Consider the following 112657-nt stretch of genomic DNA (forward strand, 5'->3'; position numbering starts at 1 on the left):
GCCCCGCCGCGATGGCGGGCATGCCGGTGCATGTTTTTACCGTGAACGATTATCTTGCCGAACGTGATTGCAACAAATTGCGCCCCGTGATCGAGCGTTTTGGCCTGAGTTGCGGCCTGATCATCCATGGACAGGAAAATCCCGAACGCCGCGCGGCCTATGGATGCCATATCGTCTATGGCACGAACAAGGAGATGACGTTCGACTATCTGCGCGATCAGACGGCGTTGGGAAAAAGGAGAGGGCAGGGGCGGCGCCTGATTGCAGAGCTGTTCGGTCAGGTTGCGCAGCCCTTGCTGATGCGCGGATTGCATTTCGCGATCGTGGACGAAGCGGATTCGATCTTCATTGATGAAGCGCGCACGCCGCTGATCCTATCTGCCGAACTGCCCGGCGATGCAGATGGCGTCTATCTCGCGGCGCTCGAACTGGCCTCCAAGCTGGAAGAAGGCCGGGACTATATTCTGACCGAAGGAACGCGGTCGGTGCATTTGACTACGCATGGCAAGGCCAATGTCGCCGAATTGTCCCAAGGGCTGCCGCACACCCAATGGCGGATCAGGCTGGCGCGTGAGGAACTGGCGATGCGGGCGATTTCCGCCACGCGGCTGTTCTTGCGGGATCGCGACTATATCGTGACAGATGGCAAAGTGCAGATCGTCGATGAATCGACCGGCCGGGTCATGGCCGACCGATCGTGGGAAGGCGGCCTGCATCAACTGGTCGAGACGAAGGAAGCCGTCGAGATTTCGGGCGTTCGCAACACCATGGCCCGCATCACCTATCAGCGCTTTTTCCGCCGCTATCGCCGGTTGAGCGGCATGACCGGCACGGCCGGGGAGGTTGCGGACGAGTTATGGGCCGATTATGGGCTGAAGGTCGTCGTCATCCCGCGCAATCGGACCAATATGCGCAATGATCGCGGTCATGTGATGCTACGGTCGGCGCAGGACAAATGGGCGTTGGTCGCCGCCGAAGTTGCCCAGGTCCAGGCGCAGGAAGGCGCGCGTCCGGTATTGATCGGCACCCGCTCGGTCGCGGATTCCGAAGCCGTCTCGCACGCGCTGGCTGACGCTGGCATAGCGCATCGCGTACTGAACGCGCGTCAGGACGAGGAGGAGGCGGACATCATCGCGCAAGCCGGTGCGCCTGGCGCCGTCACGGTCGCGACCAATATGGCCGGGCGCGGCACTGACATCCTGCTCAGTCCAGAGGCCAAGGCGCTTGGCGGATTGCATGTCATCCTCACGGCCTTTCACGACACCGCACGCATTGATCGCCAATTATTCGGCCGCGCGGCCAGGCAGGGCGACCCCGGCAGCACCATTGCCATCACGGCGCTCGACGACCAGCTCTATGCCGATTTCGCGCCGCGCGCCGCCCGGATCATCGGCTCATCCGTCACGAACTGGCCCCTGATCGATGGCAAGGCGAAAATGCTGCGCCGACTGGCCCAGCGCAATGCCGAGAAACGCCATGCCGCCGACCGGCGACAGACCGAACTCGCCGAGGAACGTCTCCGTAAGACGATGGCCTTTGGCGGCGGAGAATAGCGAGGCGCTGATCGCTCCCGAAGAAAGCGAACGCCTGCCGGTCAATCCGCCTTCACGGTCGGTTGATACAGGATGCTCTGGTCGAAATTGAGATCCGCCGCGTCGGCCTTGCCCATCACCGCAAGCAGGGCGAAGCCCGCGACATAGGCGTCGCGCCGCGCGGTCAGCATCGTGACCTGGGCATTGAGCAGTTCCTGTTCGGCATTGAGCTGGTCGAGCAACGGGCGCAAACCGGCGCTGACTTCCGCTCGCATCCCCGCCAGCACCTGCTGGTTGGCGTTGACCCCGCGCTGCGCCGTGTCGGTCACATGGGTCGTCGCCTGCCATGTGGCGAAGGCGGATCGCGTTTCGGCAATGACCTTGCCTTCGGCATCCAGCGCCTGTTTGTCGGCGACATCCTGCTTCGCGCGTGCCTGTCGCGTCTGCGCGCCGGTGCGCCCGCCATCCAGTATCGGCATTTTCAAGGTCACACCGACAAAGGCCGTCGTCCCGCGATCCCCGTTGCGCGGCCCTGTGCCCTGCTCCAGCGAACCGAGATAATCATATTGATTGAGCCCGCCAATCGCGCTCAATCGCGGGTAAGCCTGCGATCGGGCGACATCAATGTCATACCCTGCGGCGGTCCGCTGCACGCGGGCGGAGGCTATTTCGGGATTGTTGGCCAGCGCCATTTCCACGGCATCGGTGGGCGATGCTGGCATTTGCGGCAAGGGCGGCGGCAGTTCCAGATTTTCGGGCGCCCGGCCCACCAGCCGCAAATATTGCTCCTTGCTTGAAATCAGCCGCGCTCCGGCGGTTTCAAGCTGGCTTTCCGCCAGCGCGAGCCGCGCTTCCGCCTGCGCAACATCGGTCGGCCCGCGACTGCCCGCGCGGCGGCGATCGTCGGCTTCCTTGACGGTGTAGCGCATCACATCGACATTGTTGCGGTTTAGCCCGACTACCGCCTCGTCGCGCAGCACGTCCATATAGGCGCCCACAACAGCGGAAAACAGGTCTGCCTCCGTCTTGTTCATGCCGAATTGGCTTGCCTCCAGCCGCGCCTTGGCTGCGTTCATACTGCCGCGTACCCCGCCAAAATCAAACACGGGCACATTGGCGTTGATCTGACCGACAAGCTGACGATCCGGGTTGGAAAAAAATCCACTCGGCGCGGGTTTGCCGGTCAGGACATTTTCCTGATAGGTCGCGCTGCCGTCGACCGTGGGCATACCGGCGGCGCGGGCCAGCGGCACATCCTCTTCGGCAACGCGGATGCTGGCGCGCTGGGCCGATATGGTCGGGTTGTTGCGATAGGCCCCTTCCAGCGCCTGTTGCAGGGTTTCGGCGCTAGTGGACGATGGCAGGATGGCGCATGCAGCGATACCTGCGAAATAGACTTGCTTCCTGGTCATGTCCGTAAAGCTCCTGTCTGATCAGTGGGATGGGACCGCCTATTTGCTCCGCGCGGTAATGCTTGCGGGCTTGCGGTCGATTTCCAGTCGGCAGCGCAGTCCTGCGGGCAGCTTGTTGCCGGGATTGGGCAGTTCGAGACGCATGCCGAACGTGCCGCTGGCCGCATCGAACACGCGATCGATCACCTTGATACGCGCCCGATATATTCCTCCGACCGGCGCTTCGGGAAAGATCGACACCTCGTCCCCCACCTGCACCGCGTCCAGTTGCGCGATAGGGGCAAAGACTTCGACATTCAGCGGATCGACCTGCGCGATCGTCAGAATATGCGTCGCGTCGGCGCCCCGATACTCGCCCGGCGCCATGCGGCGCTCCGTCACGATGCCATTGACCGGGCTGCGCACGGTCTTTTGTCCGATCACGCGCTGCGCCTGCACATATTCCAGTCGCGCAACCCGCTGGTCTTCCGCCGCCGCCTTGCGCTCTTCTGCGGCGGATTGCGCATTGGCGCGCGCTTCGTCGACGACGTCGCGGGCAAGATATTGGCTGACCTGGTCGGATCGCTGGCTGACCGTGGCGAGATAGGCCGCCCGGCTGGCAGCGGCACGTTCCGTGTGGGGGTTGGACGCACGCGCCTGTGCGGCGGCGGCGGCGGCGCGCTCGACATCGGTGTATAATTGGGCAACGACCTGCCCGCGCTGAACATCATCGCCCCGGTCGACATAGATATTCTGGATCACCCCTTCGACGCCACTATTCACCCGCACGATCTGGCTGGGTTCAATCAGGCAATCTGTGGGGCGGGCCGCATCCAATCCGGGCGGAGTCGCAGCATTGCCGCTGCTGGGCCGCACTGGCGCGCCGGCGGCCTTGGCGGTTGTAACAGGGCCGGCTGGCGCTGGTACCTTCTGTTGCGCAGCGGGTGTTTCATCACTGCGGACGACAAGCGTTATCCCGGCAACCAGCGCCAGCGCGCCGCCACCGAAAATAACAGCCTGTTTGCGATCCATCGACCAAGCCTCCCCCAAAGCACGGCATCAGACGGCTCCCGCCATCCATTGCAGCAATTTATGCGACTTGTATCTTTGGCGAAAGGTCGGAAGTCCCCACTTCATTCCGCATCGGCAACCTAGCCAAGCTTGCAAAATGTTGCAACTATTTGTGACGTTGGAAATGTCTTGGAATAGGTCAGGAAATGCCTGGCAATCTCGCCTCTGCTCTGGGTTGGGCGCGTCGTGCAGGCAGGCTGCATTTGATTGGTGACCCCTACGGGAATCGAACCCGTGTTTCAGCCGTGAGAGGGCCGCGTCCTAACCGCTAGACGAAGGGGCCATGCGCCGCGTCGGGCGGCTGGCAGCGGCCGGGCTTTAGGAAGGCGTGCCGGGCGCGTCAAGGAAAACCGCGCCGGGACCAGACCAGTTGAAAAGCCGCATGCCAAAAAAAACCGCCCCATGCAGAGCATGGAGCGGCCTAGGTTCAGGGAGGAGACGCCTCCAAAGGGGGAGGCGCCCATACGATACACCCGAAAGGGGGGCAGGTGCATCGCATGTTCAGTAGATAGGGCAGGTCACATTCCGTTTCAAGAGGAGATGCAATCGCTTTTCTATCAATTATTTCCGCCGTTTCGGGTTAACTTCCCGTTCAGGCCTGAACGACCTGGGGGATCGGCCCCTTGCCCAGGTTGACCTGCGCTTCGAAAATGTCGCGCATCAGCTGAAGCGAGAAGAGATGGGCGTGGATCAGCGGCAGCATCCCGCTCTGGTTGATCTTGCGCAGTTGGTCGCCGCGCAGGTCGCGCAGCTTTTCCTCGTTGATCATACGGAAACCGCGATAGACGAAGGGCTGTTCGTTGCCCGGCGTCTGGATCGCGACCTCGCCGTCCATCAGCAGGTCCATTTCCTGCAATTCGCGCACGAACTGGCCGGTGCGGGCAGCGGCCTGCTCGAAATCCTCGCAGAATTTCAGCACGCCCTGGGTCAGTTCGGTCGGCTTGCCATCCTCGAACAGGGGCTGGCCGTCCTCGAACGGGCCGATCGCCGGGCTGGTCGGATCGAAGCACAGCGACAGTTCGTCGCTGTCGGGACGCAGCTTAGCCAGCATCCAGGGATAACGGCGCACATAGGCCGGAATGTAGGACGGACCGCCACGCAGCTTGCCTTCGTCATCGACGAAGATGTTGACCCCTTCATTAAGGCCCATCAGCGCCAGCGGCACCGAATCCGTGCCCGCCGAAAAGATGATCGGCACGAAACGCTGGGCGGCGACAAATTCGTCGATCGTCAGCGGAATGGCGTGCTGGCTGGTCAGGAACGGGGCCGAATCGACCGCCACGCTACGGAAATCGGCATGATCCAGGCTGCTCAGCGGAAGGAGGTCATTGTAGAAGATCGGCAGGTTATTCGCGGGCGCGCTGGCCATGATCCGGTATCCATTCTGTCAATATAGCGGCGCTGTGCAGTGGCGCCGCCGGGCGTAAAACTGGGAGAGGGCGATAAAGCCCTGCGCAGCGGGTGGCAATTGCTTTCACACATTGGTTCCGGGCCTGATCTTCAGGCTTCATCGGGCAGGGGAATGAGTTTCCCCGGATTGAACAGCCCTTGCGGATCGAATGCGGCCTTGATCGCCCGCAGCGCGCCGATCCGCGCCGGGCCGGCCAGTCGCGCCAGCTCCGTCCGCTTCATCTGGCCGATGCCATGTTCGGCGGAAATGGACCCGCCAGCCGCTACCACAGCATCATGGACGAAGGCGTTGATCGCCTGGCCCTGCGCCGCGATCCAGCCCGGCCCGTCGCTCGTCCCCTTTGGCGCGCGGACATGGAAATGGACATTGCCATCGCCCAGATGGCCAAAGGATGACGCCGTCGTGCCGGGAAAGCGCGCCATGGCCGCGTCGGCCGCATCGATCATGAAAGCGGGCATCCGCGCCACCGGCACGCTGATGTCATATTGCAGCGCCGGCCCCTGCGCCTTTTCCGATTCCGACAGCGACTCGCGAATTCGCCAGAAGGCTTCGGCCTGCGCTTCATTGGCGGCGACGACCGCGTCGATCGCGATTTCCCGTTCGAACGCCAGCGCCAGCGCGCCCTCCAGCCGTTCGACCGGCCCCGGATCGCGCAGATCGCCATGATCGACCTCGATCAGCACATGCCATGCCGTCCGTGTCTCGATCGGCGACCGGGTGCCGGGGATATGCCCCAGCACAAAGCCCAGCGTCTCGTCGGCGATCACTTCGAATCCCTCGACGGCATCGCCCAATTCCGCTTCCACCAGACGAAGCAGCGCCAGTGCATCGGCCGGGGAGGCGACGCCGACCCAGCCGACCGCCCGCGCCGCTATGGCCGGAACCAGCCGCAGCGCCGCCGCCGTGATCACGCCCAGCGTTCCTTCCGCACCGATCAGCAACTGCTTGATGTCGTAACCGCGATTATCCTTTTTCAGCGCATCCAGCCCATGAAAGATGCTGCCATCGGGCAGCACTGCCTCCACCCCTTCGACCAGCGCCCGCATCGTCCCGTGGCGCAGCACCTGCGTACCGCCCGCATTGGTCGACACCAGCCCACCGATGGTAGCCGACCCCTTGGCCCCCAGGCTCAACGGAAAACGTCGACCGGCGGCTTCCGCGGCATCGTGCAGGTTGCTCAGGATCACGCCTGCCTCGCAGATCGCCAGATTATCGTCCGCGCTCAGGCTGCGAATCCGGTTCATCCGCCGCAGCGACAGGATCAGCGCCGATCCGTCGGCAGGCGGCGTCGCCCCGCCCACCATCGACGTATTGCCCCCCTGCGGCACCAGCGCGACTCCCAACTCGCCTGCCAGCGCCACGATGGCCGCAACCTCCTCCACCGACACAGGTGACAGGATCGCCGCGGCCGTGCCATGATAGCGCCCGCGCCAGTCGCTGACCCATGGCGCAATATCATCCGGGTCGGTGATGACGCCCTTGGGGCCAAGCAGCGCGGAGAAACGATCGATATTAGCCTGTCCAATCATGGGACGCACCTATCCCCTGAATTCATCGACTGTTCAACCATGGGTCGATAGCTTCCGATTCCCAAAAGGGGTTCGATTTGGTTCATTCCATATTGCTGCTGATGGCCGCCACTACGGCTAGCCCGGTTCAATGGGCGCAAATGACGATTGAACAGCGCGTCATCATTCGCGTGCCGATGGCGCGCAAGGGCAGGGCGCCCGCGCGCATAACGGAAAAAGCCGCCGACGCATGGGACGAAAAGAAGGGGCCGCGCTGCGTCGCGCTCCGCTCGATTCGCGCTGCCGCCATCGCCGTGCGCAACGGGGTGGACCTGATCCTGGCCGACGATCATCGCTATCGCGCGCGGTTGGAAAAAGGGTGCGACGCGGCGGCTTTCTATTCCGGTTTCTACGTCGAACCGGACGAGGACGGGTCGCTATGTTCGGGCCGGGACGAATTGCAGGCGCGCGGCGGGACCAGTTGCGCCATCGAAAGCTTCAAGCGGCTGATCGCCGTCGAACCCGACGATTAAGTGTCGCGATCGGGCGGCAGGACAGGGCAAATCGCGCGATTTCCTTGACAAGCGGCCGATATTTCCGCAATGCGCGGCCGATTTCCGTCTCGCTATCGTGCAGGACGGACAAGCCTCCTGTTCCCGGACCATTGAATGACTTTTGCCGATCTCGGCCTTTCCGACGAATTGCTCAGGGCCGTAACCGAGGCCGGTTACGATACGCCCACGCCTATTCAGGCGCAGGCGATCCCGTCCGTCCTGATGATGCGCGACATTATCGGCATTGCCCAGACGGGGACGGGCAAGACCGCCAGCTTCGTGCTGCCGATGATCGACATCCTCGCCCATGGCCGCAGCCGCGCGCGGATGCCGCGATCGCTGATTTTGGAGCCGACCCGCGAACTCGCTGCCCAGGTCGCGGAAAATTTCGAAAAATACGGCAAATACCACAAACTTTCGATGGCGCTGCTGATCGGTGGCGTGTCGATGGGCGACCAGCTTGCCGCGCTCGAAAAGGGCGTGGACGTGTTGATCGCGACACCGGGCCGCCTCATGGACCTGTTCGGTCGCGGCAAGATCATGCTCAATGGCTGTTCGCTGCTGGTCATCGACGAAGCCGACCGGATGCTCGACATGGGCTTCATCCCGGATATCGAGGAAATCTGCACCAAGCTGCCCGCGCAGCGTCAGACGCTTCTGTTTTCGGCAACCATGCCCCCGGTCATCAAGAAGCTGGCCGACAAATTCCTGTCCAATCCCAAATCGATCGAAGTCGCGCGTCCCGCCAGCGCATCGACCAACATCACCCAGCGTCTGGTGAAGGTGGACGCGCGCAAGAAGCGCGACACATTGTCCAAAATGCTGCGCGAAGCCGACGTCACCAGCGCGGTCATCTTCTGCAACCGCAAGACGACGGTGCGGGACTTGAACAAGAGCCTGCAACGCGACGGCTTCAAGTCGGGCGAAATCCATGGCGATATCGACCAGGGTTCGCGCATCGCCGAACTGGAACGCTTCCGCGCCGGCACCGTCAACATCCTCGTCGCGTCGGACGTCGCGGCGCGCGGTCTGGACATCAAGGGCGTCAGCCATGTGTTCAACTATGACGCACCCTGGCACCCGGACGATTATGTCCACCGCATCGGCCGCACCGGCCGGGCGGGCGCATCAGGCGTCGCCTACACCTTCGTCACAGAAGCGGACGCCGAAGCGATCGACAATATCCAGAAGCTGATCGGTACGAAGATCGAGATCGTCGGCGCGGCGGAGGCCATCGCCAGCGCCGAACCGGCCGAAGAAGCCGCACCCAAGACGCCAAGGGGCCGCAAGCCCCGCGCGGCAAAGCCTGCTGCTCAAGCGCCCGTCGCGGACGAATCCGTCGCTGAAAAGCCCAGCCCGGCTCGCCGGTCACGCGCGCAAAAGCCGCGCGAGGAAGCAGCCGCCAGCCCAGCCGCCGCCCCCCGCGCCGCCGAAGCCCCCGCCCGCCAGCGCCGCAACGACCATCAAGACGACGGCCCCGAAGAAGGCTGGAACGGCCCGGTCCCCGAATTCCTGAACTTCGGCTTCGACGCCTGATTGTCGGGTAGGTCGGGCTTTGCACTGTCCGCCCATGAGCGACCAGAAACGCCCACCTCCGTCATCGCCGGACCCTTCGGCAAGCTCAGGACAGGCTTGATCCGGGGTCCCGCTTTCTGCGCGAAGAAAAGCGGGATGCCGGATCAAGCCCGGCATGACGATGGGGGAGTGGTAATGAGCGGCCATTCTTGGTCACTCCGTAGGCCGTGTAGCACCCACGAAGGCTCAATTTATGCAGGCTTGCGGATGTAGATTAGCTCTCCGCTTATCAGGTCCGCAACCGTGCCGATCTCAGTAGAATAAAAGGAGTATTTTCCTCCATCACTCATCAAGCCTATACCTCCAATGTCTGCATAATGATCCCATTCAGCATCTGAGGGAAGGTCGGTGATTTCTATGGACGTCACCTTCATCGGTTCTTTGTTGACAGTAATGACCAATGTCCGTCTGCCGTTCCGAGCAAGCAGCATGTCGACAAGCTGTTCCTCAGAAATAGGATAATCAGCGGCGATCATATCACATAATAATCCATCGCCGTTTATTTGGCTACGTCCGCAATCCACCCATCCCCCCTCACAACAACCCCATCGCCCGCATACTGCTATGCCCGTTCGTGCCGACGATAATATGGTCATGCACCGCGATGTTGAGCCGCTTGCCTGCGTCGATGATCTGGCGTGTCACCTCTATGTCCTGACGGCTGGGTTCGGGCGATCCGCTGGGGTGGTTATGGACCAATATGATCGCTGCTGACCCCAGGTCGATCGCCCGCCTGATCACCTCGCGGACATAGATGGCGGCCTGGTCGATCGATCCGTCGCCCATATTTTCGTCGCGGATCAGCATGTTGCGCGCGTTCAGGTGCAGTACCCGCACCCGCTCCACCCCCAGAAACGCCATGTCCGCGCGCAGATAGTCGAGCAGCGCCTGCCAACTGGCCAGCACGGGCCGCGCCGCCACCTCGTTGCGCAGCGTCCGCAGCATCGTCGCCTGCACGATCTTGATCGCCGCGATGCTGGTGTCGCCCATGCCCGGCACCCGCGCGATCGCTTGCCAGTCCGCGCTCATCAGCCCGCCAATGCCGCCAAATTCGCGCAGCAACGCCTTGGCCAGCGGCTTGGTATCGCGCCGGGGAATCGCCAGCGCCAGGAGATATTCGATCAGTTCATGATCATGCAGCGCATCTCCGCCGCTTTCGGCCAGCTTCTGCCGCAACCGCGCGCGATGCCCCGCGCCATCATGCGTGACTTTTGCGTCCTGCTCCGCCAAACCTGCGTTCCTCGCTACTGGCCATCGACGCTATAAGTTGCGGAATCGCGGGGCAAGGATATTTAATCGCGTACGGACGTTATGGTCCCGTTACGGACCATCAGCGTTACTTGAAAGCCGGGGTTGGCCATAAGCATGGAAGAACAGGACGGCGAAGAGCAGGTTCGCCGGGGTTGGCTACGCTGGCTGGGTGTCGGCACCGGGTCGCTTGCACTGGTGCTGGCCGGGCTGTGGACGCAGCGCGCGCCGATCGCGGAAAATTTCGTCAGCCGCGAACTGAACCGGCGCGGGGTGCAGGCCAATTATGATCTGACCGATGTGGGCCTGCGCACCCAGCGGATCGAACATATCCTGCTGGGCGACCCGGCCAATCCGGATCTGACCGCCGATTGGGTAGAGGTCGACATTGCTTTCGCCGGGCTGACGCCACAGGTCGCCGCGGTGCGCGCGGGCGGCGTGCGGATGCGCGGTTCCTATCGCGACGGCGTGCTGCGCCTGGGCGAACTGGACAAGTTCAGCGATCCTGACTCCACCGAACCCTTCAGCCTGCCCGACATCCTCCTTGCACTCAACGACGCGCGTTTGCGGCTCGATACCGATGCCGGTCAGGTGGCAATGCGTATCGACGGGACCGGCAATCTGCGCTCCGGCTTTCGGGGCAAACTGGCCGCCGCCATGCCCCGCGCGGCCTTTGCCGGTTGCGGCCTGACGGACGGGCGCGCGTCGCTGGCCATCGCCATTGACCGGGGCCGTCCGCATGTCACCGGCCCGGTGCGCGCCTCGGCGCTTGCCTGCCACGATAGCGCCGCGATGGCCCGCCCGGTGGCGACGATTGACCTGACGCTGGGGCAAGCGTTCGACCGCTGGAGCGGCCATGTCGACCTGTCGGGTGAGGCGCTCAAGGCCAGCGGCATCGTTCTGGCCGCACCCAGCGGCCGTGTCGATTTCGACGGCACGGCATCCGCCACCAGCGGCCGTGCCCGCATCGGCGCAAGGGCGCTGGCGGGGCAGGGGGTCATGATCGAACAGGCGAGCCTTGCGGGAACATGGTCGGTCAAGAGCGGCGAAGCGAAGGCGCAAGGCGAACTGTCGGGGCGTCAGCTCCATATGGCGGGCCGCGATCCGCTGGCGTCGCTGCGCAGCTCCACCCTTGGCACCCCCGTCGGCCCGCTCGCGACCCGCTTGGCCGATGCGGTGCGCCGCGCGGGGGACAATAATAACATCAGCACGCGCTTCGCCTTCGTCCAGCGGGGCGCAGCGGGCAGCCTTGCCCTCACCGATAGCCGCCTTGTCGCCCGCAGCGGCGCGCAGGTCGGCCTGTCCCCGGATGGCCGCTTCACGCTGGCCTGGCCGGGCCGCGCCGGTTCCAGCCTCGACTGGGCGCTTGAAGGCGCGTTGCGGACGGGCGGAGGCGGCCTGCCAGACGCCGCGCTGCGCCTGGCTCGCCGCGCCGGTGGCGGCTTTGGCGGCGAACTATTCGTCGATCCCTACGCCGCTGGCGACGCGCGCCTGAGCATCGATCGCGTCCGCTTCATCGCCCAGCCCGATGGCGCAACCCGTTTCTCGACGGCGTTGCGCCTCGATGGGCCGTTGCCCGATGGTCGCCTGCGCGGCCTTCGCTTGCCGATCGAGGGACAGCTTGCCGCCAATGGCGCGCTGGCGATCAACCGCCGCTGCGTGCCCCTGTCGTTGATCGAAGCCCGCTATGGCGCCTTTGCCATTGGCCAGACGCGCCAGACACTCTGTCCTCTGGATGGCGGCGCGCTGTTCGCCATGGGGCCAAAGGGCATCAGCGGCGGCGCGGACATCCCCGATCTGGCGCTTGTCGGCACCAGCGGCGACAGCCCGCTGCGCCTGACCGCCGATCATGCCCGCATCGCACTTGGCCAGACCGGCTTCGCCCTTGCCAACCCCGCGCTGACGCTTGGCCCGAACGACGCTCCCGTCCGCCTGACCGCCGCCAGCCTGGACGGCGCGATGACTGCGCGCGGTCTTGGCGGCACTGTGAGCGGGGCAGGGGGGCAGATCGGCACCGTTCCGCTGATCGTCGAACAGGGCAACGGTACCTGGCGCTTCGCCGACAGCACGCTCGATTTCCGCGCCGCCATGACCGTGCGCGATTCGCAGTCGCCCGTCCGCTTCAACCCGCTTGCCGTTCCCGATTTTGCCCTGACCCTGAAAAATGGCCGCATCGCGGCGACCGGCACGCTGGCCTCGCCGCGCAATGGCGCGACCGTCGCCCGTACCAGCATCGCGCATGAGCTTGGCAGCGGCAAAGGGCATGCGGACCTCGACGTGCCCGGCCTGGTTTTCGGTCCTGCTCTCCAGCCTGACGAAGTCACCCCGCTGGCGCTCGGCGTCGTCGCCAATGTCGCGGCGACCGTGACGGGGAACGGGCGGATCGACTGGAACGGTTCCAACGTCACCTCCACCGGCACGTTTCGCACCGATAATGCCAATCTCGCCGCCGCCTTTGGCCCGGTGCAGGGCCTGTCGGGCGAAATCCGCTTCACCGACCTTATCAACATGGTCACCGCGCCGGGCCAGACCGTCAAGATCACGTCCGTCAATCCCGGCGTGGAAGTCCGCGACGGCACTGTCCGCTATCGGCTGGAAGCGGGGCAGAAGGTCCGAATCGAGGGCGGCGGCTGGCCATTTTCGGGCGGGCAGCTGGTCCTGCTTCCGACCACCATGGATTTCAGCGCCGATGTCGATCGCTACCTGACCTTCCGCGTCATCGGCCTCGACGCCGGGGCGTTCATCCAGGCGATGGAGCTGGACAATATCTCGGCTACCGGCACATTTGATGGCCTCATGCCCCTCATATTCAACTCGCAGGGCGGGCGGGTCGCGGGCGGGGTGCTCGTCGCCCGGCAACAGGGCATGCCGCCGCTGCTGATGCCCGAAGGCGTCTTGCCGACCATCCCCTGTGATCCCGCGCGGCAATCGGGTGTGCTCTCCTATGTCGGCCCCGTATCGAACGAGCAGCTTGGGACGATGGGGCGGCTGGCGTTCGATGCGCTCAAAAATCTGCAATATAAATGCCTGACGATCCTGATGGACGGCGCGCTGGACGGCGAAATGGTCACCAATGTCGTGTTCAACGGCGTCAATCGCGGCCAGTTGGGCGGCACCCCGGCAGGGTTGGCACGCAACTTCACGGGCCTGCCCTTCCTGTTCAACGTGCGGATCGCCGCGCCCTTCCGCGGGCTGCTCGGCACCGCCCAGTCCTTCATCGATCCCTCGCAACTCATCCAGAACAGCATCGGCGACCAGATGCAGGCGACCATGAAGAGCAAAATGAACGAAAGCCTTGCGGTTCAGCCTGCGGAAAGCGACAACATGCCAAACAGGGAGCGCAAATGAAGAAGCAAGCAATCATGATGGCGGGTTTCGCCGGTCTGGCCCTGGGGGGCTGTATTCAGGTCAAGGCGCCTGACAAGCCGATCGAAATCAACCTGAATGTTAAGGTGCAGCAGGAGGTCGTCGTGCGCCTGCAACGTGACGCACAGGATCTCATCCAGAATAACCCGGAGTTGTTCCCGCAATGACACGCAAGATGCTCATGATCGCCGCTGGTGCCGCCGTCGCGCTGGCCGCTGGTTTTGCAATGACCGCGCCCGCCCGTGCCCAGACCGGGGCCGTGGCCAGCGCCATGGCGGCCGGCACGGTGGGCGAACAGGCCGATGGCTATCTCGGCATCGCCGGGACGGTGGCGGGCGATGTCCGCGCCGAAGTCGAATCGATCAACATCAAGCGTCGCGCCGCCTATACGCAGCTGGCCAGCCAGCGTGGCGTCACCGTGCAGGATGTCGCGGCCGCCACTGGTTGTCAGACGCTCAGCAGCAGGGTCAAGACCGGCCAGGTGTATCGCATCGGCGCTGGCGCGTGGCAGACCAAGGGTGCCGGCCCGATCGCGCTGCCGCCCTATTGCGCATCGGCGGGCTGAAAAGACGCACTGGCGGACTTTTCTCATTCCTTCGTCCGGGGGTGCCAATCTCTGCCCAACCATGGTTGACTATCCGCAATCGCCTTTCTAAACGGGCCGCGCCTTGACGGGTGCAGCCGCAAGCGCCATGCCGCCTGCCATATGGGGTAAAACCCCGATGGAGGACGAACATGGTTGCGGATGGATCCGGACAGGACCCGGCGGGGGAAGATGCGCGCATCACGTCTCTGGAAGAGCGGATTGCGCGCGCTGAATCTGTCGAAAAGGTCAGGCAGGGGGCTGTGGAGCAACAGGCGGACGATGGGTCTCGCCTGGGCAACCGGGTTCTTGCAGAACTGATCGGCGGTCTTGTTGGCGGTGCGTTGATCGGCTGGGTTTTGGACCGGCTGTTTGACACATCCCCATGGCTCCTGCTCGTTTTCCTCGGTCTTGGCATCGTGGCGGCGTTCAGGAACATCATCAGATTGACGACGACGAAGCGTCCCCCGGAATAAGGGACGCTTTTGTCATAGTCCGACGTTTAGACGGTTTAGACGTAACAGGGGTCCAGCGTGGCAGAATCCGGCAAAATCGATCCGATGCATCAATTTGCGATCGAACCGCTGTTCGGTACGGATCATCTGTCGATCGGTGGCTTCAACATCGCCTTCACCAACAGCGCGCTCTATATGGTGCTCGCGGCTGTGGTGCTGTGGATCTTCGTGATCGGCGGCATGAAGCGCGAACTGGTCCCCGGTCGCTGGCAGATGGCGGTCGAATATATGACCGGCTTCATCAAGAATCTGCTGATTGCGAATATCGGCGACAAGGGGCGCAAATATATCCCCTACGTCTTTTCGCTCTTCATGTTCATTCTGCTGGCCAACCTTCTGGGGCTGCTGCCGCTGGGTCTGGTGGGGCTTCACCCCTTCACCTTCACCAGCCATTTCACCGCCACTGGCGTATTGGCGATCATGAGCTTCTCGATCGTCCTGATCGTCGGCTTCGCCAAGCATGGCTTCCACTTCTTCTCGCTGTTCGTGCCCCATGGCACGCCCGCGCTGATGGTGGTACCGCTCTTCTTCATTGAACTCGTCTCCTTCATGGTGCGTCCGTTCAGCCTGGGCCTGCGACTGTTCGTCGCGATGACCGCTGGCCACGTACTGCTGAAGGTGCTGGCGGGCTTCGTCATCAACAGCGCCAATGCCTCGCCGGCTTTGGGTCTCACCGTCGGCACCGCCAGCTTCGTCCTGATGATCGGCATCAGCGCGCTGGAAATGCTGGTTGCGGTGATCCAGGCCTATGTGTTCGCGCTGCTGACCTCGGTCTATCTCAACGATGCCGAAAACCTGCACTAAGATTTCCGTAATTTCGTCAACATTATCAATATTCTAACGAAGGAGTTTACGACATGGACGCAGAAGCCGCAAAGCTGCTCGGTGCTGGCCTGGCCGCGATCGGTGCGGGCATCGCTGCCCTCGGTGTGGGCAACGTGTTCAGCGCGTTCCTCGAAGGCGCGCTGCGCAATCCGGGTGCTGCTGATGGTCAGCAGGGCCGCCTGTTCATCGGTTTCGCCGCGGCGGAACTTCTGGGTCTGCTGGCGTTCGTTATCGCCATGATCCTGGTGTTCGTGGCCTGACACATATTGGGTGCGGGCAGGGCGGCTTCATGCTGGCCCGCCCGCATCCCCCCAAATTGACCGCGCCCTGATCGGACGGATAGATATGCCTCAAATCGCGCAAATCGCCGAAACCTACTCCAGCCAGATTTTCTGGTTGCTGTTGACCTTCGGCTTCGTGTTCTTCGTCATCGGCCTCGGCATGGTGCCCAAGGTTCAGGGTACGGCGGACGCGCGCGACGCGAAGATCAGTGGTGATCTGGACGCGGCCAAGGCCGCCTTCGCCCGCGCCGACGAAGCGGAAGCCGACTATCGCGTCCGTGACGCGCAAAGCCGTGCCGCCGCCCAGGCGATGCTGGTTCAGGCCAAGGCGCAAGCCGCCAAGGCATCTGAAACCAAGCTCGCTGCCGCCGACGCTGAAGTCGCCGCCAAGATCGCGGCCGCCGAAGCCCGGATCAAGGCCGCCAGCGATGCCGCTCTGGCAGAAATTGAAACCGTCGCTGCCGATGCGGCACGCGACATGGTGGCCCGTATCGCTGGCGTGCAAGCGTCGGACGATGCAGCCCGCAACGCAGTAAAGGCGGCACTGGCCCATGGCTGAGGCAGCAGCACAGCATTCGGCGGAAACGCCCCCGAACCTTGAACAGGCAATCCATGCCGAAGGGCTGGAGCCGGTCGGCACCGTCGCGCACGAAGGCGTCGCCCCCCATAGCGATCCCAAGGCTGTCGGCATGGACGCCACCGCCTGGGTCAGCCTGGCTATGGCGGCCTTCATCGCCATCCTTCTGTTCAAGAAGGTTCCCGCGCTGATCGGCAGCGTGCTTGACGGGCGGATCGCACAGATCAAGGCGCAACTCGCCGAAGCCTCCAAGCTGCGTGCCGAGGCCGATGCGCTCAAGGCCGAATATGAGGCGAAACTCGCCGCCGCTGCGGGTGAGGCCGAAGCGATGCGCAAGTCCGCCGAGCATGAGGCCGAAACCCTGCTGGAGGACGCCCGCACCGCTGCCGCGGATCTGGTCGTCCGTCGCCAGAAAATGGCTGAGGACAAGATTGGCGCCGCCGAACGCGCTGCCATCACCGCCATCCGCGCCCGCGCCGTCAACGCCGCAACCACGGCCGCGGCCAGTCTGATCGCACAGGGCCATGATGCCAGCGCCGACAAGGCTCTGGTCGATAGCGCCATCAAGGGTCTCGGCCCGGTCGTCTGATCGCGCCACGCCAGACAAATGGAAAAGGGCCGGGCGCAATCCCGGCCCTTTTGCGTTGGCGCTTTAAGTCCTCCCCCGCGGGGCTGAGAAATCGCGCATGACGTTTCGTTATTTCTACAACGTCATCCTGAACTTGTTTCAGGATCCATCGTGCCCCAAACACTGCCGCCGCATGTGACGAGAAATGGATGCTGAAACAAGTTCAGCATGACGATGAAGGCAAGGGCAGTTTCATAGGCGCGATAGCTCTGCCGGAGGGACGATGGGTTCCCTGTGGCCATCACCCCAACCGCCCCCATTGCGATCCCCGCCCGGCACGCTATCTCATCCCCATGTCGCAACCCCAATCCCCCGACCGTTTCAACGAGGACAAGGCCAGCTACACGGTGCGGGGGTCCGGCGCGCCGGACATCGACGCGGGGGTGGAGGCGATCCGCACCACGCTGCGAACCCTGCCGATCCGGCCCGGCGTCTATCGGATGCACGATGCGCGCGGCGACGTCCTCTATGTCGGCAAGGCCCGCGCGCTCAAGAATCGCGTCGCCAACTATACCCAGGTCGACCGGCTTCCCCGCCGCCTGCAACGCATGGTCGCCCAGACCCGCTCCATGACGATCGTGACCACCAACAGCGAGGCCGAAGCCCTGCTGCTGGAGGCGCAACTCATCAAGCGCTACCGCCCGCCCTACAATGTGCTGTTGCGCGACGATAAAAGCTTCCCCTTCATCCTGCTGCGGGAGGATCATGCCTTTCCCCGCGTCCAGAAGCATCGCGGCGCGCGCAAGGCGAAGGGCCGCTATTATGGTCCTTTCGCCAGTGCCGGGTCGGTCACCCGCACCATCAACGCGCTGCAAAAGCTCTTTCTGCTGCGCTCCTGCACCGACAGCTTCTTCGCCAATCGCTCGCGCCCTTGCCTGCTCTATCAAATCAAGCGCTGCTCCGCCCCCTGCGTCGATCGCATCGACCCGGAAGGCTATGCCGAACTGGTCCGCGACGCGCAGGATTTCCTGGGTGGCAAGTCGACCAAGGTGCAGCAGAAGCTCGGCACCGCGATGCAGGCCGCGTCCGATGCGATGGATTTCGAGCAGGCCGCCGTCATCCGCGATCGCCTCAAGGCGCTGACCTTCATTCAGGGCAGCCAGGCGATCAATGCCGAAGGCCTTGGCGACGCCGACATTTTCGCGCTGGCGCAAAAGGGTGGCGCAATGTGCATCCAGGCCTTCTTCATTCGTGGCGGCCAGAATTGGGGCCATCGCAGCTTCTTCCCCGTCCACACCAACGAAGTGGCGGAGGACGAGGTGCTGGCCAGCTTCATGGCCCAGTTTTACGAGGAAGTGCCGCCGCCCAAGCTGGTCCTGGCCGACCGCGCGCCCGCCGAATGCGAATTGATGGCGCAGGCGCTCAGCGAACGGATCGGCAGCAAGGTCCGCATCGAAGTCCCCCAGCGCGGCGATCGCACCCGCCTGATCAAGCAGGCGCAACGCAATGCGGTAGAGGCGCTGGACCGCCGCCTCGCCGAAACCACCAGCCAGGGCAAGATCCTCGACGAGATGGTCGAGATGTTCGGGCTGGACGCTGTGCCTGATCGGATCGAAATCTACGACAACAGCCATATTCAGGGCGCTCATGCCCTTGGCGCGATGGTCGTCGCGGGGCCGGAGGGGTTCCGCAAAAACGCCTATCGCAAGTTCAACATGAAGAACCCCGAAATCTCCAACGACGATTTCGCAATGATGCGCGAAATGTTCGAACGCCGCTTTGGCCGCGCCCAGCGCGAAGACCCTGATCGCGACAGTGGCGAATGGCCCGATCTGGTGCTGATCGACGGCGGCAAGGGCCAGCTATCGGCCGCCCGCGCCATGCTGGAGGAAATGGGCATCGAGGATGTCAATATGGTCGGCGTCGCCAAGGGGCCGCACCATGGCCGCGACGGGCGGGAAGTGTTTCACCTGATGGATGGCCGCGAACTGACGCTCCCGGTCAATCACCCCGTCCTCTTCTACCTCCAGCGCCTGCGCGACGAAGCGCATCGGTTCGCCATCGGCGCCCACCGCGCCAAGCGCAGCAAGGCGATCACCGTGTCGTCGCTGGACGAAGTTCCCGGTATCGGCCCCGCCCGCAAGAAAGCCCTGCTCATGCATTTCGGCACCGCCCGCGCCGTCCGCGACGCGGCGCTGGAGGATCTGGCCCGCGCGCCGGGTGTTTCAAAAGCGGTGGCGCAGCAGGTCTATGATTATTTTCATGGCTGATCCCGGCGGGGGCGCATAGCGCATGTCGATCCTCGCGACATCAGCCATCGTCTGCTCGCTGCGCCAGCATGGCGAACATGGCGCGATCGCGCGGTTGCTGACGCCCGACCATGGCCTGATCGCGGGCTATGTGCGGGGCGGGCGATCCCGCGCGATGCGTCCAGTGCTGCTCCCCGGCAATAGCGTCGCGGCGACCTTCCGCGCCCGGACGGAGGAACAGCTCGCCAGCCTGACCGTCGAACTGGCGCACAGCCGCGCGCCGCTTCATGCCGAACCCCTGCCTGCCGCCGCGATCGACTGGGCCTGCGCGCTGACCGCCATCGCCCTGCCGGAAGGGACGCCCTATCCCGCGCTTCATTCCGCGCTCGATGGCGTGCTGGGCGCGGTGGAGGCCGCCCCTGCGGCCCGTGGCTGGGCGGTGGCGCTGGTTCGCTACGAACTGCTGCTGCTCGCCGAACTGGGCTTCGGCCTTGATCTGACGCGCTGCGCGGCGACGGGCGACGCCACCGATCTCACCTTCGTCAGCCCGCGCAGCGCGGCGGCGGTCAGCCGGGTAGGGGCCGTCGGCTATGAAAGCCTGCTCCTGCCGCTTCCCCCCTTCCTGCTGGAAGGCGGCACGGGCGAATGGGGCCAGATACTCGACGGCTTGCGCCTGACCGGCTTCTTCCTCGAACGCTCCATCCTCACCGACTGGCGTGCCGATGTGCTGGCAGCAAGGGAAAGGTTGGTCGAAAGGCTCAAAAGGGCGGTTGCGTGAAACCTCCTGTCTCCATAAGGGATCGCCACGCAATATAAGGAGTGCCCGCCCATGTTGATCGCCCTGTTCCCCGGAGACGGCATCGGTCCCGAAATCGTCGATCAGGCCAAGCGCGTGCTGGATGCACTGGCGATCGACGGGCTGACCTATGAGCAGGGGCTGGTCGGTGGCGCGGCCTATAAGGCGGTCGGCCATCCGCTCCCGCCCGAAACGCTGGAACTGGCCCGGCGCGCCGACGCCATCCTGTTCGGTGCGGTGGGTGATCCCGATTGCGACGCCCTTGAACGCCATCTGCGGCCCGAACAGGCGATCCTGGGCCTGCGCAAGGAACTCGGCCTCTTTTCCAACCTGCGCCCGGCCAGGGTATTTCCCGAACTGGCCGACGAATCCGCCCTCAAGCCTGAAGTTGCCGGCGCGATCGACTTGCTGATCGTCCGGGAAACCAATGGCGACGTCTATTTCGGCAAAAAGGGCTTCCGCACCACGGCCGACGGCCTGCGCGAAGGCTATGACATCATGTCGTACAACGAAGCCGAAGTGCGCCGCATCGCCCATAGCGGCTTCCAGGCGGCACAGGCGCGGCGCGGCAAGCTGTGTTCGGTGGACAAGGCCAATGTGCTCGAAACCAGCCAGCTATGGCGCGACGTGGTGATAGAGGTGTCGGCGGACTATCCCGACGTGGCGCTCAGCCATATGTATGTGGACAATGCCGCGATGCAGCTGGTCCGCAACCCCGGCCAGTTCGATGTCATCGTCACCGGCAATCTGTTCGGCGACATTTTGTCCGATCAGGCCAGCATGTGCGTCGGCTCCATCGGCATGCTGGCGTCCGCCACGCTCAACGGCAGCGGGCAGGGGCTGTACGAGCCGATCCACGGGTCCGCCCCTGACATTGCGGGCACTGGAAAGGCCAATCCGCTGGCGACCATCCTGTCCGCCGCGATGATGCTGCGCTATTCGCTCGACCTCGGCGCGCAGGCCGATCGTATCGAGGCGGCCGTGGCCAAGGCTCTGGCCAACGGCGCGCGCAGCGCCGACCTGGGCGGTGCCATGACCACGGTCGAAATGGGCGATGCGGTGCTGGCGGTTCTTTGACAGGCCACCGCCGCCCTTAAGATTTCGTCGCCCCGTCGTTCTTAAAAGAAAACGGGGACGCAACGAATGACGATTATATTGAAGCAGGATCATGACGCCTTGCGCGCCATGATGCACGATTTCGCGCATGTCTTGCGCACGCGCGGTTCCGAAGCCCTGCCGGACATAGCGCGCAGGCGTATCTCCTTTTCCCAGCTGTTCCGTCAACATATGGGGCGAGAGGACGCCCGCGCCCTGGACTTGCGGAACGGCCGTCAGGCGGCGCAGGCCGATCCGGTCCTGCGCGAACATGGCCGGGCAATCCGCATCCTGTTCCTGCGCTACAGCGACCATATCAAATATTGGACGCCAGCAGTGATCAAGGGGAGTTGGGACGACTATCTTGCGGCGGTGCTGGTGCTGCAAGGCGAATTGGCCGATCGGATGGCATGGGAAGAACGGTGCCTCTATCCGCTGATCGATGCGCAGCCACGGGGGGCAGCCTGACGCGCGACTGAATGCTGACATTTCCTCAGGGTCAGAACCGGACTGCCGGCGGCAGTTCAGGGCCAATTTCATCGCAAAGGTTCTGTCCTGTTCCCGGCGCCCGGCTTATTGCGGCTGTCATGACAGATTTCTCCCTTGCTTCGCTCCGTTCCGCCGCCGCGATGGTCCATGCCCAGGTGCCGCCAACCCCGCAATATGCATGGCCGCTGCTGTCCGCGCGCGCAGGATGCGAACTCTGGGTAAAGCATGAAAATCACACGCCTACCGGGGCGTTCAAGGTGCGCGGGGCGATAACCTATATCGACTGGCTCCGCCGCACGCACCCGCATGTCACCGGCATCATCACCGCAACCCGTGGCAATCATGGGCAGGCGCAGGTCCGCGCCGCCACTGCCGCGGGCCTCAAGGCCACGATCATCGTCCCCCACGGCAATGCGCTGGAAAAGAATGCGGCTATGCGGGCGTTCGGCGCAACCCTGATCGAACATGGCCATGATTTCGACAGCGCCAAGGCCGAAGCGCTCCGCCTGTCTGCCGAGCAGGGGCTTTTCATGGTCCCGGCCTATCATGACGAACTGGTCCGGGGCGTCGCCAGCTATGGGCTGGAACTGTTCGATGCGGTGCCGGACCTCGACACGGTTTACGTCCCCGTCGGCTGCGGTTCCGGCCTCTGCGGCACGATCGCGGCGCGCGATGCGCTGGGCCTCGCGACCAAGGTCGTCGGCGTCGTCTCCGCCCATGTCGATGCCGCCAAGCGCTCGTTCGAGGCGGGCAGGTTGCTCGCCAGCCCCACCGCCTACACTTTTGCCGATGGCGTGGCGGTATGCACGCCGGTACAGGCCGCGCTCGACTATTTCGGACCCCGCGCCGACCGCTTCGTCGCCGTCACCGACGATGAAGTCGCTGCCGCGATCCGCCATTATTGGCAGGACACGCATAATCTGGCCGAAGGGGCCGGAGCCGTCGCGCTTGCCGCCGCGCTTCAGGAAAAGGAGGCGATGCGGGGCAAGAAGGTTGCAGTTATCCTGTCTGGCGGTAATGGCGACATGAGCCAGATGGCCGAAATATTGGGCGGCGCCACCCCCGTGGTGCGGCAGGACATGCGGAAAGCGATATGAAGCGGAAAAGCGGCCAAAACCCGGATATCACCAAGAACTGGAAGCCTGCCACTCTGGCGATCCGGGGCGGCACAGCGCGCAGCGAATGGGGTGAAACCTCCGAAGCGCTCTTCCTGACCAGCGGCTACAGCTATGACCGGGCGGAGGACGCCGCCGCGCGCTTTGCCGGTGAACAGCAGGGCATGACCTATTCGCGCCTCCAGAACCCCACCGTGGAGATGCTGGAACAGCGGATCGCCCTGCTCGAAGGGGCGGAAGCCTGTCGCGCCACCGCTACCGGCATGGCGGCGATGACCGCAGCGCTGCTGTGCCAGTTGTCGGCGGGCGACCATGTCGTCGCGGCGAAGGCGGCGTTCGGTTCCTGCCGCTGGCTGACCGATACGCTGCTGCCCAAATTCGGGATCGAAACGACCACGATCGACGCGCGCGATACCGCCGCATGGGAAACGGCGATCCGGCCCAACACCAAGGTGTTTTTCTTCGAAACCCCCGCAAATCCGACCATGGATGTGGTGGACTTGCGCGCCGTCTGCGCCATTGCCAAAGCGCATGGCATCACCAGCGTTGTGGACAATGCCTTCGCCTCACCAGCGCTCCAGCGGCCTATGGAATTTGGCGCGGATGTCGTAGCCTATAGTGCGACCAAGATGATGGATGGTCAGGGCCGGGTGCTCGCGGGCGCGGTCTGCGGCACGCGCGAGTGGATCGACAATGTCCTGCTGCCGTTCCACCGCAACACCGGCCCGACGCTCAGCGCCTTCAACGCCTGGGTGGTGCTGAAGGGGCTGGAAACGCTGGACCTTCGCATCCGCCGCCAGAGCGAAAATGCGCTGAAGGTCGCCGCCTTCCTTGAAGGCCGCGTGGCGAAAGTCCTGTATCCCGGCCTTCCAAGCCATCCCCAGCACGCATTGGCCATGTCGCAAATGGCGATGGCCGGTCCCATCTTCTCACTCTATGTCGGCGGTGGCCGGGCCGAAGCGCACGGCCTGCTCAACGGGCTCGAACTGGTCGATATCAGCAACAATATCGGCGACTCGCGGTCGCTCATGACCCATCCGGCCTCCACCACCCATTTCGGCATGGCCGAAGCGGCGCGGCTGGAAGTCGGCATTACCGAAGATATGCTCCGCCTGAACGTGGGTCTGGAGGATGCCGACGACGTCATTGCCGATCTTGATCGCGCTCTCACGTCGATAGGGCGTTGACGGGAGGCATCGGCCAAGCGCATCTCAGCATCATGAACGCGCTTTTCCCCTTCCACGCGACGACGCGCGATGTGACTGTTCATGTCGCCGTCTCCTTCCTGCCCGAACAGTCGGAGCCGGACCGGGGCCGCTGGTTCTGGGCCTATCATATCCGCATCGAAAATCACGGCGACCTGCCGGTGCAACTGCTCAGCCGCCACTGGATCATCACCGACGGGCGGGGCGTCCAGCACCGTGTCGACGGCGACGGCGTGGTCGGTGAACAGCCGGTGGTACAGCCGGGCAAAAGCTATGATTATGTGTCGGGTTGCCCGCTCAATACGCCCACCGGGTCGATGATGGGCAATTATCAGATGATCGGCGTAGGCGGCGAAACCTTCGAGGTGGCGATTCCGCATTTCGCCCTGATCGCCCCGGCGGTCGCCGAATGAAGCGCACCCATTTGCCGCTGAACGGCCTGCGCGTGCTGGACGCAGCGGCCCGGCATCTGTCCTTCACCCGCGCCGCTGATGAACTGGCGGTCACGCCCGCCGCTGTTGGCCAACAGATTCGCGCGCTGGAGGATCTGCTGGGCGTCGTCCTGTTCCGCCGCACGCCCAAGGGGCTGGAACTGACCCCGGAAACCGAAGGCGGCCTTGACGCGCTGCGCGCCGGCTTTCTGGAATTTGAGGAAGCCGTCCGCGCCATGCAGGCGGGCCAGTCCAGCAGCGCCCTCACCATTGCGGCGCCGCGCGACATCACCGCCAAATGGCTTCAGCCGCGTCTCGCCGCCTACGCCGCCAGCCAGCCCGGCCTGACCTTCTCTCTGGTCGCGGCTGACGAGATGCTCGATTTCACCGAAGCCAATCTCGATGTCGCGCTGCGCCTGTCCGACCGGGTCGGCGAGCATGAGGGCGTCCAATTGGGCGAGCCGCTGTTCGTTACCGTAGAGGCGGCCAATGGCGGCCCGGACCAGCGCATCGAATGGCCCGGCTGCCCGTCGAGCGATCAGCCTGCCAGCATCCGCGTGGCCGACGCCGGGCTGGCGATCGAGGCCGCCGCGACTGGCTTTGGCCGTGCCAGCGTGCCCCTGTTGTTGGCAGAGGCGGATTTGACCGCCGGACGCATCCGTCAGGTCGGCGACGCCGTTGCTTCGCCGCTGTCCTACTGGCTTATCGCCCCGCTACCGCAATGGCGGCAGAAGAAGGTGAAGGCTTTGGTCGAAGCGCTGACGCGCTGATATTGCGATGAGGATCGGTGATATGCGTGGCATGGCCGGATGGACGAGCAGCGTTCTCGCGTTCGCGCTGGTCGCCTGTTCCGGCGGCGAAGATCAGCCTGCAAATGATGCAAGGACGCCGAAAGTCGCGCAAAATGCCGCGGGCAATGCTGCTGGTGCGCCTGTCCCCGATGCCAACGCGGCAGACAATGTCGCAGAGCAGGAAGCCGACAGTTCAGTGTCGACCATCTATGGCGATTGCTATCTCAGGATCGACGGGAAGGTCTATCTCGACATAAAAAAGGATTGCCCGATGGTGTCGTTGCATGACGGCAATGGCAGTCTGATCCTGAATTCCGATGGCGAGCATCAGGTCAAAACCTATTTCGCCTATCTGACACCCAATGGAGACGGTACCGCTGGCGCATCATGGAATGAAGAGCCCGGCGTCACCCATGCCCAGGCGCTGTTGTCCGAAAATCTCAAGCGGGACGGTGCCTGCTGGTTCGACAGTCGTATCAGGATTTGCGCCACCCAGCGCTGAAGCGGGGAGCGTCAGCTCACCTCGTCGGGTCGCAACCGCCGCAATTTCGGGACGGTGGCCATCTGCGCTGCATCCTTGATGTCCACCCGCAAATCCTCGCGCATCTGATGGATGGATGCGATCACTGGCCCCATCGCCACGCCCAGATCGACCAGAGCGGTCTCGGCCAGTTGCAGCGAGCTTTCCAGCGTCTCCGGCACGGCATCGCTCGCACCCGCCTTGTAAAGCTGCGCGGCATGACTGGTATCGCGCGCGCGGGCGATGATCGGCAGATCCGGCACCCATCCACGCACGCGCCGGGTCAGCCGGACGGACAGGACCGGTTCGTCCATCGTCAGGATCAGCGCACGGGCATGGCCCAGCCGCAGCTTGTCCAGCATTTCCACCCGCGCCACGTCGCCAAATAATATGGGATAACCCGCCCGCCGCGCTTCTGCGACGACATCGGGGTCCGATTCGACAACGATGAAACGCTGCTTGTGGGTCTTGAGCAGGTCGCACACCATCCGTCCGACCCGGCCAAAGCCGATGACGACCGCTGCTGCCTCGGCATGCTCCTCGCTCGCTTCGGGCAGTTCTTCGCCCAGCGCCATTTCCACTCGGCGGGCGACATCATGGCCAATCCGCGCCAGTAACGGCGTGATGGTCAAACCAATGGCGGTGACGATCTGCCAGAAGGCGGCGGTCGACGGCAGGATCAGTTGCGCGGCCGCTGCGGTCGACAGCACGATCAGGGTGGTTTCCGACGGGCTGGACATCAGCACGCCAACCTCCAGCGCCACGCCCTTGCGCGCCCCGGAAAAATAGAGCAGCGCCGCGGTCACCAGCGTCTTGGCCAGCACCACGCCCGCTACCGCCAGCACCAGGCTGGGCCAGTTGGCCAGGATCACGCGAATGTCCAGGCTCATGCCGACCGTGATCAGGAATACACCCAGCGCCAGCCCCTTGAATGGGGCGGTCATGACCTCGACCTCGCCATGATAATCGGTTTCGGCGATCATCAGTCCCGCCAGCAGCGCTCCCACGATCGGCGACAGGCCCGCGATGGATGTCGCCAGGCTGGATACGATGACGACCAACAGGCTCGCGGCCAGAAACACCTCCGGGCTTTTCGTCCGCGCCGCCTGGCTGAAAATATGCGGCAGGAACAGGCGGCCCAGCACCAGCATGATCGCGATGGTGATGCCGCCGCGCATCAGCGTGCTCATCATCTCGCCCCACGCCCCGTCGGGACTGGCCGCGACGGACGGCGCCAGCGCGCCGAGCATGAAGATGATCGGCACCAGCGCCAGATCCTCGAACAGCAGCATCGAAAATGCGGCTTTCCCGACCGCGCTCTGGGTACCGACCATCGGCAGCACCACGGCGGTGGAGGACAGCGCCAGCGCCAACCCCAGACCGACTGCGCCTGCGGTCGGTTGGCCCAAGGCGTAGAGGCCGAGCGCAATCAGCGCCCCGCTGCACAGCAATTCCGCCGCGCCCACGCCGAACACCTGCGCCCGCATAGTCCATAGCCGCTTGAAGCTCAGTTCCAGCCCGATGGAAAACAGCAATAATATGACGCCCAGTTCCGCAAATGGCTCGATCGCCGCGCGGTTGGAAATGGTGACATGATAGAGCCAGGGATATTGCCCGACCAACGCGCCCAGGCCAGCGGGGCCGACCGCCAGCCCGACCAGGATGAAACCGATCACCGGACTGATGCGAAAGCGCGCAAATCCGGGAATAACCAGCCCGGCCGCGCCAAGGATGACGAGGGAGTCGCTGAAACTATGGGGATCAATCGCACCGGCCATGTCGCCATCATTGCGGCAAGTCGGTGGAATATCCAGCCTTTTGGTAGAAAAATGCCGTTACGGCAATTCGCCAAACGCCGCGCGGGTGCCTGCCCGAAACCGGGAATTTGAGAAAAAATGGTGCGGACGGCGGGACTTGAACCCGCATTTCCAGGGGAAGGCGGATTTTAAGTCCGCTGCGTCTACCGATTTCGCCACGTCCGCCCGACTTGCCATAGGGCACCGCATTCCCTGACGGCTGGCGCGGATCAGGTCAAGCCGCTGTGATCAGCTTTCGCCCTTGACGTTCAGCCGCTCGCGCATTTCCTTGCCCGGCTTGAAATAGGGGACGCGCTTGGCCGATACCGGCACTTGCTCCCCGGTGCGCGGGTTGCGCCCGGTGCGGGCTTCGCGCGCGCGCGTCGTGAAAGCGCCAAAGCCGCGCAGTTCCACACGACCGCCCGACGCCAGCCGGTCGACAATCTCGCGGAAGAAAAGATCGACGATCTTCTCCACCTCCGCAAGGTTCAACCCCGGATTTTCATCAGCCAGTTTCTGGATCAATTCCGAACGGATCATTGGTTGTCCAGCGCCCCTCTGCCGTGTCCCATCCATTGCATAGAGATTTGGCAAGGCGTTGACAATGAGGGAACAAGAAGTTCGTTTCGTTTCCAGAAACATTTGCAAAAGCCCGCCGGAACCAGTGTTCCGGCGGGCTTTCTGATCGCTACAAGGTGCGAAGGGGTTTAGCCTTCGGTCTTGGCCTTCAGCGCTTCGCCCAGAATGTCGCCCAGCGACGCGCCGCTGTCGGACGAACCATATTGCGCCACAGCCTGCTTCTCTTCGGCGATCTGCATCGCCTTGATCGAGAAGGTCGGCTTCTTCGCACGGTCGAAACCAGTGATCATGGCGTCGAACTTCTGGCCGATCTGGAAGCGTTCCGAACGCTGTTCGTCACGGTCACGGCCCAGGTCGCTGCGCTTGATGAAGCCGGTGGCGCCATCTTCGCCGGCCTGGACTTCCAGGCCGCCGTCGCGGACTTCAAGGACGGTCACGGTGACGATCGCGTTCTTGTTCAGGCCAGCAGCAGCGGCAGTGGTGCCGCCCGCAGCCGGACCGCCACGCTCAAGCTGCTTCATGCCAAGGCTGATGCGCTCCTTCTCGACGTCGATGTCCAGAACGACCGCCTGCACGGCTTCGCCCTTGCGGTGCAGCGCCAGCGCGTCCTCGCCGGAGATGCCCCAGGCGATGTCGGACATGTGGACCATGCCGTCGACGTCGCCGTCCAGGCCGATGAACAGGCCGAACTCGGTCGCATTCTTGACTTCGCCCTCGACGGTCGAACCGATCGGGTGACGCTCGGCAAAGCTGTCCCACGGGTTCGACTGAGCCTGCTTGAGGCCCAGCGAGATGCGGCGCTTTTCGGGATCGACTTCCAGAACCAGAACTTCGACTTCCTGGCTGGTCGAAACGATCTTGCCGGGGTGGACGTTCTTCTTGGTCCAGGACATTTCCGAAACGTGGACCAGACCTTCGATGCCCGGCTCCAGTTCGACGAACGCACCATATTCGGTGATGTTCGTGACGCGGCCCGACAACTTGGCGCCGATTGGATATTTGGCCGATGCGCCTTCCCAAGGATCGCTTTCCAGCTGCTTCATGCCAAGCGAGATGCGCTGCGTGTCGCGGTTGATGCGGATGATCTGGACGCGAACGGTGTCGCCGATGTTGATCATCTCATTGGGGTGGTTGATGCGCTTGTACGACAGGTCGGTGACGTGCAGCAGGCCATCGATGCCGCCCAGGTCAACGAACGCACCATAGTCGGTGATGTTCTTGACGACGCCTTCGATGATCTGGCCTTCGGCCAGCGTCTGGATGAGGCCGCTGCGCTGTTCGGCGCGGGTTTCTTCCAGAATGGCGCGACGCGACACGACGATGTTGCCGCGGCGGCGATCCATCTTCAGGATCTGGAAGGGCTGCGGAATGTCCATCAGCGGGGTGACGTCGCGAACCGGGCGGATGTCGACCTGGCTGCCGGGCAGGAAGGCCACGGCGCCGTCCAGATCGACGGTGAAGCCGCCCTTGACGCGACCGAAGATGACGCCTTCGACGCGCGCGCTCTCGGTGAACTCGGCTTCCAGCTTGTCCCAGGCGGCTTCGCGGCGGGCGCGGTCACGCGACAGCATCGCTTCGCCATGGGCGTTTTCGACGCGATCGACATAGACTTCGACTTCGTCGCCAACCTTGATGTCGGCCTTCTGGCCCGGCATCGCGAATTCGCGCAGCGGCACGCGGCCTTCGGACTTCAGGCCTACGTCGATGACGGCCAGGTCGTTTTCGATGGCGGTAACGGTGCCCTTGACGACGCGGCCTTCAAAGCCGCCGTCCTCGCCACCGAGGGAATCATTGAGAAGCGCGGCAAAATCGTCGCGCGTGGGGAATGCCGTAGAGGCCATGGTCAGTCCTTCATACATCATTGCTGGCCAACCGGTTGTATCCGATGGTCTTTGGCCAAAACACGCGCAGGACCGAATATCCGGCGCGTATCCCGCCGGTCAGGGGCTTGGGAACGCGCGGCTGTGAAAAGCGAAAAGGGCGCGTGGTAAAACCGCGCGCCTTGACGGGTCAGCCCGCAGGGCGACCTTCAAGCTGGGCGTCCACAAGCGCAATGGCCCGCTGGACGGCCGCGTCTATAGTCAAATCGCTTGTATCTAGCAAGTCCGCACCGTCCGCGATTTTCAGGGGCGCGTGATCGCGGCTCATGTCGCGCGTATCGCGTGCCTGAATGTTAGCGATCAGGCTGTCCATATCGGGCTGTCCGCCCTGCGCCAGACTGTCCTTGTATCGGCGTTCGGCGCGTACATGGACGCTGGCGGTGACGAAGATCTTGGCGTCGGCGTCCGGCGCGATCACCGTGCCGATGTCGCGGCCGTCCAATATCGCGCCGCCTGGCTGGGTCGCAAAATCCCGCTGCCGGGCGATCAGCGCGTCCCGTACCGCCTGATGCACCGACACGCGGGAAGCAAGGCTGCCCACCGCTTCGCTCCGCAGCGCCGGATCGGCCAGTATCTCGTCGCCAAAATCGCAGGCGGCCAGTGCATCGGCCTTGATGTCCGGATCGCCACCGCGCTTCAGCACCGACAGGCCGACCGCGCGATACAGCAGCCCGGTGTCGAGGCAAGGCAGGCCATAATGACGCGCCAATGCCTTCGCGATCGTTCCCTTGCCCGACGCGGCGGGACCATCGACAGCTATGATCATCGGGCGTTGCCTTTGCGGATCGTGTTGGCAAGGCCGATCACCGCGATCGCCGCCCAGACAATTTCCAGCGCCATCGACGCCAGATTGAAATGGATGGTGAGCGACGCGATCAGCAGCAGCGATCCCACAAGGTTCAGCAGGTTGAACCACAGGAAGTTCAGTTCCCTCGCTATATTACTATAGGCATAGGCGACCACCATCAGCCCGCTGCCCAGCAATCCGACGATATTGGCCCAGTCCATCGTCATGCCAGAGCGCCCAGCGTTCGCAGTAGCGGGACAAAGATAGGGAAGCTGGTCGCCACCGGCGCCATATCGTCGATCATCACCCCGTCGCGCGACACCAGCCCGGCCACCGCAAAGCTCATGGCGATTCGATGATCCAGCTTGGTTGCGATAGGCCCGCCGCCCGCCAATGGTGCGCCGCCGCTGCCCTCGATGATGATGCCGTCCTCCAGTTCCTCGACCGTTACGCCGATCGCGCGCAGCCCGGCCGCCATCGTTGCGATCCGGTCCGATTCCTTGACCCGCAACTCTTCCAGACCGCGAAAAACGCTGCGCCCCTGCGCCAGCGCGGCGGCGATGAAGGCGACGGGATATTCATCGATCATGCTGGGCGCCCGCGCCGGGTCCGGCTCTACGCCCTTGAGCGCGGAGGCCGTGACCGCCAGATCGCCCACCGGCTCCCCGCCGACCTCGCGCGGATTGACGACCTCGATCGAGCCGCCCATTTCCCGAAGCAGGTCGATCAGGCCCGCGCGCGTTGTGTTCAGACCGACATTGGCGATCGTCACCTGCGATCCGGGCACCAGCAGCGCTGCCACCATCGGGAAAGCGGCCGACGATGGATCGCCCGGCACGACGATCTGCTGCGGCTTCAGTTCCGCTTCGCCCACCAGTGTGATGATCCGCGTTCCATCGGCTTCGACCTCGACATCCAGTTCCGCGCCAAATCCACGGAGCATCCGCTCGCTATGGTCGCGCGTCGGAATCGGCTCGACCACGCGGGTGATGCCGGGCGTGTTGAGGCCTGCCAGCAATATCGCCGATTTGACCTGCGCCGACGCCACCGGCAACCGATAATCGAGCGGCACGGCGGGGCAGGCGCCACGCATCGTCAGCGGCAGACGGTCGCCCGGACTGGAGGTGAAACTTGCCCCCATCCGCGCCAAAGGCTCGGTCACGCGCGCCATCGGTCGCTTGCTCAGGGAAGCGTCGCCTGTGAAAGTGGCGGTCAGGTCATGGCTCGCCAGCAATCCCATCAGCAACCGGGTCGACGTGCCGCTATTGCCCATGTCGAGCGCGGTCTCCGGCTGGAGCAGTCCGCCCACACCCACGCCATGGATATGCCAGATACCATCCGCGTCTCGCTCTATGTCCGCGCCCATCGCCCGCATCGCCGCGGCCGTTGCCAGCACATCCTCGCCTTCCAGCAGCCCTTCGACCCGGCTTTCGCCCACTGCCAGCGCCGACAGCATCAGCGACCGGTGGGAAATGCTCTTGTCCCCCGGCACGGCGACGCTGCCCGACAGGGCAGGGGCGGCGGTGAAAGTCATGGGGGTCGGCGATGAGGAAGTGGCAGTCACTGAAGCGTTCCGATCATGTCGGGGTCGAAAAAATGCGCCCGGCTTTTGACAGCGCCGTCCCGCTATGGCAAGGCGCGCGACGTTTCGCGGGCAACTTCACCGTTGCGCCGCGTAGTTGGTATTTGAGCATCAAATAAAGGATTAGGCCGGACATGGTGAAGGCTGAATGGGGCACGAAGCGGACCTGCCCGAAATGCGCCACGCGTTTCTATGACCTGGGCAATGACAGCCCGGTCGTCTGCATCAACTGCAACGCGGCCTGGGAACCGGAGCCGGTGCTGAAGTCGAAGCAGCCGCTCCCCTATGAGGAAGCGCCCAAGAAGGTCATCGAAACCGCAGACGGTGAGCTGGAAACGGCCGATGACGATCTGGACCTCGACATCGACGTCGATGATGACGGCGATTCGCCGGACAATGACGTCGATCTGGGCGGTGACGACGACCTGGGCGTCGATGCGGCCAGCGACGACGACGCGGACGATAATTAAGTCATTTTGTTCTTGCCAAGGATGGCGCTGCGACCTAATGGCAGCGCCTCCGAAGCGCCGGACCCAAACGGCGCTTTAGCGATGGAAATGGGGCCTTAGCTCAGCTGGGAGAGCGCCTGCATGGCATGCAGGAGGTCAGCGGTTCGATCCCGCTAGGCTCCACCAGTTTCGCTGATACAGAAGCCGTCCGGGGGACGGCTTCCGGCGAAACTCCCGAAGCGCAAGCGGAGGGGCGCGATCATATACCAACGGGTTCCGCAGCCTTGCTGCCGCACCGGATGGGGCCTTAGCTCAGCTGGGAGAGCGCCTGCATGGCATGCAGGAGGTCAGCGGTTCGATCCCGCTAGGCTCCACCAAAATCTTGCGTGCAATCGCGTACAATCCTAAATGGCTGCCAGATGCTGTGGTGCGATGAGCATCGCGTCAAAAGAGGTGCATCTATGCGGGACGATTTCGCTGCCTCGGTCGCGGCGCACGGTGATGACGATCGGATTCGGGCGATATTGGAACAGGTCTGCCAGACGACCGGCATGGGTTTCGCTGCGGTTGCCAGGGTGACGGAAGATCGCTGGGTCGCGTGCCAGATCGTCGACCGGATAGAGTTCGGCCTTGATCCCGGCGGGGAACTGGAAATCAAAAAGACCCTGTGCGACGATATCCGCCGTTGCGGCGAAGGCATCTATATCGATCATGTCGCCATGGACCAGGACTGGCGCACGCATCATGTCCCCCTTTTTTACGGCTTTCAAAGCTATGTGTCGCTGCCTGTCATTCTGCTTGATGGCAGCTTCTACGGCACGCTGTGCGCCATTGATCCCAACCCCCGTTCGGTCAGCGCGCCGGCCATCGTCGCCGCCATGCAGGACTATGCCCGATCGATCGGTGCGATATTGTCGGCGAAATGATGCTGTTGTTCAGTCGATAGTGCCGGGACTTCGCCTGACTCGTTTGCGTCCAGCGGGGCCAAGGTAGATTTCCGACCTTGAGCGGCGAGGCCGCGACAGGCCTCTCCATGCATATGGCCTCATACCAAAGGTCGATTTGATCTGCGTCTAAATGCGCGGGCGCGGATCGGGTTAATTACGCTCTGTCATCGGCAATCGGATCGGGACCGAAAGTCCGCCTGCATCCGGCTTCAGCGTTTGTCGTCGATGATCAGAGGAGATTTGGCTCATGTTCCCATTTTCGCGCACCCTCACGGCTATTGTCTGCGCCCTCGCGCTTTCCGCCGCCCCCGCCCTGGCCGCCCCGCATGCCGATGCAGCACAGGCGCAGGCCATGCTCGAAAAAGCCGTGGCGACCATCAAGACGGCCGGCGCCGGGCCTGCCTTTGCTGCGTTCAATCAAAAGGACGGGGCGTTCAACACCGGGGAACTCTATGTGTTCGTGTTTGACCTGAACGGGGTCTACGAAGCCTATGGCGCGCATCCCGGCCTGGTTGGTCGCGATGTCAGCGATCTGACCGATGCGGAAGGCAAACCGATCGTGCGCGACATGATAGAGATTGCCCGCACCAGCGGCCATGGAAAGATCAATTATGTCTGGCTCAACCGCGCTGACAATCGGGTTGAACGCAAGATGTCGCTGATCGAACTGGTCGACAATCATGTCGTGGGTGTCGGCTATTATCCCGAATAGGCCGGGACCGACCATGGGCCATCGACGGCATGTACTGCGTCGATGGCCCGTCACGCCGGGTCAGGGGATGGACACGAAACTGTCCATCACGCGCTTGCGCCCGGCCGTTTCGAACTCGATTTCCAGCTTGTTGCCTTCAATCTCCGCCACCGTGCCATAGCCGAATTTCTGGTGAAACACGCGCAGGCCCAACGCCATGTCACTGCGCCCCTTGTTGCCGATCGACACGGCCGATGCGCGCGCCTCCACGATCCGCACCGGCTCGCGGCTGAACTGGCCGGATGACTGCGCCCGCTGCCACCCCGGCCCGCGCCCTTCGCCGCGCCCGACATGGGCGAACGGATCGTCTCGTTCCGACCAGTTGGCGCGCCACAGGGACGCGCCACCGCTCATGCTGCTTTCCGCATCGACATGCTCCGGCGGCAATTCGCCGACGAAGCGCGACGGAATGCTGCTGGTCCATTGGCCATAGATGCGTCGATTCGCGGCGTGCAGAATCGTGCAGCGCTTGCGCGCCCGCGTGATCGCGACATAGGCCAGCCGTCGTTCCTCCTCCAGGCTGTTGAGGCCGCCTTCGTCCAGCGCCCGCTGCGACGGGAAAATCCCTTCCTCCCAACCCACCAGGAAGGTCGAATCAAACTCCAGCCCCTTGGCGGCATGGATCGTCATGATCGTGACCTTGCGCTCTTCCTGCTGCGCTTCATTGTCCATGACGAGGCTGACATGCTCCAGAAACGCGCCCAGCGTCTCATATTCCTCCATCGCCCGCGCCAGTTCGCCCAGATTCTCCAGCCGCCCGGCACTCTCGGTCGATCGCTCGGCCTGCAACATCGCGGTATAGCCGCTCTCGTCCAATATCTGCCGCGCCAGTTCGGCATGGGGCAGGGTGGCCGCCCGGTCGCGCCAGCGCGCCACATCGCCCACGAAAGCCCCCAGCGACCGGCGCGCCTGCGGCGTCAGTTCGTCGGTGTCGAGGATGCGCGCCGCCGCGTGGAGCAGCGGTATCCCCTCCGCCCTAGCCAGCCTGTGCAATTTCTCCACCGCCTTGTCGCCAAGACCCCGCTTGGGCACATTGACGATCCGTTCGAACGCCAGATCGTCGGCGGGCTGGTTTACCAGCCGCAAATAGGCCAGCGCATCGCGGATTTCGGCCCGTTCATAGAAGCGGAAACCGCCGACGATACGGTACGGCATCCCGATCTGGATGAAGCGATCCTCAAACTCGCGCGTCTGGTGCTGCGCCCGAACCAGTATCGCGACTTCGTCCAGCGACCCGCCATCGCGCTGGATCGCCTCGATCTCCTCGCCGACCCGCCGCGCCTCTTCCGGCCCGTCCCATATGCCGACGACGCGTACCTTCTCGCCCACGTCGATGTCGGTCCACAATGTCTTGCCCAGCCGATTGCCATTTTCGGCGATCACGCCTGATGCCGCGCCCAATATATGCGGGGTGGAGCGATAATTTTGTTCCAGCCTTATGATCTTCGCGCCGGGAAAATCCTTCTCGAACCGCAGGATATTGGCGACTTCCGCCCCGCGCCAGGAATAGATGGACTGGTCGTCATCGCCCACGCAGCACAGATTCTTGCGCGTCTGCGCCAGCAGCCGCAGCCACAGATATTGGCTGGAGTTGGTGTCCTGATATTCGTCCACCATGATATATTTGAACCGCTGCTGATAGCTTTCCAGCACGTCGCGGTGGCTTTTCAATATCGTCAGAACATGCAGCAGCAAGTCCCCGAAATCACAGGCATTAACCGCGCGCAACCGGGCCTGATAGGCAGCGTACAGCTTTTGCCCCTTGCCATTGGCATAGCCCTCGCTCTCGCCCGCGCTGATGTCGTCCGGGGTCCAGCCCTTATTCTTCCACTGGTCGATCAAGCCGCCCAATTGCCGGACAGGCCAGCGCTTCTCGTCAATCCCTTCGGCCTGGATCAACTGCTTCATCAGCCGCAACTGGTCGTCCGTGTCCAGGATCGTGAAATTGGATTGCAACCCGACCAGTTCGGCATGACGCCGCAGCATCTTGGCCGCGATCGCGTGAAATGTGCCCAGCCATGGCATCCCCTCGACCGCCGGGCCGATCATCCGCCCCACCCGCTCGCGCATTTCCCGCGCCGCCTTGTTGGTGAAGGTGACGGACAGGATTTCGGACGGCCAGGCGCGCCGGGTCGCGACCAGATGGGCCAGACGCGCCGTCAACGCAGCCGTCTTGCCCGTTCCGGCACCCGCCAGCACCAGCACCGGCCCTTCGGTCGTCAGCACCGCTTCGCGCTGCGGCGGGTTCAGGCCCTTGATATAGTCGGGGTCGGTGGAGGAGGGGGCGGGAAAGTTCATGGACAACAACTAGGGCTGGGCAGGGGCGGGGGCAAGGCGTCAGCCTTGCAGTGACGCGCCTTCTATGAGAACAAAAGGGGAATTGTGCAAGGGAGGACGAATCATGGCGACGGGGAAATGTCAGTGCGGCGCGATCCGCTACGAAGTCAGCGGGGAGCCCGCGCATAGCGCCATCTGTCATTGTGCTGATTGCCGCGCCAGTTCCGGCGCGCCGATGGTCGGTTGGGCCTTGTTTCAGCAGGATGCGGTAAACATTGAAGGCACGCCGGTCGCCTATCAATCCTCCCAGAACGCCACCCGTCATTTTTGCGGAACGTGCGGTACCGGGCTGTTCTATACCAATCCCGCCATCTTCCCCGGCGGTATCGATATTCAGACCGCGACGCTAGACGACCAGTCGGCCTTTCCGCCCCAGGCGCATATCCAGATGGCCGAAGCGCCGCCGTGGATGGCAACGGCTAACGAGCTGCCAAAATTTGATCGCTTTCCCGGCGAATAAGGCGGTTCGATAAGGAGGGAAGGGCAGACGCCCTTCTCTTGCGCGCATTGGCCAGACGACCACTCCTGCTTCATCTCATGGCGCATCCGGCACGGCTCACCGCCACAGCCGGAACGGGCGCGTCACGACTCCGGTTCTTCGCTCACTCTTCCCCGCGTAATGGGGCCATGAGAAAAGAAGGAAAGGATATTTTCCGATGAAGTCGATCATGCTGGCCAGCGCCGCGATGCTCAGTTTTGCCGCCGTTACAGGCGTTGCCACCGCGCAGGAAACCCCGGCTCCGATGAGCCAGCCGCCCGCTGGCGACATGGCGCCGCCTGCCGATCCTGCCGCCCCCGCCATGCCAGCAGACCCCGCCATGACGGCCCCTGCCGCACCCGGAACTGCTCCGGCAACCCCTGCTGATCCCAATGCAGGGATGCCGACTGGTGCCGTCCCGGCAGACCCCGGCATGGACCCGGCGCCTGCTGGCGTTCCCAATGATCCGGCTGCGCCCGTCGGATCGGCTGCCAACCCTGTGACCGTAGGCGGCAACATGACCCCGCCCCCGGCGGAGGCGAAGGACTATCCCGTCTGTTCGAAAACCGTGCAGGACAGCTGCATCAATCCAAGCGAGGCGCGCAAGGCGCGTCGCCGCTGACCAATGCATCCGGGCCGGGCAGGGCAGCGATGATCGCTGCCAGTCCGGCCCGGTCGCGGGTCGCATCGCTCAGGCTGTGCCGGTCCAGCACGGCTAGAAACGCAGCGGCGGCTTGCGCCAATATGCCGGTCAGCCCGCAGGACGGGCTGATCGGGCAGGTCGCACAGTCGGCCATTCTCATGTCCGGCTCGCTATGCCGGACCACCGCGCCGATGCTGATTTCCTCCGGCGCGTGTGCGAGCGAAAAGCCACCGCCGCGCCCGCGCTGGGTCGCGATAAAGCCACCCTGCGCCAGACCATGCACCACCTTCATCAGATGATTGCGCGACAGTCCGTAGGCGTCTGCAATCTGCGCAATCGTCGCCCGTCCGTCTGGCGATGCTGCCAGATGAATCAGCACGCGCAGCGCATAATCGGTGTGGCGGGTCAGTTGCATGGGTTCGTTCGTTAATCCTACGACAGGCAGGTTAAAACATATATCCTGTTTACATCTTAAAAGATGCAAATTAAATACCGCTTATCGAGTCTGTCGAAAGGCGTCTATATGTCCAGCTCACTGTCGGCTTCCACCATTGCAATCGTCAAATCCACTGGTCCCGCCCTGCGCCAGCATGGCGTCGCCATCACGACGGCCATGTACGCCAGGCTCTTTCAGGACGAAGAGGTGAAGGCGATGTTCGATCAGGCTGCACAGGCAAGCGGCGAACAGCCCAGGCGTCTGGCTGCCGCGATCCTTGGCTATGCGGAGAATATCGACAAGCTGGGTGCGCTCGACGGCGCGGTCGCCCGCATGGTCGCGCGCCATGTCGAAACCGGAGTCCGGCCGGAACATTATCCCAAGGTCGCCGCCGCCCTGCTGCCTGCCATCCGTGAGACATTGGGCGAAGAGATCGCGACGAACGCAGTACTGGACGCCTGGGCGGAAGCCTACGGCTTTCTTGCAAACATATTGATCGGCAAGGAGGCGGCGGCTTACGAAGCCGCCTGATCCACTGCCCGCAATATGGTGATCCGCGCCTTGCCCGCGTCACGCACGGCGTCGATGGCAAAGCCCTTCACCTCGACGTCCTCGCGCCGGTCCGTCTCGATGCTGATCCAGGTCGCAGGCCCGGTCCAGCCAAGCCGCCCCAGCTTGTCGAGCGCAACCTGTCCCGCCCCCGTGCCATAGGGTGGGTCCATGAAGATGAGGTCCAATGGCTTGGGCGCGGACCCCAGAGACAGGACGCTAGACGCCCTGATGTCGGGCCTTATGCCCAGCCTTTCGCCATTGGCACGGATCGAATCGATCGCCAGCTTGTCCTGCTCGACGAACAGGCATGTCGCCGCGCCGCGCGACAGCGCCTCGAACCCCAGCGCTCCGGACCCGGCAAAAAAGTCGCCGACCGCCAGCCCCTCGAACGATCCGATCCGGCTGACGAGCATCGAAAACAACGTCTCGCGGGTCCGGTCGGCGGTGGGTCGGGTCGCGTCGCCCTTCGGCGCGGTCAACGGACGACCGCGCCATTGGCCGGATATGATCCTCATTTGCTGTCCTTCAGGCTGGCCTTGAACTGGACCAGGTCATGCTGGCGTATTTCCTGGACCGCGCCGGGCGGCAGGTCGCCCAGCAGGAAGGGGCCATAGCTGGTGCGGATCAGTCGGTTGACCTGCAACCCCAGATGTTCCAGCACCCGGCGGACTTCACGGTTCTTGCCCTCCGTCAAAGTCATTTCGATCCACTGGTTGCGTCCGGTGCGCCGCTCCAGATTGGCCTCGATCGGGCCGTAGCGAACGCCCTCAATCTCGATCCCGTCGAACAGATCCTCCAGTTGCTGCTGGCTCACCTCGCCAAAGGCGCGCGCCCGGTAGGTGCGTGGTACCCCGGTGGAGGGCAGTTCCATCTGGCGCTTGAAGCCGCCATCTGTGGTCAGCAGCAACAGCCCCTCCGTGGTCATGTCCAGCCGGCCGATGGGCATCACCCGCGGCAGATCGGCGGGCAGCTTGTCATAGATGGTCGGTCGTCCGGCGGGGTCGCGCTCGGTCGTCAGGAAGCCGGTCGGCTTGTGGAACAGGAACAGCCGGGCAGGGGGCGGCGCGGCAATCGCCACGCCATCGACCGCCACGCCATGGAGCGACGCCAGCAGGGTCGCCGGCGTCTCGACCGCCACGCCATTCAGCGTCACGCGCCCTTCCTCGATCATCCGCTCGACCTCGCGCCGCGAAGCGACCCCCGCGCGCGCCAGCAGCTTGGCGATGCGCTGTGGCTCGCCCTTGCCGTCGCTGGTCGCGGCGGCACGGGCGGGATGCGGATTGGCGGGCGTCTTGGCGCCCGCGCCCGGCTTCTTGAAACCGGGCTTGCGACCCCAAGGCTTGGCGCTTGCGGCGGGTCCGGTGGTGCCGTCCCCCGGCTTGCCAGAGCGCGGCTTTCCATCGGCCTTCCGGCCCGGCGCGCCAGCGCCGGACGGGCGTTTGGGGCCGCCAGGGCCTGCCCTGCGGGGCGGTCCAGATTTTTTCGGCGGTTCCAAGGGCGGGTTCCTTTTCGTGGGCACTGGCCCTTCCCATATGGCGGGAAAGCCAGCAACGGGCTGAACGGTGCCGCCCCGGCGCTTGGGCGAGGGCGTTATTGCACTCGTCCGGCAACCCGGCGCGGTACGCGGCGTTTGATCGGTGGGCATGGCGCAAACAGGGCGGATCGGCAAATGTTTTTCGGGTTTGTGAAGGGCGAAGGCGCACGCACCGGACGGCGCAAGGCGATCCGCACCGTGCTGGTGGTGGAGGATGAACCCCTTGTCGCTTTCGACAATGAACATGCGCTCGAACAGGCGGGCTATCGCATCGCGGCGACGGTGGATGATTACGACCACGCGATCAGCGTCATCGACGGCGGCGGGCTCGATCTCGTGATCGCCGACGTTAGCCTGAAGGGCGACCGCAGCGGGATCGACGTCGCCCGCCACGCCGCGACGAAGGGGCTGCCGGTTCTCTTCGTCACCGGCGCCTGCCCGCTGGACGCCCGCGCGCTCGCGCTTGGATGCCTTGCCAAACCCTATGCCCCGCGCGATCTGGTGGCGGCGATCGGCGTGGTCGATGCCGTGCTGCGCGGCGCACGCCGTCCACGCTCGCCGATCGGCCTCACCTTGTTCGATACGTCCGATTGATCCGATAGCAGGCTTGCCAGCACCGCTTCAGGCCATATGGTGGCGCGCAACAAAGGCTTGCGGGGGACGCGCACCATCATGACGGATGCCATTACCGGCACGAACAGCTGGCTTACTGCGGTAAAGCCCTATGCCCAGAAAGCGCCGTTGGCGGCCTTTTTTCTGGGCGTATCGTCCGGCTTTCCCTTTGCGATGATTGGCGCGACGCTGACTACGCGCCTCGCCCAGGACGGTATCGACAAGAAGGCGGTGACCGCCTTCACCCTCGCATTTCTGGTCTATAACCTCAAATGGCTTTGGGCCTGGGTTGTCGATGGCGTCCGTCTGCCGGTCATCGGTCGGCTGGGGCAGCGAGTCTCATGGCTCCTCCTGGCAGGTCTGCTGGTGATGGCGGCCGTTGCCAATCTGGCTTTGGTCGATCCGACCACCAGCCTGATCCAGACAGCCTATGCCGCCATATTGGTGGGCGTCGCCGGGGCGACTTTCGACATTGTGATCGACGCCTATCGCATCGAATTGTTGAAGCCTGAACAATTGGGCGTCGGGTCGGGCATGTCGCAATATGGCTGGCGCATCGGGTCGGTCGCGGCCGGTGCGCTGGCGCTTGTACTGGCGGCGCGGATCGGCTGGGAAGGGGCGTACCTGGCCTGCGCCATCTTCGCCTTGCCTGCCATGCTCACCGGCCTGCTACTGGGCGAGCCGGAACGCCATCGCGATCCGCTGGAACGGCGCGGACTGAGTGAAATCTGGCCGTCGATCGCAGGGCCATTGATGGAGTTTTTCCAGCGCAAGGGCGCGCTGCTCGTGCTGCTGTTCATCCTGCTGCACAAGATTGGCGACACGCTGGCGAACCTGACCTTCCGCCTGCTGTTTGACGACATGGGCTATACCAATGACGAAATTGCGATTTACGACATCGGCATCGGCTTCTGGGCTTATCTGATCGGCATATTCGTAGGCGGCGTTCTCTACGCCCGGCTAGGTATGAAAAGATCGGTGTTGCTCAGCCTCATTCTGATGGGCGTTTCCAATTTCAGTTTTGCGGCGCTGGCCGCACTGGGCAAGAGCAATTGGGGCATGGCAGGCGCAATCGGGTTCGAGAATTTCGCCAGCGGCATCGGCGGCGTCACCGTAGTCGCCTATTTTTCGGCTTTGTGCGACCTGCGCTTTACCGCCGCCCAATATGCGCTGATATCCGCCGCCGCCAGCATCGTGGGCCGCTTCCTCACCGGGACGACAGCAGGCGGTCTGATCGAACAATTTGGCTATGTCGATTTCTACCTGCTCACCACGGCGGCGGCAGTGCCGGGCATCATCCTGTTCTGGCTGATGATGCGCGCCGGTCTGATCGATGCCAGCGTCGGCAGCGCCGCGACCGATCCGGGCGATCACCCCTCGCCATAAAGCTCCAGCGGCCGACCCAGGTCGGCGTGCGCCTGTGCGACCGCCTGCAAGCAGGTCAGCGCGCCCAGCGCATGATCATTGCCCAATAGTCGGCTCACATGCGCATAGGCCGCGTTGGGATCGCGCAGGGCGTCGCCTGTCGCCTGCATCATCAGCGCCTCGTCCACTGTCATTCGTGCGCAACAGCAGGGCGCGACCAATATCTTGCGGCTCGACGCGCGCGCCAGTTCCAGCATCATTGCCCGCATCAGCACAAGCGGACGCCGGTAGCTGCGCCCGAATGCGCCCAGCATGGCATTGGCGGCATGCGCGTCGTTGACGCCAGCGCTCGCCATGCGGCGCATGACGAACAGGAATAGCCGATTGCCATAGCCTGACGGCATCGGCCGGGGCAGGTCGTCGAGGGAGGATGTCTCTCTATGTGCCATGATAGTGCGCCTTCTGCGGTGGTCTGATACCCGCAGGTTACGCTATTGCGAGTCAATCGCAAGTATAATCAGTCAGGCAGTTGATCGTTCAGCCGCAAAATCTCGCCCGCCAGATAAAGCGACCCCCCGATCAGCAGCTTGGGCGCTGAATGGCCAGCCGCTGCAATCGCCCTGATCGCGGCGGTCGGCTCGTCATGCGCGGTGCAGCCAATGCCCCAGCGCGCCGCGATCGCGGCGAATCGTTCTGCACCATGATGCTCATGCCCTGGCACCGGCAATGCGTGGATATGCGCGATCCGCCCTGCGAAGGGGGAAAGGAAGGCATCGACATCCTTGTTGGCGAGCATCCCGATCACCAATTGCAGCTTCTGTCCCTCCAGCCGCTCGCCGGTAAAAAAGGCACTGATCGCTTCGCCCGCGCCCGCATTATGCCCGCCGTCGAGCCAGGCCGTCGCCGCATCGGGCAGGGGCGCGAGCAGGGGGCCATGGTCGAGCCGCTGGAGTCGTGCTGGCCAGTGCGCCCACAGTGGCGCGGCCTTGAGTGCGGCTTCCGACAAAGGCACAGCGTTTTGGTGCCGCAACATGGCAAAGGCCAGCGCGGCATTCTGCACCTGATGCGCGCCCGCCAGCCGGGGTAGCGGCGTATCGAGCCGCCCCTGTTCATCGCGATAATGCAGCCGGTCGCGATAGGCGGCGGCGTCCCAGCCATCGCCCTGGCCGATCCAGCTGGTTCGCGCACGCGCGACCGCGTCCATCATCACCGGAAACAGAGATTCGGCGTAGCGTTGCGTGACCAGTGCGGCCCCTTGCTTGGCAATCCCCGCTTTTTCCGCCGCAATGGCGGCCAGCGTGTCACCCAGAAAGGCCTGATGGTCGATGCCCAGTTGCGCGATGCCGCACACCACGGGATTGGCGATGACGTTGGTGGCGTCCAGCCGCCCGCCAAGGCCAACCTCGACAATGCAGGCATCGGCCGGATGCTCGGCAAAGGCCAGAAAGGCTGCGGCTGTCGTCACCTCGAAAAAGCTGGCATTCACCCCTTCGGCAATGTCCAGCACACGTTCCAGATAACGCGCCAGCGCATCGTCGCTGATCAATTGTCCCGCCACCCGGATACGTTCGTTGAAGCGGACCAGATGGGGCGAGGTAAAGACATGGACGGTCTTGCTGTCGGCTTCCATCGCCGCGCGCAGGAAGGCGCAGGTCGATCCCTTGCCATTGGTGCCCGCAACGTGAAAGACCGGCGGCAGCGCGCGGTGCGGATTGCCCAGTCGCTCCAGCAGCGTGGTTATCCGCTCCAGCCCCAATATATCGGCGCCGGGGGATAATGACCAAAGCCGGTCGAGTTGCGATTGCACCGCAGGATGATCCGATACCGCGTGATCGGCCATGCGCGCCGTCCCCCCTATAGGCTTGATGTCAGGCGGCAGCCCTTGGCGTCAGATAGTCGATGACCCGCGCCAGCGTGTCGCGCAGCTCGGCGCGATGGACCACCATGTCGATCATGCCATGGTCCAGCAGATATTCGGCGCGCTGGAACCCTTCGGGCAGCTTTTCGCGGATCGTGCTTTCGATGACCCGCTGTCCGGCAAAGCCGATCAGGGCGTTGGGTTCGGAAATCTGGATGTCGCCCAGCATCGCATAGCTCGCCGTGACGCCGCCCGTGGTAGGATCGGTCAGCACGACGATATAGGGCAGGCCCGCGGCATGCAGCTTCTGGATCGCGACGGTCGCGCGCGGCATCTGCATCAGCGAGAGGATGCCTTCCTGCATGCGCGCACCACCAGCGGCGGTGAAGATCACATAGGGGCATTTATGGGCGATCGCATCATTCACGCCCTGGATGAAGGCAGCGCCCACGCCCATGCCCATGGATCCGCCCATGAAGGCGAAATTCTGCACGCCCATGACCAATGGCACATCGTCGATCGCGCCCCGCGCGTTGATCAGCGCGTCATGATCGCCCGTCGCCAGTCGCGCCGCCTTGATCCGGTCAGGATAACGCTTGCTGTCGCGGAATTTCAGCGGATCTTCCTGCACATGCGGGGTCGGCAGCAGGATGAAGCCGGCGTCCAATATATGCTCGAACCGCTCCGACGGGCCGATACGGCCATGATGGCCGCAACGCGGGCACACGGACAGATTTTCTTCCCATTCCTTGATGAAGATCATCTCCGAACAGGATGGGCATTTGTGCCACAGCGTTTCGGCGGTCTGTTCCTTCTTGGCGATGAAGGGGATGGCCTTGCGAACGCGGTTGATCCAGCTCATGCGGCGGTTTCCCGTGAATTGGCGGTGAGCGCACCGCTCAGGGCGGCGACGAATTGCTGAACGAAGGGCGCGGCGGCATCGCCGTGCGACCCGACCAGATCGACGATCGCCGATCCTACGACGACGCCGTCGGCAATGCGACCGATCGCGGCGGCCTGCTCCGGCGTACGAACGCCGAAACCTACGGCGATGGGCAGGTCGGTCGCGGCCTTCAACTTCTGGACGGCCATATCGATATTGGCCTGCGCTGCCTGCTGTTTGCCGGTAATCCCTGCCACCGACACATGGTAGAGGAAACCGCTGGCGCCCTCCAGCACCGCGGGCAGCCGTTTGGCGTCGGTGGTGGGCGTTGCCAGCCGAACCAGATGAATACCCGCGCTGCGCAGCGCAGGACCAAGTTCTGCATCTTCCTCCGGCGGCACATCGACGCAGATGACGCCGTCCACGCCAGCCGCCTTGCACTGGTCGGCAAACCAGTCGGACCCGCGCACCAGCATCGGATTGGCATAGCCCATCAGCACCAGCGGCGTGTCGGGGTGGCGGGCACGGAAATCGGCGGCAATCGCAAAGATATGCGCCGTTTTCGTGCCGGACCCCAGGCTGCGCAGATTGGCCAGTTCGATCGCTGGGCCATCGGCCATAGGATCGGTAAAGGGCATGCCGAGTTCGATAATGTCCGCGCCCCCGGCGACCAGCGCGTCGAGGATAGCGGGGGTGGCCGCGACGGTCGGATCACCGGCAGTCACGAAGGTGATGAGCGCAGCGCGGCCCTGTGCCTTGCAGGCGGCGAAGCGGGTAGCCATCCGGTCCATTATCACATCTCCACGCCGAGCGCGTCGGCGACGGTGAAAATATCCTTGTCCCCCCGGCCAGACAGGTTGACGACGATGATCTTGTCCGCATCCATGGTCGGCGCAACCTGCTCCGCCGCAGCGATGGCATGGGCGGATTCGAGGGCAGGGATGATGCCTTCCAGCGCAGACAGTCTCTGGAAACTCGCCAGTGCTTCATCGTCGGTAACCGGCATATATTGGACCCGGCCAATTTCGTGCAGCCAGCTATGTTCCGGCCCGATGCCCGGATAATCCAGCCCAGCCGAAATGCTGTGCGCCTCGGTAATCTGACCGTCCTCATCCTGAAGCAGATAGGTGCGATTGCCGTGCAATATGCCCGACGCGCCGCCCGCCAGGGATGCGGCATGCTTGCCGGTCAGTCCTTCGCCCGCCGCTTCCACACCGATCATCGCAACGTCCGTGTCGTCCAGGAAGGGATGGAACATGCCGATGGCGTTGGAACCGCCGCCGACCGGGGCGATCAGCATATCGGGCAGGCGCCCTTCGGCTTCCATCATCTGCGTCTTGATTTCCTTGCCGATGATCGACTGAAAATCACGCACCAGTTCGGGGTAGGGATGCGGACCCGCGGCCGTGCCGATGATGTAGAATGTATCATGCACATTCGACACCCAATGGCGTAGCGCGTCGTTCATAGAATCTTTCAGCGTGGCTGATCCCGACGTCACCGGAATGACCTCAGCGCCCAGCAATTTCATGCGGAACACATTGGGCTTCTGGCGCTCGACATCCTTGGCGCCCATGAAAATCTTGCATTCCATACCGAACAGCGCGGCGACGGTCGCCGTCGCGACACCATGCTGGCCAGCGCCGGTTTCGGCGATCACCTTCTTCTTGCCCATGCGACGGGCGAGCAGCGCCTGGCCGATGCAATTGTTGATCTTGTGCGCGCCGGTGTGGTTGAGTTCCTCGCGCTTCAGATAGATTTTCGCGCCTTTTCCGGCAGGCGCGTCCTTGCGCAGCGCTTCGGTCAGCCGGGCTGCGTGATATAGCGGGTTGGGGCGTCCGACATATTGTTTGAGAAGATAATCATATTCCTCCTCAAACGCCGGATCGGCCTTCGCCGCGCGATAGACTTTTTCAAGGTCCAGGATCAGCGGCATCAAGGTTTCGGCGACGTAGCGCCCGCCAAACTGGCCGAAATGGCCACTGGCATCGGGCTGGCTGCGCAGGCTGTTGGGCAAGCTGATAGTGTCGGTCATGATCGTTTCAGTCTCTTGGGTCAAAATGGGCGTTCGCTTCGGTCGGGGAAGCGATCAGCGCCATCGTGTCCCGATGCGCTCGACAGGGGCGAACAGCGTCAACATTGGGAAACCGCTTTGCAGAAGGTGATGATCTTGTCCATATCCTTGATGCCCGGCGCGCTTTCCACGCCCGACGAAACGTCGATCAGGGGCGCGCCGGTTATGCGGACGGCTTCGGCGACATTGTCCACCGACAGGCCACCCGACAGGCCCCATGGTCCCGACACTGCCACACCGCGCAGCAAGGTCCAGTCGAACCGCAATCCCATGCCGCCGGGCAGTGCCGCGCCATCGGGCGTCTTGGCGTCAAACAGCAGCCGGTCGACCGCGCCGGTATAGGCGCTGGCCGCGTCGATGTCGGCGCGTGTCTTGACCGAAATCGCTTTCCATACCGACAGGCCGGAGCGATGGCGGATCGCCGCTGCGCGCTGCGCACTTTCCTTGCCATGGAGTTGCAGGGCGGTGAGCGCGCCGGTCGCGACCAGTTCGTCCAGCATCTCGTCGGTCGGATCAACCACCACGCCAACCCGCTCGACATGGGCAGGGGCGATGGCGGCGAGCGCCCTGATCTGGCCGGTATCGACGTGGCGCGGGCTTTTGGGGAAATGGACAAAGCCGATATGGCTGGCACCGGCGCGCGCGGCGGCACCTACCGTATCGGCAGTCGAAAGGCCGCAAATCTTGATCGCGAGTCGGGACATGGCAGGGGCTTTAGCCGCGATGCAGCGCGAAGTCACATGACCGGAGGGGCATTGGCGGGCAGAATCGGGGGCATGTGGTCCGGTTGGGTCAGGTCCATATCATGCAGCGCCAGCCATTGGTCGGCATGGTCGATACAGGCCCGCCCCAGAAACTGGTCCAGCGTCGCGACTATGTCTGCGTCACTGTCGATGCGCGGATCGAGCGGCGGATGCCAGTGCAGATCGAAACATGGTCCATCGGTACGGGCGAGATAGAAGGGCAGGAATTTTGCGCCTACCTTGCGCGCCAGCCGCAGGGCGACCGACAGATTGCCCGACGGCATCAGGTCGCGACCGAATGTCGGGAACCAGACTTGCAACTCCCGCCGCTCGTCCACCAATATATAGAGCGTCGCCCGGTCTTTCTGGGTCAGATGCTTGAACACGCCGCGCGCCGCGCCTTCGCCGCTGATCGCTTCGCCCATATAGCTTTGCCGCGCTTTCTTGAGCAGTGCGGCCTGCGCTGGATTGTCGGGTGGGTCATATATGCCCAGCCCCGGCCGGTCGGTCGACGCCTTGATATGGGCGGCCAGCAAATCCCAGTTGCCGGTATGGACGGTCAGGCTGATCATCGGTCCCGGCCCGTCCAGCACCGCCTGATAGCCGGCTCGGTCGATGACGTTGACGTGCCGTTCATTGACGAGCCGGTCGATATTGGCCAGTTCACCCAGCGTCCGCCCGATATTGAACCAGCGCCGGGTCAGCATCGCCTCGCGCTCCGCCTCCCCAAGGTCCGGTCGCAGGATCGCCAGATTGGCGCGCGCACGGGTGTCGCGCAGCTTCATGCGTGGACGGGCGAAGGTGACCGATAGCCAGCCGCCGAGCCAGGACGCGATACGCGCAGGCAACAGCCGCAGCAGGGCAAAGAGAAAGGGGTTGGAGAGCATGGCGATAGCGTCATACAGATGCGGCCGAGACGGTAAAGGGGCGCTGGCGTAACATGCTGTGGCTATGGATATTTCTTCAGGGACTTAGCCTGCTGGGCGTCGTCAACTACTGGCGCCACCTGCCGAGGGACCGCAAGATCGAGAAACCCGACGGCGTGGTCATGCTATTATCGGTGCGTGACGATTGGGATGGCGGACCAGACCTGATCGCCCGGCTGAAAGCCCAGACGGCGCGCTTCCGCTTACTGATCACGACGTCAGGCCAATGCGCTGCCGCCGATGCTTTGGCCGCGCGGGAGAATGGCTGGGTAGAGGTCGTCAATGCCGGGGTCGCCAGCGATGAAGGGCAGAAAGTCCACAAGCTGCGCGCAGCGTTGCGGGCATTGCGGCCTGACGATCGCTATGTCCTGTTCATTGACGCCGACATCGAACCGCCCGCGCGCCTCGTTGGTCGCTTGCTGTTTCCGCTGGTCCGGGGAAAGGCGGATATCGTCACTGGCTACCGCATGCTTTTGCCCGAACGCGGGCCGATGCTGGCGCTGGTCGGCGCGGTGGAGATGCAATTGGCGACTCTCCCACGCTTCGCCAGCGCGACCATGCCATGGGGCGGGGCGATGGCGTTGACGCGCGACGTGGCCGATCGGCTGGACCTTGACCGGGTGATGGCGGGGCGACTGTCCGACGACATGGCGATTGGCCTGGCTGGCTGGCGCGCCAAGCTGCGGTTGCGGCCAGTGCGCGATCTGCTCGTGGCCAGCCCGCTGGCGGGCGATGCGGCGCAGGTGCTGGGCTTTGGTGTGCGGCAGTATCGGCATATCGTCACCAACAGCCCCGGCATGTGGGCGCTCGCAACGCTGGTGGTCGCGGTACAGGCAGCAGCCTGGGCCTGGGCGCTGGTCTGGGGTGGCGGCGCGATGATCGCTGTCGGCTATGGCGCGGCATGGGGACGGGCGCTGACGCGAAGGGCGATTTTGGACAGCGTTCTGGAGCCGGATCAGGCGAGCCGCGCCCGGCGGTCGCTGTGGTGGGACGTTGTCGCACCTTTTGCGGTGACCTGGGCACATCTCATCGTCCAAATCGCCGCTGCATCATCATCGCGCATCCGCTGGGGCGGGTGGGATTATTGGGTCAGGCGGGGAATGGTCGTGCGGATGTGCCGGATGGATCAGAATCCGGCCGGAAACTGATGCAGCCCATCTTCCCCGATACGCAGCACCACCTTGCCCGCGACCGCACTCAACGGCAGGTCGCCATATAGGTGCGGAAAGAGCGCGCCGCCGCGCGACTCTTCCCACTTGATCGCCTCGCCGAACGGAGCCAGATCGACCATCACCATCACCAGCCGATCCTGCCCGGCAAAATGCTTCGCCGCCGTCTCCGCCGCCTGATCGCGGGTCGACATGTGGATATAGCCATCGGCCAGATCGACCGGCGCGCCCGCAAACACGCCGTCGGCCTTCAACTGCGCATACTGGTCCGCCGTCAATATCTTGTAGGCGAACAGATCACTCATGCCTCGGCTTCGTCCTCGTCATTCTCTTCGATCCGTGCTGCGCTGACGACATGCTCGTCCTTGGCCACGTCGAACAGGCGGACGCCCGCGGAATTGCGGCCGATGACGCGCAGGCTGTCGAGGCCCATGCGGATCAGCTTGGCCTGATCGGTCACCAGCATCAGATGATCTCCATGCGTGACCGGGAAACTGCCGACGACCGGTCCATTGCGACCGATATTGTCGATATTGGTGATGCCCTGGCCACCACGTCCAGTGCGGCGATAATCATAGGCGGACGACAGCTTGCCATATCCATTGGCGCAGACGGTCAGGATGAACTGCTCGCGCTCCTTCATCAGCGCAAACATCGCCTGATCGGCCATTTCGCCGTCCTTTTCAGGCTTCCACGGGGCGTAGCGGAGATATTCCTCGCGCTGTTCCTGATTGGCGCCTGATCGATGCAGGATGGACAAGGAGATGACTTCATCGTCGCTCTTGAGCGTCATGCCGCGCACGCCGGTCGACGTGCGGCTCTGAAACTCGCGCACATCAGTTGCGGCAAAGCGGATCGCCTTGCCCTGGCGCGTGGCGAGCAGCACGTCATCATTCTCGGTCAGGAGCGCTACGCCGATCAGCCGGTCTTCGCTGCCTTCGTCGAACCGCATCGCCAGCTTGCCATTGCTCGGCACATTGGCAAAAGCGTCCATGCTGTTACGCCGGACCGTGCCGTTCGCGGTGGCGAACATGACGTGCAGGTCTTTCCAGCTATCCTCATCTTCGGGCAGCGGCAGCACGGTGCGGATGGTTTCGCCGGGACCAAGCGGCAGCAGGTTGACCATCGGCCGCCCGCGCGTCGCGGGGCCGCCTTCGGGCAGGCGCCACACCTTCATGCGATAGACTTTGCCGGCGGTAGAGAAGAACAGCACCGGCGTATGGGTCGACGTCACGAACAATTCGGTGATGGCGTCCTCATCCTTGGTCGCCATGCCGGACCGGCCCTTGCCACCACGCGCCTGTGCGCGGAAGCTCTCCAGCGGCGTGCGCTTGATATAGCCCTGCACCGTGACGGTGACGACCATATCCTCTCGCTCGATCAGATCTTCATCTTCGATCCCGTCGGCAGCGGCGGTGATTTCGGACAAACGGGGTGTAGCGAATTCCCGTTCAATCTCTTCAAACTCTTCCCTCATGACGGCATAGAGTTTGACCCGATCGCCCAGGATCGCCAGATATTCGGCGATCGCGTCGGCCAGTTCGGCCAGTTCCTTGCCGATTTCGTCGCGGCCCAGCGCCGTCAGACGATGCAGGCGCAGGTCGAGGATGGCGCGGACCTGAAGGTCGGACAGCTTGTAGAAATCCCCGGCCACTTCGACGTCGATCGCCTCGACCAGCCGGATATAGGGCGCGATCTCGCCAATCGGCCATTCGCGCGCCAGCAGCTTCTCGCGCGCTTCGGCGGGACTGGACGATCCACGGATGATGCGGACCATTTCATCGAGATTGCTGACGGCAACGACCAGACCCAGCAAGATATGCGCCCGGTCGCGGGCCTTGTTCAGCTCGAACTTGGTGCGGCGGGTGATCACCTCTTCGCGGAACTTGACGAAGGCTTCGATGATGTCGCGCAGGTTCAGCAGTTCGGGGCGGCCGCCGCGAATGGCCAGCATATTGGCCGGGAAGCTCGATTGGGCGGGGGTGTTGCGCCACAATTGGTTCAAAACGACTTCGGGGGTCGCATCGCGCTTCAGGTCCATGACGATCCGCACGCCTTCGCGGCTGGATTCGTCGCGAATGTCGCTGATCCCCTCGATCCGCTTTTCCTTGGCGGCTTCGGCAATCTTTTCGACCAGACCGTTTTTGCCGACCTGATAGGGAATGGCGGTCAGAACGATCGACTGGCGATCGCCGCGCCCTTCCTCGACCACATGACGCGACCGCATCATGATGGAGCCGCGGCCGGTGTGATAGGCGCTGCGTGCGCCGGACTGGCCCAGGATCAGCGGCGCGGTCGGGAAATCGGGACCGGGGACGATCGCGATCAGTTCGTCGATCGTGATGCCGGGATTGTCGATATAGGCAAGGCACGCGCGCAACACTTCGCCCAGATTATGGGGCGGGATGTTGGTCGCCATGCCCACCGCGATGCCGCCCGCGCCGTTGACCAGCAGGTTGGGGAAGCGGGCGGGCAGAACCTGCGGTTCGCTTTCCGATGCGTCATAGTTGGGGGTGAAGTCGACCGTATCCTTGTCGAGATCCTCCAGCAGGGCGTTGGCGACCTTGGCCAGGCGCGCTTCGGTATAACGCATAGCGGCTGGCGGGTCGGGGTCCATCGAACCGAAATTTCCCTGACCATCGATCAGCGGCACGCGCATCGACCAGTCCTGCGTCATGCGGGCCAATGCGTCATAGATCGAACTGTCGCCATGGGGGTGATATTTACCCATGACTTCGCCGACGAGACGCGCCGATTTGCGGTAGGGGCGATTATAGACGAAGCCCGATTCCTGGGCGGAGAAGAGAATGCGGCGATGCACCGGCTTCAACCCGTCGCGCACGTCCGGCAGGGCGCGGGACACGATGACCGACATGGCATAGTCGAGATAGCTCGCCTTCATCTCGTCTACGATGCTGACGGGGCTGATGTCCGAAGGGTCGGCGAGGCTGGTCTCGTCGTTCAAGGCGATTCTCTTTTTTGGATGGAATGTGTTTCTGCGTTCGCACTAGCGGAGCGAAACAAATCTGTCACCCCTCGCGCGCCCACGCGCGCGCCCGCACGGACAGACAACAGGGCCGGGGTGATGACGGCAGCTTTCGGAACGAAGCGCGCGCATGACAGTTGCAAAATCCGCCGATATAGGCTTGTTCAATGGCCATTCACGCGCCGCCCCCTAATCGGCGCACAACAGACTTAAAGTCGCCCATGGCTTCCCCCGCCCGGTGCATTGAGGAGATGATGATCATGCGTTTTGTTACCCCGGTGGCGCTCGTACTGGCTTTGGCAGTAGGTGGTGGCGCGATTAGCGCGCCTGCTTTTGCTGCCAAGAAGGAAGAGAAGAAGGCCGGACCGAAGCTCAATGTTTCGCCCGAAGTCATCAAGGCTCTGCAGGCGGCGCAAAAGGCCGCTGAAGCGCAGGATTTCGCTGGCGCCAAGGCTGCCCTGGCCGACGCCGACAGCAAGGCGAAGTCGAACGATGACAAATATCAGATCGGCGCCATCAAGCTGAACACCTCCATCGCGAGCAAGGATAACGCGCTGCAGGGTGAAGCATTGGCGCAGATGCTCGACAGCGGCCTGACGCCGCCCGAACAGGCTGGCCAGTTCAATGCAGTCGCTGCCGATCAGGCGCTGGCCGCCAAAAATTACGATCTGGCGATCCAGCGGGCACAGGCCGCGCTTGCTGCGGGTTACAAGCCCGAAGCGATCAACCCGACCCTTGCCCAGGCCTATTTCGGCAAGGCGGGAACCGGCAACGCATCGGCTGAACCGGCGCGCGGTTTCAACGTTCAGGGTCTTGCCGCGCTCAAGGCTGCTGCTGATGCCATGAAGGCTGCCGGGCAGCAGGTGCCGGCCCAATGGTATCAGATCGGCGTTGGCCGGGCCGAAGCGGCCAAGCTGCCCGAAGTGACCGAATGGGCCAAGATGGCCTATCAGGCTGACCCGAGCGGCGCGAATTTGCGGACGCTGGTGCGGCTGTTCCAGCGCGCCAATCCGAACATCACGAATCGCGAAAATCTCGACGTGCTGCGCCTCCTGTCGGCGTCCGGTGGTCTGGTGGTCGCAGGTGACTTTCTCGAATATGCCGAAATGGCGTCCAAGACCGGCATCTATGGTGAGGTCAAATCGTCGATCGACCTGGGCCGTTCCAAGGGTGTACTGAACGCGACGCAGGGTAGCGAACTCTACCAGACCGCCACAGGGCGGATCTCTGGTGACAAGGGATCGCTGGGTGCGGCCGAAGCCGACTCCAGAAAGGCCGCCAATGGCAAGATCGCCGCGGCGACCGCCGACGCCTATCTGGGCTATGGCGACTATGCCAAGGCGGCCGCCATGTTCGAACTGGCCAAGGAAAAGGGCGGCGTGGATGCGGACGAAGTCAACACTCGCCTGGGCATCGCCAAGACCATGAGCGGTGACAATGCCGGCGCAAAGGCTGCGTTTGAAGCGGTACAGGGCGGCGCGCGCAAGCAGATCGCCGGTCTGTGGCTCGCCTATCTGGGCACCAAGGGCGCCTGACGGAATATGCGCCGTCGCCCTGATGGCGGCGGCGCGTTTTTGATTTTTTGCTGATATTGATGCGTCCGGGGAGGCTGTTGGGGCTATGCGATTTCTAACCTGTGTTTTTGCGGGCCTGCCGATTGTGTCGGCTGCGGCGTTGCTGGTGGCAACACCCGCACTCGCGAAAAAGAAGGTTGCTGCCGGTCCCGTCATCGCCATGTCCGATGCGTTTCGTGCCAATGTGGCTGCTGCGCAGGCCGCGCTGCAATCGCGTGACGTGGCCACCGCCAGCGCGCGGATCATGGCGCTGGCGCCAATGTCCGACATTGAAAATTATGTTGCGGCGGGGCTGCGGTTCGAACTGGCGGCCCAGCGCGGCGACGTGCAGGCGCAGCGTATTGCCCTGACCGACCTGTTCAAGACCAACGAGCTGCCCAAGAAGGATGCGCCGCGTCTGCGCTATGTCGCGGGCTATCTTTCCTATGCCGTGGGCAATTATGACGATGCGGTCGCGCAACTCGATTATGCCAAGACCCTTGGCTATGATGGGATAGATGCGCTGCTGCTGCGGGCCGATATTGCCCTTCGCCGCAACAAGCCCAAGGAGGCAAGGCCGTTCGTGCAGCAGGCGCTGGCGCGTCAGCGGGCGTCCGGTCAACCCGTGCCACTCGCCTGGTCCGACCGGGCGATTTCCATGGCCTATCAGGCGGGCGACTGGACCGAGGTCGGTCAACTCTATCGCGAACGGCTGACCCAGGCGGGCGCGCGGGAAGATTGGCGCTCGGCGATCACCAATTATCTGTCGGCCGCGGGCATCGATTCGCAACTCCAGCTCGACCTGTATCGCCTGCAGGCGGCCAATGGCGCGATGGCGAGCGAGCGGGACTATCAGGCCTACGCCCAACTGGCGGAGAAGGCCGGCTATTTCGCCGAGGCCAAATCCATCATCGAGGCAGGGCGCAAGGTCGGCAAGCTGACGGTGACCCAGCCCGCCACCGCATTGCTGCTGAAAGCCGTAACGCCCAAGGCGACCAAGGAAATCGCCGCCCTGCCTGCGCAGGCGAAGAAGGCGGCGGCGGCGTCATCTGGCAAGGACGCGCAGGAGGTGGGTGACAGCTATTTTTCGCTGGGCCAATTCCCCCAGGCGGTGGAGCAGTATCGCCTGGCGCTTGCCAAGGGCGGGGTCGATGCAGGCCGCGTCAATGCCCGGCTGGGCGTGGCGCTGGCGCGGTCAGGCGATTTGCCCGGCGCGCAGGCGGCATTGAGCCAGGCCAGTGGCAACTGGGCCAGCGTGGCAGGCTTCTGGTCCGTCTGGGTTGATCAACAAAGCCGCAAGGTCGCGTGAGGATGTGCCGGATCAGCCTGTGATCCGGCCACAGCCTGACACTTATACCGGCAAAGGTACGCCCGGCAGGTTTTTCGACGTGCGGATGGTAAGTGAGGTTTTGACGCTCACCACATTGGGCGCTGGCGTCAGCTTGGACGTCAGAAATTGCTGAAAACTCTGAAGGTCTTTCGCTACAACCTTCAAAATAAAGTCGATTTCGCCGTTCAGCATGTGACATTCGCGCACTTCGGGCAGTTCGGCGACATGGTCCTGAAACGCTTTGAGATCGGCTTCCGCCTGGCTTTTCAAGCTCACCATCGCGAACACCGTGATCGTATAACCCAGCATCCCCGGATCGACCACGGCATGATAGGAGGTGATGGCGCCTGCTTCCTCCAGTGAACGGACGCGGCGCAGGCACGGCGGCGCGGTCAGGCCCACCTTGCGGGCCAGTTCCACGTTGGTCATCCTGCCATCCTGCTGCAATTCGCCCAGTATTTGCAGGTCAATGTCGTCGATATTCGGGCCGGCCATTATTGTGCTTATTTCCTGTCCTGATTTCCTGTCCCATCATAATAATGTTTCAGGGCAATGCAATTGTCCCACTATGCGACGATCGCTTTCGTTCGCGTAACCAACCCCTTTTCCTTTGCAGGGCTAGGGCTTATCGGTAGTGCGTAACAGCCGCTGCGCGCACCGGGCACCGGTTTGCGCCACGGCCATATGGGGATTATTGGTGCGTTTCAACGATCTGATGCAGACAGTGCTGGCCGCTGACGACCGAGCCGGGCTGGGCGCGGTGACGTTGTGGCGTCAATGTGTCGATCTGCTGGCGCAGCATGACCGCGCCGACCGTATGCCGATGGCGGCGGACCAGCGGGCTGCCTTGCTCGATCGATTGTCGGGGCTACGGTCCAAAATGTCGGAAACGCAGCGCATTGCGACTGTCGTCGAACTCGGCGGTCGGCTGCGGTCGGCCAGCCTGGTCGAATTTTTTGCGCATGACCGGCCCTCTATCGCCGCTGCCGCAATGGCGCGGGCGCAATTGCCCGACATGGTTTGGGACGATCTGCTGCCGCGACTGACGCCTACTGCGCGTGGTGTTCTGCGCGGACGACGGGACATCGGCCCGGCGACGCGACTGGCGCTTGAAGCCTTTGGCCCGTCCGATCTGGTGCTGACGACCGTGCGTGACGACATGGTGGGGGATAGCGACATGCTGCTGACCGCCGATATGATCCCCGCGAACGATGTGCAGGAGCCGGAGGTCGAGGCCGGCACGGTCACGCCGCTCCGTGCGCCAGTGGGCGACAAGGACCAGATTCGCAATCTGGTCGATCGGATTGCCCAATTTACCAGCACGCGCTCACCGCCCCAGCCCCTGGAACCGCTGGCGGACGAACCGGCTGACCGCAGCGCCCCGCCGCGCGATTTCGCGTTCGAGACGGATGCCGCCGGCGTCATTCTGTGGATCGATCGCGGGCCACGCGCGGCGCTGATCGGCCTGTCGCTGGGGGATGCGGCGCTGGAGGGTGGCAGCGGGCCGGATGGCCATGTCGCGGGCGCCTTTGCCCGGCGCAGCGGGTTCCAGAATGGCCGTTTCTCGATAGTCGGTGGGACGATGGCAGGCGAATGGCGACTGTCCGCCGCACCCTTTTTCGATCCACGATCGGGCCGGTTTCAGGGGTATCGCGGTCAGGCGCGTCGCCCCTTCCTGCATGAAGTGGCGGTACAGCCCGCGCCGCCGCGGGACGGTCTGAGCGGTCTGTCGGCGGATTCGCTGCGCCAGCTGGTGCATGAACTGCGCACGCCCCTGAACGCGATTCTGGGCTTTGCCGAGATTATCGAACAGGAATTGTTCGGTCCTGCGGGCGCTGAATATCGTGACATGGCTGGCAATATTGCGGTCGATGCACGCCATCTGCTTGCGGCATTCGATGATCTGGATCTCGCCGCCCGCGTGTCGCGCGGCGACGATGTCAGCACGCCGCAATTGCTAGATCCCGAAATGCTGGTGCGCCAGATCGCCAGTCGCTTCCGTGATCAGGGTGGGGCGTTGGTCGACATCGCGATGGCAGCCAGCCTGCCGCCGGTGCAGATCGACCCGGTGCAGGGGGAGCGCATGGTGCAACATCTGCTGCGCACGCTGATTTCGGTCGCGCCAAAAGGGGAAGCGGTGACGGGTGCCTGCTGGTTCCAGCCCGACGGGGGCAATGGGCGCGTGGTGCTGGCCATCGACCGGCCATCCAGTCTGGCAGGTATGGAAGAAGCGCAATTGCTCGATCCCGGCTATACGTCCGATGGCGACTGGGCCGATGGGCCGCTGCTGGGGCTGGGCTTTTCGCTGCGTCTGATCCGCAGCCTGGCCGGAACATGCGGCGGCAGTCTGGATGTGGAGCCGGGGCGCTTGCTGCTCGCCATCCCCGCCGCCAGCATTGCGGAAGATACGCAGCACGCCTGACGGGCACGGCAACCCTATGGCAACCATTGCGCGCTAAGGGGAGGGGCATGACTGTTTCCTCCCATGATGGCAACCTGCTGGCCCCGCCTTTGCCGCAGGACAGGATCACCCTCGATCCCGCCTTCGGCACCCGGTTCATGCTTTTTGTCGATACCGAAGAGGAATTCGACTGGAACGCGCCGTTCAGCCGTACCGGCCATGGCGTCACCGCTCTGTCCGGCATGGCGCGCGGGCAGGACTATTTCGCGGCGGCAGGCATCAAGCCGGTCTATGTCACCGATTACCCGGTGGTCGATTGCGACGCGGCGTCAGCGATGATGGCGCAGTGGGTTGGCGATGGCACTGCTGATGTCGGCGCGCATCTTCACCCCTGGGTCAACCCGCCCCACGTCGAGAAGGTGAACGCCGCCAATTCCTATGTCGGTTTCCTGCCGGAAGCGGTAGAACGCGCCAAGCTGGAGGCGCTATGCCGCCGGATCGAGGAACGCTTTGGCCAGCGACCCATTGCCTATCGCGCTGGCCGCTACGGCGTTGGTCCCAACAGTGCGCGACTGCTTAGCGATGCCGGGTTCCGCCTGGACAGTTCGGTGCGCAGCCGCTTCGATTATAGCCAACAGCAAGGCCCCGATTTTTGCGGATTGCCCCAAACCCCCTATTGGGCAGGGCCGGACCGGAACTTGGTGGAACTGCCATTGTCGACAGCCTTTGTCGGCCTGCTGCGCGGTGCAGGTGAGCGCCTTTATCGCGCAGCCCAGACGATGGGACCGCTTGCGGGCGCCCTGTCGCGCGCCCGCATGTTGAGCCGGGTGCCGCTGACGCCAGAAGGCATCTCCGCATCAGAAGCCATCGCGGCAATCGACGCCCTGATCGAAGAACGCGTGCCAGTTCTCAATTTCAGCTTCCATTCGCCCACGCTGGAGCCTGGCCATACGCCCTATGTCCGTAACGAAGCCGACCGCGCCGCCTTTTACATTTGGTGGGACAGGGTGCTGACCCATCTGGCAAAGCGGGGCGTAAGGGCGGCCAGCCTCGATCAGTTTCTTAACGCGGTGCCCATGCGTATCGAGACTTGCCAAGCGGCGTGATGCTCCTTAATCGGGCGTTCGTTGACAAGGTGGGGCCTGTAGCTCAACTGGTTAGAGCTGTCCGCTCATAACGGATAGGTTGCGGGTTCAAGTCCTGCCGGGCCCACCACATTTCCTAATCATGATCTCTATAGCGCATTTCCGCTACAGGCTTTCCCGTGGTCGCGAGATGCGCCTTGTCTCACGACATCTCACCCTGGCGCGGCCCACAGGGGGCACCGACGGGGGCACTGGAATAGAAATTGGGGACATCCAGGCCATGATCAGACCCGAAAATGGTCAGGCGGCTACCTGGGCAATTTGACGAGTGGCCTTTGCGTCGCTGACCGGCGGCAAGCCGAACAGACGGCCATATTCGCGAGTGAACTGCGATATGCTCTCGTATCCGACTGCGAACGCGGCGGTTGCCGCGCTAACGCCCGCAGAATGCATCAGCCGCCGCGCCTCGATCAGGCGAAGCTGCTTCTGGAATTGCAGTGGCGAGAGAGACGTCACCGCCTTGAAGTGCTGGTGGAACGAGGACGAACTCATTCCGGCAGCGGCAGCGAGGCGGTCTATCGGCAGAGGCTTCGCGAAGTCAGTGCGCAACAAGGCTACCGCGCGGGCGACACGTTCAACATGGCCATCGGGCCAGCCGATCCGCCTGATCGCGTCGCCATGCCGTCCCGCCAACAGCCAGTAGTGCATTTCGCGAACGAGTTGCGCCTGCAGCACCGGCACGGAAGCCGGCCGATCGAGCAGCCGCATGAGACGCAGCGCCGCATCGGCCACTTCGACGTCAGTTTGATCGACCCGGACCGGCGCTAGGTCAGAGCAGTTCACAGCCTTCATCTGTCCGGCAAGGTCAGCAATGATCGCCGGGTCCAGCTCTAGGACCAGCGAATAATATGGCGCTGCGATGCTGGCGCGCGTGATCTGGCTGACGGTCGGCACGTCGGCGGTGATCAGCAGCGAATCGCCGGCCGAAAAGTCGAAGCTCTGCGTTCCCATCGTCACGCGCTTCGCGCCCTGCACCACGAGGCAGAGCAAAGGCCGCGAGATATCGTGCTTCAAGTCGCCCGTCGCGGTCGCGCGCACGGCGAAGACGCCCTGAATCGGCGTTGGCGCCATACCCTCGCGATCTGCGTGGACTTCAGCGTGGCGGCGGACGGCGTCAAGCAGCGTGGTCATTTCGCTACCATATCGCCTTCGAGACAATCGCGCACCATCTTTCGGAGTATTAGGCAAAGATCGTCGAGCTTCCGGCAACACCCGCTCGCCACATCCTGACATAAGGGGTTCACCGAAAAGAAGGAGACCTGTCATGACCAAGATCGCACTTGTTACCGGCAGCAGCCGCGGCCTCGGCCGCAACACCGCGCTCGCCATCGCGCGCAAGGGAGGCGATGTGATCGTCACCTATCACAGCCGCTCCGGCGACGCCGACAAGGTGGTCGCAGAGATTCAGGCAATGGGTCGGAAGGCTGTCGCGCTGCAACTCGATACGGGCAACGTCGCTGGTTTCGCCGACTTTGCGACGCGCCTCAAGGATGCGCTGGGCACGACCTGGCAGCGCGACACCCTGGATCATCTCGTCAACAATGCCGGACATGGTGACTATGCGCTCATCGCCGACACCAGCGAAGCGCAATTCGACGCGCTGATAAATGTGCATTTCAAGGGCGTGTTTTTTCTGACCCAGACGCTGCTGCCGCTGATCGCCGATGGTGGGCGCATCGTGAATCTTTCGTCGGGGCTGACGCGCTTCTGTGCGCCCGGCTTCGGCGCCTATGCAGCGGCGAAGGGAGCGATCGAGGTTCTTAGCCTCTATCTCGCCAAGGAACTCGGCAACCGCGGTATCGCGGTCAATACCGTTGCCCCAGGCGCGATCGAAACCGACTTTCTCGGCGGTGCGGTTCGCGACACGCCTGACATGAACCAGCAATTCGCCGACATGACCGCGTTGGGACGCGTTGGCGTACCTGACGACATCGGACCAATGATCGCGAGCCTGCTCAGCGAGGATAATCGCTGGGTCAATGCTCAGCGCATCGAGGTTTCGGGCGGCCAGGCCATTTGAGAAAGTCTGTGGCAACAGGGTCAACGGGCCAACAAGATATTCTGGCCACCATTTGCATCCTGACGCAATGGCGCAGCCTGTCCAGGTTACGCATCACGCAGATCGCCTTGAGGCAATGATCTTCGATCAGCAGCGCTGTTGTCTGGAGAATGCCGACTTCAGACATCAGTGCTGCTGATTGCGCAGCCGTTCCTTTTCTTCGGTCTGCCAGACCGTGTCGCCGCTTTGCCAGTTTGCCGGACAGCCAGTGCAATCCTTCATCCAGGCATCCTGAAACACCGCAAAGCGGATGCGTGACCCGTCCATGATCGCCTTTTCCAGATTGGCTTCGTAGAATTTCGCTTCCAGCAGATCGGCGTGGATCAGCTTGGCTTCTTTGAAGGACGCGCCTTTCAATAGCGCCTTTTCGAGTGTCGCCGCTGTAAAATCGACACGGTCGAAGGTCGCATGACCAGCCCTTGCAAAGGCGAGATTGGAACCGCGCAGCGATGCACCCGTCAATTGCGCGCCGTTGAGGAACGCTATGGACAGGTCCGCCCCATCAAGATCAGCCCCGTTCAGATTGGCGCCGCTCAGGTTCGCATGGCGCATGTCAGCGCGCGACAGCTTGGCTCCACTAAGGTCTGCGCCTGTCAAATCGGCGTTCGCCAGATCGGCAAAGCGCAAGTCCACGCCGGGGCAAGAGGTGCGTGGGGCGATGGTGCATCCATTCACGATCCACGGCGTCGGACGCTCTTCCACATTGACGATCTTCTGCTGTGCATAGGCAGGAACAGCAGCCGCGACAATCATCAAGGCAAGGCAGGCGAAGCGCATGGGATGGTCCGATCCACGACAAAAGGGGGTGTCCGGGCGGAGACGCGAGGGAGGTCGCGGTCCGCCCGGACGCTTCGCGCGGAGTGTCGGGCTCCGCGCCAAGACAATTCAGACTTCAGGCAATTCGAACACCCAGAAGGAGCCGCCCTGACTGACCGTGCGCGTTAGGTCGGCCATGTCGCCACCCCATAGCGGCACCGCGCCGCCATAGCCGGACGCCAGGCCGATATATTGTTTGCCATCCTCTTCCCAAGTAATGGGAACCGACACCACGCCCGAGCCGGTCTGAAATTTCCAGAGCTCTTCGCCGGTCTTGGCGTTGAAGATTTTCACATAGCCATCGCTTGTGCCCTGGATAACGATATTACCCTTGGTGGTGACATTGCCACCCCAGAGCGGCAGAGGCTCCTTGGCTTCCCATGCGATCTTGCCGGTCTTGGGATCCATGGCCCTCAGCACGCCGACATGATCGTCGAACTGCTTGCGGATGCGGAATCCCTGACCCAGATAGGCCGCCCCCTTGTTGTAAGTGACATTTTCCGTCCAATAGTCTTCCGACCAGTCGTTGGACGGGATGTAGAAGAGACCGGTGCCGGGGTTATACGACATGGGCATCCAGTTGGTGCCGCCCAGGAAATTGGGTGTAACCCGGATGCTTTCGCCCTTTTCCTTGCCTGGCGCAGGCGGCGGCGGGCGCTGTCCGGGATTTTCGATCGGGCGGCCGTTGGCGACGTCCCATTTGCTTGCCCAACTGATGTCGGGAACGAAGGGATAGATGCCGAGTGCGCTGCCCTTCTGCTTGCTGATCTTTCCGTCCCGCTTGGTCAGCTTGTCGAGGTCGGTCACGAAGAAATAGCCGTTGCGGTCGGCATGGGCGCCAGCGCGGATCGTCTTGCCGTCCTTTTCCAGATCGAACAACACGATCGGGTTGTTGCCCGAAAAGTCCCAGGCGTCATTGGGCGTGTGCTGGAAGAAGCCAACCGGTTCCCCAGTCGACGGTTCGATATAGACCTGTCCCGACGTGTAGAGGCTGTCGCCGGGCGAGCGCTTCCATGTGTTCCATGGCGCAGGGTTGCCGGTGCCGATGACGATGGTGTTGGTCTTTTCATCATAGGTGGCCGATTGCCACGGCGCACCGCCACCATGATTCCAAGCCTCGACCTTCTTGCCGTCCTTGTCATTGGGCCAGCTGGGCGCTTTGGGATCGCCGGTGAAGGTTGAGGGTTTTCCGTTCAGACGACCCTGATGCCCTTCCACCATCGGACGCATCCAGATTTCTTCGCCGGTATCGGGATCGCGGGCATATAGTTCGCCCACCACGCCGAATTCATCGCCGGACGACCCGTGGATCAGCATGACCTTGCCGGTCTTCTTGTCCTTCACGATGGTCGGCGCGCCAGTCATGGTGTAACCGGCCTTGTGGTCCTGGAATTTCTTGTTCCACACGACCTTGCCGGTCTTGCGGTCCAGCGCGACCATGCCCGCGTCCAGCGTACCGAAGAAGATCTTGTCGCCATAAATGGCCGCGCCCCGATTGACGACGTCGCAGCAGGGGCGGATGTCGTCAGGCAAGCGGGCCGTGTAGGACCAGATTTTCTTGCCCGTCTTGACGTCCAGCGCGAAGACGCGGCTATAGGATGCGGTGACATAGATGACGCCATCATAGACCAGCGCCTGACTTTCCTGACCACGCTGCCGCTCGTCGCCGAAGGAGAATACCCATTTGGGCACAACCTTCTTCGCGTTATCGGCATTGATCTGATCCAGCGTGCTGAACCGCTGCGCCTTCACGCCAAGGCCGTACATCAGCACATTGTCGGTGCTATGTTCGTCGTTGAGGATATCTTCCCACGACACGCCGGCCTTTGTGAAATCATGCTTCTGCGCCGCAGGCTGGCTGATCGCCGGCATCGCAACCAGCATCGCCATGGCCGAAACCAGCAGACACCCCCGTCTTCCTATCATCGCATCCTCCTAAAGCCCGACTGCGGTCATCACCGCTTGTCGAAACCAAGAGTAAGCGGGGCTTTATGAGATGGTCCTGATAGCTTTCTGAGAAACTGCTCAGAATAGCTTATGCTTTGGTCTGATGACGAAGCAGAAATCCCACTCCTCGGACGGTTGAAAGCTCGGGCGCTCTCTCGTGCTGCGACAGATATCTGCGGAGATAGCCTACATAGACGTCGACGGCATTTTCGGTGATTTCTGCATCCTGCCCCCACACTTCATCCAGTATCTGCCCTCGCGTGACGACTTGCCCCGCTTGTCGTGCAAGGCAATGCAACAGGTCGAACTCACGGCGACTGAGAGGGAGCAGCGCTTCACCCACGCGCGCTGATCGGCTGCGCAAATCGACCACCAACTCATCCAGCACGATCCGATCCCGCGATTGGGCGGCGCTGCGTCGGATCATGACATTAAGCCGCGCGAGCAATTCCTCGAATGAGAAAGGTTTGGTGAGATAGTCATCGGCGCCACAGCGAAAGCCATCCAGCCTGTCCTCCAGCTCCGCACGGGCGGTCAACATGCAGATGGGAAGGTCATTGCCGCGGGCACGGGCTTCACGGCACAGGTCCGCGCCGTCCGCATCTGGCAGCCCCAGATCCAATATGGCTGCATGAAACTGGCCCGATGCCAATCGCGATTGCGCCCGACGTCCCAGCGTCTGCCATTCCACGGCATAGCCTTCTGCTGTCAGCCCGCGATGGACGAACCGGCCGATCCCCGGATCGTCTTCGACCAGCAATATCCTCAAGCCCGCGCCGGGAGCCTCAGCGACACGCATAATCCTTCTCCATCATATCTGTTAAAGGCGCTGATCCCGCCGGCATGGGCATGCACGATCCAGCGCGCGAGCGACAGGCCAAGGCCAGTGCCGCCAAGGGAACGGCCTGCCTTACCCTGCGCATAGGGATCGAAAATCCGCTCCAGTTCGCTCTCAGCAACGCCCGGTCCTTCATCCGTGACGACGATGCCCACTTCACCCTGCTCATATGTCCCGCTCAATTGCAGCGTGCCGCCCGGTGGCGAGAATTTCACACCATTGTCGATCAGGGCAAGCATCGCCTGCCGCAGCCGATCAGGGTCGCCAATGATCGGCATCGGTTTGTCGAGCGAGCTCAACTCCAGTCGGACACCGCTGGCGGAAGCAAAGCCGGCCGCACTCTTGCCGACCTGTTGCGCAAGGTGCGCGAGGTCCACGGGACTGGAGCGCAGGGGCAGGGCACCATCTTCGGCGCGCGCCAAGGTCAGCAAATCATCAAGCCGCCTTTCAAGGAACAGGTTGCTGTCCAATATCTGATGCAGGGCGTCCCGCAGCGCCAATATGTTGTCATCGAAGCGCAGGGCCACTTCAGCCTCGCCACGCATTACCGTTACCGGTGTACGAAGTTCGTGGCTCACCTTTGAAAGAAACAGTCGGCGGCGCTGATCGGTGACGGTCAGTTTTTGGTTCAACCGCTCCAGTTCGCGCGTTCGCGCGGCCACTTTCGCTTCCACTGCCTCCGCCATATTTTCGAAATGATCGATCAACCGCCGCACTTCCGACAGATGACTTCCGGGTAATGGCTTTCGCCCATGCTCGCGCGCGATGGACTGCGTCGCATGAGCTACCGCTTCAAGCGGCTTCACAAGGTGGCGCCAAAGAAATACCGCTCCTCCAAACGGAAGGGCCAGCAGGACGATACTGATGGCAAGGATCAATCGCCACGCGTCGCGCTGCGCCTGTCGCGCCGCCTGTGTCGCCACCTCCGCTTCTCTGTTTTCCTTTGCTGCGATGTGCCGGACCATTGCCCGGATGTCTGGCAAGGCAGAGGAGCCGGATCGTAACAACGAGACCAAATATCGTGCGTTGGCCTCTTCCTCTGCCTGATAGCGAAGCTCCGGCTCAGTGCCGCCGATCAAAGCCGTTTCCGCTGATATGCTCTCGAAATACGCTCTAATGGCGTTACTCAATTCATTCTGGGCTGCGCTGGAATGGTTCAGCAGGATCTGCGCAGCTTCCGCGTCTATCCGTGCCAGCAATAGAACCTGCTTCTGCGCCATGTCCGCGCGTTGCGAGAATATATGGGTAGATCCCTGCAGGTAGATTATTGTGCTCAGCAATGCCCCAAGGCCCATTGCGATCGCTATGGCCCCAGTCAGGAACAGACCCCGAAAGCCTATCAGAGTCCGCACGATCCTCTCCTGCCCTTAGCCTCTCCAAGGAGAGGCTAAACCAAACCGGCCTTGGCGTCCCTTATACCTAGGGAGGAGGGGCAATGCGCCAGCGCCTTGACAAGGAGCGATCGTCATTGCCCCGGTCGACGGCTTCTATGGGCAGCGGACCTTCATAGAATTAGCGTCAATGAGCGACGTTGCCCTGCGCCATCGCTGCCTCAAAGGCCCCGACAGTTCAGCGACCTGCTCGGAACGCAAGTCGATCGCACATTTGCGTGCTCAGGCGCCTTTCATCTTCTTGCGATGTTCCCGCATCATCATATGGCAGGCGAGACGGTCATGGTCGTCCGACTGGCGCTTCTCCCAGGGTGGCGACCAGTCGGCAGGCGGCTCGCCACAAAAATAGCCGCCCCGCCGTGAGCGGGTCGTCGCATCGGCTGTGGTCGAAAGCGCGGTGGCGATCAGCCCAAGCGCGAGTATCAGTTTGCTAAACGGCATGGCTGAACCGCGTTTCCTGCGGGCGGAGATAGGCGTCGAAGCAAGCCGCGACCGACCGGGCGTAGGGTTGCGCTTCCGGGCGGATCTCGATCATTCCGTCGTGCAGGCGGGCAATCCCCATGTTGATGAATTTGGCCAGGTCGCGCGATTGAACGACCCCGTCGCTTGGCGCTGCGCCGTCGCACAGCAGGCGCTCGATCAATCGCCCGCGCTTCTGATCGTCGGCGCTGCGCCTTACGCCGCGGGTCGCCGTCAGCCGCTGTTGGCCGATCATGTCCCGATAGGGCCCGGCATTTTTCTCATTCTGCACGATCAGGTCGGGAAACTGGCTGATCGCACTGGCCCCCAGGCCGATCAGCACGTCGCTGTCATCCTCGGTAAAGCCCTGAAAATTACGCCGCAATCTGCCGCTGGTCGCGGCCTTTGCCAAAGGGTCGCCGGGCAGCGCGAAATGATCGAAACCGATGGCGCGATAGCCTGCGGCGGTCAGCATCGCATGCCCCTGTGTCGCCATGGCGAAACGCGTGGCCATGTCGGGAAGATCGGCCTGCGATATGCGGCGCTGGCGGTGCAGCAGATGGGGCATATGGGCATAGCCGAACAGAGCGATGCGCGATGGCGCCAGACGGGCGCTCGTCTCCAGCGTTTCAATCAGGTCCGCTTCGCTCTGACCCGGCAGGCCGTACATAAGGTCGAAGCCCACGTCGATATGTGCCCGGCGCAGCCCCTCAACCGCGGCTTCCACCATCTCGACAGGCTGCACGCGCCCGATGGCTTGCTGGACATGCGGCGCAAGGGTCTGGACGCCCAGATTGACCCGCGAAACGCCGATCTGCCCCATGGCGTCGATCCACGCCCGGTCGAGGCGGCGGGGATCGATTTCGACCGATAGCGCAGCATCGCTGGTGTCAAAGCACAGCAACAACTGGTGATTGAGGCGCACCCAATCGACCAGAGGCAGCGAATTCGGGCTGCCCCCGCCAAATGCGATATGGGTGACGCGCCGCCGCCCGCCCAGGCGGGACGCGACCAGCGCTATCTCCTGCTCCAGCGCATCGACATAGGTGGCAAGGCGGCGGGGCCGTGTCGCAGCGCCAGTGTTGCACCCACAATACCAGCAGATGTCGTGGCAATAGGGGATGTGCAGATAGAGCGAGATCCCCGCATCCTGCGGTAGCCTGTCGAGCCGTTCCTCCAGCGCTTCGGCGCCGACGGCGTCGGTGAATTGTGCGGCGGTCGGATAGCTGGTGTAGCGCGGCACCGGGGCCGCCAGCAGATCGGGATGGTATCGGAACATGGAAAGCGGCCTGCCATCTGCCGCGCGTCCCCGCATTGCGAAAGATCAAATCTCCGATTGCGCGGCGTCAAGGAACGACCGGCCAGCCCGGCCTACAAGGCGTCATTGACCGCAACATCAGGGACGGAGACAATAATGCGTATAAAGACTTTCTTGCTGGCTGGCGCGATGGCGGGCGCACTGGTGGCCGGTCCGGCTCAGGCCAAGCAAGGCGACATCCTGCTGCGCGTACGTGCGATCATGGTCGCGCCGAACGAAAAGAGCGGCAGTGTCCTGCCCGCCTTTCCGGGCGAAAAAGTGTCGGTCGACAACAGCATCATGCCCGAAATCGACGTCACCTACATGGCCACCGACCATATCGGTTTCGAACTGATCGCCGCGACCACGAAGCATAGCGCCACTGGCCGCACGGGTACGACCGGCAGCATTGGCAAGCTCGCCTCGACCTGGGTATTGCCGCCGACGCTGACGATGCAATATCATCCGGTCGTCGACGGTCCCATCCGGCCTTATGTGGGGGCGGGCATCAACTATACGCTATTCTATGCAGAAGATGCCTCCACGGCTCTGGAGACAGCCGTGGGCAAGACCAAGGTGCATATGAAGGACAGCGTCGGCTGGGCTGGGCAGGTTGGCGTCGATGTCGACCTGAACGAGAAGATCTTCCTCAATTTCGATGTCAAATATATCGACATCAACACCAAGGCGCGATTGGCGACCACGGCCGCCGGTGTCCAGCGCGTCAAGCTGGCGCTCGACCCGTTGGTATTTGGCGTAGGCGTCGGCATGCGTTTCTGATCGAACAGTCGCCCTCTACGAAAAATGGCTCGGCCGATCCGTTGGCCGGGCCATTTTTCGTTGGCGCGTCGGGCAGTCCCCCGCCTGTTGAAGCACCGGCGCAGAATATGGTCATGCCGCGATGTGTCAGAGGTCGTGCATGTCGGCTCGCCAGACTTTGCGTCGGAGTTTCATCGCCCGTTGCTGGAGCGCGACATTTAGAGCGGCTCGCAATACGCAAACACCAATACTGCTCGGAGCGATATATGTCCGGGACAAATTACTGTGCTGGCGGTCGAAAAATGGTGGACGCACTAGGGCTCGAACCTAGGACCCGCTGATTAAGAGTCAGCTGCTCTACCAACTGAGCTATGCGTCCACACCGGCAATCGGGCGGTCTGGATGACCAGTGCCCGTTGGCGTGGGCGGGCAATTAGCAGCGTCATCGGGATTCGCAAACCCTAAATTGCGTTGGGTTGCAGAAATATTGCGCGGGGGCGGCTTCAGCCCCAGTTTCGGGGGTTGTTCGCGCGGCTGTTGGAGCGGTCGATCGCCATGATGATGCCCACGCACAGCATGACGGTCAGCATCGATGATCCGCCATAGGACATGAAGGGCAGGGGGATGCCCACCACCGGGGCCAGGCCCATCACCATCATCAGGTTGATGGCGACATAGAAGAAGATCGTCGTCGTCAGCCCCGCCGCGACCAGCCGGGCGAAGCGGTCGTTCGTACGCATCGCCACGCGCAGGCCCCAGCGGAACAGCAGCATGAATGCGCCGATCAGCAACAGGCCACCGGCCATGCCCCATTCCTCCGCCATGGTGGCGAAGACGAAATCGGTATGGCCTTCGGGCAGATAGTCGAGATGGCTTTGTGATCCCTGCAGGAACCCCTTGCCCCAGATACCGCCCGAACCGATTGCGATCTTGGACTGGCTGATATGATAGCCCGCGCCCAGCGGATCGCTTTCCGGGTCCAGGAAGATGAGGACGCGCTTCTTTTGATAGTCGTGCAGGAAGCTGAAGGCGATCGGCACGATGGCAGCCACGGTCAGCCCCGATCCGATGAACAGCCGCAGCGGCAAGCCGGCCAAAAACATGACGGTCACGCCGCCAGCCAGGATCATCGTTGCGGTTCCCAGGTCCGGCTGGATCAACACCAGCGACCATGGCATGCCGATCAGCAGGAGAGCGGGCCAGATCGCGTTCCAGCTGCGGATTTCGCCCACCGGCAGGCGCGCATAGAATTGCGCCACGGCCAGCACGATGACCGGCTTCATGAATTCGGATGGCTGAAGCTGCATGAAGCCCAGATTGATCCAGCGCTGGCTTCCCCCCGCGACTCCGCCGATCAACTCGACCAGAAACAGCGCCACCAGAATGGCGCCATAGGCGGGAAAGGCAAACCGCGCGAAAATTTCCAGCGGGATGCGGCTAAGGACCAGCGCCATCGCGGAAAATATGCAGAAGCGCACCGCCTGGTTGGTCGCCCAGGGGAAGATGCTGCCCCCCGCTGCGCTGTACAGGACCAGCGTACCGAAAACCGCGATGGCCAGCAGCAGCGCCATGACGCGCCAGGGGAATTGGGTGATGGGCTGGGGAATGATGCTCATGGCGCATCCGCCGCATTGCTGCCGGGGGGAGGAGGGGCGTCGTCCGACTCGTCGGCTGGTGGTGCCGCTGGTGCTGGCGTGGCGCTGTTGCCCGCCGCTGCTGCGTTGCTGCCATTGTCGGCGGCAGGTGGCGGTACTTCACCCTTCTCGATCGCGCGGGCCAGGCGGAACGCGCCCATTTGCCGCGCCTGCCTTTCCGACGGGGTGCCGCCCCAGCCCTTTTCCAGCGTCTCCAGCTTCTCCATCGCCTTCTTGGGATCGAACAGATAGGACAGCGTATCGCTGGCGATCATCGGCGCGTCCTCGTTACGGATCAAATGCCCGCCATGTTCGATGATGCAGGCGACCGCATAGCGCGGATTGTCGAACGGCGCGAAACCCTGGAACAGGGCATGGTCGCGCAGCTTGAACGCCAGTGAGCTGTTGCCGCGTACCCCGCCCGCGCGCTCGGCCATGGTGATGCGCCGGACCTGCGCGGTGCCGGTCTTGCCGGCGATCAGCACGCCGGGGATGGACATGCGCGCGGCCCCGCCCGTGCCGCCGCCATTGACGACTGCGCTCATTGCGTCGCGAATGACGACCAGATGCTCTTCGGATGCGCCGACCAAAGCAGGCTCGGGACGCTTCGCGCCGTGCAGGAAATTGGGCATGAGTTGCTTGCCGGTCGCCAGCCGCGCGGCCATCACCGCCATTTGCAGCGGATTGATCAGCATATAGCCCTGACCGATGGTGGCGTTCACCGTGTCATACACCTGCCATTTCTGGTCATATTTCTTCAGCTTCCAGGCCGGGTCGGGCACCGTGCCATAGCTTTGGCTGGGGAAGGGCAGGTCGAAACGCTGGCCCATGCCGCACCGCCGCGCCATCGCCGCGATCCGGTCCATGCCGATGCGTTGGGCCATCTGGTAGAAATATATGTCGCAACTCTGGGCGATGGCGGTCCGCATGTTGACCGCGCCATGGCCGCGCCGCTTGTGGCAGTGGAACAGCGTATTGCCGACGCGCAGCGCCCCGGAGCAGCCGACCGTTTCCTGCGGCCCGATGCCCGCTTCCAGCAGTGCGAGCGCCACCATCGGCTTGACGGTCGATCCGGGGGGATAAAGCCCCTGCAACGTCTTGTTGCGCAACGGGACATGGTCATCCTGCGACAACATGGCCCATTCCATATGGCTGATGCCGTCCGAAAAACTGTTCGGATCGAAACTGGGCATCGACGCCATCGCCAGCACATCGCCATTGGCGCAATCGATGACGACGACGGAACCGCTCTGCGTCGCCAGCCGCCGTCCGGCATATTCCTGCAATCCCGCGTCGATGGTCAGCTTGATCGAATGGCCGGGCGTATCGGGTCGGGTGGTCAGTTCCCGCACGATCTTGCCGCGCGCCGTCACCTCGACCCGCTTGGCCCCTGGCTTGCCGGTCAGATGTTCGTCAAAGGCGCGCTCCAGCCCGTCCTTGCCGACCTTGAAACCCGGCGTGATCAGCAGCGGATTCTTGCGTTCCTTATATTCCTCCGCCGTCGCCGCGCCGACATAGCCCAGCAAATGACCGACTGTGGACCCGCCCGGATAATGGCGCGAAAAGCCCTGGCTGGGCGCAACGCCCGGCAGGTCGGGCAGGCGTACGCTGACCGCGGCATATTGGTCGTAGGTCAGCTTGTCGGCGACCTGCACCGGGCGGAACCCGGCCGACTTGTCCAGTTCCTCGCGAATGCGATCGACCTCGTCCGGCTCCAGGCTCAGCAATTGCGCCAGATGCTTCACCGTCGCATCGGCGTCTACCACCCGCTGCGGGATCAGGTCGACGCGAAAATCGGTGCGGTTGTTGGCCAGCGGCCGACCATGGCGGTCGATGATCCAGCCCCGGCGTGGCGGAATGAGCGTCAGGTTGACGCGGTTGCTCTCCGACAGGAGCGAATATTTCTCATTCTCCGCCACGCTGATCCACGCCATTCGCGCGGCCAGCACGGCGCCGACCGCCCCCTGGAGCGCCCCCAGCACCATGGTGCGGCGGGTGAAGGTGAAGGACTGGGCGGCTTCGGTGATGATCTGGCGTTTGGAACCGGGAAATTTCATGCCATCACGCGCCAGCGGTCGATCCGCGCGCATTGCCGGACGACGAAGGGAAATAATAATATCGTCCAGAACATCTGTGGCGCGACCAACAGCAACCTCACATCGCCTCCGCCGGTGATGCGGGCAAAGAACAGCCCGCCGGCCATGCAGACTATAATGGCGAAACCGGCGATCAGCCAGTCCTGTCGGTAACTACGCCATATCATGCGATGCTCGACCGCGTCGACGCCTATCAGCATGATGGTCCACAGGAACATGGCGGAACCGATCGGCTGCCCGCTCATCATGTCGTCGAACAGGCCGAGCGGCAGGCCGATCCACGCCCGCCACAATTCCGGGCGCAACAATCGCCAGGATAGCAGAAACAGCAGGCCAAAGGGCGGCATGACCGGCGATTGCGCGATCACGGGCAGCGCCGTGACGGACGATCCCAGCATGACGGTGATGACCGGGATGCCCGCCAGCCGAAAGCGGGACGGGTTCCGCCCCAGGCGCGGCACATAGTGAAGGTGCCGATCGATCATGGCGTCGCTACATTGCCCGGCTCTGCGCCATCCGCCGCGGCGGGTGCGCCTGGGTCGGGGCGTGTCACGACCTGTTCGAACGCGCGCTCGACCACGACCGCATCGACGCGCGATGGATTGGCCAGCGGGAAGCCCCAGGCGATTTCGCCCTGCACCCGCACGACGACCGCAACGGGAATGTTGGGCTGATATATGCCGCCAATGCCCGATGTGACCAGCAGATCGCCCGGCTTGAACGGATTGCGCCCGGCCGACAGCGACCGGATTTCCAGCGATCCGTCGCCGGCCCCGGTCGCGATGGCGGGCACATTGTCATTCGCCCGCCGCACCGGCACGATGCTGCCGCTATCGGTCAGCAACAGGACGTCGGACGTGTTGGGCGTGGTGCTATGCACCCGTCCGATCAGCCCTTCCGTCGCGCGCACCGGCATGCCCGGCTGCACGCCCTGCCACCGCCCCGCATTAAGGCGAGCAAAGCGCCGCGCACTGCTGGAGGAGGAACTGATCAGCCGCGCCGTCAGCAACTGGCTGGCATCCTCATCGACCAGCTTGAGCAATTTCTTGAGCCGCGCATTTTCCTGCGCCACGGCCTTGGCTTCGATGATGCGGTTGCGATCCGCCTCCACCTGGCGGCGCAGCGCGACATTCTGCGACCCCGCACGCCAATAGGCGGCCAGCACTTCGTCGATGGAACTGACCCCGCTCACCATGTTTTTCAGGCCCACGGACACAGGGCGGGTCAATTCGGCGGTAACTGCGCGAATACCTGCAAACCCGGTGGGATCGAAGATCGCGACGACGATCAGCAACAGCCCGATCGCTGCGCCGGTGACCGCCACCACATAGCTGGCGAACAGGCTATATTGCGCCTTCCGGTTGTGTCCGGGGCGTCGGCTGGGTGGCCGCGCCATCTACGCGTCCCTTTCGCTCTGGCCTAACGATCAGGCGGTTTGCAATACACCCCGGAAGATCGGATCTTCCATCGCACGGCCAGTGCCGATCGCCACGCAGGTCAGCGGGTCTTCGGCGATGGTCACGGGCAGGCCGGTTTCGTCGCGCAATTCGTCGTCCAGACCATGCAGCAACGCACCGCCACCAGTCAGGACGATGCCCTGATCGACAATGTCGGCGGCCAGTTCGGGCGCGGTATTTTCCAGCGCGATCCGCACGCCTTCCACGATCGTGCTGATCGGTTCGGCCAGGGCATCGGCAATCTGGCCCTGATTGATGCTGATTTCCTTGGGCACGCCGTTCACCAGATCGCGGCCCTTGATATGGATCGTCTCACCCACGCCATCGGCGGGCGACTGGGCGATGCCATATTGCTTCTTGATCCGTTCCGCCGTGGCTTCGCCGATCAGCAGATTGTGATGACGGCGCACGAAGGACACGATCGCTTCGTCCATCTTGTCGCCGCCCACGCGCACGCTGGTGGTATAGGCCAGGCCACGCAGCGACAGCACGGCGACTTCGGTGGTGCCGCCGCCAATGTCGACGACCATCGAACCGATCGGCTCGGTCACGGGCATGTCCGCGCCGATCGCGGCGGCCATCGGTTCCTCGATCAGGAACACCTGCCGCGCACCGGCATTGCTGGCGGCATCGCGAATGGCGCGACGCTCGACGCTGGTGGAGCCGGACGGCACGCAAATCACGATTTCAGGCGCGCGCCAGGGGCTGTGCTTGCCGCCATGCACTTTGGTGATGAAATGCTTGATCATCTGTTCGGCGACGTCGATGTCGGCAATCACGCCGTCACGCAGCGGCCGGATGGCCTCGATCGAATCCGGGGTCTTGCCCATCATCAGCTTGGCGTCGACGCCGACCGCCTTCACCCGCTTCACGCCGTTCAGCGTTTCGACCGCCACCACCGACGGCTCGTTCAATACAATGCCGCGACCGCGCACATAGACCACCGTATTGGCGGTGCCCAGGTCGATGGCCATATCCTGCGAAGTGAATTTGAAGAGACGCGAGAAGATCGACATGCCTTATCCTGTATCGCCCGCCGTCCCCGCGACGCGACTGGGGACCGGTCGGAAAGCTGTTCCGTTCGTCGCTGCGCTAAATGGCTTCTGCCCTGTTCAGTTGTCCTGTGCAGTGCAAAATATTTGGCGTCGCGGGTCGCGGAAAGCGACCGATTGGGCTAGTCCCTAATCAATGTCAATACGCCGCCTGCCCGAACATCTGGTCAATCGTATCGCTGCCGGTGAAGTGGTTGAAAGACCCGCCAGCGCGCTCAAGGAAATTGTTGAAAATGCGTTGGACGCTGGCGCGACTCGCATCGCGATCCGCCTGTCGAACGGCGGACTCGACCGGATCGAGGTGAGCGACGACGGTGTCGGCATGGATTCGGTCGACATGGCGCTGGCGCTGGAACGGCACGCGACATCCAAGATGCCCGATGACGATGCCATGGAAAATGTGGCCAGTCTGGGTTTCCGTGGCGAAGCGCTGCCGTCCATCGCCAGTGTCGCGCGCCTGTCGATCGACAGCCGGCGGCAGGGCGGGGAGGGCTGGAACCGCACGGTCGACAATGGGCAATTGGTGGCGGAGGGGCCAGCCGCCTTGCCCCCCGGCACCCGTGTCACCATCGAGCAGCTTTTCGCCAAGGTGCCCGCCCGCCGCAAATTCCTGCGATCGGCCAAGGCGGAATATGCCGCCTGTCTCGACATTGTCCGTCGTCTCGCAATGGCACATCCCGCCGTTGCTTTCGCGCTGGAACATGACGGTCGCCGGACGCTGGGGGTGCAGGCGGGCGATGCGCGGGAAGAAAGGGTCGCCGCGCTGACGGACCGGGCGCTGGCGGACAATCATGTCATCATCAGCCTGGCGCGCGAAGGCGTGCGCCTGTCGGGCGTCGCCTCCATTCCCACCTACAACCGCGGCGTGGGCGATCATCAATATCTGTTCGTCAATGGCCGCCCCGTGCGCGACCGACTGCTCATCGGCGCATTGCGCGGCGCCTATGCGGACATGCTGGCGCGCGATCGGCATCCGGTGGTGGCCCTGTTCCTCGACGTCCCGCCGCTCGACGTGGACGTCAATGTCCATCCCGCCAAGACGGAGGTGCGCTTCCGTGATCCCGCGATGATCCGGGGCATGATCATTTCGGGCCTGCGCCGCGCGCTCGACGAACAGGGCTTTCGCGCGGTCCAGAATGCTGATCCCGCCGCGCTGTCCGCCTGGCGCGCCGAACCCGTCTCGCCCACGCCGATCGGCGCGATGCCGATCTTTGACGCCGCGCCGGTCAGCTATAACCCGCTCGCCGCATCTTCCTTCGGCGATCGCCGTTCCAGCTTCATGACCCCGCCGCCCCAAGCGCGCGCCGAACCCGCCATGGCCCCCGCCCCGGAAGGGCAGAGCTTCCCGCTGGGCGTCGCGCGCGGCCAGGTCGCGCGCACTTACATCGTCGCGGAAGCGGAAGACGGCCTCGTCATCGTCGATCAACACGCCGCCCATGAACGGCTGACGCTGGAGAGGATGCGCCGGGCGATGGAAGGGCAGGGCGTCCAGTCGCAGGCGTTGCTGCTGCCCGAAGTCGTCGAACTGGAAGAACCCGCCTGCGACCGGCTGGAATCGCGCGCGCCGGAATTGCACGACTTCGGCCTAGACCTCGAACGCTTCGGCCCGTCCGCCATGCTGGTCCGCGCCGTACCGGCCATGCTCGGCCAGTCGGATGTCCAGGGCCTCGTCAAGGATCTGGCCGACGATCTCGCCGCCTATGACAGCGCCCTGTCGCTGAAGGAACGGCTCGACCTCGTCGCCGCGACCATGGCCTGTCACGGATCGGTTCGCGCGGGCCGGGTGCTCAGCGTCGCGGAAATGAACGCCCTGCTGCGCGAAATGGAAGTCACGCCACGCTCTGGCCAGTGCAACCATGGTCGCCCGACCTGGGTGAAGCTGGGCCATGGCGACATAGAAAAATTGTTCGGAAGGAAGTGATCTGATGACGATCCTCGCTGCCTTACTACTTGCCGCAGCCCCGGTTGCCGCCACGCAATGCACAGCGCCCGCACCATTGGCCGAACCCTGGACCAGCTGGACCCAGAGCGGACGGGCAAAGGCGGGCGTTCAGGCTCATGGCGCGCCCGCGCTGATCCTGGGAAAGCCGGTCACCGCCACGCTGACGCCCGCCGCCCATGTCCAATTCGCCGCGCCGCCCGGCAAAGGGGCGAACGATGGGCATGGCGGTCTCTTCACCCTGTCGCTCAAGCAGGCGGCGCGGGTCGGGATCGCACTAGATGGCCCGGCCTGGGTTGACGTCGTCATGGGGACGCAGGCGATCGCCTCGGTCGAACATGGTCATGGCCCGGACTGTTCGGGCATCCGCAAGATCGTGTGGTTCGACCTGCCCGCCGGGCGGCATCTGGTGCAGATTGCGGGGTCGAAAGCCGCCGATGTGCGAGTGATGGCGGCCGACGCACTGGCCAACCAGCCCCAGTAACACAGACAGCGTGTTCCCGCGCAGGCGGGAACCCAGTCCTACGGTCGAACTGGGTTCCCGCCTGCGCGGGAACACGCCGCTACCGCATCAGACTCAAACCGGCCGCGTCCGCCACAATGCAATCGGGATCATGGTCAGCACCGCGTCGTCATCCTGATTGAGGATCGTCACCTTGCTGTGAACGATGCCCATTTCCGGGCGGCTTTGCGACGCCTTCTTGGCAATCACCTCGCTGGTGCCGCGCAGCGTGTCGCCGGGCCGCACCGGGCGCAGCCAGCGAAGCTCGTCAACGCCCATCGCGCCCAGACTCGCCGCCTGCCGCCCCGGATCGCGCTGCATCTCGGTCACAAACATCTTCATGAACAGGGCGGTGGTGTGCCATCCGCTGGCCGACAGCGTGCCGAAATGGGTGGCAGCGGCTGCCTCATCGGACAGATGAAAGGGCTGTGCGTCAAACTCGGCGGCGAAGGCGATCGTCTCCTCCCGGCTCACCGTCAGAGGACCAAAGGCGATGCTATCGCCCACTGCAATATCCTCGAAATAGACTGTCGCGTCCGCCATGATATTTCCTTTCATGACGGACCTAATGCGAAGTTACGTTTACGTCAATGTCAGCTAATGTGGAGTGAAGGCTGGCCGCGCGGCACCGTCATGGTCGCGCGCGTGCTGATCGCGCCGCCCGGCGTGGATACCTGATCCACCACCCGCGCCTTGGTTGTCCACGCATCGGGCGTCACTTCGCACACCAGATAGCCGCGCTGGTCGTTGATGAACTTCAGCTCCGGATTGTTCTTCAGCATCATGTCGCTGCCGGTTCGCAGGTCGGACCCGTTGCCGCCGGAAGAGATCGAGGTCGACACAAATTCCACCGCCACGGTCTTGTCGCCATTGTCGAGCAGCCCGGCGAAATTCTGGTGCTCGTCCCCGGTCAGCACGATCACATTGTCCAGCCCGCGCATCTTGGCCAGCAAGCGGTTGCGCGGCACGCTATAGCCGGCCCAACTGTCGATATTATAGATTTTCGCCTTCTCGTCAGCATAGCGGCGCCGGTCGAGCGACATCATCATCACCTGCTGCGCCAGGCAATTCCATTTGGTCCGCCCACGCTTCAGATTATCGACCAGCCAGCTTTCCTCCTGCGCCGAAATGACCGTCGCCTTGCTGTCGTCAATGCCGGAACAATAGGGTTTGAACCCGTCATTGCACGGCTGGTCGCTGCGGAAGGATCGGGTGTCCAGAAAGTCGATCGACAGCAGGTCGCCAAAGCGCGCCTCGCGATACATGTTGGTGATGATGCCGTCGCGCGGCAGCATCGCGGCGCGCACCGGCATATATTCATACCATACTTGCAACCCGGCCTGACGGCGCAGGCGGAAAATCTCCGGCGGCACATCCTTCCAGTCATGGTCGCCGACCCAGTTATTTTCGACCTCATGATCGTCGAAGGTCGAAAACCATGTGTGGTTCGCGCGCGCGGCCTGCAGGTCATAGTCGCTCAGATATTGCGCATAGCGCAGCCGGTAATCGGCCACGTCGAAACAATCCTGGCCGATATGATGGCGGACCTGATCCTCCGGCAACCCGTCCTTGTCATAATCGGGTCCGCGCTGCTTATATTCATAGATGAAATCGCCATAGTGAAAGACGAAATTCAGGTCATCCTCGCGCGCCAGATGGCGGAATGCGGTGAACAGCCCATCCTCATAATTCTGGCAGCCCGCGACCCCGAATTTCAGGCTGGCAAGACTGGCCGAGGCCAGCGGCAAAGTGCGCGCCCGCCCGCGCGACGACTGGTCGCTGCCCAGGGTAAAGCGATACCAATAGGGCCGGTCGGGTTGCAAACCCGTCACCTCGACATGGACGCTATGGCCCAGTTCCGGCCGCGCCGTCGCCTCGCCCGAAGCCACGATGGTCTTGAACCTGTCGTCGCTCGCCACTTCCCATTTCACCGGCAGCGGCACCATCGGCATGCCGCCATGCGGCTCGAACGGCTTGGGGGCCAGCTTGGTCCAGATGACGAAACCGTCCGCCGCCGGATCGCCCGACGTGACGCCCAAGGCAAAGGGGTAGCCCGCAAACCAGCTTTGCGCCTTCAACAATGCGGGCGCGCCGATCAGCGGCACCGTAGTTGCAACGGTCAGTAACTGGCGACGGGAAAACATGGCGGCGACTTTCTGTATGGCTGTTTTACGACTGTGTCTTAGCCTGCTGCCCTAGCTTCGCAATATGACAGATCGACGCAAGCACGTCAGACGATCCAATCGCGCAAGACCCGCCACCGCTCCGCCTTCTGCGCGCGCGACAACGTGGCATGCGCGCCGCTGGAGGAAGGGAGGTCGATCAGCGTCAGGTCGTCCCGCCCCGCCAATTGCCGTCGTGCATGCAGCGCTGCCGTCCTGCCGTTGAACGCGACCGCCTGCAAAGCGGGCAGGGCCGCAACGAATTGGCCGAGATCACGAAGCTGCGCATCGCTGATCAAGCTGTCCAGACTGCCGGGCCGGGTCGCGCTGGCGATCACGTCCCACAGCCCCACGCCCCGCGCCCGCAAACGCTCCAGCCGCAGCGCATAGGGCTGCCCGACCAACGCCTCGCCCACCACATCGCCGATCAGCGCCCAGAACGCATTGCCCCGATGCGCATAATATTCCTGCCGCGCGATCGACACATCGCCGGGCAGGCTGCCCAGGATCAGCAGCCGGGTGTCGGCATCAACGCTGGGCGGGAAGGCGAATTTGAGAATGATTTCCGCGTCCTCCGTTCGCCCTGAGCTTGTCGAAGGGCCGTTCTTCTATGCGCAGAAGGGCAGGGCTTCGACAGGCTCAGCCCGAACGGATAAAGGACAGATCAAACGTTAAACCGGAACAGCATGATGTCGCCGTCCTGCGTCACATAGTCCTTGCCTTCGGACCGCCACTTGCCTGCTTCCTTGGCACCCGCCTCGCCATTGAACTGGACATAGTCGGCATAGGCCATGGTTTCCGCGCGGATGAAGCCTTTTTCGAAATCGGTATGGATCGCGCCAGCCGCCTGCGGGGCTTTCGACCCCTTGTGCACGGTCCAGGCGCGCGCTTCCTTCGGTCCCACGGTGAAGAAGGTGATGAGGCCCAGCAACTCATAGCCAGCCCGGATGATCCGCGCGAGGCCCGCCTCGGTCAGCCCCAGGGCTTCCAGATATTCGCCGCGCTCCTCGACCGGCATGGTCACCAGTTCGGCCTCGATCGCCGCCGACACGATGACCGCGCTGGCATTTTCCGCCGCCGCCTTTTCGAACACCCGTGCGGAATGGGCATTGCCCTGCGCCGCCGCGCCTTCCTCGACATTGCAGACATAGAGGACGGGCTTGGCCGTCAGCAGCTGCGCCTGCGCGAAGAGGCGGGCTTCCTCGTCATCGCGCGGCTGGGTCAGGCGCGCAGGCTTGCCATCGCGCAGCAATTCCAGCGTCTGCCCCAGCACGGAAGCGGCGGCCTTGGCCTCCTTGTCGCCCTGCGCGCCCTTCTTCAGCAGATTGGGCACGCGCTTTTCCAGGCTTTCCAGATCGGCCAGCATCAATTCGGTCTCGACCGTCTCGGCGTCAGCGATCGGATCGACCTTGCCCTCGACATGGGTGATGTCGTCATCCTCGAAACAGCGCAGCACATGAACGATGGCGTCGGTTTCGCGGATATTGGCCAGGAACTGGTTGCCCAGCCCTTCACCCTTGGACGCGCCGCGGACCAGGCCGGCAATGTCGACAAACGCCAGCTGCGTCTCGATGATCTTCTGCGACCCGCCAATCTTCGCGATCGTCTCCAACCGGGGGTCCGGCACAGCCACGCGCCCCTCGTTCGGCTCGATCGTGCAGAAGGGATAATTCGCCGCCTGCGCCGCCTGCGTTTCGGTCAGCGCATTGAACAGGGTGGACTTGCCCACATTGGGAAGCCCGACGATACCGCAACGAAAACCCATTTGACTGCCTTCACTTCAAATCCGATGGCGCGCCCGATAGCGGTTTCGCCGTGCATTGGCCAGCCTTTGCCCCATCGGCGACAATATCGGACCGATCAGGTGATGACGCTCGGCGCATCCATGGCGGTATAGCCGCGAATGTCGGCCAGTTCCTGCGCGGCGGCGACGAGCGGGGCCAGCGCGTCCCCCGTCGCCAGATTAAGGTCGCCATCGGGCGCCATATACCGCTCGATATAGACGCGCAGCGTTGCCCCCTGCGTGCCGGTGCCCGACAGGCGGAACACGACCCGCGATCCATCCTCGAACAATATACGCACGCCCTGATTGCGGCTGACCGATCCGTCGGTCGGGTCGGTATAGGCAAAATCATCCGCCGCGCTGATCGTCCCGCCGCTGTTGCCGGTTCCCGCCAGACTGTCGATCTTGCCGCGCAGCGCCGCCATCAGCGCATCGGCCCGATCGGTCGCGATGGCCTCATAATCATGCCGGGCGTAATAGTTGCGGCCATAGGTCGCCCAATGATCGGCCATGATCGCCGCGACGCTCTGCTGACGCGCTGCGACGATGTTCAGCCATAGCAGCACCGCCCAGATGCCGTCCTTTTCGCGCACATGGTCGGACCCGGTGCCCGCGCTTTCCTCGCCGCAGATGGTCGCCATGCCTGCGTCGAGCAGATTGCCGAAGAATTTCCAGCCGGTCGGCGTTTCGTAGAGCGCAACGCCCAGTTTCTCCGCAACCCGATCGGCCGCGCCGCTGGTCGGCATCGACCGGGCAATGCCCTTCAACCCGGCCTTGTAACCGGGCGCGAAATGCGCGTTCGCGGCCAGCACCGCCAGCGAATCCGACGGCGTAACATAGCAATGCCGCCCGATGATCAGGTTGCGGTCACCATCGCCGTCCGACGCCGCGCCGAAATCGGGCGCGTCGACGGCCATCATCTTGTCGTAAAGCTCTTTGGCGTGGACCAGATTGGGGTCGGGATGGTGATGGCCGAAATCGGGCAGGGGGGTGCCGTTTATCACCGTGCCCACGGGCGCCCCCAGCCGCCGCTCGAATATCTCGACCGCATAGGGGCCGGTCACCGCGCTCATGGAATCGAACGCCAGCGTGAAGCCGCCCGCGATCATCGCCCGGATCGCGCCGAAATCGAACAATTGCTCCATCAGGTCGGCATAGCCCGTGACCGGATCGACCACCTCGACCAGCATGTCGCCCATCCGGCTGGTGCCGATATGGTCCAGATCGACGTCGGCGGCGTCCAATATGCGATACTGGTCGATCGTCAGCGTGCGCGCATGGATCGCATCGGTCACCTTCTCCGGTGCCGGGCCGCCATTGCCGACATTATATTTGATCCCGAAATCCTCGTCCGGTCCGCCCGGATTGTGGCTGGCCGACAGCACCAGTCCGCCAAAAGCGCCCGACGCGCGGATCAGGTGCGACGCGGCTGGCGTCGACAAAATGCCGCCCTGACCCACCAGCACCCGACCAAATCCGTTGGCCGCCGCCATTTTCAGGACGATCTGGATGACCTCGCGATTGAGATAGCGCCCGTCGCCACCCACCACCAGCGTCTGCCCGGCAAAGCCCTCCAGGCTGTCGAACACGGACTGGACGAAATTTTCGGCATAATGGGGCTGGGCAAAGACCTTCACCTTCTTGCGCAGGCCCGACGTCCCCGGCTTCTGATCGTTGAACGGCGTGGTCGAAACTGTCTGAATCACCCGGTAACCCCCTGCAAGACGCAATGTCCCGCGCCCTTATGGCCCGGCGTTGTGACAATTCGCAATGCAGTTATTGCCTGCCCGCCCGCTCAATCCGCCAGCCGCAGCGCGACTTCGTTCATGAACCGCGCATCGTCATTCTTCGCCAGCCATTCCGCTTCCGCGCCGATCGCGCCCAGCATGTCGGCCAGCGCGTCGCTCTCGCTCTTGTGATAATTGCCCAGCACATAGTCATGCACCCGGTCCTTGTGCCCCGGATGACCGATGCCGATCCGCACCCGGCGGAAATCCGCGCCGATATGCGCGTCGGTCGATCGCAGGCCGTTATGCCCGGCATTGCCGCCGCCACGCTTCACCTTCACCTTCATCGGCGCCAGATCCAGTTCGTCGTGAAAGACGGTCACGTCCTGCGGCGTCAGCTTGTAGAAGCGCATGGCCTCGCCAACGGCCCGCCCGCTTTCGTTCATGAATGTCGCGGGTTTGAGCAGCAGGATCTTCTCCGGCCCTATCCGCCCTTCCTGGGTCCAGCCCTGAAACTGCTTGCGGGGCGGGGAGAAGCGATACAGGTCCGCGATCAGGTCTGCGACCATGAAGCCGACATTATGCCGGTGCATCGCATATTGCGCGCCCGGATTGCCCAGGCCCACCCAGATTTGCATCGTCGCTTGCTCCTTCACGACAAAACCCCGTTCGCCCTGAGCCTGTCGAACCGCCTGGTCCGACAAGCCCAGCCCGAACGGGGTTGAGCTGAACCGTTATACGGTCGAAAGGCTTATTCGGCTTCCGCCTCGGCCTCGCCTTCACCTTCGGCGCTCTTGAGAGCCGACGGGGCGACGATGGTCGCGATCGTGAAGTCGCGATCCTCGATCGCGGGCTTCGCGCCCTTGGGCAGCGTCACCGCGCTGATGTGGATCGAATCACCGACTTCGAAGCCGGTCAGGTCGACCACGACATCGTCGGGGATTTCGGAAGCATCGACGACCAGTTCGACATCATGACGAACGACGTTCAGCACGCCACCCTTCTTGAGGCCGGGCGAGGCGGCTTCATTTTCGAAACGCACAGGGACCGCGACGGTCACGCTGGCATGTTCGGCAACGCGCAGGAAGTCGGCGTGCAGCGGACGGTCCGAAACGGGGTGGAAGGCCACATCCTTGGGCAGGGTGCGGACGGTCTTGCCGTTCACTTCGACCATGATGACCGAATTGAAGAAGTGGCCGGTGCCGAGCAGCTTGTTGAGGAGCTTTTCCTCGACATGGATCGACAGGGGTTCTTCGTTCATTCCATAGATGACGGCGGGTACGCGGCCCTCACGGCGGAGGGCGCGGGAGGCTCCCTTGCCTGCCCGATCGCGTGCCTCGGCCGACAGCGTAAGCTGCTCGCTCATTGCGTGTCTCCAAAAGCTGGTTTGAGTTACTTTTCCCGCCACGCCTCCAGGGATGACCATAGCGGGAGCGCGCCCTTTAGCAGAAAAGTCCCAGAAAGCAAGCGGGCCAACACGCGGTGCTCCCGCGAAGGCGGGAGCCCAGTTCATACGTCTCGACTGGACTCCCGCCTTCGCGGGAGCACAAAGCGCCTACTGCACCCGCGTCACCGCAAACCCGCGCGCCTTCAGCAGGTCGATCAGATTCTCCCGCCCCGTCAGATGCCCGGCGCCCACCGCGATGAACGGCGCGCCCTTCATCGGTTCGATGGCTTTCACCCAGTCGCGGTTGCGCGCCACCAGCACCGCTTCCTCGACCACCGGGTCGGGCTGCTCGCCAATCTGGTCCTCCCTGGCGATCGCTTCCATGTCGCCCGTGCTCCAGGCTTTGAGGATGCGGTCATACAGCCCCTTCATATCCTTGGCCTCATGCACGGTCTGCACCAGCAGGCGCGATTGCGCCGCTTGCGGCAGCGTGTCGAACGCGCCGAACTGCCGCTCTATCGTCTCCAGCCCGCCAATCGGCTTGCCTGCCTTCGTGAAGGCCGCGATCAGTACCGGCTCGACTCCGTCATCCTGACTGACACCCAGCCCCTGTTGCGTCGCCGCCGACAGCAGCATCGCCGCTGCCCAGCTTTCATAGCCTGACAATATTTGCGTGCTGGTCCCGCCATCGCTGATCGCCTTGTCCAGCGCAGCCTTCTCCTTGTCCGGCACGCGCGCTTCGAGTGGCGGCAGGCCCGGACTGCGCCCCATGGATTCGAACAGGGCGAGCGTTTTCTCCTCGTCCTGCAAATCCGCCGCCTCCAGCACCAGCCGGTCGGCCTTGGCCATCGCTGCGCGGATCGTCGGCGTCTCCCACGCTACCCCCTTGGGCAGCACATGGATGGTGCCGAACAGCCATCCCTTCATGTCGCCGCGCTGCACCTGCCACAGCGCCGGGCCATCCTTTGCAGCGGGCGAGGGGACAGGGTCGCTGCCACAGGCGGCAACCAGCGTCAGCGCACAGAATGCCAGAAAATGCGCCAGAAATCGGGTGAACAGCCGCATCGCCGCTTACTCCTTCACGCGCCGGGTCTTGATGCCCAGCGCCTTCAACTGATCCTGCACGCTGCCCTTGCCCGCCAGATGCCCAGCGCCCACGGCCACGAACACCGTGCCGGGCCGGTCCATCCGCCCCTTTATCCACTGCGCCCAGTTCGCATTGCGCCCGGTCAGCAATGTCTGCGCCAGCTGCGGCGTCGCTTCGAGCGATTCGTTCATCGACCTGGCCAGCCGCTTGGGGTCGCCCGCCTGCCAATAGCGCAGCAGCTTGGCAAACTCGCCCTCCATCTCCGGCAATCCATCGACCGTCGCGTTCAGAAATTCGATCTGTTGCGCCATCGGCAGCGTGGCGAAGAAATCGATCTGCTGCTCGACCGTCTCCAGCGCCTCGACCTGCTTGCCCGCCTTCACCGCCGCCGCGCGCAATATCTTTTCCGCGCCCAGATCGGCCCGGTAGCCCAGCTTCTGGAGCGGCGCGACCGACAGCGCCATGCCCGCCATCCACGGGGCAAAGCGTTCGAATGCCTGCCACGGCATCGCATTGGCCTCCATCGCCGCGCGATATTTCGCCCGCGCCGCGTCGTCCAGCCGGTCCGACAGCGCCACCCCGTCGCCCGCGACCGCCTTGCTCATCATGACAGCGCCCATGGCATTGGGATCGTCCGGCTCGATGATCTCCAGCACCAGCTCGTCCGCCCCGTCAAACGCGGCCTTCACATCGCCGCGGAACCAGTCGATCCCCGGCTTCATCACATGGACGGTGCCAAACAGGTAGATTGTGGTGTCCGCATCCTGCACCCGCCACAGGGCGGGGGTGGCGACGATATTGGCGGGCGTGGCCGGGCGCGCCTGCGCCACGCCACTCATCATCAACAGCGCAGCGGCGCATAAACGAAGCATCTTCATGCCGCACACATGCGTGCAGGGCGGCCCAAGGGCAAGCTGCTTAACCCTGTTTTGCGCGCGTCTCCCTTGACCGTATCAGCCCCATACGCCAATGCGCGACGCCAAGATAAACCGTCATATCGCAAGGATCACCCGTGGCCGAAGGCAAAGCGCTTTCCTTCCAGGACCTCATCCTGACTCTCCATGCCTATTGGGGGAAACAGGGCTGCGTCATCCTCCAGCCCTATGACATGGAAGTGGGCGCAGGCACCTTCCACCCCGCGACCACCTTGCGCGCGCTGGGGCCAAAGCCGTGGAACGCCGCCTATGTCCAGCCCAGCCGCCGCCCGACCGATGGCCGCTATGGCGAAAATCCCAACCGGCTTCAGCATTATTACCAATATCAGGTGATCATGAAGCCGTCGCCCGCCAACCTTCAGGATCTCTATCTGGGGTCGCTGATGGAAATCGGCATCGATCCGCTGGTCCATGACATCCGCTTTGTCGAGGATGACTGGGAAAGCCCGACGCTGGGCGCCTGGGGGCTGGGCTGGGAAGTCTGGTGCGACGGCATGGAAGTCAGCCAGTTTACCTATTTTCAGCAGATGGGCGGTTATGACTGCAAGCCGGTCGCGGGCGAACTGACCTACGGGCTAGAACGGCTCGCCATGTATATCCAGGGCGTCGACAGCGTCTATAACCTGAAATTCAACGACGCGGGCGTCACCTATGGCGACGTGTTCCTCGACAATGAAAAGCAGATGTCGAAATGGAATTTCGAGGTCGCCGACACGGAAAAACTGTTCCGCTGGTTCAAGGATTGCCAGGCCGAATGGCGCCAGTGCATCGACAATGGCGTCCCGCTCGCCGCGTTCGAGCAGGCGATCAAGGCATCGCACACCTTCAACCTGCTACAGGCCCGCGGCGTCATCTCCGTACAGGAACGCGCCAGCTACATGGGCCAGGTCCGCGACATGGCCAAGGGCAGCTGCGAAGCATGGATGGAATCCAACGGATGGACGGCGTGATGGGCACAAATTTAAACCCGTTCGCCCTGAGCCTGTCGAAGGGCTCCACTGAGCCGAAGGCGAAGTACCTTCACTGCGTTCAGGGGCGGGCTTCGACAAGCTCAGCCCGAACGGTTTGGGATGCGATAAATGACTGACTTCCTCCTCGAACTGCGCTGCGAGGAAATTCCCGCGCGCATGCAATTGAAGGCCAGCGACGATCTCGCCCGCCTGTTTACCGAGGAACTGGCCAAGTCCGGCCTCACCCCCGGCGCGATCGACAGTTTCGTGACGCCGCGCCGCCTGGCGCTCATCGCCCGCGACCTGCCGCTGGAAACCGCCGCCGTCAGCGAAGAGCATAAAGGCCCGCGCACCAGCGCGCCGCCCCAGGCGCTCGAAGGCTTCCTGCGCAAGACCGGCCTGACCCAGGACCAGCTGGAGGATCGCGACGGCGTCTGGTTCGCCGTCGTCAACAAGCCCGGCCGCGCGACCGCAGACGTGCTGGCCCAAGCCATACCCGCCATCATCCGCGCCTTCCCCTGGCCCAAATCGATGCGCTGGGGCATCGCGTCCCAGACCACCGAAAGCCTGCGCTGGGTCCGCCCGTTGCAGGGCATCGTCGCGATTTTGGGCGAGGACCTTATCTCCTGCGAAGTCGACGGCATCCAGTCGGGCTACGCGACGCTCGGCCACCGCTTCCACCATAGCGGCGAGATCACCATCGGCGGCGCGAGCGATTACGCCGAAAAGCTGCGCGCCTGCCATGTCATCGTCAGCCATCAGGAACGCCAGTCGATCATCGCGGAAAAATCGGCACAGGCCGCCGCCGCCCACGGCTACACCGTGGTCGAGGACAAGGGGCTGATCGCGGAAAATGCGGGCCTCACCGAATGGCCGGTCCCGCTGCTGGGCGATTTCGACTCCGCCTTCCTGGAGGTGCCGCCTGAAGTCATCCAGCTGACCCTGCGCATCAACCAGAAATATTTCGTCCTGCGCGATGGCGAGGGCAAACTCGCCCCCGCCTTCATCTGCACCGCCAATATCGAGGCGAAGGATGGCGGCGCGGCGATCATTGCCGGCAACCGCAAGGTACTGGCCGCACGCCTCTCGGACGCTCGCTTCTTCTGGGAACAGGACCGCAAGACCCGGCTGGAGGATCACGCAAAGAAGCTGAAACGCATCACCTTCCACGAGAAACTCGGCACCGTCGCCGACAAGGTCGAGCGCGTGGCGAAACTCGCCCGCTGGCTGGTGGAAGAGGGCATCGTCACCCCAACCACCACCGTCACCCCAGCGAAGGCTGGGGTCTCAGGCGGCAGCGTCCCAACGCCTGAGATGCCAGCTTCCGCTGGCATGACGAAGGATCGGTTGGCAGACCTCGCCGAACAGGCCGCCCGCCTCTGCAAGGCCGACCTCGTCACCGAAATGGTCGGCGAATTCCCCGAACTGCAAGGCGTCATGGGCGGCTACTACGCCCGCGCCGAAGGCCTACCCGACGCCGTAGCCGACGCCATCCGCGACCATTACAAGCCGGTCGGCCAGGGCGACGACGTCCCCACCGCGCCGGTCACGGTAGCGGTGAGTTTGGCGGATAAGCTGGATACTATTTTCGCATTTTTGTCTGTAGACTTGGCACCGACTGGCAGCAAAGACCCATTTGCTTTGCGGAGGTCGATGATCGCTGGCATCGCAGTTCTGGAATTCAATAACCTTCGCGTTCACATAAACCAGATCATTTTGCACTGGGTTTCTATTACTTTCCAGCAAATGAGTAGTGATTTTCAGGACGCTACGGAACAGAATAGAAAAAATATTGCGCTTAACCAAGAAATAACGCAGTTATTTAGTTTAATAGAGATTCAAAAATTAACCATGGTTCGCGATAAAATCGCTAGTGTTTTAGAGCCAAAGGGTGGGGACGCTGGGCGATTCCAAAAATGGAATGAGTTACTACAGCGCGGAAGAAACGACGAATTTATCGAACTACGATATAAGGTGCTGATGTTTGCTGGCGACCGCCTCAAGGTCCAGCAGAAGGAAGCCGGCGTCCGCCACGACCTGATCGACGCGGTGTTCGCCTTGGGCGGCGAGGATGATCTCGTCCGCCTGCTCGCCCGCGTCCATGCGCTCCAGTCCTTCGTCGCGACCGACGATGGCGCAAACCTGCTGGCGGGCTACAAGCGTGCCGCGAACATCCTCAAGAAGGAAGCGCCTGCCCAACCCACCACCGTCATCCCCGCGAAGGCTGGGACCCATCTCCCAACCGAGCAACCAGACACAGCCGCGACGATGGATTCCCGCCTTCGCGGGAATGACGGGCCTCTTTCCTACACCCCCGAAATAGCCGAAGCTGCGCTCATCGCCGCGCTCGACGTGGCGGAACCGCGCACGGCTCAGGCGGTGGCGGCGGAGGATTTCGAGGGCGCGATGGCGGCCCTTGCAACGCTCCGCGCGCCCATCGACGCCTTCTTTGAAAGCGTGACGGTCAATGATCCCGATGCGGACAAGCGCGCCGCCCGCCTCGCCCTTCTGGCGCGGGTCCGCGATGCCGTTCACAGTGTAGCGGACTTTTCGAAAATTACCGGATGACGTAATAAAATGTTACGTTTGCCGGGAAAAGTACGAAGTTAAGGCGTAATAATCCTATTCGAACGCGCATGATCTGGCTATGCATGTCAGATTGTTGTGATGCAATATAATCGGCAATCAGTGCAGGGAGTGCCGGGAATGAAGAATACAGAAGAGGGCATGATGACGACGACCGCAACGCGCTATGTTTATCGTTTTGGCGGCGGCGTCGATGATGGCGGTCAGGGGGACCGCAATCTTCTGGGCGGCAAGGGCGCCAATCTCGACGGCATGGCCGCGATCGGCTTGCCGGTGCCTCCCGGCTTCACCATCACGACGGCCATGTGCACCCGCTATTATGAAGATGGCGGCGTCTATCCCGACAGCGTGAAGGCGGAAGTCGCCACTGGCCTCGCCCATATCGAAGGCATCACTGGCAAGACGTTCGGCAACGCTGCCGATCCGTTGCTCGTCTCGGTCCGCTCCGGCGCGCGCGCCTCCATGCCCGGCATGATGGACACGGTCCTCAACCTTGGCCTTAACGACGAAACCGTCGTCGGCCTCGCCAACACGTCGGGCGACGAGCGTTTCGCCTGGGACAGCTATCGCCGCTTCATCCAGATGTATTCGGACGTCGTGCTGGAACTGGACCATGGCGCGTTCGAGGAAGCGCTGGAAATCGCCAAGGAAGATCAGGGCTACACCCTCGACACCGAAATGACGGCGGACGACTGGAAGGCGCTGGTTGCCGAATATAAGGCGCTGGTGGAAAAGCTGTGGAACAAGCCTTTCCCGCAGGACGTCCATGACCAGCTCTGGGGCGCGATCAGCGCCGTATTCGGGTCGTGGCAGTCGGAACGCGCGAAAGTCTATCGCCGCCTCAACAACATCCCCGGCGAATGGGGCACTGCCGTCAATGTGCAGGCGATGGTGTTCGGCAATATGGGCGAAACCTCGGCCACCGGCGTCGCCTTCACCCGCGACCCGTCGACCGGCGAGAATGTCTATTATGGCGAATTCCTGATCAACGCCCAGGGTGAAGACGTCGTCGCAGGCATCCGCACCCCGCAATATCTGACCAAAGCCGCGCGCGAACGGGCAGGGGCCAAGCCGCTGTCGATGGAAGAGGCGATGCCGGAAACCTATGCCGAACTGGCCAAGGTGTTCCAGATCCTCGAAACCCATTATCGCGACATGCAGGACATCGAATTCACGGTGCAGCAGGGCAAGCTGTGGATGCTCCAGACCCGGTCGGGCAAGCGCACCGCCAAGGCCGCGCTCAAAATGGCCGTGGACATGGCGCATGAAGGGCTGATCACTGAAGAAGAAGCCGTCGCCCGCGTCGATCCCGCCGCGCTCGACCAGCTGCTTCACCCCACGCTCGATCCAAAGGCGCCGCGCGACGTGCTGACCAAGGGGCTGCCCGCCAGCCCCGGTGCCGCGTCGGGTCTGATCGTGTTCGACGCCGATACGGCCGAGCGCCGTAACGAAATGGGCGACGCCGTCATCCTGGTGCGCGTGGAAACCTCGCCGGAGGATATTCACGGCATGCACGCGGCCAAGGGCATCCTGACCGCCCGCGGCGGCATGACCAGCCACGCCGCCGTCGTCGCCCGCGGCATGGGCCGCCCCTGCGTGTCCGGCGCTGGCGGCATCTCGATCGACAATAGCGCCAAGATCCTGCGCGTCGGTGGCCGCGAGCTCAAGGAAGGCGACATCCTCACGCTCGACGGTTCTACCGGCGAAGTGATGGCGGGCGAAGTCCCGACCGTTCAGCCCGAACTGGCCGGCGACTTCGGCACCCTGATGGTCTGGGCCGACAAGGTGCGTCGCCTCAAGGTCCGCGCCAACGCCGAAACGCCGCAGGACTGCAAGGTCGCGCGTGAATTCGGCGCGGAAGGCGTCGGCCTGTGCCGCACCGAACATATGTTCTTCGACGCGGCCCGCATCACCGCCGTGCGCGAAATGATCCTGGCCGACAGCGAAAAGGGCCGCCGCGTCGCGCTCGACCGGCTGCTGCCCGAACAGCGTGACGATTTCGCGCAGATTTTCATGGTGATGGCGGGCCTGCCCGTCACCATCCGCCTGCTCGATCCGCCGCTGCACGAATTCCTCCCCCATGCCGAGGCGGAATTTGAGGAAGTAGCCAAGGCGGCTGGCGTCGGCGTCGAAGTATTGAAGCGTCGTGCCAATGAACTGCATGAATTCAACCCGATGCTGGGCCATCGCGGTTGCCGCCTGGGCGTCACCTATCCCGAAATCTACGAGATGCAGGCCCGCGCGATCTTCGAGGCGGCGCTGATCGTCAAGCAGCGCGGTGGCGAAGCGCCGATCCCCGAAGTCATGATCCCGCTCGTTGCCACCCGCAAGGAACTGGAGCTGATGAAGGCAATCGTCGATCGCGTCGCGACCGAAGTGTTCGCGGAACAGGGCGACAGCGTCGAATATCTGGTCGGCACGATGATCGAACTGCCCCGCGCCGCGCTCAAGGCGGGCGAGATCGCGGAAGTCGGCGAATTCTTCTCCTTCGGCACCAACGACCTTACCCAGACGACGATCGGCATCAGCCGTGACGATGCTGGCCGGTTCCTGACCCAATATGTGGACAAGGGCATCTTCGCCCGCGATCCCTTCGTCAGCATCGATGTCGAGGGTGTGGGTGAACTGATCCAGCTCGCCGCCGAACGCGGGCGCAAGACCCGCCCCGGCATCAAACTTGGCATTTGCGGCGAACATGGCGGCGACCCCGCCTCGATCGCCTTCTGCGAAGCCACCGGCCTCGATTATGTCTCGGCCTCGCCCTATCGCGTGCCGATCGCCCGGCTGGCTGCGGCGCAGGCTGCTCTGGCGAACAAGAAATAAGGCAAAAGGCGGGGCGCAAACCCCGCCTTTTTCTTACCGGTTCAGACCGGGCCCGGCTCAGACCGGCGTAGTAATCCGGCCGAACAGTCCCTTGCGCTGCCCGCCGCCTTCCAGCGCACGCGCCTGCTCCCGCCAATCCTCACGCGCGATCGTGCCGGGCGTCAGTCCCAGCCGCGCTTCCAGCGCCGCCTCCTGCTCGTTGCTCAGCGTGGCGATCTGGCCATAGCGATGATAGCCTGCCTCATGGAGCGACGCCGCCTGCGACTGGCTCAAGCCCTTGATCTGGCTCAGATCGTCGCGTTCCGCAGCAACGCCAGCGCCCGGCACGGCATCAACCGTTGGCGTACGCTTCTCCAGCGCGACGATCCGCGCATTGGCGGCCTCCAGCTGTGCGTCGCGATCCTTGAGCATGGCGCGATGGGCGGCCTGCTCGTCCCGCCAGGCCCGGCGATATTTCCCGCGCCCGCTCATCATCAGGCCCAGGATCAGGCCGATCACCAGTGCGATCAGCAGCAGGGCGATGTCATTAAGGGTGAAGCTCATGATGGCATCCTTTCATTACCGTCTCGAACGGCGGATGACGCCAAAAGTTGCCCCGTGGCCCGATAAAGGCGGGAAGGGCGGGTAAAAGTGAAAAAAGGGGCTTGCCCAATCCGGCGCGCCCTACTATCCGCGCCACTCCAGTGCACCCGTAGCTCAGCTGGATAGAGCATCAGACTACGAATCTGAGGGTCGGGCGTTCGAATCGCTCCGGGTGCACCATTTATTCGAAGGGCTTTTGGTCCTGGCTTCCAGCCGCGATCAGTCTCCCTTCCAGCGCACCCGTAGCTCAGCTGGATAGAGCATCAGACTACGAATCTGAGGGTCGGGCGTTCGAATCGCTCCGGGTGCACCATTTCCCTTTCACGCCATCGCCAGCGCGACCATCGCGTCGATGTCGGCATGCTGCTCCAGCAGCGCCGCGACATCGTCCAGGGCGTCCTCGACCGTCTGTGCATAATCGGCCATCGCCGACTGCCCGCCCAAGCGCTGCAGCAATGCGTCCCGCAGCGGCGCGCTGGCCAGCAGGCCATGGACATAGCTGCCCAGCACCCGCCCATCGCGGCTGATCGCGCCATCGGCCCGCCCGCCGTCCAGAATGGCAAAGGGCCGCGCACAATCCGGCCCGCTGGTCGCGCCCATATGCATCTCATACCCGGTAAAATCGGCGTCTAGCCCATGGCCCTGCACCTGATGGAGTACCTTGCCGGATGACATCAGCGTGTTCACCTCCAGCAGGCCGAGTCCTGCAATGGTCTCCGGCGGTCCCTCGATCCCTTCGGGGTCGCCGATCGTCCGTCCCAGCATCTGATAGCCGCCGCAAATCCCCAGCACCGCGCCACCCCGCCGGTGATGCGCGCGAATGTCGATGTCCCAACCCTGCGCCACCATCGCGCGCATGTCGGCGATCGTCGCCTTGGACCCCGGCAGGATCACCAGCGCCGCATCGGCCGGGATCACCTGCCCCGGCCCGATCATCCGCAACTCGACCGACGGCTCCAGCTTCAGCGGATCCAGATCGTCGAAATTGGAGATGCGCGGCAGCACCGGGCAGGCGATGACCAGCGGCGCATCGACAGACGGCGCGCGCCGTTCCAGCACCACCGCATCTTCGCTCGGCAACCGCGCCACGGCGTCCAGCCACGGCACCACCCCCATGCCGCGCCAGCCCGACAACGTCGCAATCTGGGCATAGCCATCCTCGAACAGGGCAGGATCGCCACGGAATTTGTTGATCAGGAAACCCCGGATCATCGCAGCGTCCGCCGGGTCTATCACCGTGCGCGTGCCAACCACCGCCGCGATCACGCCGCCCCGGTCGATGTCACCGACCAGTATGACCGGCACATTGGCCGCCCGCGCAAAACCCATATTGGCAATGTCGCCCGCGCGCAGATTGATCTCGGCTGGCGATCCCGCCCCTTCGACCACCACAATGTCGCATTGCGCCTTCAATCGCTCGTAACTTTCCAGCACAGCGCCCAGCAGTTCGCCGCGCGCGCTACGGAAATTGCCCGATCCCAACGTGCCGCGCACCTGGCCATGGACGATCAACTGGGATGTCCGGTCTGCCTGCGGCTTCAACAGCACCGGGTTCATGTCGCTATGCAACGGCACGCCGCACGCAACCGCCTGCAATGCCTGCGCCCGGCCAATCTCTCCGCCGTCGCTGGTGACGGCTGCATTGTTGGACATGTTCTGCGGCTTGAACGGCCGCACATTGTAGCCCCGTCGGACCAGCGCCCGGCACAATCCGGCGACCAGCACCGATTTGCCCACGTCCGATCCGGTTCCCTGTAGCATGATCGCGCCCATCGGACGCTCCTGACGGCAGCGGGCCGCCAGCGCAAGCCGTCAGGCGACGATGGCCGCCATCCCGCACCGCATCTCATGCACGCGCACGTCGGCATAGCCGAGCTGCACGCCAAGCGTCGCCGTCACGCTCGCCAATATGCCGTCCAATAAGGGGGCGGTCGTGGCCAAAAGCGTGCCGATGGCCGGGGCGAGTGGGCTGAGGTTCACATTGATGCCCAGCACCGACACCTGCACCTGCGTCCGGCTGGCCAGGCTGGCGGCCAATCCTTGCGTCAGGTCGTTGGTGCTGACGCGCTTGGCTGTCTGCGCGCTGATCTCGGCGGGGGAAAAATACACATTCTGCGGCTGCACCCCGCCCAGCGCGACATTCGCATAGCCCGTCACTTTCGTGCCAAGCAACTGCGCTAATATGGCGGGACGCGGATTGGCGGGCAGGCTGAAATTGGTCAGGGCCTGCGTGTCGACATCCGCCAGTGCCGCCGTACCAATCGACGGTTTCACCGCCAGGGTCACGCCCTGGGTCATCGATCCGGACGTGCAATCGATCGCCGACAGCCTGGCTTCCGCCGCTGCCAGTTCCACATAGAGCGGGATACGCACCGACGCGATGCCGGACAGCGCCGTGGCGACGCTGCTTTCCAGATAGAGCCGGGTCTGGGCCGTACGCAGCACGACGGACTTGTCCGCCGTCACGCTCAGCAGGGGGGATCGCACTTGCCCTTCGCCAATGACCAGCATCAGCCGCGTCGATGTCAGCCCCGGCACCGTCACACGCAGGTCCATCGGCACGGATGTTCCCGATGGCGGGCTGAGGATCATGCGCAACATCGAAAAGGCGTCGAGCAGCAGATGGGGTTGCCCGGTTGCGCTTGCCGCGCCCCGCATCGGGCCAAGATCGATGACATCGCTCAGCCGGATCGATCGTCCCGCAATCCTGCCCGCCATGCCCAGCAGCACCGCGGCGCTTTGATTGCCACCCGCACTGTCGGCCATCGCCCCGATCACGTCGGACAGCGGGATTTCGCGATCGAACAATTCGCCATAGGCTTCATCATCGCGCCCCGTCCTGACCCGCAGCGCATCGGCAACGCCCAGCAGATCCAGATTCAGGCTGGCGAGACCCTGGCAGTCCATCACCGACAGGTTCAACTCCGTCCCCGCCAGGCTGGACAACAGCATGTTGGGCAACCCGCCACTGACCGCCGCCAGCCCTGTCCCGATTGAAAAGGCCGCCGCATCCTGTCGCGTGGCGATCGCCCGCGCCCGCAAGTCGATGCCATCGCGACCGACCAGCAGCCGGGCGAAAAACAGGGGCGTGCGCCGTTGCAGTTCGACCCGCATCGCCCCACCTTCGCCGGCCACGAACCGATCCGCCACCGGCACGGCGCGATCGGCCCGATAATTGCCACCGTCAACGCCGACCAGCGCAACGCCGCTGACCCCGCTTTGCCCTATTAACTCTTCTGCCGCGCTGCGCCCACCGCCGACAGCCGCCAGCGCCGCTGCATCGGCAATGCCCTGCAACTGCCGCTTGGCCAGATATACCGACCCCAGATCCACCGCGACCGTCGCCGCGCCTGCCAGCATGAACAGCGATCCCGCCATGATCAGGCTGATGCCGCCACGCGCCTCTTGGATCAGGCCGCGTCGGGTCATGGCATGGCGATCCGTATGACTGCGCTGCGCTGAAGCGTCGTGTTGGACAGGGGAATGGGCGTGGCCGCGAAGATCGGCGCGTTGTTGAGATCATAGCTCAGCGTCACCCGATAATAGCCGCCACCCTCCTGCGTGCCGATACTGATGGTCTGCGCGGCGGGCGCGGGGAAGGCGGCGCGGCTGGCGGCGATGCTCTGGTCCACAAGGGCGCGTCGTTCGGCAGCGTCCAGACCGGCGACCGCCGCGCGCGCCGCATCATTGGCGGCCTGTTGCAAGCTGTGGGCCGTCATGAACCAGCTGCCATAGACCAATATGCCAAACAGCAGGCTGATGAGCAGCGGCAGGGCAAAGGCCGCCTCGACCAGCGCGCTGCCCGCTTGATTGCGGGACAGGGCGGCGATCGACCGAAAGCGGAGGGTTGGGCTTTTACGCATAAGGACAGCCTAGCCGGGCGCACTCAACAGCCGGTTTGGTCGGCTGTCGGTGGATAGTGCGCAATTCGCGCACTTCTCCGTCCCGCCGATCCGGGCCTTCAATCAATCCTGATCCACTCCCTCCGAAACGGACCATGAATTTGCGCAAAAGCTGCACCCGTCGCCGCTTACCCGGCCTTATCCGTCGCCATTCGCTGCCCTGTCATCACGATCACGGCGCCCTCGATTCCGTAAGTGCCATGCAGTTGCGCGATCGCCGCCTCTACGGGCATGATTTCCCCGCCATTGGTCAGCAGCCGTGTCGTCACCCGCCTGTCACCCTCGCCGCGCAGCACCCGCTCCAACTGCTCGCGAAACTGAGGGCGGGCGGAAACTTCGATAATGTCGGGCAGGCACACGCTCGACAGCCTTTCTTCAGGCAGGCCCATCATCGCGCAGAATGTGTCGTCGGCAATCTCTATGAAGGCGCGCGTCGACACCCGGACATAGCCGACCCCGCCATGCACGCTCATCGCCTTCAGAATCGCCGATTTGACGTCGGCCAGACGGTGACGGCGCATGTCCGCGGTAATGTCGCGCAGCAGCAGGGCGATGCCGTCGCCAAAGGAGAATGTCTCGAAATGCAACCATGCATCGCTGCGAAAGGGGGAGGGGATGTCCGCCGCGCTGGCCTCCCCGGATGCCAGGCTATGGCGTATATGGGCCTCCGTCAGCGCACCGGCGAATTCGGGCAGCGCTTCCCATAACGATCGTCCTTCCAGGTGCCGGTCCCACCGCTTGGTCATCGCCAGCGCCACGCTGTTCACATAGTCGATCGTCAGGTCGCTGCGGCACAGGATCAACCCCTGATGGATGTGGTTCGCCAGTTCGCGCATCCGGTCGGGGGCAGGGGCGGGACCATCGCCGACGCCCAGATTGCGGAAACTCTCCACCCCCATGAAGATATGGGTCTCGCGGCCATGATGGGTGATCATCACGGGTTCGCGCGCGCCGACCTCCCGCCAATGGGCGAAATTGCGCACCAGTTCGGCGGCGGCGACGCTCCGCCCGCGACGATCATCCAGCATGGCTTTTTGGCTCCCGGTTCCTGTCAGGAAACCAGGATACAGCCCCGGATCAGAAGGTGAATCGACAGACCACTCCGTTTCGGAGGGGAGGGTGGCTCAGCTGCCGTAAGCGCGCTGATAGTCCAGCGCGTCGATCATCTTGCCGCCCGCCATGAACACAGCGCCAGTGCAGGCCAGCGCCAGCAACTGGCCGCCCAGGCCGGGATATTGCTGCATATAGACCAAACCGCGTTCAGACGCGCCCAGAGCCAGCGCATAGATGATCAGGAACGCCTCGAACTTGGTCTTTATCGTGAAAAGGCGTTTGATGCGTCCCATTATGATCCCACCTGGCGTTGCGGCCCGCCGCTAGGGGATTAGATCGCCTGAAAGCTGCAAATGGTCAACAAGGGTTAACCATGATTGTTCGATCCGGGCGATCAGCCGTGTGTCCGCCAGGTCGTCCGGCGCAATCTGTTCGGGCCAATAGTCACTGACGATCCGCGCAATCGCGTCCAGCTTGCCCTCGTCCATCATGAACCGCGGATCGATCGTCGCCGGGTCCGCCACCACGCGCAATCGCAGGCAGGCCGGGCCGCCGCCATTGGCCATGGACTGACGCACATCCACCGGCACCAGTCGACGGATCGGCCCGTTGCCCGCCACCATCTGTTCCAGCCATTGCCACACGGCAGGGGTTTCCTGCGCCTCGGTCGGCAATATCAGCGCCATCCCGCCATCGGGCAGCGTTACCAGTTGCGCGTTGAACAGATAGGATTTGATCGCATCGGCCAGGCTGACCGCACTGGCCGGGACTTCGACAATCTCGACACCGGGCATGACAGCGCGCAAGTCGGCGTAGAAACCCGCATTGTCGGCAAAGGCGAGTTCATGCGCGAACAGTACCCGTTCATTGGCGACGGCGACGACATCATTGTGAAACGCACCCGCCGCGATCGCCTCTTCGGACTGCTCGACAAACAGGGTCCGGGCCGCGTCCAGGCCATGCAGCCGCGCCACGGCCTTGCTCGCTTCGAGATGCTGGCGCGCAGGGAAGGGGCCGCCCGACCGGCCATAGACGAATATCTCCACGCCCGCCGCGCCATGATGGCCGCACAGCCGCATATGATTGGCCGCGCCCTCATCACCGAAAGGCGCAGGTACCGGGGCATGAACCGCAAAGGCGCGGGGATCGGAGAAGGCGACCCGCAACTGCGCCAGCGTCTGCGGCCATTCATGGCTGCGATGCGGCATGGTGACGAGGTTCGCGACGGTCAGATGCGTTCGCCCATCGGCGGTGTCGCTGGCGGGGGAAACCGTTGCTGCGTTCGCCGCCCACATGGATGATGCCGACATCGCCGCCGCGCGGATATGCGGCTCGGCTGCACCAATATCGGTCCCCAACTGCGCCAGCCATGTCCCGTCAGGCCGCCATTGCGGCAGGAACATGCCCTGCGCCAGCCCCAGTCGGATATTGCCGCGCATCTTCTCGATACCCTGCAATGCGGCCGCGCGCGGATAGGCGATCGCGCCAGCATTGCGGGACGAAGCCAGATTGCCCAGGCTCAGTCCCGCATAATTATGGCTCGGCCCGATCAGCCCGTCGAAGTTGATCTCGGTAACGCTCATGCCCGTCCCGCCATGGTGAAGCTCTGCCCCGGTTCCAGATGCAGTCGCGCCGCGCTTGCCGCGTCCAGCGACACCGCGCCATCCTCATCCTCGACAACAAAGCCATAGGTGCAGCGATAATCGGCCAGCGCCCCAGTCGACACCAGCATCTTGACGCCGCCCTTGTCGTGGCAGGATGACAATATGACGTCACGCGCCGCCGCGATCGTCTTCAACTGGTCAATCTGGCCCACCATCGTCGGCCCGCCGTCGAAAATATCGACATAGCCCGCATTGATGAACCCTTCCGTCTCCAGCATCCGCATCGCCGCCCGGCCATTGGGGTGGGGCAGGCCGATGACGGCGCGCGCGCTGTCGGTCAGCATCGCGGTATAGATAGGCGTTTTGGGCATTAGATCGGCGATGAACTGGTTGCCATTGACCGCGTTGAACTCGTCCGCCTCCTGAAAACTCATGCCGAAAAATCGCCCGGCAAGCCCATCCCAGAAAGGCGATCCGCCAGCCTCGTCAATCACCCCGCGCAATTCCGCGATGATCCGGTCGCCAAAGCGTGGCCGATGCCCGCGAATGTAAAGATAGCGGCTGCGCGCCAGCAGCAGGCCTAGCCCCTCCGCCCGTTCGCGCGGATGCAGGAACAGCCCGCCCACTTCGGTCGATCCTTCCAGATCGGTCGTCAGCGACAGCATCTGCGCCCGGAACGTCCGTGCCAGTTCCCGGCTATGCTGGGTCAACATGCCCAGTCGATAGGAGTAGAAGGGCCAGCTTTGCCCGACGGTCGAAAATATCTGGCATGTGCCGCGCACCTGCCCCGTCTCCGTATTCTCCAGCACCAGCACGATCAGTTCGTCCTTGATGCCCTCCCCGGTGCGGGACAGCGCAGTCGCGGTCCGCTCCAGCTTTGCCGACAGCGCCTTGCGATCGGGCGGCAGGTTGGTGAAACCGCCACCCGTCAGCTTGGCCATCTCGTACAAGGTCTGCAAATCGTCCGCGCGCGCGGTGCGCATGATGAAGCTCAAGCGATCATTCCCTCTCTTTTATATTGTCCTTGCGCGATCCGCAGCAGCGCCAGCGCAGACAGTTGTGCCCGTTCGGCCAGACTGTCGGTCAGCAGAAATTCTGCGTCGCTATGGATGCTGCCGCCGCGCGCGCCCATCGTGTCGACCACCGGCACGCCGCACGCCGCGATATTATTGCCGTCGCATACACCGCCCGTGTCGCGCCAGCCGATCGGCAGGCCCAGTTCCGCGCCGCACCGCTGTACCAGTTCGAACAGCGCCAGCGCCTTGGCGTCCATGGGCTTTGGCGGTCTACCAAAGCCGCCATGGCAATGCAGGCTGACGTCATGCTCGCGCGCCACATCGGCGATCGCCCGGTCCAGCAAGGCCTGCGCTGCGCTCTCGTCCGCGGGCGTCATCGGCCGGAAATTCACGCGCAACACCGCATGATCAGGCACGACATTGTTCGGCCCGCCGCCGTCGATCCTGGCCGGATTGCAGGAAAAGCCCTTGCCGCTCGCCGCCTTCAGCCGCAGCGCCAGATCCGCCGCCGCCAGCAGCGCGTTACGCCCATCATCGGGATTGCGCCCGGCATGGGCGCTACGCCCGGTGACGATGATCGAGAAATTGCCGCTCCCGGCCCGCGCGCCAGCCAGCGTGCCATCGGGCAGCGCTGGCTCATAGGTGAAGGCGGCCAGCTTTCCCGCCGCCACCTTCTTCAGCAATGCGGCAGAAGAAGGACTGCCCACTTCCTCGTCGCTGTTGATGACGACATCATAGCCCAGCCTTGCGGCCTCTTCGGTCCCCTCGAACGCGTGCAGCGCCGCCAGCATCACCGCCAGCCCGCCTTTCATGTCCGCCACCCCCGGTCCGTTCAGCACGCCCGGCTCCAGCCAGCGCAGCGTCTGGAAAGGATGATCGATCCCGAACACCGTATCCATATGCCCCGTCAGCAGCAGCCGCACCGGCGCATCCGGACGAACCGACAGGTGGAGGTGGCGACCCGATGCGATGCTGTCGATCCGCCCATCAGCAGCGACCGTCTCGACTGGCGTGGCGTCCACCAGTCTTATGTCACCGGGCAGCACGGCAAAGGCGTCGGCCAGCAATCCGGCCATCACCCCCAGTCCATCCAGATTACGCGACCCGCTGTTGACAGCGGCCCAGGCCTGCACCTGCGCCAGCATCGGCGCATCTGCCGCATGGTCCAGCAATGTTCGATCGAGCGATGATAAAAGCGTCATCCCGCCGGGTCTATCAGACCCCGCGCTGTGTCTCCACCCCTCTGACAGCGTAGTCATGCGTCAGCCTGGAATGTGACAATCCGATCTGGCCGATGGCCTAAAAATCGTAACTCAAAGTCACCCGGCTGAGCGTGTTGAAATTGCGCGACGACAATAATGTCTCGGACTCATACTGCACGTTATAGGACAGCGCGGCCGACCAGCGCGTCGTCACCTTCGTCTCCATCGACGTCAGCGCGTTGAGCGAATAGACGTCGCTCTCCGCATAACCGGCGGCGGTCTGCTTGAATGTCAGGGTGGGACTGGCCCGCCAGGCCAGCGCCATCGATCCACGGGCGCCCAGCTTGGTTTCCCGCACCCCGATCAGATATTTGGCGTGTCGCACCGAAGGGCCGATATCGACCAGCAGGTCGACAGGCTTGCTCACGATCAATTTATAACCCACCCCCGCCGACGCGGTGTAACGCTCGTCATAGCCGATGGACGTGTCCCGCTCGAACTGGGCCAGCCCATAGGCAAAGCCGCGCGGATCGAACTGATATTTGGGTTCATAGCTGGCAAAATAGCGTTCGCGCGACGTGACGCCATTGGCGCGGCGATAATCGGCGGACGCGCTCAGCTTGTGCGACCATTGAAGGCCATTGCGGGTTGCCGTGGCTGATGCGCTGATCCCGATTTCGCTGGTGGAGCCGGTCGATCGGAACCCGCCCGCTTCGACCCGTCCGGTCCACAATTCGGCGAAGCTCGCTTCGCGAATCACCGTGTCATGGGTGGCCTTGGTTCGCTCTTTCCAGCTGTTGACGAGCTGCTGGATTTCGTCCGCTGAACCTGGGTTGGTCTGACGGGCGATCTTCGCCACGGTTGCGATGTCCGTTTCATTCCCATTGGCAATCGCCGCCTCCAGCATTTCGCGCACTGTTGGCGGCAGCAGGGTCGTATCGGCGGCATGGACCGGAACGGCGAAGAGCAAGGCGACGGGGATCAAACAGCAGCGCATGTGCGTGTCATAGCTGCATGACCGCAAAGGTTAACCCCCTAAGCGACAGGTCGCTCAGATAAGCGCCTTGAACTCCGCCAGAATGTCACGGTACAGCTTGCGCTTGAACGGCACGATCAGCTCCGGCAGCGTCTCCGGATCGGTCCAGCGCCATTCGCGAAATTCGGGATGCTTGGTCTGGATATCGATATGCTCGTCCTGCCCCAGGAAGCGAGCCAGGAACCAGATCTGTCGCTGGCCGCGATATTTGCCGCCCCACAGCTTGCCGACCAGTTCCGGCGGCAGATCGTAGAAATGCTCGTCCTTGGTCGTCGCGATGATCTTGACATGATCGGCGATGATGCCGGTTTCCTCATGCAATTCGCGAAGCGCCGCTTCCCTCGCCTCTTCGCCTTGGTCGATGCCGCCCTGCGGCATCTGCCAGGCTTCGACCATATTATCGAGCCGTTGGCCGACGAAAACCTTGCCATGCATGTTGACGAGCATGATTCCGACGCAAGGTCGGTATCCGCGTTCCTGTTCTTCGGGCGTCGAAGCCATTTTGTCCCCTGATTACGCTATTTCGACCGCGACATACCCCCCGGAGCCGCCGACTTTTTCCTGTTTCTCGTGCCAAGGATAGGCGGCATGGCTGCATCCGTCCATTGATCGAATCGCAACGCGATGGATTTGGTCGCCACAAATTTGGCGGCCTGCCTTGGCAAGATGCTTTATAGGTCGCTTGGAACCGGCATGATCCGGCTGCATTGCAGGATGATGACCAAACCCGTCCTGCTCTGGCTCCGCCAGGATCTTCGCCTGTCGGATCAGGCTGCGCTGGTCGCCGCTGTCCAGGCTGGGCCGGTGATCCCTCTCTATATCCTAGACGATGACACGCCGCGCCATTGGGCAATGGGCGGCGCGTCGCGCTGGTGGCTGCACCACAGCCTGTCGCGGCTTGACGAAAGCCTCCGCGCGAAAGGATCACGCCTCATCCTGCGGCAGGGCAAATCGGCGGACATCATACCGCAGGTCGCAAAGCAGGCCGGCGCCGACAGCGTATATGCGCTCCACCACTATGAACCATGGTGGCGCAACGCGGAAAAGGCGGTCGGCAGGCAAGTGGATCTGCATCTTCATGATGGCGGCCTGCTCCTGCCGCCCGGTGCGGTACGGACAGGGGGAGGGGGCATCTATCGCATCTATACGCCTTTCGCCCGCGCGGTGATGACCCACATGCCCCCGCCTGCGCCTTGTCCCGCCCCGGACGATATTCCCGCGCCATCATCCTGGCCGACGAGCGATTCGCTGGATGACTGGGCGCTGCTGCCAACCAGCCCTGACTGGGCGAACGGCTTTTCAAAGGACTGGACGCCGGGAGAGGGCGGCGCGCAGGCCAATCTTGAAAGCTTCGCCGATGAAGCGCCTGACTATGCCACCGGGCGGAACCTTCCATCCATCGAGGGAACGTCGCGCCTTTCGCCCCACCTTCACTTTGGAGAAATCTCCCCGGCCACGGTTTGGCATCGCCTGACAGGTTCGGATGAAGGAACAACAACCTTCCTCAAGGAACTGATTTGGCGCGATTATGCGCATAACCAGATCGTCGAACGGCCCGACTATGGCTCCGCCAACGCCCGCGCGGATTTCGATGCGCTTCCCTGGCGCGACCTGAGACAGGCGAAACGTGATTTCACTGCCTGGCAGCGCGGTTGTACCGGCTATCCGATTGTCGACGCCGGGATGCGCCAGCTTTGGGCGACGGGCTGGATGCATAACCGCGTCCGCATGATTGCGGCGAGCTTCCTGATCAAGCATCTGCTGATCGACTGGCGTCACGGCGCCCGCTGGTTCTGGGATACGCTGGTCGATGCCAGCTACGCCAATAACAGCGTCAACTGGCAATGGGTGGCGGGCAGCGGAGTGGATGCCAATATGTTCGTCCGCATCATGGCCCCGCTGGTCCAGTCGGAAAAGTTCGACGCGGCTGCCTATATTCGCCAATGGGTGCCGGAACTTGCCGACCTGTCAGACGCCCATATTCATGACCCCGACGCCCATGGCGTCCGCCCCCCGGCCTATCCGGCAAAGATTGTCGGCCATCGCGAAGGCCGCGAACGCGCGCTGGCCGCCTATCGCGACGTTAAGGGATGATTGCAGCCCGGCCCGGCTTGATGCAAGATTGACGTCATGAATGCGATCGATCCCCGGCGCGGCAAGCGCCCCCTGTCCGTACGGCGTCCGCCGCGATCGGGGGCCGTCAGTGCGTTCGCCCGCATGATCGGCCCGCAATTTCACCGCCTGCTCGATCGTATCGACCAGGGACTGGAGCAGGGGGCGATCGACGCCACCCTGCCGGATGGCACGCGCAGGCTGCTCGGCGGACGCGCGCCGGGGCCGGAATGCACAGTGCACCTGTTGCACTGGCGCGCGCTGCTGCGACTGGCGACGGGTGGTTCGTCCGGTTGGTATCGCGCCTGGGCGGCGGGCGAATGGACCAGTCCCGACCCCGTGCCGCTCTTTGCGCTGTTCATGGCGAATGCGGTGGCGCTGGGCAAGGCCGCCCGGCCACGCGGCCCCGCCCGCTGGACCGGGCGCTTGGCGCATTGGGCACGGCGCAACAGTCGTCGCGGATCGCGCCACAATATCGCCTTCCACTATGATCTGGGCAATGATTTCTATCGCCTCTGGCTCGACCAGAATATGCATTATTCCAGTGCCTTGTTCGCTGATCCTGACCGCCGGATCGAAAGTCTGGAACAGGCGCAGCGCCGCAAGGTCGACGCGATCCTCGATCGGCTGGACCTCGCCGATGGCGCGTCGCTGCTGGAAATCGGCTGCGGCTGGGGCGGGTTGGCGGAGCAGGCGATGGAACGCCATGCGGTCCGCTACACCGGCCTCACCTTGTCGACGGAACAGGCCGATTATGCCCGCGATCGCCTAGGGTCCGGCGCGCAGATCTGCCTGACCGACTATCGCGACGCTCAGGGGCAATATGACGCTATCGCCAGCGTCGAAATGGTGGAGGCGGTCGGCCAGCGCTATTGGCCCGACTATCTCGCCGCCATCCATCGCCTGCTCAAACCGGGCGGTCGCGCGGCGATCCAGTATATCCTGATCGATGACGCGATCTTCGATGGCTATGCGCGAAGCGCGGACTTCATCCAGACCTATATTTTCCCCGGCGGCATGCTGCTCTCCGAAAGCCGCTTCCGCGCTCTGGCGGAGCAGCAGGGCTTTGTCTGGCAGGATGTGGAGCGCTTCGGCCTCGACTATGCCGAAACGCTGCGCCGCTGGCGCGAACGGTTCGACCGCGTCATCGACGAAGGCCGGCTGCCCGCCAGTTTTGACCAGCATTTCGTGGCCTTGTGGCGCTATTATCTGATGTATTGCGAAGGCGGTTTTCGTGGCCGGGGCATAGATGTGGCCCAGGTAACGCTGGTCAAGCCCGCCTGACGCCTCAGCGCTCGATCCGCACCCGATGCCCGGTCGGCGTGTCCGCCACCACCAGATCGACGATAGCGTCAGCCGCCACTTCCGGTCCCTTGACCGTCGCAGGATCTTCACCGGGAAAGGCCCGCGCGCGCATCGCCGTGCGGGTCGCGGCCGGATCGACAATATGCGTGCGGATGGCGGAGATATTCTTCATCTCCTCGCCATAGGCTCCTACCAGCGTTTCCAGCGCGGCCTTGGACGCGCCATAGGCGCCCCAATAGGCACGCGGCGTTGCAACCGATGATGTCAGCGCCACCACCCGCGCGTCCTTGCTCGCCCGCAACATCCGGTCGAACGCCGCGATCAATGCTTGCGGCGCGGCGATATTGAGCGTCAGCAGTCGCGCAAATTCCTTGGCGTCGATCGCAGGCACTGCGGCCAGCGATCCCAGCGTCGCCGCGTTCAGCACCAATATGTCCAGCGCGTCCCAACGCCCGGCAATCGCCTGCGCCAACCGCCCGATGCTTTCCCCGTCGATCAGGTCCAGCGGCGCGATCGTCGCGTGGCCGCCCGCCTTGTGGATCGCATCCTCCACCTCTTCCAGACCCCCGGTGGTCCGCGCGGTCAGCACGACATGCGCGCCCGCCGCCGCCAGCGCCTTGGCCGTTGCCGCGCCGATGCCACGACTGGCCCCGGTTACAAGCGCCAGCTTGCCAGAAAGAGGAAGCGTATCAGTCATATGTCCCCATATTCCAGCGAATGCCGGAATTCCTTTTACATGCGGCAATAGATTACAGATTCGCCCGGCTGAGCGTTCAGGCGACCCGTTCGGCCAGCAATTCCAGCTGGTTGGTGACCACCACATCATCCTGATCGGTCAGGGTGGTGGGATAGTCGCCAGTGAAGCATGCATCGCAATATTGCGGCCGGCCGTCCGCGCGTTTCGCCTCGCCCAGCGCCTTGTACAGGCCATCGATCGAGATGAAGGACAGGCTGTCGGCATGGATGAAATCCTGCATCCCGCCCACGTCGAGCTTATGCGCCAGCAACTTGGTGCGTTCGGGCGTGTCCACGCCGTAGAAGCAGCTATGTTTGGTCGGCGGAGAGGCGATCCGCATATGCACCTCGGCCGCGCCTGCCTCGCGCATCATCTGCACGATCTTGAGTGAAGTCGTCCCGCGCACGATCGAATCGTCGATCAGGACGATCTTCTTGCCCTCAATCAGCGCCCGGTTGGCGTTGTGCTTCAGCTTCACGCCCAGATGGCGGACCTTGTCGCCCGGCTGGATGAAGGTGCGGCCGATATAGTGGGACCGGATGATGCCCAGTTCGAACGGTATGCCCGACTCCTGCGCATAGCCGATGGCGGCGGGAACGCCGCTGTCCGGCACGGGGATCACATAATCCGCCTCGACCGGGTTTTCGATCGCCAGCTGCGCGCCGATTGCCTTGCGGACCGAATAGACGCTGGAGCCATCGACGATCGAATCGGGTCGGCTGAAATAGACATGCTCGAAAATGCAGGGGCGCGGATGCACTTCGCCAAAGGGGCGGTGCGATCGTATCTCGCCAGAATTGGTGACGATCACCAGTTCGCCCGGATCGATCGAGCGGATATATTCGGCGCCCACCACATCGAACGCCACGGTTTCGGACGCGAACATGATGGTGTCGCCCAGCTTCCCCATGACCAGCGGCCGGATGCCCAGCGGATCGCGGCAGGCGATCATGCCTTCGGGCGTCATGACGATCAGCGAATAGGCGCCCTCGACCTGCTTCAGCGCATCGATGAACTTGTCGAGCAGGGTGCGATAGCTGGACGTCGCGACCAGATGGATGATGACTTCGGTGTCGGACGTCGACTGAAAGATCGATCCGCGCCGAATCAGCTCGCGCCGCACCTTCATGGCGTTCGAGATATTGCCATTATGGGCAACCGCGAATCCGCCGGAGTTCAGTTCCGCATAAAGCGGCTGGACGTTGCGCAGCGAAGTTTCGCCAGTGGTCGAATAGCGCACATGGCCGCAGGCCGAACCGCCCGGCAGGCCGCGAATCACCTCGTCCCGGTCGAAATTGCCCGCGACATGGCCCATGGCCCTGTGGGTATGGAAATCATGCCCGTCCCAGCTGGTGATGCCGGCAGCTTCCTGCCCCCGATGCTGAAGCGCATGGAGGCCGAGCGCGACGATAGCAGAGGCCGTGTCAGCGCCAGAAACGCCGAAAATGCCGCATTCTTCGCGCAACTTGTCGTCGTCGAAAGGGTTGGTCGTGATCATGGGTGTGAGCGGGTCCATAGCCGTTCCTGCCCGACGCCAAGGGCCGGGCTTTGGCGCGCATATAGTCACTCTCGTCCGCTTTGTCGCCCTCCTGTAACAAAAAAGCGTGCCGGGCCGTTCCTTTGCGGGGATTTTCCGTCCCGCTATCGGCAAAATGCCCTACTGGCCATGCCGTCCCTGCACGGCTAAAGACGCAGCCCTGATGCATCGTTTCGCCAATCCTGCCCGCTTCCTAAAGATCGCCCGTCCGCTCACCGGCTGGCTGTTCTGGACCGGCCTCGTCCTGCTGCTGGCGGGCTGCGCCTGCGGCCTGTTCGTGACCCCTGCCGACTATCTTCAGGGGCAGACGGTGCGAATCCTCTATATCCATGTGCCCGCCGCCTGGTTGGGGATGGCCGGTTGGACCGGCATCGCCGTGGCGGCGCTGATGCAGCTGGTCTGGCGGCATCCACTTGCCGCCGTTGCCGGTCGCGCCATCGCCGCGCCGGGTGCTCTGTTCACTGCCATCTGTCTTGCCACCGGATCGATATGGGGGCGTCCGACCTGGGGAACATGGTGGGAATGGGATGGGCGCATGACGTCGATGCTGGTCCTGCTATTCCTCTACCTCGGCTATATCGCCTTGGCCAATGCCAGCGCGCGCCAGGGGGCGGGGCAGGGCGGTGTCAGCAACGTGACCGCCATCTTCGGACTGGTCGGCGCGATCAACATCCCGATCATCAACCGCTCCGTCGTCTGGTGGAACAGCCTGCATCAGGGACCGTCCATCACCCTGCGCGGCTCCAGCATCGACATGGCCTTGCTGTGGCCACTGGGCCTGACGGTGCTGGGCTTTTCCCTCTGGTTTGGCGCAATCGTGCTGATGCGGATGCGCGCGATACTGGCACAGAATAAGGTCGAGGCGCGCATGCAGCGCCTTGCGAGAGGATAGCCCCATGCACCAATGGATCTTCGTCGCCGCTGCCTATGCGGTGACCCTGCTGGGAACAGCGGTGGTCAGCCTGATGAGCTGGCGCGCGATGCAGCGCGCAGAGGCGCAGGCCGAAACGATGGCGGGCCGGTCATGAAGGCCAAGCATCAACGCCTCATCCTCGCCCTCGTTGCGCTGGTCGCGCTGGTCGGCGCGGGCCTGCTGGCGGCCTCCGCGCTCAAGGATGAAGCCGCCTATTTCTACGCACCAGGCGATGTGAAGGCCAAGGGCGTCGAACCGGGCAAGGCGATTCGCCTGGGCGGCATGGTCGTGAAAGGCAGCCTGAAACGCGCGCCCGATGGCGTCACCATGTCTTTCGACGTCACGGACGGCAAAGCCACCGTCCCCGCGACATTCAGCGGCATCGCGCCCGACCTGTTCAAGGAAGGCAGCGGCGTCGTCGCCGAAGGATCGTTCGATGGAAAGGGCACTTTCATCGCCACCAACCTGCTCGCCAAGCATGACGAACGCTATATGCCCCGCGAACTGGAAGGCATGAGCTACAATGAAACCACCCATGAATTGCAGGTGGAAAAGTGAGAATGCGTCACACCGCGGATCATGACGGAACGCCCATGATCAAGGGGCAGGCCGCATGATCGCCGAAACCGGTCTCGCCGCGCTCTGGCTCGCCGCGTCTCTTGCCCTGCTCCAGCTTGTCCTGGCCCTCGTTGGCCTCAAGGGCGACAAGCCCGACCTGCTCGCAGCCGTCCGTCCTGCCGCCGTGGCGCAGGGTGTCCTGACCGCGATCGCCTTTGCGCTGCTGATCACCCTGTTCATGCGCTCGGATATGTCGGTGCTGCTTGTCGCCACCAACAGCCATTCGGCCAAGCCCTGGCTCTACAAATTTGCCGGGACATGGGGCAACCATGAAGGCTCGATGCTGCTCTGGGTCACGGTCATGGGCGTGGCGGGGGCGGCGGTTGCCCTGTTCGAGCGCGCGTTGCGGCGCGACACCCACATGGCGACCCTGGGCGGCCAGGCGGCGATCAGCCTTGGCTTTTACGCCTTCCTGCTTTTCTCGTCCAACCCCTTCGCCCGGATTTCGCCTGCGCCAGCGGACGGGCAGGGGCTTAACCCCCTGCTGCAAGACCCCGGCCTCGCCTTCCATCCGCCCACGCTCTATCTGGGCTATGTCGGCCTCTCCGTCGCCTTTTCCTTCGCCATCGGCGCGCTGCTGACGCGGCAGGTCGACGCCGCCTTTGCCCGCGCCATGCGGCCATGGGTGCTGGGCGCGTGGATATTGCTGACGCTGGGCATCACAGCGGGCAGCTATTGGGCCTATTATGAACTGGGCTGGGGTGGCTGGTGGTTCTGGGACCCGGTCGAAAACGCCTCGCTCATGCCCTGGCTCGCTGCGACGGCCTTGCTCCACAGCGTGACCGTGCTGGCGACGCGCGACGCACTGCGCGCCTGGACGGTGATGCTGGCCGTCGTCGCCTTCTCCATGTCGATGGTCGGCACCTTCCTCGTGCGATCTGGCATCCTTACCAGTGTCCATGCCTTCGCCGTGGACCCCGAACGCGGCAGCTTCATCCTCGGCCTGCTCGCCCTTTATATCGGCGGCGCGCTGGCCCTGTTCGGCTGGCGCATCGGCGCTGTCCGCGAAGGCGCGCCCTTCGAACTGGTCAGCCGCGAAACCCTGCTGGTCGTCAACAATCTGCTGCTGACCGTCATATTGGGGCTGGTCCTGATCGGCACCCTCTATCCGCTGATGACCGAAGCGTTCGGCCACAAAGTCTCAGTCGGCGCCCCTTATTTCGACCGGATCGCCGGCCCCATCGCACTGGCGCTGATGATCGCCATGGCTGTCGGCCCGTTGGTCCGCTGGCGGCGCGACCAGGCAAAGGCTGTTTGCAAACGTTTGCTGGTTCCGCTTTGCATTGCGTTGCTATTGTTCAGCTTGGTGTCGGTCTTGGCTTGGGGCCGCATCGGCATCCTGCCTTTCCTTGGCCTCGTCGTCGCCGGATCGGTTGGCGTCGCGAGCCTCGCGCCCTTGTGGAAACGCAATCTGCGCCGCACGCCGCTCTTCACCTATGGCATGGTCATCGCCCATCTGGGCTGCGCCGTCAGCCTGGGCGGCATGGCCAGCGATTCCGCCTTCACCGTTGAAAAGCTGGTCGCCGCCCGTCCCGGTGACATGATCGAAACGGCTGGCTGGCAGATTCGCCTGCTTCAGATCCAGCCCCTTGCCGGCGACAACTGGACCGCACTGCAAGCCGATATGGACGTCAGCCGGAACGGCGCGCCGGTCACTATTCATCCCCAGTCCCGTTTCTTCGCCTCTCCGCCAACCACCACCAGCGAAGCCGCGCTGCTGACCCGTTGGGACGGCCAGCTTTACGTCGTGCTGGGCGAAGAGGTGGAAGGCGGCCGGTGGCAGCTTCGCATCTGGTGGAAGCCCTTTGTCACGCTGATCTGGCTTGGCGGCATCATGATAGCGCTGGGCGGCGCGCTGGCGCT

General features: G+C 63.4%; 106 protein-coding genes and 8 tRNA genes (1 of these 114 cut by a window edge). 51 read left to right on the plus strand and 63 right to left on the minus strand.

Annotated elements, in window-relative coordinates; genetic code table 11:
* A partial coding sequence (locus tag SX1_RS22395; RefSeq protein ID WP_019051986.1) for a preprotein translocase subunit SecA occupies positions 1–1553 on the plus strand: 1553 nt, incomplete at its 5' end.
* Between the two features lie 41 nt (positions 1554–1594).
* Here SX1_RS22395 and SX1_RS03740 read toward each other — a convergent pair.
* The 5 genes from SX1_RS03740 to SX1_RS03760 form a co-directional block, all read right to left on the minus strand.
* Positions 1595–2944: a TolC family outer membrane protein gene (locus SX1_RS03740; RefSeq protein ID WP_019051987.1), complete on the minus strand. Its 1350-nt coding sequence runs from the start codon at positions 2942–2944 to the stop codon at positions 1595–1597.
* A gap of 39 nt (positions 2945–2983) precedes the next feature.
* Positions 2984–3955: an efflux RND transporter periplasmic adaptor subunit gene (locus tag SX1_RS03745; protein WP_019051988.1), complete on the minus strand. Its 972-nt coding sequence runs from the start codon at positions 3953–3955 to the stop codon at positions 2984–2986.
* Positions 3956–4202: 247 nt separating this feature from the next.
* Positions 4203–4277: transfer RNA gene (locus tag SX1_RS03750), tRNA-Glu, on the minus strand.
* A gap of 309 nt (positions 4278–4586) precedes the next feature.
* Positions 4587–5363 (minus strand): SapC family protein, encoded by a 777-nt coding sequence (locus SX1_RS03755; protein ID WP_017182483.1) that lies wholly within the window; start codon positions 5361–5363, stop codon positions 4587–4589.
* A gap of 131 nt (positions 5364–5494) precedes the next feature.
* Positions 5495–6934, minus strand: a complete 1440-nt coding sequence (locus SX1_RS03760; protein ID WP_019051989.1) for an FAD-binding oxidoreductase — start codon at positions 6932–6934, stop codon at positions 5495–5497.
* 77 nt (positions 6935–7011) lie between these two features.
* On the opposite strand from SX1_RS03760, the gene SX1_RS03765 reads away from it, so the two are divergent.
* Together SX1_RS03765 and SX1_RS03770 are read left to right on the plus strand one after the other, a co-directional pair.
* Complete coding sequence (locus SX1_RS03765) at positions 7012–7446, plus strand: hypothetical protein (RefSeq protein ID WP_026002276.1); 435 nt, start codon at positions 7012–7014, stop codon at positions 7444–7446.
* A 135-nt stretch (positions 7447–7581) separates the two neighbouring features.
* The gene (locus tag SX1_RS03770) at positions 7582–9003 is read left to right on the plus strand and encodes a DEAD/DEAH box helicase (RefSeq protein WP_019051990.1); all 1422 of its coding nucleotides are present in this window, start codon (positions 7582–7584) and stop codon (positions 9001–9003) included.
* A gap of 230 nt (positions 9004–9233) precedes the next feature.
* Here the strand turns inward: SX1_RS03770 and SX1_RS03775 are convergent, their stop codons facing one another.
* Both SX1_RS03775 and radC read right to left on the minus strand, forming a co-directional pair.
* On the minus strand, positions 9234–9518 hold the full coding sequence (locus SX1_RS03775) for a hypothetical protein (protein ID WP_019051991.1): 285 nt from the start codon (positions 9516–9518) through the stop codon (positions 9234–9236).
* A 58-nt stretch (positions 9519–9576) separates the two neighbouring features.
* Positions 9577–10272, minus strand: a complete 696-nt coding sequence (gene radC, locus SX1_RS03780; protein ID WP_017182715.1) for a RadC family protein — start codon at positions 10270–10272, stop codon at positions 9577–9579.
* A 135-nt stretch (positions 10273–10407) separates the two neighbouring features.
* Here radC and SX1_RS03785 point away from each other — a divergent pair, with 135 nt between their 5' ends.
* The 17 genes from SX1_RS03785 (at position 10408) to SX1_RS03865 (ending at position 25678) form a co-directional block, all read left to right on the plus strand.
* Positions 10408–13638, plus strand: a complete 3231-nt coding sequence (locus SX1_RS03785; RefSeq protein WP_019051992.1) for an intermembrane phospholipid transport protein YdbH family protein — start codon at positions 10408–10410, stop codon at positions 13636–13638.
* On the plus strand, positions 13635–13823 hold the full coding sequence (locus tag SX1_RS03790) for a YnbE family lipoprotein (protein WP_017182713.1): 189 nt from the start codon (positions 13635–13637) through the stop codon (positions 13821–13823). The genes SX1_RS03785 and SX1_RS03790 overlap by 4 nt, the downstream gene beginning before the upstream one ends.
* Entirely contained in the window at positions 13820–14221 is a 402-nt protein-coding gene (locus SX1_RS03795) for a YdbL family probable chaperone protein (protein WP_019051993.1), read from the plus strand. The genes SX1_RS03790 and SX1_RS03795 overlap by 4 nt, the downstream gene beginning before the upstream one ends.
* A gap of 170 nt (positions 14222–14391) precedes the next feature.
* Positions 14392–14715 carry an AtpZ/AtpI family protein gene (locus SX1_RS03800; protein ID WP_019051994.1) on the plus strand — a complete coding sequence of 108 codons (324 nt, stop codon included), beginning with the start codon at positions 14392–14394 and terminating at the stop codon, positions 14713–14715.
* A gap of 57 nt (positions 14716–14772) precedes the next feature.
* A complete protein-coding gene (locus SX1_RS03805; protein ID WP_017182710.1) occupies positions 14773–15558 on the plus strand; it encodes a F0F1 ATP synthase subunit A in 786 nt (261 codons plus the stop codon).
* A 53-nt stretch (positions 15559–15611) separates the two neighbouring features.
* Positions 15612–15839: a F0F1 ATP synthase subunit C gene (locus SX1_RS03810; RefSeq protein WP_006961951.1), complete on the plus strand. Its 228-nt coding sequence runs from the start codon at positions 15612–15614 to the stop codon at positions 15837–15839.
* 85 nt (positions 15840–15924) lie between these two features.
* On the plus strand, positions 15925–16419 hold the full coding sequence (locus SX1_RS03815) for a F0F1 ATP synthase subunit B family protein (protein WP_017182709.1): 495 nt from the start codon (positions 15925–15927) through the stop codon (positions 16417–16419).
* Complete coding sequence (locus SX1_RS03820) at positions 16412–17026, plus strand: F0F1 ATP synthase subunit B family protein (RefSeq protein ID WP_019051995.1); 615 nt, start codon at positions 16412–16414, stop codon at positions 17024–17026. Before SX1_RS03815 ends, SX1_RS03820 begins: the two co-directional genes overlap by 8 nt.
* 332 nt (positions 17027–17358) lie before the next feature.
* On the plus strand, positions 17359–19275 hold the full coding sequence (gene uvrC, locus SX1_RS03825) for an excinuclease ABC subunit UvrC (RefSeq protein WP_019051996.1): 1917 nt from the start codon (positions 17359–17361) through the stop codon (positions 19273–19275).
* 22 nt (positions 19276–19297) lie between these two features.
* On the plus strand, positions 19298–20032 hold the full coding sequence (recO, locus tag SX1_RS03830) for a DNA repair protein RecO (RefSeq protein ID WP_019051997.1): 735 nt from the start codon (positions 19298–19300) through the stop codon (positions 20030–20032).
* Positions 20033–20083: 51 nt separating this feature from the next.
* The gene (gene leuB, locus SX1_RS03835; RefSeq protein WP_019051998.1) at positions 20084–21127 is read left to right on the plus strand and encodes a 3-isopropylmalate dehydrogenase; all 1044 of its coding nucleotides are present in this window, start codon (positions 20084–20086) and stop codon (positions 21125–21127) included.
* A 66-nt stretch (positions 21128–21193) separates the two neighbouring features.
* The gene (locus tag SX1_RS03840) at positions 21194–21613 is read left to right on the plus strand and encodes a hemerythrin domain-containing protein (RefSeq protein ID WP_019051999.1); all 420 of its coding nucleotides are present in this window, start codon (positions 21194–21196) and stop codon (positions 21611–21613) included.
* Between the two features lie 119 nt (positions 21614–21732).
* On the plus strand, positions 21733–22731 hold the full coding sequence (locus tag SX1_RS03845; protein WP_019052000.1) for a threonine dehydratase: 999 nt from the start codon (positions 21733–21735) through the stop codon (positions 22729–22731).
* Entirely contained in the window at positions 22728–23936 is a 1209-nt protein-coding gene (gene metZ, locus SX1_RS03850; RefSeq protein WP_019052001.1) for an O-succinylhomoserine sulfhydrylase, read from the plus strand. The genes SX1_RS03845 and metZ overlap by 4 nt, the downstream gene beginning before the upstream one ends.
* A gap of 32 nt (positions 23937–23968) precedes the next feature.
* Positions 23969–24367 (plus strand): Co2+/Mg2+ efflux facilitator ApaG/CorD, encoded by a 399-nt coding sequence (gene apaG, locus SX1_RS03855; RefSeq protein WP_026149484.1) that lies wholly within the window; start codon positions 23969–23971, stop codon positions 24365–24367.
* The gene (locus SX1_RS03860; RefSeq protein ID WP_017182699.1) at positions 24364–25155 is read left to right on the plus strand and encodes a LysR family transcriptional regulator; all 792 of its coding nucleotides are present in this window, start codon (positions 24364–24366) and stop codon (positions 25153–25155) included. Before apaG ends, SX1_RS03860 begins: the two co-directional genes overlap by 4 nt.
* A gap of 7 nt (positions 25156–25162) precedes the next feature.
* Positions 25163–25678 (plus strand): hypothetical protein, encoded by a 516-nt coding sequence (locus SX1_RS03865; RefSeq protein ID WP_019052003.1) that lies wholly within the window; start codon positions 25163–25165, stop codon positions 25676–25678.
* 11 nt (positions 25679–25689) lie between these two features.
* Here SX1_RS03865 and SX1_RS03870 read toward each other — a convergent pair whose 3' ends face one another.
* The 7 genes from SX1_RS03870 to aroA form a co-directional block, all read right to left on the minus strand.
* Complete coding sequence (locus SX1_RS03870) at positions 25690–27474, minus strand: cation:proton antiporter domain-containing protein (protein ID WP_019052004.1); 1785 nt, start codon at positions 27472–27474, stop codon at positions 25690–25692.
* Between the two features lie 118 nt (positions 27475–27592).
* Positions 27593–27678 (minus strand) — tRNA-Leu (locus SX1_RS03875).
* A gap of 63 nt (positions 27679–27741) precedes the next feature.
* Positions 27742–28032 carry an integration host factor subunit beta gene (locus tag SX1_RS03880; RefSeq protein ID WP_017182696.1) on the minus strand — a complete coding sequence of 97 codons (291 nt, stop codon included), beginning with the start codon at positions 28030–28032 and terminating at the stop codon, positions 27742–27744.
* Positions 28033–28199: 167 nt separating this feature from the next.
* Positions 28200–29912 carry a 30S ribosomal protein S1 gene (gene rpsA / locus SX1_RS03885; RefSeq protein ID WP_026002310.1) on the minus strand — a complete coding sequence of 571 codons (1713 nt, stop codon included), beginning with the start codon at positions 29910–29912 and terminating at the stop codon, positions 28200–28202.
* 169 nt (positions 29913–30081) lie between these two features.
* Positions 30082–30717: a (d)CMP kinase gene (gene cmk / locus SX1_RS03890; RefSeq protein WP_019052006.1), complete on the minus strand. Its 636-nt coding sequence runs from the start codon at positions 30715–30717 to the stop codon at positions 30082–30084.
* Entirely contained in the window at positions 30714–30965 is a 252-nt protein-coding gene (locus tag SX1_RS03895) for a CBU_0592 family membrane protein (RefSeq protein WP_019052007.1), read from the minus strand. Before SX1_RS03895 ends, cmk begins: the two co-directional genes overlap by 4 nt.
* Positions 30962–32272 (minus strand): 3-phosphoshikimate 1-carboxyvinyltransferase, encoded by a 1311-nt coding sequence (gene aroA, locus SX1_RS03900; RefSeq protein WP_019052008.1) that lies wholly within the window; start codon positions 32270–32272, stop codon positions 30962–30964. Before aroA ends, SX1_RS03895 begins: the two co-directional genes overlap by 4 nt.
* Before the next feature lie 182 nt (positions 32273–32454).
* On the opposite strand from aroA, the gene SX1_RS03905 reads away from it, so the two are divergent.
* The 5 genes from SX1_RS03905 to SX1_RS03925 all read left to right on the plus strand — a co-directional run bounded on the left by SX1_RS03905 (position 32455) and on the right by SX1_RS03925 (position 34428).
* Positions 32455–32790 (plus strand): TIGR02300 family protein, encoded by a 336-nt coding sequence (locus SX1_RS03905; RefSeq protein WP_017182690.1) that lies wholly within the window; start codon positions 32455–32457, stop codon positions 32788–32790.
* 89 nt (positions 32791–32879) lie between these two features.
* Positions 32880–32955: transfer RNA gene (locus SX1_RS03910), tRNA-Ala, on the plus strand.
* A 115-nt stretch (positions 32956–33070) separates the two neighbouring features.
* Positions 33071–33146 (plus strand) — tRNA-Ala (locus SX1_RS03915).
* Positions 33147–33230: 84 nt separating this feature from the next.
* Positions 33231–33695, plus strand: a complete 465-nt coding sequence (locus SX1_RS03920; RefSeq protein WP_019052009.1) for a GAF domain-containing protein — start codon at positions 33231–33233, stop codon at positions 33693–33695.
* 268 nt (positions 33696–33963) lie between these two features.
* Positions 33964–34428: a cache domain-containing protein gene (locus tag SX1_RS03925; protein WP_019052010.1), complete on the plus strand. Its 465-nt coding sequence runs from the start codon at positions 33964–33966 to the stop codon at positions 34426–34428.
* 60 nt (positions 34429–34488) lie between these two features.
* Here the strand turns inward: SX1_RS03925 and SX1_RS03930 are convergent, their stop codons facing one another.
* A complete protein-coding gene (locus SX1_RS03930; protein ID WP_019052011.1) occupies positions 34489–36765 on the minus strand; it encodes an ATP-dependent helicase in 2277 nt (758 codons plus the stop codon).
* 103 nt (positions 36766–36868) lie between these two features.
* On the opposite strand from SX1_RS03930, the gene SX1_RS03935 reads away from it, so the two are divergent.
* Entirely contained in the window at positions 36869–37264 is a 396-nt protein-coding gene (locus tag SX1_RS03935; RefSeq protein ID WP_026149486.1) for a GFA family protein, read from the plus strand.
* A gap of 196 nt (positions 37265–37460) precedes the next feature.
* Complete coding sequence (locus tag SX1_RS03940; RefSeq protein ID WP_019052013.1) at positions 37461–37904, plus strand: hypothetical protein; 444 nt, start codon at positions 37461–37463, stop codon at positions 37902–37904.
* Here the strand turns inward: SX1_RS03940 and SX1_RS03945 are convergent.
* Entirely contained in the window at positions 37867–38340 is a 474-nt protein-coding gene (locus SX1_RS03945; protein ID WP_019052014.1) for an RrF2 family transcriptional regulator, read from the minus strand. The genes SX1_RS03940 and SX1_RS03945 overlap by 38 nt on opposite strands.
* Positions 38341–38448: 108 nt before the next feature.
* Between SX1_RS03945 and SX1_RS03950 the strand changes: the two genes are divergently transcribed.
* Complete coding sequence (locus SX1_RS03950; RefSeq protein WP_019052015.1) at positions 38449–38892, plus strand: globin domain-containing protein; 444 nt, start codon at positions 38449–38451, stop codon at positions 38890–38892.
* Here the strand turns inward: SX1_RS03950 and rsmD are convergent.
* Both rsmD and SX1_RS03960 read right to left on the minus strand, forming a co-directional pair.
* The gene (gene rsmD, locus SX1_RS03955; protein ID WP_019052016.1) at positions 38877–39428 is read right to left on the minus strand and encodes a 16S rRNA (guanine(966)-N(2))-methyltransferase RsmD; all 552 of its coding nucleotides are present in this window, start codon (positions 39426–39428) and stop codon (positions 38877–38879) included. The genes SX1_RS03950 and rsmD overlap by 16 nt on opposite strands.
* Positions 39425–40408: a pseudouridine synthase gene (locus SX1_RS03960; protein ID WP_019052017.1), complete on the minus strand. Its 984-nt coding sequence runs from the start codon at positions 40406–40408 to the stop codon at positions 39425–39427. Before SX1_RS03960 ends, rsmD begins: the two co-directional genes overlap by 4 nt.
* Before the next feature lie 174 nt (positions 40409–40582).
* On the opposite strand from SX1_RS03960, the gene SX1_RS03965 reads away from it, so the two are divergent.
* Together SX1_RS03965 and SX1_RS03970 are read left to right on the plus strand one after the other, a co-directional pair.
* Positions 40583–41041 (plus strand): response regulator, encoded by a 459-nt coding sequence (locus tag SX1_RS03965; protein ID WP_017182680.1) that lies wholly within the window; start codon positions 40583–40585, stop codon positions 41039–41041.
* A 78-nt stretch (positions 41042–41119) separates the two neighbouring features.
* A complete protein-coding gene (locus tag SX1_RS03970; RefSeq protein WP_026149487.1) occupies positions 41120–42445 on the plus strand; it encodes an AmpG family muropeptide MFS transporter in 1326 nt (441 codons plus the stop codon).
* Here SX1_RS03970 and SX1_RS03975 read toward each other — a convergent pair.
* The 7 genes from SX1_RS03975 to SX1_RS04005 form a co-directional block, all read right to left on the minus strand.
* Complete coding sequence (locus SX1_RS03975; RefSeq protein ID WP_026149488.1) at positions 42430–42873, minus strand: DUF6628 family protein; 444 nt, start codon at positions 42871–42873, stop codon at positions 42430–42432. The two genes, SX1_RS03970 and SX1_RS03975, sit on opposite strands and share 16 nt — an antisense overlap.
* A 68-nt stretch (positions 42874–42941) precedes the next feature.
* Positions 42942–44264, minus strand: a complete 1323-nt coding sequence (locus tag SX1_RS03980; RefSeq protein WP_019052020.1) for a bifunctional folylpolyglutamate synthase/dihydrofolate synthase — start codon at positions 44262–44264, stop codon at positions 42942–42944.
* A 28-nt stretch (positions 44265–44292) separates the two neighbouring features.
* Positions 44293–45144, minus strand: a complete 852-nt coding sequence (accD, locus tag SX1_RS03985) for an acetyl-CoA carboxylase, carboxyltransferase subunit beta (RefSeq protein ID WP_019052021.1) — start codon at positions 45142–45144, stop codon at positions 44293–44295.
* On the minus strand, positions 45141–45956 hold the full coding sequence (gene trpA, locus SX1_RS03990) for a tryptophan synthase subunit alpha (RefSeq protein ID WP_019052022.1): 816 nt from the start codon (positions 45954–45956) through the stop codon (positions 45141–45143). Before trpA ends, accD begins: the two co-directional genes overlap by 4 nt.
* A 2-nt stretch (positions 45957–45958) precedes the next feature.
* Positions 45959–47200 carry a tryptophan synthase subunit beta gene (gene trpB / locus SX1_RS03995; RefSeq protein WP_017182674.1) on the minus strand — a complete coding sequence of 414 codons (1242 nt, stop codon included), beginning with the start codon at positions 47198–47200 and terminating at the stop codon, positions 45959–45961.
* Between the two features lie 98 nt (positions 47201–47298).
* Entirely contained in the window at positions 47299–47943 is a 645-nt protein-coding gene (locus SX1_RS04000; protein WP_019052023.1) for a phosphoribosylanthranilate isomerase, read from the minus strand.
* Between the two features lie 32 nt (positions 47944–47975).
* Positions 47976–48875, minus strand: coding sequence for a lysophospholipid acyltransferase family protein (locus SX1_RS04005; RefSeq protein WP_370670729.1), 900 nt, complete (start codon positions 48873–48875; stop codon positions 47976–47978).
* 47 nt (positions 48876–48922) lie between these two features.
* Here SX1_RS04005 and SX1_RS04010 point away from each other — a divergent pair, with 47 nt between their 5' ends.
* Complete coding sequence (locus tag SX1_RS04010) at positions 48923–50056, plus strand: glycosyltransferase family protein (protein ID WP_019052025.1); 1134 nt, start codon at positions 48923–48925, stop codon at positions 50054–50056.
* Here SX1_RS04010 and SX1_RS04015 read toward each other — a convergent pair.
* Both SX1_RS04015 and gyrA read right to left on the minus strand, forming a co-directional pair.
* Positions 50035–50382, minus strand: a complete 348-nt coding sequence (locus SX1_RS04015) for a DUF952 domain-containing protein (RefSeq protein ID WP_019052026.1) — start codon at positions 50380–50382, stop codon at positions 50035–50037. The genes SX1_RS04010 and SX1_RS04015 overlap by 22 nt on opposite strands.
* Positions 50379–53042: a DNA gyrase subunit A gene (gene gyrA, locus SX1_RS04020; RefSeq protein ID WP_019052027.1), complete on the minus strand. Its 2664-nt coding sequence runs from the start codon at positions 53040–53042 to the stop codon at positions 50379–50381. Before gyrA ends, SX1_RS04015 begins: the two co-directional genes overlap by 4 nt.
* 281 nt (positions 53043–53323) lie before the next feature.
* Between gyrA and SX1_RS04025 the strand changes: the two genes are divergently transcribed.
* A complete protein-coding gene (locus SX1_RS04025; RefSeq protein WP_026149490.1) occupies positions 53324–54598 on the plus strand; it encodes a hypothetical protein in 1275 nt (424 codons plus the stop codon).
* A gap of 85 nt (positions 54599–54683) precedes the next feature.
* Positions 54684–55925: a hypothetical protein gene (locus SX1_RS04030; RefSeq protein ID WP_019052029.1), complete on the plus strand. Its 1242-nt coding sequence runs from the start codon at positions 54684–54686 to the stop codon at positions 55923–55925.
* A 42-nt stretch (positions 55926–55967) separates the two neighbouring features.
* Here SX1_RS04030 and SX1_RS04035 read toward each other — a convergent pair whose 3' ends face one another.
* The gene (locus SX1_RS04035) at positions 55968–56441 is read right to left on the minus strand and encodes an Lrp/AsnC family transcriptional regulator (protein WP_006950751.1); all 474 of its coding nucleotides are present in this window, start codon (positions 56439–56441) and stop codon (positions 55968–55970) included.
* A gap of 199 nt (positions 56442–56640) precedes the next feature.
* Here SX1_RS04035 and SX1_RS04040 point away from each other — a divergent pair, with 199 nt between their 5' ends.
* From SX1_RS04040 to SX1_RS04050, 3 genes are all read left to right on the plus strand, one after another.
* A complete protein-coding gene (locus SX1_RS04040; protein ID WP_019052030.1) occupies positions 56641–58368 on the plus strand; it encodes a sensor histidine kinase in 1728 nt (575 codons plus the stop codon).
* Positions 58369–58415: 47 nt separating this feature from the next.
* A complete protein-coding gene (locus SX1_RS04045; RefSeq protein ID WP_019052031.1) occupies positions 58416–59453 on the plus strand; it encodes a polysaccharide deacetylase family protein in 1038 nt (345 codons plus the stop codon).
* 32 nt (positions 59454–59485) lie between these two features.
* Positions 59486–59562, plus strand: a tRNA-Ile gene (locus tag SX1_RS04050).
* A gap of 170 nt (positions 59563–59732) precedes the next feature.
* Here the strand turns inward: SX1_RS04050 and SX1_RS04055 are convergent.
* Positions 59733–60623 carry an AraC family transcriptional regulator gene (locus SX1_RS04055; protein WP_019052032.1) on the minus strand — a complete coding sequence of 297 codons (891 nt, stop codon included), beginning with the start codon at positions 60621–60623 and terminating at the stop codon, positions 59733–59735.
* A 133-nt stretch (positions 60624–60756) separates the two neighbouring features.
* Between SX1_RS04055 and SX1_RS04060 the strand changes: the two genes are divergently transcribed.
* Positions 60757–61512 carry an SDR family oxidoreductase gene (locus SX1_RS04060; RefSeq protein ID WP_019052033.1) on the plus strand — a complete coding sequence of 252 codons (756 nt, stop codon included), beginning with the start codon at positions 60757–60759 and terminating at the stop codon, positions 61510–61512.
* Between the two features lie 165 nt (positions 61513–61677).
* On the opposite strand, the gene SX1_RS04065 is transcribed toward SX1_RS04060, so the two are convergent.
* The 6 genes from SX1_RS04065 to hemN form a co-directional block, all read right to left on the minus strand.
* Positions 61678–62328, minus strand: coding sequence for a pentapeptide repeat-containing protein (locus SX1_RS04065; RefSeq protein WP_019052034.1), 651 nt, complete (start codon positions 62326–62328; stop codon positions 61678–61680).
* A 108-nt stretch (positions 62329–62436) separates the two neighbouring features.
* Complete coding sequence (locus SX1_RS04070) at positions 62437–64239, minus strand: PQQ-dependent methanol/ethanol family dehydrogenase (RefSeq protein WP_081609927.1); 1803 nt, start codon at positions 64237–64239, stop codon at positions 62437–62439.
* A 163-nt stretch (positions 64240–64402) separates the two neighbouring features.
* Positions 64403–65113: a response regulator transcription factor gene (locus SX1_RS04075; protein WP_019052036.1), complete on the minus strand. Its 711-nt coding sequence runs from the start codon at positions 65111–65113 to the stop codon at positions 64403–64405.
* Positions 65080–66504 carry a sensor histidine kinase gene (locus tag SX1_RS04080; RefSeq protein WP_255209698.1) on the minus strand — a complete coding sequence of 475 codons (1425 nt, stop codon included), beginning with the start codon at positions 66502–66504 and terminating at the stop codon, positions 65080–65082. The genes SX1_RS04075 and SX1_RS04080 overlap by 34 nt, the downstream gene beginning before the upstream one ends.
* 261 nt (positions 66505–66765) lie before the next feature.
* Positions 66766–66984 (minus strand): hypothetical protein, encoded by a 219-nt coding sequence (locus tag SX1_RS04085; RefSeq protein ID WP_017183487.1) that lies wholly within the window; start codon positions 66982–66984, stop codon positions 66766–66768.
* A complete protein-coding gene (hemN, locus tag SX1_RS04090; RefSeq protein WP_019052038.1) occupies positions 66974–68281 on the minus strand; it encodes an oxygen-independent coproporphyrinogen III oxidase in 1308 nt (435 codons plus the stop codon). The genes SX1_RS04085 and hemN overlap by 11 nt, the downstream gene beginning before the upstream one ends.
* Positions 68282–68416: 135 nt before the next feature.
* On the opposite strand from hemN, the gene SX1_RS04095 reads away from it, so the two are divergent.
* Entirely contained in the window at positions 68417–69079 is a 663-nt protein-coding gene (locus SX1_RS04095; protein ID WP_019052039.1) for an OmpW/AlkL family protein, read from the plus strand.
* Positions 69080–69361: 282 nt separating this feature from the next.
* Here SX1_RS04095 and SX1_RS04100 read toward each other — a convergent pair.
* From SX1_RS04100 to SX1_RS04125, 6 genes are all read right to left on the minus strand, one after another.
* Positions 69362–69437 (minus strand) — tRNA-Lys (locus SX1_RS04100).
* A 124-nt stretch (positions 69438–69561) separates the two neighbouring features.
* Positions 69562–70674, minus strand: coding sequence for a rod shape-determining protein RodA (gene rodA, locus SX1_RS04105; RefSeq protein WP_017183091.1), 1113 nt, complete (start codon positions 70672–70674; stop codon positions 69562–69564).
* Positions 70671–72749: a penicillin-binding protein 2 gene (mrdA, locus tag SX1_RS04110; RefSeq protein ID WP_026149492.1), complete on the minus strand. Its 2079-nt coding sequence runs from the start codon at positions 72747–72749 to the stop codon at positions 70671–70673. The genes rodA and mrdA overlap by 4 nt, the downstream gene beginning before the upstream one ends.
* Positions 72746–73273: a rod shape-determining protein MreD gene (gene mreD, locus SX1_RS04115; protein ID WP_017183093.1), complete on the minus strand. Its 528-nt coding sequence runs from the start codon at positions 73271–73273 to the stop codon at positions 72746–72748. The genes mrdA and mreD overlap by 4 nt, the downstream gene beginning before the upstream one ends.
* Positions 73270–74184 (minus strand): rod shape-determining protein MreC, encoded by a 915-nt coding sequence (gene mreC, locus SX1_RS04120; protein WP_019052041.1) that lies wholly within the window; start codon positions 74182–74184, stop codon positions 73270–73272. The genes mreD and mreC overlap by 4 nt, the downstream gene beginning before the upstream one ends.
* Positions 74185–74214: 30 nt before the next feature.
* Positions 74215–75261: a rod shape-determining protein gene (locus SX1_RS04125; RefSeq protein ID WP_017183095.1), complete on the minus strand. Its 1047-nt coding sequence runs from the start codon at positions 75259–75261 to the stop codon at positions 74215–74217.
* A 172-nt stretch (positions 75262–75433) separates the two neighbouring features.
* Here SX1_RS04125 and mutL point away from each other — a divergent pair, with 172 nt between their 5' ends.
* Both mutL and SX1_RS04135 read left to right on the plus strand, forming a co-directional pair.
* Positions 75434–77218, plus strand: coding sequence for a DNA mismatch repair endonuclease MutL (gene mutL / locus SX1_RS04130; RefSeq protein WP_019052042.1), 1785 nt, complete (start codon positions 75434–75436; stop codon positions 77216–77218).
* A gap of 4 nt (positions 77219–77222) precedes the next feature.
* Positions 77223–77720: a hypothetical protein gene (locus SX1_RS04135; protein WP_026149493.1), complete on the plus strand. Its 498-nt coding sequence runs from the start codon at positions 77223–77225 to the stop codon at positions 77718–77720.
* Positions 77721–77813: 93 nt separating this feature from the next.
* Here SX1_RS04135 and SX1_RS04140 read toward each other — a convergent pair whose 3' ends face one another.
* The 9 genes from SX1_RS04140 to SX1_RS04180 all read right to left on the minus strand — a co-directional run bounded on the left by SX1_RS04140 (position 77814) and on the right by SX1_RS04180 (position 86762).
* Positions 77814–78281, minus strand: coding sequence for a MaoC family dehydratase (locus SX1_RS04140; RefSeq protein ID WP_026149494.1), 468 nt, complete (start codon positions 78279–78281; stop codon positions 77814–77816).
* Positions 78282–78331: 50 nt separating this feature from the next.
* Positions 78332–79882: an alkaline phosphatase D family protein gene (locus tag SX1_RS04145; RefSeq protein WP_026149495.1), complete on the minus strand. Its 1551-nt coding sequence runs from the start codon at positions 79880–79882 to the stop codon at positions 78332–78334.
* Between the two features lie 86 nt (positions 79883–79968).
* The gene (locus SX1_RS04150; protein ID WP_026149496.1) at positions 79969–80463 is read right to left on the minus strand and encodes a DNA-deoxyinosine glycosylase; all 495 of its coding nucleotides are present in this window, start codon (positions 80461–80463) and stop codon (positions 79969–79971) included.
* Between the two features lie 101 nt (positions 80464–80564).
* Positions 80565–81665, minus strand: coding sequence for a redox-regulated ATPase YchF (ychF, locus tag SX1_RS04155; protein ID WP_017183661.1), 1101 nt, complete (start codon positions 81663–81665; stop codon positions 80565–80567).
* A 95-nt stretch (positions 81666–81760) separates the two neighbouring features.
* Positions 81761–83389, minus strand: coding sequence for an alpha-D-glucose phosphate-specific phosphoglucomutase (locus SX1_RS04160; protein WP_019052048.1), 1629 nt, complete (start codon positions 83387–83389; stop codon positions 81761–81763).
* A gap of 89 nt (positions 83390–83478) precedes the next feature.
* The gene (pth, locus tag SX1_RS04165; RefSeq protein ID WP_019052049.1) at positions 83479–84048 is read right to left on the minus strand and encodes an aminoacyl-tRNA hydrolase; all 570 of its coding nucleotides are present in this window, start codon (positions 84046–84048) and stop codon (positions 83479–83481) included.
* 113 nt (positions 84049–84161) lie between these two features.
* The gene (locus SX1_RS04170; RefSeq protein WP_017183664.1) at positions 84162–84776 is read right to left on the minus strand and encodes a 50S ribosomal protein L25/general stress protein Ctc; all 615 of its coding nucleotides are present in this window, start codon (positions 84774–84776) and stop codon (positions 84162–84164) included.
* A 189-nt stretch (positions 84777–84965) separates the two neighbouring features.
* Entirely contained in the window at positions 84966–85862 is an 897-nt protein-coding gene (locus SX1_RS04175) for a TraB/GumN family protein (protein WP_019052050.1), read from the minus strand.
* A 6-nt stretch (positions 85863–85868) separates the two neighbouring features.
* Positions 85869–86762: a TraB/GumN family protein gene (locus tag SX1_RS04180; RefSeq protein ID WP_019052051.1), complete on the minus strand. Its 894-nt coding sequence runs from the start codon at positions 86760–86762 to the stop codon at positions 85869–85871.
* Positions 86763–86896: 134 nt separating this feature from the next.
* On the opposite strand from SX1_RS04180, the gene SX1_RS04185 reads away from it, so the two are divergent.
* The 3 genes from SX1_RS04185 to ppdK all read left to right on the plus strand — a co-directional run bounded on the left by SX1_RS04185 (position 86897) and on the right by ppdK (position 93178).
* Positions 86897–87769: a glycine--tRNA ligase subunit alpha gene (locus SX1_RS04185; protein WP_019052052.1), complete on the plus strand. Its 873-nt coding sequence runs from the start codon at positions 86897–86899 to the stop codon at positions 87767–87769.
* 129 nt (positions 87770–87898) lie between these two features.
* Positions 87899–90337 carry a glycine--tRNA ligase subunit beta gene (gene glyS / locus SX1_RS04190; protein ID WP_019052053.1) on the plus strand — a complete coding sequence of 813 codons (2439 nt, stop codon included), beginning with the start codon at positions 87899–87901 and terminating at the stop codon, positions 90335–90337.
* A gap of 138 nt (positions 90338–90475) precedes the next feature.
* Positions 90476–93178: a pyruvate, phosphate dikinase gene (gene ppdK, locus SX1_RS04195; RefSeq protein WP_019052054.1), complete on the plus strand. Its 2703-nt coding sequence runs from the start codon at positions 90476–90478 to the stop codon at positions 93176–93178.
* 57 nt (positions 93179–93235) lie between these two features.
* Here ppdK and SX1_RS04200 read toward each other — a convergent pair whose 3' ends face one another.
* Complete coding sequence (locus SX1_RS04200; protein ID WP_019052055.1) at positions 93236–93721, minus strand: helix-hairpin-helix domain-containing protein; 486 nt, start codon at positions 93719–93721, stop codon at positions 93236–93238.
* A 142-nt stretch (positions 93722–93863) separates the two neighbouring features.
* Between SX1_RS04200 and SX1_RS04205 the strand changes: the two genes are divergently transcribed.
* Together SX1_RS04205 and SX1_RS04210 are read left to right on the plus strand one after the other, a co-directional pair.
* Positions 93864–93940, plus strand: a tRNA-Arg gene (locus tag SX1_RS04205).
* A gap of 56 nt (positions 93941–93996) precedes the next feature.
* Positions 93997–94073 (plus strand) — tRNA-Arg (locus SX1_RS04210).
* An 8-nt stretch (positions 94074–94081) separates the two neighbouring features.
* Here the strand turns inward: SX1_RS04210 and SX1_RS04215 are convergent.
* The 10 genes from SX1_RS04215 to SX1_RS04260 all read right to left on the minus strand — a co-directional run bounded on the left by SX1_RS04215 (position 94082) and on the right by SX1_RS04260 (position 104074).
* Positions 94082–95533 carry a cobyric acid synthase gene (locus SX1_RS04215; protein ID WP_019052056.1) on the minus strand — a complete coding sequence of 484 codons (1452 nt, stop codon included), beginning with the start codon at positions 95531–95533 and terminating at the stop codon, positions 94082–94084.
* Between the two features lie 39 nt (positions 95534–95572).
* Positions 95573–97189, minus strand: a complete 1617-nt coding sequence (locus SX1_RS04220; protein ID WP_019052057.1) for a pilus assembly protein TadG-related protein — start codon at positions 97187–97189, stop codon at positions 95573–95575.
* On the minus strand, positions 97186–97623 hold the full coding sequence (locus SX1_RS04225; protein ID WP_019052058.1) for a TadE/TadG family type IV pilus assembly protein: 438 nt from the start codon (positions 97621–97623) through the stop codon (positions 97186–97188). Before SX1_RS04225 ends, SX1_RS04220 begins: the two co-directional genes overlap by 4 nt.
* Positions 97624–97790: 167 nt before the next feature.
* A complete protein-coding gene (locus tag SX1_RS04230) occupies positions 97791–98690 on the minus strand; it encodes a PAS domain-containing protein (RefSeq protein WP_017182913.1) in 900 nt (299 codons plus the stop codon).
* 96 nt (positions 98691–98786) lie between these two features.
* Positions 98787–99008 (minus strand): hypothetical protein, encoded by a 222-nt coding sequence (locus SX1_RS04235; RefSeq protein WP_017182912.1) that lies wholly within the window; start codon positions 99006–99008, stop codon positions 98787–98789.
* A 30-nt stretch (positions 99009–99038) separates the two neighbouring features.
* Positions 99039–100298 (minus strand): N-succinylarginine dihydrolase, encoded by a 1260-nt coding sequence (locus tag SX1_RS04240; protein WP_019052059.1) that lies wholly within the window; start codon positions 100296–100298, stop codon positions 99039–99041.
* Positions 100295–101314, minus strand: a complete 1020-nt coding sequence (locus tag SX1_RS04245; RefSeq protein ID WP_019052060.1) for an arginine N-succinyltransferase — start codon at positions 101312–101314, stop codon at positions 100295–100297. The genes SX1_RS04240 and SX1_RS04245 overlap by 4 nt, the downstream gene beginning before the upstream one ends.
* The gene (locus tag SX1_RS04250; RefSeq protein ID WP_026149498.1) at positions 101311–102537 is read right to left on the minus strand and encodes a hydrolase; all 1227 of its coding nucleotides are present in this window, start codon (positions 102535–102537) and stop codon (positions 101311–101313) included. The genes SX1_RS04245 and SX1_RS04250 overlap by 4 nt, the downstream gene beginning before the upstream one ends.
* Before the next feature lie 97 nt (positions 102538–102634).
* On the minus strand, positions 102635–103534 hold the full coding sequence (locus SX1_RS04255) for a DUF481 domain-containing protein (RefSeq protein ID WP_017182908.1): 900 nt from the start codon (positions 103532–103534) through the stop codon (positions 102635–102637).
* A gap of 54 nt (positions 103535–103588) precedes the next feature.
* Positions 103589–104074, minus strand: coding sequence for an RNA pyrophosphohydrolase (locus tag SX1_RS04260; RefSeq protein ID WP_019052062.1), 486 nt, complete (start codon positions 104072–104074; stop codon positions 103589–103591).
* A 216-nt stretch (positions 104075–104290) separates the two neighbouring features.
* Here SX1_RS04260 and SX1_RS04265 point away from each other — a divergent pair, with 216 nt between their 5' ends.
* Together SX1_RS04265 and SX1_RS04270 are read left to right on the plus strand one after the other, a co-directional pair.
* Positions 104291–105667 (plus strand): cryptochrome/photolyase family protein, encoded by a 1377-nt coding sequence (locus SX1_RS04265; RefSeq protein ID WP_026149499.1) that lies wholly within the window; start codon positions 104291–104293, stop codon positions 105665–105667.
* Between the two features lie 36 nt (positions 105668–105703).
* On the plus strand, positions 105704–106969 hold the full coding sequence (locus SX1_RS04270; protein ID WP_019052064.1) for an SAM-dependent methyltransferase: 1266 nt from the start codon (positions 105704–105706) through the stop codon (positions 106967–106969).
* A 4-nt stretch (positions 106970–106973) separates the two neighbouring features.
* On the opposite strand, the gene SX1_RS04275 is transcribed toward SX1_RS04270, so the two are convergent.
* Complete coding sequence (locus SX1_RS04275; protein ID WP_019052065.1) at positions 106974–107687, minus strand: SDR family NAD(P)-dependent oxidoreductase; 714 nt, start codon at positions 107685–107687, stop codon at positions 106974–106976.
* 76 nt (positions 107688–107763) lie between these two features.
* On the minus strand, positions 107764–109242 hold the full coding sequence (gene purF / locus SX1_RS04280) for an amidophosphoribosyltransferase (protein WP_019052066.1): 1479 nt from the start codon (positions 109240–109242) through the stop codon (positions 107764–107766).
* 184 nt (positions 109243–109426) lie between these two features.
* On the opposite strand from purF, the gene ccmC reads away from it, so the two are divergent.
* The 4 genes in view from ccmC to SX1_RS04300 are tightly spaced (at most 55 nt apart) and all read left to right on the plus strand, a layout consistent with a single transcriptional unit that may run on beyond the window.
* Complete coding sequence (gene ccmC / locus SX1_RS04285; protein ID WP_019052067.1) at positions 109427–110155, plus strand: heme ABC transporter permease CcmC; 729 nt, start codon at positions 109427–109429, stop codon at positions 110153–110155.
* Positions 110156–110159: 4 nt separating this feature from the next.
* Positions 110160–110291, plus strand: coding sequence for a hypothetical protein (locus tag SX1_RS24750; RefSeq protein ID WP_019052068.1), 132 nt, complete (start codon positions 110160–110162; stop codon positions 110289–110291).
* The gene (gene ccmE, locus SX1_RS04295) at positions 110288–110734 is read left to right on the plus strand and encodes a cytochrome c maturation protein CcmE (RefSeq protein ID WP_019052069.1); all 447 of its coding nucleotides are present in this window, start codon (positions 110288–110290) and stop codon (positions 110732–110734) included. The genes SX1_RS24750 and ccmE overlap by 4 nt, the downstream gene beginning before the upstream one ends.
* Before the next feature lie 55 nt (positions 110735–110789).
* Positions 110790–112657, plus strand: the 5' portion of a protein-coding gene (locus tag SX1_RS04300) for a heme lyase CcmF/NrfE family subunit (protein WP_019052070.1). Its footprint extends 58 nt past the window's final position; only the first 1868 of its 1926 coding nucleotides appear in the window; the start codon lies at positions 110790–110792; the stop codon falls past the right edge of the window.

The organism is Sphingobium xenophagum NBRC 107872 (genome assembly GCF_000367345.1).
Lineage (GTDB): Bacteria > Pseudomonadota > Alphaproteobacteria > Sphingomonadales > Sphingomonadaceae > Sphingobium > Sphingobium xenophagum.

What these genes read in the sequence shown, in the direction of transcription:
- SX1_RS04055 (WP_019052032.1), bottom strand. Translation starts at nt 60,623, where the DNA reads ATGACCACGCTGCTTGACGCCGTCCGCCGCCACGCTGAAGTCCACGCA.
- SX1_RS04000 (WP_019052023.1), bottom strand. Translation starts at nt 47,943, where the DNA reads ATGTCCCGACTCGCGATCAAGATTTGCGGCCTTTCGACTGCCGATACG.
- SX1_RS04235 (WP_017182912.1), bottom strand. Translation starts at nt 99,008, where the DNA reads ATGGGACGCATCAAACGCCTTTTCACGATAAAGACCAAGTTCGAGGCG.
- pth (WP_019052049.1), bottom strand. Translation starts at nt 84,048, where the DNA reads ATGCAAATCTGGGTGGGCCTGGGCAATCCGGGCGCGCAATATGCGATG.
- SX1_RS04135 (WP_026149493.1), top strand. Translation starts at nt 77,223, where the DNA reads ATGACGATCCTCGCTGCCTTACTACTTGCCGCAGCCCCGGTTGCCGCC.
- SX1_RS04250 (WP_026149498.1), bottom strand. Translation starts at nt 102,537, where the DNA reads ATGACGCTTTTATCATCGCTCGATCGAACATTGCTGGACCATGCGGCA.
- SX1_RS04060 (WP_019052033.1), top strand. Translation starts at nt 60,757, where the DNA reads ATGACCAAGATCGCACTTGTTACCGGCAGCAGCCGCGGCCTCGGCCGC.
- mrdA (WP_026149492.1), bottom strand. Translation starts at nt 72,749, where the DNA reads ATGAAATTTCCCGGTTCCAAACGCCAGATCATCACCGAAGCCGCCCAG.
- SX1_RS04075 (WP_019052036.1), bottom strand. Translation starts at nt 65,113, where the DNA reads ATGCGTGTCGCTGAGGCTCCCGGCGCGGGCTTGAGGATATTGCTGGTC.
- SX1_RS04175 (WP_019052050.1), bottom strand. Translation starts at nt 85,862, where the DNA reads ATGCGGCTGTTCACCCGATTTCTGGCGCATTTTCTGGCATTCTGTGCG.
- SX1_RS03930 (WP_019052011.1), bottom strand. Translation starts at nt 36,765, where the DNA reads ATGAACTTTCCCGCCCCCTCCTCCACCGACCCCGACTATATCAAGGGC.
- SX1_RS04275 (WP_019052065.1), bottom strand. Translation starts at nt 107,687, where the DNA reads ATGACTGATACGCTTCCTCTTTCTGGCAAGCTGGCGCTTGTAACCGGG.
- ychF (WP_017183661.1), bottom strand. Translation starts at nt 81,665, where the DNA reads ATGGGTTTTCGTTGCGGTATCGTCGGGCTTCCCAATGTGGGCAAGTCC.
- SX1_RS03800 (WP_019051994.1), top strand. Translation starts at nt 14,392, where the DNA reads ATGGTTGCGGATGGATCCGGACAGGACCCGGCGGGGGAAGATGCGCGC.
- aroA (WP_019052008.1), bottom strand. Translation starts at nt 32,272, where the DNA reads ATGACTTTCACCGCCGCCCCTGCCCTGTCGGGCAGCGTCGCCGTGCCG.
- SX1_RS04220 (WP_019052057.1), bottom strand. Translation starts at nt 97,189, where the DNA reads ATGACCCGACGCGGCCTGATCCAAGAGGCGCGTGGCGGCATCAGCCTG.
- SX1_RS03965 (WP_017182680.1), top strand. Translation starts at nt 40,583, where the DNA reads ATGTTTTTCGGGTTTGTGAAGGGCGAAGGCGCACGCACCGGACGGCGC.
- SX1_RS03815 (WP_017182709.1), top strand. Translation starts at nt 15,925, where the DNA reads ATGCCTCAAATCGCGCAAATCGCCGAAACCTACTCCAGCCAGATTTTC.
- SX1_RS03880 (WP_017182696.1), bottom strand. Translation starts at nt 28,032, where the DNA reads ATGATCCGTTCGGAATTGATCCAGAAACTGGCTGATGAAAATCCGGGG.
- recO (WP_019051997.1), top strand. Translation starts at nt 19,298, where the DNA reads ATGTCGATCCTCGCGACATCAGCCATCGTCTGCTCGCTGCGCCAGCAT.
- mreC (WP_019052041.1), bottom strand. Translation starts at nt 74,184, where the DNA reads ATGGCGCGGCCACCCAGCCGACGCCCCGGACACAACCGGAAGGCGCAA.
- SX1_RS04085 (WP_017183487.1), bottom strand. Translation starts at nt 66,984, where the DNA reads ATGCCGTTTAGCAAACTGATACTCGCGCTTGGGCTGATCGCCACCGCG.
- SX1_RS03935 (WP_026149486.1), top strand. Translation starts at nt 36,869, where the DNA reads ATGGCGACGGGGAAATGTCAGTGCGGCGCGATCCGCTACGAAGTCAGC.
- SX1_RS03770 (WP_019051990.1), top strand. Translation starts at nt 7,582, where the DNA reads ATGACTTTTGCCGATCTCGGCCTTTCCGACGAATTGCTCAGGGCCGTA.
- trpA (WP_019052022.1), bottom strand. Translation starts at nt 45,956, where the DNA reads ATGGACCGGATGGCTACCCGCTTCGCCGCCTGCAAGGCACAGGGCCGC.
- SX1_RS03950 (WP_019052015.1), top strand. Translation starts at nt 38,449, where the DNA reads ATGTCCAGCTCACTGTCGGCTTCCACCATTGCAATCGTCAAATCCACT.
- SX1_RS04255 (WP_017182908.1), bottom strand. Translation starts at nt 103,534, where the DNA reads ATGCGCTGCTGTTTGATCCCCGTCGCCTTGCTCTTCGCCGTTCCGGTC.
- mreD (WP_017183093.1), bottom strand. Translation starts at nt 73,273, where the DNA reads ATGATCGATCGGCACCTTCACTATGTGCCGCGCCTGGGGCGGAACCCG.
- mutL (WP_019052042.1), top strand. Translation starts at nt 75,434, where the DNA reads ATGTCAATACGCCGCCTGCCCGAACATCTGGTCAATCGTATCGCTGCC.
- ccmC (WP_019052067.1), top strand. Translation starts at nt 109,427, where the DNA reads ATGCATCGTTTCGCCAATCCTGCCCGCTTCCTAAAGATCGCCCGTCCG.
- SX1_RS04225 (WP_019052058.1), bottom strand. Translation starts at nt 97,623, where the DNA reads ATGCGTAAAAGCCCAACCCTCCGCTTTCGGTCGATCGCCGCCCTGTCC.
- SX1_RS03905 (WP_017182690.1), top strand. Translation starts at nt 32,455, where the DNA reads ATGGTGAAGGCTGAATGGGGCACGAAGCGGACCTGCCCGAAATGCGCC.
- SX1_RS04045 (WP_019052031.1), top strand. Translation starts at nt 58,416, where the DNA reads ATGACTGTTTCCTCCCATGATGGCAACCTGCTGGCCCCGCCTTTGCCG.
- SX1_RS04240 (WP_019052059.1), bottom strand. Translation starts at nt 100,298, where the DNA reads ATGAGCGTTACCGAGATCAACTTCGACGGGCTGATCGGGCCGAGCCAT.
- SX1_RS04180 (WP_019052051.1), bottom strand. Translation starts at nt 86,762, where the DNA reads ATGAAGATGCTTCGTTTATGCGCCGCTGCGCTGTTGATGATGAGTGGC.
- glyS (WP_019052053.1), top strand. Translation starts at nt 87,899, where the DNA reads ATGACTGACTTCCTCCTCGAACTGCGCTGCGAGGAAATTCCCGCGCGC.
- SX1_RS04015 (WP_019052026.1), bottom strand. Translation starts at nt 50,382, where the DNA reads ATGAGTGATCTGTTCGCCTACAAGATATTGACGGCGGACCAGTATGCG.
- SX1_RS03775 (WP_019051991.1), bottom strand. Translation starts at nt 9,518, where the DNA reads ATGATCGCCGCTGATTATCCTATTTCTGAGGAACAGCTTGTCGACATG.
- SX1_RS03865 (WP_019052003.1), top strand. Translation starts at nt 25,163, where the DNA reads ATGAGGATCGGTGATATGCGTGGCATGGCCGGATGGACGAGCAGCGTT.
- SX1_RS03740 (WP_019051987.1), bottom strand. Translation starts at nt 2,944, where the DNA reads ATGACCAGGAAGCAAGTCTATTTCGCAGGTATCGCTGCATGCGCCATC.
- metZ (WP_019052001.1), top strand. Translation starts at nt 22,728, where the DNA reads ATGAAGCGGAAAAGCGGCCAAAACCCGGATATCACCAAGAACTGGAAG.
- SX1_RS03785 (WP_019051992.1), top strand. Translation starts at nt 10,408, where the DNA reads ATGGAAGAACAGGACGGCGAAGAGCAGGTTCGCCGGGGTTGGCTACGC.
- apaG (WP_026149484.1), top strand. Translation starts at nt 23,969, where the DNA reads ATGAACGCGCTTTTCCCCTTCCACGCGACGACGCGCGATGTGACTGTT.
- purF (WP_019052066.1), bottom strand. Translation starts at nt 109,242, where the DNA reads ATGGACCCGCTCACACCCATGATCACGACCAACCCTTTCGACGACGAC.
- SX1_RS03820 (WP_019051995.1), top strand. Translation starts at nt 16,412, where the DNA reads ATGGCTGAGGCAGCAGCACAGCATTCGGCGGAAACGCCCCCGAACCTT.
- rsmD (WP_019052016.1), bottom strand. Translation starts at nt 39,428, where the DNA reads ATGAGGATCATATCCGGCCAATGGCGCGGTCGTCCGTTGACCGCGCCG.
- uvrC (WP_019051996.1), top strand. Translation starts at nt 17,359, where the DNA reads ATGTCGCAACCCCAATCCCCCGACCGTTTCAACGAGGACAAGGCCAGC.
- SX1_RS03790 (WP_017182713.1), top strand. Translation starts at nt 13,635, where the DNA reads ATGAAGAAGCAAGCAATCATGATGGCGGGTTTCGCCGGTCTGGCCCTG.
- SX1_RS04140 (WP_026149494.1), bottom strand. Translation starts at nt 78,281, where the DNA reads ATGGCGGACGCGACAGTCTATTTCGAGGATATTGCAGTGGGCGATAGC.
- SX1_RS24750 (WP_019052068.1), top strand. Translation starts at nt 110,160, where the DNA reads ATGCACCAATGGATCTTCGTCGCCGCTGCCTATGCGGTGACCCTGCTG.
- hemN (WP_019052038.1), bottom strand. Translation starts at nt 68,281, where the DNA reads ATGTTCCGATACCATCCCGATCTGCTGGCGGCCCCGGTGCCGCGCTAC.
- SX1_RS03810 (WP_006961951.1), top strand. Translation starts at nt 15,612, where the DNA reads ATGGACGCAGAAGCCGCAAAGCTGCTCGGTGCTGGCCTGGCCGCGATC.
- rodA (WP_017183091.1), bottom strand. Translation starts at nt 70,674, where the DNA reads ATGAGCATCATTCCCCAGCCCATCACCCAATTCCCCTGGCGCGTCATG.
- SX1_RS03920 (WP_019052009.1), top strand. Translation starts at nt 33,231, where the DNA reads ATGCGGGACGATTTCGCTGCCTCGGTCGCGGCGCACGGTGATGACGAT.
- SX1_RS04260 (WP_019052062.1), bottom strand. Translation starts at nt 104,074, where the DNA reads ATGGCTTCGACGCCCGAAGAACAGGAACGCGGATACCGACCTTGCGTC.
- SX1_RS04230 (WP_017182913.1), bottom strand. Translation starts at nt 98,690, where the DNA reads ATGCTGGATGATCGTCGCGGGCGGAGCGTCGCCGCCGCCGAACTGGTG.
- SX1_RS03760 (WP_019051989.1), bottom strand. Translation starts at nt 6,934, where the DNA reads ATGATTGGACAGGCTAATATCGATCGTTTCTCCGCGCTGCTTGGCCCC.
- SX1_RS03795 (WP_019051993.1), top strand. Translation starts at nt 13,820, where the DNA reads ATGACACGCAAGATGCTCATGATCGCCGCTGGTGCCGCCGTCGCGCTG.
- SX1_RS03845 (WP_019052000.1), top strand. Translation starts at nt 21,733, where the DNA reads ATGACAGATTTCTCCCTTGCTTCGCTCCGTTCCGCCGCCGCGATGGTC.
- SX1_RS03945 (WP_019052014.1), bottom strand. Translation starts at nt 38,340, where the DNA reads ATGCAACTGACCCGCCACACCGATTATGCGCTGCGCGTGCTGATTCAT.
- trpB (WP_017182674.1), bottom strand. Translation starts at nt 47,200, where the DNA reads ATGACCGACACTATCAGCTTGCCCAACAGCCTGCGCAGCCAGCCCGAT.
- SX1_RS03895 (WP_019052007.1), bottom strand. Translation starts at nt 30,965, where the DNA reads ATGACGATGGACTGGGCCAATATCGTCGGATTGCTGGGCAGCGGGCTG.
- SX1_RS04095 (WP_019052039.1), top strand. Translation starts at nt 68,417, where the DNA reads ATGCGTATAAAGACTTTCTTGCTGGCTGGCGCGATGGCGGGCGCACTG.
- ppdK (WP_019052054.1), top strand. Translation starts at nt 90,476, where the DNA reads ATGAAGAATACAGAAGAGGGCATGATGACGACGACCGCAACGCGCTAT.
- leuB (WP_019051998.1), top strand. Translation starts at nt 20,084, where the DNA reads ATGTTGATCGCCCTGTTCCCCGGAGACGGCATCGGTCCCGAAATCGTC.
- SX1_RS04070 (WP_081609927.1), bottom strand. Translation starts at nt 64,239, where the DNA reads ATGCCGGCGATCAGCCAGCCTGCGGCGCAGAAGCATGATTTCACAAAG.
- ccmE (WP_019052069.1), top strand. Translation starts at nt 110,288, where the DNA reads ATGAAGGCCAAGCATCAACGCCTCATCCTCGCCCTCGTTGCGCTGGTC.
- SX1_RS04270 (WP_019052064.1), top strand. Translation starts at nt 105,704, where the DNA reads ATGAATGCGATCGATCCCCGGCGCGGCAAGCGCCCCCTGTCCGTACGG.
- SX1_RS04025 (WP_026149490.1), top strand. Translation starts at nt 53,324, where the DNA reads ATGCGTTTTGTTACCCCGGTGGCGCTCGTACTGGCTTTGGCAGTAGGT.
- SX1_RS03975 (WP_026149488.1), bottom strand. Translation starts at nt 42,873, where the DNA reads ATGGCACATAGAGAGACATCCTCCCTCGACGACCTGCCCCGGCCGATG.
- SX1_RS03860 (WP_017182699.1), top strand. Translation starts at nt 24,364, where the DNA reads ATGAAGCGCACCCATTTGCCGCTGAACGGCCTGCGCGTGCTGGACGCA.
- SX1_RS04170 (WP_017183664.1), bottom strand. Translation starts at nt 84,776, where the DNA reads ATGAGCGAGCAGCTTACGCTGTCGGCCGAGGCACGCGATCGGGCAGGC.
- SX1_RS03970 (WP_026149487.1), top strand. Translation starts at nt 41,120, where the DNA reads ATGACGGATGCCATTACCGGCACGAACAGCTGGCTTACTGCGGTAAAG.
- SX1_RS04035 (WP_006950751.1), bottom strand. Translation starts at nt 56,441, where the DNA reads ATGGCCGGCCCGAATATCGACGACATTGACCTGCAAATACTGGGCGAA.
- cmk (WP_019052006.1), bottom strand. Translation starts at nt 30,717, where the DNA reads ATGATCATAGCTGTCGATGGTCCCGCCGCGTCGGGCAAGGGAACGATC.
- rpsA (WP_026002310.1), bottom strand. Translation starts at nt 29,912, where the DNA reads ATGGCCTCTACGGCATTCCCCACGCGCGACGATTTTGCCGCGCTTCTC.
- SX1_RS03870 (WP_019052004.1), bottom strand. Translation starts at nt 27,474, where the DNA reads ATGGCCGGTGCGATTGATCCCCATAGTTTCAGCGACTCCCTCGTCATC.
- SX1_RS04200 (WP_019052055.1), bottom strand. Translation starts at nt 93,721, where the DNA reads ATGAGCTTCACCCTTAATGACATCGCCCTGCTGCTGATCGCACTGGTG.
- SX1_RS03840 (WP_019051999.1), top strand. Translation starts at nt 21,194, where the DNA reads ATGACGATTATATTGAAGCAGGATCATGACGCCTTGCGCGCCATGATG.
- SX1_RS03925 (WP_019052010.1), top strand. Translation starts at nt 33,964, where the DNA reads ATGTTCCCATTTTCGCGCACCCTCACGGCTATTGTCTGCGCCCTCGCG.
- SX1_RS04125 (WP_017183095.1), bottom strand. Translation starts at nt 75,261, where the DNA reads ATGTCGATCTTCTCGCGTCTCTTCAAATTCACTTCGCAGGATATGGCC.
- SX1_RS03980 (WP_019052020.1), bottom strand. Translation starts at nt 44,264, where the DNA reads ATGGCCGATCACGCGGTATCGGATCATCCTGCGGTGCAATCGCAACTC.
- SX1_RS04030 (WP_019052029.1), top strand. Translation starts at nt 54,684, where the DNA reads ATGCGATTTCTAACCTGTGTTTTTGCGGGCCTGCCGATTGTGTCGGCT.
- SX1_RS04010 (WP_019052025.1), top strand. Translation starts at nt 48,923, where the DNA reads ATGCTGTGGCTATGGATATTTCTTCAGGGACTTAGCCTGCTGGGCGTC.
- SX1_RS04145 (WP_026149495.1), bottom strand. Translation starts at nt 79,882, where the DNA reads ATGTTTTCCCGTCGCCAGTTACTGACCGTTGCAACTACGGTGCCGCTG.
- SX1_RS03940 (WP_019052013.1), top strand. Translation starts at nt 37,461, where the DNA reads ATGAAGTCGATCATGCTGGCCAGCGCCGCGATGCTCAGTTTTGCCGCC.
- SX1_RS03745 (WP_019051988.1), bottom strand. Translation starts at nt 3,955, where the DNA reads ATGGATCGCAAACAGGCTGTTATTTTCGGTGGCGGCGCGCTGGCGCTG.
- SX1_RS03755 (WP_017182483.1), bottom strand. Translation starts at nt 5,363, where the DNA reads ATGGCCAGCGCGCCCGCGAATAACCTGCCGATCTTCTACAATGACCTC.
- accD (WP_019052021.1), bottom strand. Translation starts at nt 45,144, where the DNA reads ATGAGCTGGATCAACCGCGTTCGCAAGGCCATCCCCTTCATCGCCAAG.
- SX1_RS04065 (WP_019052034.1), bottom strand. Translation starts at nt 62,328, where the DNA reads ATGCGCTTCGCCTGCCTTGCCTTGATGATTGTCGCGGCTGCTGTTCCT.
- SX1_RS04265 (WP_026149499.1), top strand. Translation starts at nt 104,291, where the DNA reads ATGACCAAACCCGTCCTGCTCTGGCTCCGCCAGGATCTTCGCCTGTCG.
- SX1_RS04215 (WP_019052056.1), bottom strand. Translation starts at nt 95,533, where the DNA reads ATGGGCGCGATCATGCTACAGGGAACCGGATCGGACGTGGGCAAATCG.